This is a genomic window from Geobacillus thermocatenulatus, from assembly GCF_002217655.1.
Classification (GTDB): domain Bacteria; phylum Bacillota; class Bacilli; order Bacillales; family Anoxybacillaceae; genus Geobacillus; species Geobacillus thermocatenulatus.
In genome coordinates, this window is the sequence record NZ_NEWK01000001.1 from 124,656 (window position 1) to 239,998 (window position 115,343).

At 52.9% G+C, this 115,343-nt stretch carries 112 protein-coding genes, 5 pseudogenes and 1 CRISPR repeat array; of the genes and pseudogenes, 101 read left to right on the top strand and 16 right to left on the bottom strand.

The features are described from left to right. The first annotated feature begins 104 nt into the window (after positions 1-104). The 9 genes from B9L19_RS00685 to pyrG all read left to right on the top strand — a co-directional run bounded on the left by B9L19_RS00685 (position 105) and on the right by pyrG (position 12,366). Positions 105-1,283, top strand: coding sequence for an acetyl-CoA C-acetyltransferase (locus B9L19_RS00685; RefSeq protein WP_047752490.1), 1,179 nt, complete (start codon positions 105-107; stop codon positions 1,281-1,283). 119 nt (positions 1,284-1,402) lie between these two features. Next, on the top strand, positions 1,403-1,594 hold the full coding sequence (locus B9L19_RS00690; protein ID WP_075261372.1) for a hypothetical protein: 192 nt from the start codon (positions 1,403-1,405) through the stop codon (positions 1,592-1,594). A gap of 12 nt (positions 1,595-1,606) precedes the next feature. Next, positions 1,607-2,458 (top strand): 3-hydroxybutyryl-CoA dehydrogenase, encoded by an 852-nt coding sequence (locus tag B9L19_RS00695; RefSeq protein WP_047752491.1) that lies wholly within the window; start codon positions 1,607-1,609, stop codon positions 2,456-2,458. Between the two features lie 233 nt (positions 2,459-2,691). Next, positions 2,692-3,825, top strand: a complete 1,134-nt coding sequence (locus tag B9L19_RS00700; protein WP_047752492.1) for an acyl-CoA dehydrogenase — start codon at positions 2,692-2,694, stop codon at positions 3,823-3,825. Positions 3,826-4,295: 470 nt separating this feature from the next. After that, positions 4,296-5,438, top strand: a complete 1,143-nt coding sequence (locus tag B9L19_RS00705; RefSeq protein ID WP_025949636.1) for an acyl-CoA dehydrogenase — start codon at positions 4,296-4,298, stop codon at positions 5,436-5,438. A gap of 324 nt (positions 5,439-5,762) precedes the next feature. Further along, positions 5,763-6,395 carry a TetR/AcrR family transcriptional regulator gene (locus B9L19_RS00710; protein ID WP_011232859.1) on the top strand — a complete coding sequence of 211 codons (633 nt, stop codon included), beginning with the start codon at positions 5,763-5,765 and terminating at the stop codon, positions 6,393-6,395. Positions 6,396-6,412: 17 nt separating this feature from the next. Then, complete coding sequence (gene icmF, locus B9L19_RS00715) at positions 6,413-9,673, top strand: fused isobutyryl-CoA mutase/GTPase IcmF (protein ID WP_089113814.1); 3,261 nt, start codon at positions 6,413-6,415, stop codon at positions 9,671-9,673. 379 nt (positions 9,674-10,052) lie between these two features. Then, a complete protein-coding gene (gene rpoE, locus B9L19_RS00720; protein WP_025949633.1) occupies positions 10,053-10,610 on the top strand; it encodes a DNA-directed RNA polymerase subunit delta in 558 nt (185 codons plus the stop codon). A 160-nt stretch (positions 10,611-10,770) separates the two neighbouring features. After that, a complete protein-coding gene (gene pyrG, locus B9L19_RS00725) occupies positions 10,771-12,366 on the top strand; it encodes a CTP synthase (protein ID WP_025949632.1) in 1,596 nt (531 codons plus the stop codon). A 151-nt stretch (positions 12,367-12,517) separates the two neighbouring features. Here pyrG and B9L19_RS00730 read toward each other — a convergent pair whose 3' ends face one another. Beyond that, positions 12,518-13,039 (bottom strand): DUF2529 domain-containing protein, encoded by a 522-nt coding sequence (locus B9L19_RS00730; RefSeq protein ID WP_025949631.1) that lies wholly within the window; start codon positions 13,037-13,039, stop codon positions 12,518-12,520. Positions 13,040-13,162: 123 nt separating this feature from the next. Between B9L19_RS00730 and B9L19_RS00735 the strand changes: the two genes are divergently transcribed. The 14 genes from B9L19_RS00735 to B9L19_RS00805 all read left to right on the top strand — a co-directional run bounded on the left by B9L19_RS00735 (position 13,163) and on the right by B9L19_RS00805 (position 26,536). Continuing rightward, a complete protein-coding gene (locus tag B9L19_RS00735) occupies positions 13,163-13,525 on the top strand; it encodes a response regulator (RefSeq protein WP_025949630.1) in 363 nt (120 codons plus the stop codon). A 342-nt stretch (positions 13,526-13,867) separates the two neighbouring features. Further along, entirely contained in the window at positions 13,868-14,731 is an 864-nt protein-coding gene (locus tag B9L19_RS00740; protein WP_025949629.1) for a class II fructose-bisphosphate aldolase, read from the top strand. A 75-nt stretch (positions 14,732-14,806) separates the two neighbouring features. Continuing rightward, the gene (gene fsa, locus B9L19_RS00745) at positions 14,807-15,448 is read left to right on the top strand and encodes a fructose-6-phosphate aldolase (protein ID WP_025949628.1); all 642 of its coding nucleotides are present in this window, start codon (positions 14,807-14,809) and stop codon (positions 15,446-15,448) included. Between the two features lie 132 nt (positions 15,449-15,580). Then, the gene (gene murA / locus B9L19_RS00750) at positions 15,581-16,867 is read left to right on the top strand and encodes a UDP-N-acetylglucosamine 1-carboxyvinyltransferase (RefSeq protein ID WP_025949627.1); all 1,287 of its coding nucleotides are present in this window, start codon (positions 15,581-15,583) and stop codon (positions 16,865-16,867) included. Between the two features lie 34 nt (positions 16,868-16,901). Next, entirely contained in the window at positions 16,902-17,864 is a 963-nt protein-coding gene (gene glpX / locus B9L19_RS00755) for a class II fructose-bisphosphatase (protein WP_013146621.1), read from the top strand. Between the two features lie 252 nt (positions 17,865-18,116). Beyond that, on the top strand, positions 18,117-19,391 hold the full coding sequence (gene rho / locus B9L19_RS00760) for a transcription termination factor Rho (protein ID WP_013146620.1): 1,275 nt from the start codon (positions 18,117-18,119) through the stop codon (positions 19,389-19,391). Between the two features lie 257 nt (positions 19,392-19,648). Beyond that, positions 19,649-19,849 carry a 50S ribosomal protein L31 gene (gene rpmE / locus B9L19_RS00765; RefSeq protein WP_011232848.1) on the top strand — a complete coding sequence of 67 codons (201 nt, stop codon included), beginning with the start codon at positions 19,649-19,651 and terminating at the stop codon, positions 19,847-19,849. A 165-nt stretch (positions 19,850-20,014) separates the two neighbouring features. Further along, positions 20,015-20,638 (top strand): thymidine kinase, encoded by a 624-nt coding sequence (locus tag B9L19_RS00770; RefSeq protein WP_047752495.1) that lies wholly within the window; start codon positions 20,015-20,017, stop codon positions 20,636-20,638. 330 nt (positions 20,639-20,968) lie between these two features. Further along, a complete protein-coding gene (locus B9L19_RS00780) occupies positions 20,969-21,409 on the top strand; it encodes a hypothetical protein (protein ID WP_025949624.1) in 441 nt (146 codons plus the stop codon). A 95-nt stretch (positions 21,410-21,504) separates the two neighbouring features. Then, a complete protein-coding gene (prfA, locus tag B9L19_RS00785; RefSeq protein ID WP_025949623.1) occupies positions 21,505-22,590 on the top strand; it encodes a peptide chain release factor 1 in 1,086 nt (361 codons plus the stop codon). After that, complete coding sequence (gene prmC / locus B9L19_RS00790) at positions 22,571-23,452, top strand: peptide chain release factor N(5)-glutamine methyltransferase (RefSeq protein WP_025949622.1); 882 nt, start codon at positions 22,571-22,573, stop codon at positions 23,450-23,452. The genes prfA and prmC overlap by 20 nt, the downstream gene beginning before the upstream one ends. Positions 23,453-23,511: 59 nt before the next feature. Next, a complete protein-coding gene (gene spoIIR / locus B9L19_RS00795) occupies positions 23,512-24,375 on the top strand; it encodes a stage II sporulation protein R (RefSeq protein WP_047752509.1) in 864 nt (287 codons plus the stop codon). 129 nt (positions 24,376-24,504) lie between these two features. Beyond that, positions 24,505-25,572 carry an L-threonylcarbamoyladenylate synthase gene (locus tag B9L19_RS00800; RefSeq protein ID WP_047752496.1) on the top strand — a complete coding sequence of 356 codons (1,068 nt, stop codon included), beginning with the start codon at positions 24,505-24,507 and terminating at the stop codon, positions 25,570-25,572. Positions 25,573-25,984: 412 nt separating this feature from the next. Continuing rightward, positions 25,985-26,536, top strand: a complete 552-nt coding sequence (locus B9L19_RS00805) for a manganese efflux pump MntP (protein ID WP_047752497.1) — start codon at positions 25,985-25,987, stop codon at positions 26,534-26,536. Here the strand turns inward: B9L19_RS00805 and B9L19_RS18880 are convergent. After that, positions 26,517-26,774: a hypothetical protein gene (locus B9L19_RS18880; protein WP_167372753.1), complete on the bottom strand. Its 258-nt coding sequence runs from the start codon at positions 26,772-26,774 to the stop codon at positions 26,517-26,519. The two genes, B9L19_RS00805 and B9L19_RS18880, sit on opposite strands and share 20 nt — an antisense overlap. Here B9L19_RS18880 and B9L19_RS00810 point away from each other — a divergent pair. From B9L19_RS00810 to B9L19_RS00975, 34 genes are all read left to right on the top strand, one after another. Then, positions 26,768-27,214, top strand: a complete 447-nt coding sequence (locus tag B9L19_RS00810) for a low molecular weight protein arginine phosphatase (protein WP_025949618.1) — start codon at positions 26,768-26,770, stop codon at positions 27,212-27,214. The two genes, B9L19_RS18880 and B9L19_RS00810, sit on opposite strands and share 7 nt — an antisense overlap. A gap of 25 nt (positions 27,215-27,239) precedes the next feature. Continuing rightward, positions 27,240-28,529 carry a methyl-accepting chemotaxis protein gene (locus B9L19_RS00815; RefSeq protein WP_025949617.1) on the top strand — a complete coding sequence of 430 codons (1,290 nt, stop codon included), beginning with the start codon at positions 27,240-27,242 and terminating at the stop codon, positions 28,527-28,529. 95 nt (positions 28,530-28,624) lie between these two features. Next, the gene (gene rpiB, locus B9L19_RS00820) at positions 28,625-29,071 is read left to right on the top strand and encodes a ribose 5-phosphate isomerase B (protein ID WP_025949616.1); all 447 of its coding nucleotides are present in this window, start codon (positions 28,625-28,627) and stop codon (positions 29,069-29,071) included. Positions 29,072-29,412: 341 nt separating this feature from the next. Further along, positions 29,413-29,991: a TIGR01440 family protein gene (locus B9L19_RS00825; RefSeq protein ID WP_025949615.1), complete on the top strand. Its 579-nt coding sequence runs from the start codon at positions 29,413-29,415 to the stop codon at positions 29,989-29,991. A gap of 92 nt (positions 29,992-30,083) precedes the next feature. Then, positions 30,084-31,322 carry a serine hydroxymethyltransferase gene (gene glyA, locus B9L19_RS00830; protein ID WP_015376066.1) on the top strand — a complete coding sequence of 413 codons (1,239 nt, stop codon included), beginning with the start codon at positions 30,084-30,086 and terminating at the stop codon, positions 31,320-31,322. Between the two features lie 151 nt (positions 31,323-31,473). Beyond that, positions 31,474-32,103 carry a uracil phosphoribosyltransferase gene (upp, locus tag B9L19_RS00835; RefSeq protein WP_047752498.1) on the top strand — a complete coding sequence of 210 codons (630 nt, stop codon included), beginning with the start codon at positions 31,474-31,476 and terminating at the stop codon, positions 32,101-32,103. Positions 32,104-32,957: 854 nt separating this feature from the next. Then, positions 32,958-33,179, top strand: coding sequence for an AtpZ/AtpI family protein (locus tag B9L19_RS00840; protein ID WP_047752499.1), 222 nt, complete (start codon positions 32,958-32,960; stop codon positions 33,177-33,179). A 4-nt stretch (positions 33,180-33,183) separates the two neighbouring features. Next, positions 33,184-33,567 (top strand): ATP synthase subunit I, encoded by a 384-nt coding sequence (locus B9L19_RS00845; protein WP_025949613.1) that lies wholly within the window; start codon positions 33,184-33,186, stop codon positions 33,565-33,567. Between the two features lie 17 nt (positions 33,568-33,584). Then, entirely contained in the window at positions 33,585-34,298 is a 714-nt protein-coding gene (atpB, locus tag B9L19_RS00850) for a F0F1 ATP synthase subunit A (RefSeq protein WP_015376063.1), read from the top strand. 72 nt (positions 34,299-34,370) lie between these two features. Beyond that, positions 34,371-34,589, top strand: a complete 219-nt coding sequence (gene atpE, locus B9L19_RS00855) for a F0F1 ATP synthase subunit C (protein ID WP_011232830.1) — start codon at positions 34,371-34,373, stop codon at positions 34,587-34,589. Positions 34,590-34,709: 120 nt separating this feature from the next. Continuing rightward, complete coding sequence (locus B9L19_RS00860) at positions 34,710-35,243, top strand: F0F1 ATP synthase subunit B (RefSeq protein ID WP_172643495.1); 534 nt, start codon at positions 34,710-34,712, stop codon at positions 35,241-35,243. Continuing rightward, the gene (locus B9L19_RS00865; RefSeq protein ID WP_047752500.1) at positions 35,240-35,776 is read left to right on the top strand and encodes a F0F1 ATP synthase subunit delta; all 537 of its coding nucleotides are present in this window, start codon (positions 35,240-35,242) and stop codon (positions 35,774-35,776) included. Before B9L19_RS00860 ends, B9L19_RS00865 begins: the two co-directional genes overlap by 4 nt. A gap of 24 nt (positions 35,777-35,800) precedes the next feature. After that, entirely contained in the window at positions 35,801-37,309 is a 1,509-nt protein-coding gene (gene atpA / locus B9L19_RS00870; RefSeq protein WP_025949611.1) for a F0F1 ATP synthase subunit alpha, read from the top strand. Positions 37,310-37,376: 67 nt separating this feature from the next. Then, on the top strand, positions 37,377-38,234 hold the full coding sequence (atpG, locus tag B9L19_RS00875) for an ATP synthase F1 subunit gamma (RefSeq protein WP_011232826.1): 858 nt from the start codon (positions 37,377-37,379) through the stop codon (positions 38,232-38,234). A gap of 27 nt (positions 38,235-38,261) precedes the next feature. Further along, entirely contained in the window at positions 38,262-39,683 is a 1,422-nt protein-coding gene (gene atpD, locus B9L19_RS00880; protein ID WP_011232825.1) for a F0F1 ATP synthase subunit beta, read from the top strand. 22 nt (positions 39,684-39,705) lie between these two features. Beyond that, on the top strand, positions 39,706-40,107 hold the full coding sequence (locus B9L19_RS00885; RefSeq protein ID WP_011232824.1) for a F0F1 ATP synthase subunit epsilon: 402 nt from the start codon (positions 39,706-39,708) through the stop codon (positions 40,105-40,107). Between the two features lie 274 nt (positions 40,108-40,381). Beyond that, on the top strand, positions 40,382-40,750 hold the full coding sequence (locus B9L19_RS00890; RefSeq protein ID WP_013146604.1) for an NADH-quinone oxidoreductase subunit A: 369 nt from the start codon (positions 40,382-40,384) through the stop codon (positions 40,748-40,750). After that, positions 40,741-41,253, top strand: coding sequence for a NuoB/complex I 20 kDa subunit family protein (locus B9L19_RS00895; RefSeq protein WP_025949609.1), 513 nt, complete (start codon positions 40,741-40,743; stop codon positions 41,251-41,253). Before B9L19_RS00890 ends, B9L19_RS00895 begins: the two co-directional genes overlap by 10 nt. 3 nt (positions 41,254-41,256) lie before the next feature. Continuing rightward, on the top strand, positions 41,257-42,351 hold the full coding sequence (locus B9L19_RS00900; protein WP_047752501.1) for an NADH-quinone oxidoreductase subunit C: 1,095 nt from the start codon (positions 41,257-41,259) through the stop codon (positions 42,349-42,351). 3 nt (positions 42,352-42,354) lie between these two features. Further along, entirely contained in the window at positions 42,355-43,455 is a 1,101-nt protein-coding gene (locus tag B9L19_RS00905) for an NADH-quinone oxidoreductase subunit D (RefSeq protein ID WP_047752510.1), read from the top strand. After that, on the top strand, positions 43,452-44,453 hold the full coding sequence (gene nuoH, locus B9L19_RS00910; protein WP_025949606.1) for an NADH-quinone oxidoreductase subunit NuoH: 1,002 nt from the start codon (positions 43,452-43,454) through the stop codon (positions 44,451-44,453). Before B9L19_RS00905 ends, nuoH begins: the two co-directional genes overlap by 4 nt. 248 nt (positions 44,454-44,701) lie before the next feature. Next, entirely contained in the window at positions 44,702-45,121 is a 420-nt protein-coding gene (nuoI, locus tag B9L19_RS00915) for an NADH-quinone oxidoreductase subunit NuoI (RefSeq protein ID WP_025949605.1), read from the top strand. Continuing rightward, complete coding sequence (locus B9L19_RS00920) at positions 45,118-45,639, top strand: NADH-quinone oxidoreductase subunit J (RefSeq protein ID WP_047752502.1); 522 nt, start codon at positions 45,118-45,120, stop codon at positions 45,637-45,639. The genes nuoI and B9L19_RS00920 overlap by 4 nt, the downstream gene beginning before the upstream one ends. Further along, a complete protein-coding gene (nuoK, locus tag B9L19_RS00925; RefSeq protein ID WP_025949603.1) occupies positions 45,636-45,941 on the top strand; it encodes an NADH-quinone oxidoreductase subunit NuoK in 306 nt (101 codons plus the stop codon). The genes B9L19_RS00920 and nuoK overlap by 4 nt, the downstream gene beginning before the upstream one ends. Positions 45,942-45,958: 17 nt before the next feature. Beyond that, positions 45,959-47,812 carry an NADH-quinone oxidoreductase subunit L gene (nuoL, locus tag B9L19_RS00930; protein ID WP_047752503.1) on the top strand — a complete coding sequence of 618 codons (1,854 nt, stop codon included), beginning with the start codon at positions 45,959-45,961 and terminating at the stop codon, positions 47,810-47,812. After that, complete coding sequence (locus B9L19_RS00935) at positions 47,809-49,386, top strand: NADH-quinone oxidoreductase subunit M (protein ID WP_047752504.1); 1,578 nt, start codon at positions 47,809-47,811, stop codon at positions 49,384-49,386. Before nuoL ends, B9L19_RS00935 begins: the two co-directional genes overlap by 4 nt. Positions 49,387-49,390: 4 nt before the next feature. Beyond that, positions 49,391-50,884: an NADH-quinone oxidoreductase subunit NuoN gene (nuoN, locus tag B9L19_RS00940; protein ID WP_047752505.1), complete on the top strand. Its 1,494-nt coding sequence runs from the start codon at positions 49,391-49,393 to the stop codon at positions 50,882-50,884. Positions 50,885-51,252: 368 nt separating this feature from the next. Further along, positions 51,253-51,492, top strand: coding sequence for a DUF1146 family protein (locus B9L19_RS00945; RefSeq protein WP_011232810.1), 240 nt, complete (start codon positions 51,253-51,255; stop codon positions 51,490-51,492). A gap of 260 nt (positions 51,493-51,752) precedes the next feature. Continuing rightward, on the top strand, positions 51,753-52,508 hold the full coding sequence (locus B9L19_RS00950; RefSeq protein WP_025949599.1) for a YwmB family TATA-box binding protein: 756 nt from the start codon (positions 51,753-51,755) through the stop codon (positions 52,506-52,508). A 31-nt stretch (positions 52,509-52,539) separates the two neighbouring features. After that, positions 52,540-53,844 (top strand): UDP-N-acetylglucosamine 1-carboxyvinyltransferase, encoded by a 1,305-nt coding sequence (murA, locus tag B9L19_RS00955; protein WP_025949598.1) that lies wholly within the window; start codon positions 52,540-52,542, stop codon positions 53,842-53,844. A gap of 567 nt (positions 53,845-54,411) precedes the next feature. Continuing rightward, positions 54,412-55,443, top strand: coding sequence for a stage II sporulation protein D (spoIID, locus tag B9L19_RS00960; protein ID WP_025949597.1), 1,032 nt, complete (start codon positions 54,412-54,414; stop codon positions 55,441-55,443). A 175-nt stretch (positions 55,444-55,618) separates the two neighbouring features. Beyond that, the gene (spoIIQ, locus tag B9L19_RS00965; RefSeq protein ID WP_025949596.1) at positions 55,619-56,506 is read left to right on the top strand and encodes a stage II sporulation protein SpoIIQ; all 888 of its coding nucleotides are present in this window, start codon (positions 55,619-55,621) and stop codon (positions 56,504-56,506) included. A 344-nt stretch (positions 56,507-56,850) separates the two neighbouring features. Next, positions 56,851-58,201: a CRISPR direct-repeat array (repeat unit 30 nt; unit sequence GTTTCAATCCCTCATAGGTACGATAAAAAC). 916 nt (positions 58,202-59,117) lie between these two features. Next, positions 59,118-60,722, top strand: coding sequence for a gamma-glutamyltransferase family protein (locus tag B9L19_RS00970; RefSeq protein ID WP_047752506.1), 1,605 nt, complete (start codon positions 59,118-59,120; stop codon positions 60,720-60,722). Between the two features lie 25 nt (positions 60,723-60,747). Beyond that, on the top strand, positions 60,748-61,284 hold the full coding sequence (locus tag B9L19_RS00975; protein WP_047752507.1) for a chromate transporter: 537 nt from the start codon (positions 60,748-60,750) through the stop codon (positions 61,282-61,284). Between the two features lie 185 nt (positions 61,285-61,469). Here B9L19_RS00975 and B9L19_RS00980 read toward each other — a convergent pair whose 3' ends face one another. Beyond that, entirely contained in the window at positions 61,470-61,976 is a 507-nt protein-coding gene (locus tag B9L19_RS00980; RefSeq protein ID WP_025949593.1) for a BsuPI-related putative proteinase inhibitor, read from the bottom strand. A 310-nt stretch (positions 61,977-62,286) separates the two neighbouring features. On the opposite strand from B9L19_RS00980, the gene spoIIID reads away from it, so the two are divergent. The 7 genes from spoIIID to B9L19_RS01015 all read left to right on the top strand — a co-directional run bounded on the left by spoIIID (position 62,287) and on the right by B9L19_RS01015 (position 66,889). After that, on the top strand, positions 62,287-62,550 hold the full coding sequence (spoIIID, locus tag B9L19_RS00985; protein ID WP_011232801.1) for a sporulation transcriptional regulator SpoIIID: 264 nt from the start codon (positions 62,287-62,289) through the stop codon (positions 62,548-62,550). A gap of 106 nt (positions 62,551-62,656) precedes the next feature. Continuing rightward, complete coding sequence (gene mreB / locus B9L19_RS00990; protein ID WP_025949592.1) at positions 62,657-63,658, top strand: rod shape-determining protein; 1,002 nt, start codon at positions 62,657-62,659, stop codon at positions 63,656-63,658. Positions 63,659-63,781: 123 nt separating this feature from the next. After that, complete coding sequence (locus tag B9L19_RS00995) at positions 63,782-64,612, top strand: flagellar hook-basal body protein (protein ID WP_025949591.1); 831 nt, start codon at positions 63,782-63,784, stop codon at positions 64,610-64,612. A gap of 21 nt (positions 64,613-64,633) precedes the next feature. Beyond that, entirely contained in the window at positions 64,634-65,455 is an 822-nt protein-coding gene (locus tag B9L19_RS01000; protein ID WP_047752511.1) for a flagellar hook-basal body protein, read from the top strand. 11 nt (positions 65,456-65,466) lie between these two features. Then, a complete protein-coding gene (locus B9L19_RS01005; protein ID WP_047752512.1) occupies positions 65,467-65,808 on the top strand; it encodes a DNA-directed RNA polymerase subunit beta in 342 nt (113 codons plus the stop codon). 33 nt (positions 65,809-65,841) lie between these two features. Next, positions 65,842-66,279, top strand: a complete 438-nt coding sequence (gene fabZ / locus B9L19_RS01010; RefSeq protein ID WP_025949588.1) for a 3-hydroxyacyl-ACP dehydratase FabZ — start codon at positions 65,842-65,844, stop codon at positions 66,277-66,279. A gap of 238 nt (positions 66,280-66,517) precedes the next feature. Beyond that, entirely contained in the window at positions 66,518-66,889 is a 372-nt protein-coding gene (locus B9L19_RS01015) for a hypothetical protein (RefSeq protein ID WP_025949587.1), read from the top strand. Between the two features lie 65 nt (positions 66,890-66,954). Here B9L19_RS01015 and tagU read toward each other — a convergent pair whose 3' ends face one another. After that, entirely contained in the window at positions 66,955-67,896 is a 942-nt protein-coding gene (tagU, locus tag B9L19_RS01020) for a polyisoprenyl-teichoic acid--peptidoglycan teichoic acid transferase TagU (protein ID WP_047752513.1), read from the bottom strand. Positions 67,897-68,128: 232 nt separating this feature from the next. Here tagU and B9L19_RS01025 point away from each other — a divergent pair, with 232 nt between their 5' ends. The 14 genes and pseudogenes from B9L19_RS01025 (at position 68,129) to B9L19_RS01080 (ending at position 77,266) form a co-directional block, all read left to right on the top strand. Further along, complete coding sequence (locus B9L19_RS01025) at positions 68,129-68,893, top strand: tyrosine-protein phosphatase (protein ID WP_047752514.1); 765 nt, start codon at positions 68,129-68,131, stop codon at positions 68,891-68,893. A 409-nt stretch (positions 68,894-69,302) separates the two neighbouring features. After that, positions 69,303-70,673, top strand: a complete 1,371-nt coding sequence (locus B9L19_RS01030; RefSeq protein ID WP_047752515.1) for an AAA family ATPase — start codon at positions 69,303-69,305, stop codon at positions 70,671-70,673. Then, a complete protein-coding gene (locus B9L19_RS01035) occupies positions 70,666-71,229 on the top strand; it encodes a hypothetical protein (protein ID WP_047752516.1) in 564 nt (187 codons plus the stop codon). Before B9L19_RS01030 ends, B9L19_RS01035 begins: the two co-directional genes overlap by 8 nt. A gap of 47 nt (positions 71,230-71,276) precedes the next feature. Next, positions 71,277-71,852 carry a hypothetical protein gene (locus tag B9L19_RS01040; RefSeq protein WP_047752517.1) on the top strand — a complete coding sequence of 192 codons (576 nt, stop codon included), beginning with the start codon at positions 71,277-71,279 and terminating at the stop codon, positions 71,850-71,852. Positions 71,853-71,967: 115 nt separating this feature from the next. Next, positions 71,968-72,852 carry a UTP--glucose-1-phosphate uridylyltransferase GalU gene (gene galU, locus B9L19_RS01045; protein WP_047752518.1) on the top strand — a complete coding sequence of 295 codons (885 nt, stop codon included), beginning with the start codon at positions 71,968-71,970 and terminating at the stop codon, positions 72,850-72,852. A 15-nt stretch (positions 72,853-72,867) separates the two neighbouring features. Continuing rightward, a complete protein-coding gene (locus B9L19_RS01050) occupies positions 72,868-73,521 on the top strand; it encodes a sugar transferase (RefSeq protein ID WP_047752519.1) in 654 nt (217 codons plus the stop codon). Positions 73,522-73,727: 206 nt separating this feature from the next. Continuing rightward, positions 73,728-73,853, top strand: a pseudogene (locus B9L19_RS19720) (sugar transferase); the annotation flags it as partial. Positions 73,854-73,871: 18 nt separating this feature from the next. Beyond that, on the top strand, positions 73,872-74,138 hold the full coding sequence (locus tag B9L19_RS19500; RefSeq protein WP_053004373.1) for an oligosaccharide flippase family protein: 267 nt from the start codon (positions 73,872-73,874) through the stop codon (positions 74,136-74,138). Between the two features lie 20 nt (positions 74,139-74,158). Further along, positions 74,159-74,422: an oligosaccharide flippase family protein gene (locus tag B9L19_RS19505; protein WP_256363763.1), complete on the top strand. Its 264-nt coding sequence runs from the start codon at positions 74,159-74,161 to the stop codon at positions 74,420-74,422. A 94-nt stretch (positions 74,423-74,516) separates the two neighbouring features. Then, positions 74,517-75,227 (top strand): annotated as a pseudogene (locus B9L19_RS01060) (phosphohexomutase domain-containing protein); the annotation flags it as partial. A gap of 14 nt (positions 75,228-75,241) precedes the next feature. Further along, positions 75,242-76,213, top strand: coding sequence for a UDP-glucose 4-epimerase GalE (gene galE, locus B9L19_RS01065; protein WP_047752520.1), 972 nt, complete (start codon positions 75,242-75,244; stop codon positions 76,211-76,213). A gap of 141 nt (positions 76,214-76,354) precedes the next feature. Beyond that, positions 76,355-76,645, top strand: coding sequence for a DUF3467 domain-containing protein (locus B9L19_RS01070; protein WP_190304974.1), 291 nt, complete (start codon positions 76,355-76,357; stop codon positions 76,643-76,645). After that, positions 76,645-77,040 carry a hypothetical protein gene (locus B9L19_RS01075; protein WP_015375988.1) on the top strand — a complete coding sequence of 132 codons (396 nt, stop codon included), beginning with the start codon at positions 76,645-76,647 and terminating at the stop codon, positions 77,038-77,040. The genes B9L19_RS01070 and B9L19_RS01075 overlap by 1 nt, the downstream gene beginning before the upstream one ends. Next, positions 77,009-77,266, top strand: a complete 258-nt coding sequence (locus tag B9L19_RS01080) for a DUF2283 domain-containing protein (protein ID WP_047752521.1) — start codon at positions 77,009-77,011, stop codon at positions 77,264-77,266. The genes B9L19_RS01075 and B9L19_RS01080 overlap by 32 nt, the downstream gene beginning before the upstream one ends. A 432-nt stretch (positions 77,267-77,698) precedes the next feature. Here the strand turns inward: B9L19_RS01080 and B9L19_RS01085 are convergent, their stop codons facing one another. Then, positions 77,699-78,151, bottom strand: coding sequence for an N-acetyltransferase (locus B9L19_RS01085; protein WP_047752522.1), 453 nt, complete (start codon positions 78,149-78,151; stop codon positions 77,699-77,701). 256 nt (positions 78,152-78,407) lie between these two features. On the opposite strand from B9L19_RS01085, the gene B9L19_RS01090 reads away from it, so the two are divergent. Continuing rightward, a complete protein-coding gene (locus B9L19_RS01090; RefSeq protein WP_047752523.1) occupies positions 78,408-80,174 on the top strand; it encodes a GmrSD restriction endonuclease domain-containing protein in 1,767 nt (588 codons plus the stop codon). A 116-nt stretch (positions 80,175-80,290) separates the two neighbouring features. Continuing rightward, positions 80,291-80,599: a hypothetical protein gene (locus tag B9L19_RS18890; RefSeq protein ID WP_025948738.1), complete on the top strand. Its 309-nt coding sequence runs from the start codon at positions 80,291-80,293 to the stop codon at positions 80,597-80,599. Positions 80,600-80,942: 343 nt separating this feature from the next. Here the strand turns inward: B9L19_RS18890 and B9L19_RS01095 are convergent, their stop codons facing one another. The 4 genes from B9L19_RS01095 to B9L19_RS01110 form a co-directional block, all read right to left on the bottom strand. Further along, positions 80,943-82,214 carry an MFS transporter gene (locus tag B9L19_RS01095; RefSeq protein WP_047752524.1) on the bottom strand — a complete coding sequence of 424 codons (1,272 nt, stop codon included), beginning with the start codon at positions 82,212-82,214 and terminating at the stop codon, positions 80,943-80,945. A 112-nt stretch (positions 82,215-82,326) separates the two neighbouring features. Next, positions 82,327-83,310, bottom strand: coding sequence for a 4-hydroxythreonine-4-phosphate dehydrogenase PdxA (gene pdxA, locus B9L19_RS01100; protein WP_241771933.1), 984 nt, complete (start codon positions 83,308-83,310; stop codon positions 82,327-82,329). Continuing rightward, positions 83,213-84,652: a four-carbon acid sugar kinase family protein gene (locus B9L19_RS01105; RefSeq protein ID WP_241771931.1), complete on the bottom strand. Its 1,440-nt coding sequence runs from the start codon at positions 84,650-84,652 to the stop codon at positions 83,213-83,215. Before B9L19_RS01105 ends, pdxA begins: the two co-directional genes overlap by 98 nt. 98 nt (positions 84,653-84,750) lie before the next feature. After that, positions 84,751-85,524 carry a DeoR/GlpR family DNA-binding transcription regulator gene (locus tag B9L19_RS01110; RefSeq protein WP_025948743.1) on the bottom strand — a complete coding sequence of 258 codons (774 nt, stop codon included), beginning with the start codon at positions 85,522-85,524 and terminating at the stop codon, positions 84,751-84,753. A gap of 261 nt (positions 85,525-85,785) precedes the next feature. On the opposite strand from B9L19_RS01110, the gene B9L19_RS01115 reads away from it, so the two are divergent. Further along, positions 85,786-86,058 carry a hypothetical protein gene (locus B9L19_RS01115; RefSeq protein WP_241771932.1) on the top strand — a complete coding sequence of 91 codons (273 nt, stop codon included), beginning with the start codon at positions 85,786-85,788 and terminating at the stop codon, positions 86,056-86,058. Here the strand turns inward: B9L19_RS01115 and B9L19_RS01120 are convergent. The 3 genes from B9L19_RS01120 to B9L19_RS01135 all read right to left on the bottom strand — a co-directional run bounded on the left by B9L19_RS01120 (position 86,053) and on the right by B9L19_RS01135 (position 88,671). After that, complete coding sequence (locus tag B9L19_RS01120; protein ID WP_047752525.1) at positions 86,053-87,042, bottom strand: RpnC/YadD family protein; 990 nt, start codon at positions 87,040-87,042, stop codon at positions 86,053-86,055. The genes B9L19_RS01115 and B9L19_RS01120 overlap by 6 nt on opposite strands. A 171-nt stretch (positions 87,043-87,213) precedes the next feature. Beyond that, positions 87,214-87,711 (bottom strand): L,D-transpeptidase family protein, encoded by a 498-nt coding sequence (locus B9L19_RS01125; protein WP_025948746.1) that lies wholly within the window; start codon positions 87,709-87,711, stop codon positions 87,214-87,216. A 486-nt stretch (positions 87,712-88,197) separates the two neighbouring features. Then, on the bottom strand, positions 88,198-88,671 hold the full coding sequence (locus tag B9L19_RS01135; RefSeq protein ID WP_047752526.1) for a hypothetical protein: 474 nt from the start codon (positions 88,669-88,671) through the stop codon (positions 88,198-88,200). 260 nt (positions 88,672-88,931) lie between these two features. On the opposite strand from B9L19_RS01135, the gene B9L19_RS01140 reads away from it, so the two are divergent. Together B9L19_RS01140 and B9L19_RS01145 are read left to right on the top strand one after the other, a co-directional pair. After that, on the top strand, positions 88,932-89,864 hold the full coding sequence (locus tag B9L19_RS01140; protein ID WP_047752527.1) for a DMT family transporter: 933 nt from the start codon (positions 88,932-88,934) through the stop codon (positions 89,862-89,864). 164 nt (positions 89,865-90,028) lie between these two features. Then, a pseudogene (locus tag B9L19_RS01145) lies at positions 90,029-90,319 on the top strand (DUF4351 domain-containing protein); the annotation flags it as partial. 55 nt (positions 90,320-90,374) lie between these two features. Here B9L19_RS01145 and B9L19_RS01150 read toward each other — a convergent pair. Further along, complete coding sequence (locus tag B9L19_RS01150) at positions 90,375-91,388, bottom strand: substrate-binding domain-containing protein (protein ID WP_047752528.1); 1,014 nt, start codon at positions 91,386-91,388, stop codon at positions 90,375-90,377. A gap of 601 nt (positions 91,389-91,989) precedes the next feature. Here B9L19_RS01150 and B9L19_RS01155 point away from each other — a divergent pair. The 13 genes and pseudogenes from B9L19_RS01155 (at position 91,990) to B9L19_RS01210 (ending at position 103,109) form a co-directional block, all read left to right on the top strand. Beyond that, the gene (locus B9L19_RS01155; protein WP_047752529.1) at positions 91,990-93,315 is read left to right on the top strand and encodes an extracellular solute-binding protein; all 1,326 of its coding nucleotides are present in this window, start codon (positions 91,990-91,992) and stop codon (positions 93,313-93,315) included. A 1-nt stretch (position 93,316) separates the two neighbouring features. Continuing rightward, complete coding sequence (locus B9L19_RS01160) at positions 93,317-94,195, top strand: carbohydrate ABC transporter permease (RefSeq protein WP_025948752.1); 879 nt, start codon at positions 93,317-93,319, stop codon at positions 94,193-94,195. Then, positions 94,182-95,012, top strand: a complete 831-nt coding sequence (locus B9L19_RS01165) for a carbohydrate ABC transporter permease (RefSeq protein ID WP_047752530.1) — start codon at positions 94,182-94,184, stop codon at positions 95,010-95,012. The genes B9L19_RS01160 and B9L19_RS01165 overlap by 14 nt, the downstream gene beginning before the upstream one ends. A 41-nt stretch (positions 95,013-95,053) precedes the next feature. Further along, positions 95,054-96,001 (top strand): MTP-1 family protein, encoded by a 948-nt coding sequence (locus B9L19_RS01170; protein ID WP_025948754.1) that lies wholly within the window; start codon positions 95,054-95,056, stop codon positions 95,999-96,001. 2 nt (positions 96,002-96,003) lie between these two features. Continuing rightward, a complete protein-coding gene (locus tag B9L19_RS01175; protein ID WP_025948755.1) occupies positions 96,004-97,062 on the top strand; it encodes a BtaManbiosPhlase in 1,059 nt (352 codons plus the stop codon). A gap of 283 nt (positions 97,063-97,345) precedes the next feature. Continuing rightward, the gene (gene galU / locus B9L19_RS01180; protein WP_025948756.1) at positions 97,346-98,233 is read left to right on the top strand and encodes a UTP--glucose-1-phosphate uridylyltransferase GalU; all 888 of its coding nucleotides are present in this window, start codon (positions 97,346-97,348) and stop codon (positions 98,231-98,233) included. Positions 98,234-98,319: 86 nt separating this feature from the next. After that, complete coding sequence (locus B9L19_RS01185) at positions 98,320-99,633, top strand: AAA family ATPase (RefSeq protein WP_047752531.1); 1,314 nt, start codon at positions 98,320-98,322, stop codon at positions 99,631-99,633. A gap of 2 nt (positions 99,634-99,635) precedes the next feature. Then, positions 99,636-100,067 (top strand): hypothetical protein, encoded by a 432-nt coding sequence (locus tag B9L19_RS01190; protein WP_047752532.1) that lies wholly within the window; start codon positions 99,636-99,638, stop codon positions 100,065-100,067. Positions 100,068-100,073: 6 nt separating this feature from the next. Beyond that, positions 100,074-100,274, top strand: coding sequence for a DUF488 family protein, N3 subclade (locus tag B9L19_RS19725; RefSeq protein WP_425268990.1), 201 nt, complete (start codon positions 100,074-100,076; stop codon positions 100,272-100,274). Next, positions 100,271-100,351, top strand: a pseudogene (locus tag B9L19_RS19625) (hypothetical protein); the annotation flags it as partial. The gene B9L19_RS19725 and the pseudogene B9L19_RS19625, both read left to right, overlap by 4 nt. A gap of 78 nt (positions 100,352-100,429) precedes the next feature. Continuing rightward, positions 100,430-100,918 carry a macro domain-containing protein gene (locus tag B9L19_RS01200; RefSeq protein ID WP_025948759.1) on the top strand — a complete coding sequence of 163 codons (489 nt, stop codon included), beginning with the start codon at positions 100,430-100,432 and terminating at the stop codon, positions 100,916-100,918. Positions 100,919-101,193: 275 nt separating this feature from the next. Next, on the top strand, positions 101,194-102,165 hold the full coding sequence (locus B9L19_RS01205; protein WP_025948760.1) for an MTP-1 family protein: 972 nt from the start codon (positions 101,194-101,196) through the stop codon (positions 102,163-102,165). Positions 102,166-102,545: 380 nt separating this feature from the next. Beyond that, the gene (locus tag B9L19_RS01210; RefSeq protein ID WP_025948761.1) at positions 102,546-103,109 is read left to right on the top strand and encodes a Uma2 family endonuclease; all 564 of its coding nucleotides are present in this window, start codon (positions 102,546-102,548) and stop codon (positions 103,107-103,109) included. A gap of 764 nt (positions 103,110-103,873) precedes the next feature. Here the strand turns inward: B9L19_RS01210 and B9L19_RS01220 are convergent. After that, on the bottom strand, positions 103,874-106,633 hold the full coding sequence (locus B9L19_RS01220) for a DEAD/DEAH box helicase (RefSeq protein ID WP_047752533.1): 2,760 nt from the start codon (positions 106,631-106,633) through the stop codon (positions 103,874-103,876). Beyond that, positions 106,630-108,273 (bottom strand): hypothetical protein, encoded by a 1,644-nt coding sequence (locus B9L19_RS01225; protein ID WP_047752537.1) that lies wholly within the window; start codon positions 108,271-108,273, stop codon positions 106,630-106,632. Before B9L19_RS01225 ends, B9L19_RS01220 begins: the two co-directional genes overlap by 4 nt. Before the next feature lie 216 nt (positions 108,274-108,489). Here B9L19_RS01225 and B9L19_RS01230 point away from each other — a divergent pair, with 216 nt between their 5' ends. From B9L19_RS01230 to B9L19_RS01240, 3 genes are all read left to right on the top strand, one after another. Next, positions 108,490-109,806, top strand: a complete 1,317-nt coding sequence (locus B9L19_RS01230) for an SEC-C domain-containing protein (RefSeq protein ID WP_053004375.1) — start codon at positions 108,490-108,492, stop codon at positions 109,804-109,806. 297 nt (positions 109,807-110,103) lie between these two features. After that, the gene (locus B9L19_RS01235; protein WP_011232729.1) at positions 110,104-112,299 is read left to right on the top strand and encodes a YecA family protein; all 2,196 of its coding nucleotides are present in this window, start codon (positions 110,104-110,106) and stop codon (positions 112,297-112,299) included. 498 nt (positions 112,300-112,797) lie between these two features. Next, positions 112,798-114,132 carry an SEC-C domain-containing protein gene (locus B9L19_RS01240; protein ID WP_015865238.1) on the top strand — a complete coding sequence of 445 codons (1,335 nt, stop codon included), beginning with the start codon at positions 112,798-112,800 and terminating at the stop codon, positions 114,130-114,132. An 86-nt stretch (positions 114,133-114,218) separates the two neighbouring features. Here B9L19_RS01240 and B9L19_RS01245 read toward each other — a convergent pair whose 3' ends face one another. Next, positions 114,219-114,929, bottom strand: a complete 711-nt coding sequence (locus tag B9L19_RS01245; RefSeq protein ID WP_015865237.1) for a plasmid pRiA4b ORF-3 family protein — start codon at positions 114,927-114,929, stop codon at positions 114,219-114,221. Between the two features lie 120 nt (positions 114,930-115,049). Between B9L19_RS01245 and B9L19_RS19210 the strand changes: the two are divergent. Next, a pseudogene (locus B9L19_RS19210) lies at positions 115,050-115,094 on the top strand (SEC-C metal-binding domain-containing protein); the annotation flags it as partial. Between the two features lie 18 nt (positions 115,095-115,112). Continuing rightward, positions 115,113-115,289: a hypothetical protein gene (locus tag B9L19_RS01250; RefSeq protein WP_014195142.1), complete on the top strand. Its 177-nt coding sequence runs from the start codon at positions 115,113-115,115 to the stop codon at positions 115,287-115,289. Positions 115,290-115,343: the final 54 nt, after the last annotated feature.

The window sequence follows — 115,343 nt, forward strand, 5'->3', positions numbered from 1 at the left end:
GAGAGGGTGTACCGTTGTACACCTTCTCTTTCACACCGAGATCGAGCGAGCGTTCAGTCTGTTTTTGTAATCGCTTTCTTATCCGACGAAAAGGGGAGAGGAAGATGGGAAAAACAGTGATTGTCAGCGGGGCGCGCACCCCGTTTGGAAAATTCGGCGGTTCTTTGCAAGCGTTATCAGCGTCAGAACTCGGCGGCATTGCCGTGAAAGAAGCGCTTGCCCGCGCGGACGTGAGCGCGGAACAAGTTGATCATGTCATTTTAGGAACGGTTCTGCAAGGGGGGCAAGGCCAGCTCCCGTCGCGGCAGGCGATGCGCCATGCCGGCATTCCGTGGCACGTCCGCACCGAGACGGTGAACAAAGTATGCGCGTCCGGCATGCGCGCCGTGACGCTCGCGGATCAGCTCATCCGCTTAGGCGACGCCGATGTCGTTGTCGCGGGCGGGATGGAATCGATGAGCAACGCCCCGTACGTGTTGCCGAAAGCGCGCTGGGGGTTGCGAATGGGCGACAGCACGGTGAAGGATTTAATGGTGTATGATGGCTTGACATGCAGTTTTACCGGCGTCCATATGGGCGTTTATGGCGGGAATACAGCGCGTGAACTTGGCATTACACGCGAGGCGCAGGATGAGTGGGCGTATCGCAGCCATATGCGGGCCATTGCCGCCATCGAAGCCGGCCGGCTCGCGGAAGAGATCGTTCCGGTGACGATTCCGCAGCGCAAAGGAGAGCCGCTTGTCGTCGAACACGACGAGGCGCCGCGCAAAGACACGTCGCTTGAAGCGTTGGCGAAACTGCCGCCGGTGTTTGACCCGCAAGGCACGATCACGGCTGGCAACGCCCCGGGCGTCAACGACGGCGCCGCGGCGCTCGTCTTGATGAGCGAGGAGCGCGCCGCCCGCGAGGGGCTTGAGCCGCTCGCGACTGTTGTCGCCCACACCGCCATCGCCGTTGAGGCGAAAGATTTCCCAAAAACGCCGGGACTTGTCATCAACGAGCTGCTCCGCAAAACGGGAAAAACGGTCGACGACATTGCCTTGTTTGAAGTGAACGAAGCGTTTGCCGCTGTTGCTCTTGCTGCTATCCAAATCGCCGGCCTTGACCCGGAAAAAGTGAACGTCAACGGCGGCGCTGTCGCCCTCGGCCACCCGATCGGCGCGAGCGGCGCACGCATCATCCTCACGCTCATTTATGAGCTGAAACGCCGCGGCGGCGGCCTCGGCATCGCCGCCATCTGCAGCGGCGGCGGCCAAGGCGACGCCATCTTGGTCGAGGTATAACGAGGAGCGGGTCGCTGTGGGCAAGCGGCATGCCGCCGTCGCCTTCCAGTGTTGCGCCAAGGCATAGGATGCGGCGTGTGACCGTCTGCCTCAAGCGTTGCGTCATGAGGCATCGCTCCATGGTGCGGCATGCCGCCGCTGTCTCTGGCGCAGCGTGCGGCACGTTGCCCATTGCCGCAACAGCCGCGGCATCAACGGTTGACAGCAGGGGTTGTTGTGATGACGATGCAAAGACCGGTTGCCGTTGGCTGCTGGCGGCAGTGAGGCATATGAGTTTGAGCGCGGAACAGGAAACGCAAAGCGGACGATAGGGGGAACAGAAGATGGATGTGAAAACAATCATGGTCGTCGGCGCCGGACAGATGGGGTCAGGAATCGCTCAAGTGTGCGCCGTCTCCGGCTATCAAGTGTTTTTGTACGACATTAGCGAAGCGCAGTTGGACAAAGGAATCGCCAACATCGAAAAAGGGCTCGCCCGCCAAGTGGAAAAAGGGAAAATGACAGCGGCGGACAAAGACGCAGCGCTCGCGCGGCTTGCTCGCTCGACCGACTTGCATGCCGCCGCCAAAGCGGATCTTGTCATTGAAGCGGTCGTCGAAAACATGGACGTGAAAACAAAGCTGTTCGCCGAGCTCGATGCGCTCGCCCGTCCGGAGGCGATTTTAGCGTCGAACACGTCGTCGCTGCCGATTACGGAAATTGCCGCCGCGACGAAACGGCCGGAGAACGTGATCGGCATGCACTTTATGAACCCGGTGCCGGTGATGAAGCTCGTCGAAATCATCCGCGGCTTGGCGACCGCTGATGACGTGTATGAAACGATCGAAACCGTTGCCCGCAAGCTCGGCAAAGTGCCGGTCGAAGTAAACGACTTTCCGGGCTTTATTTCGAACCGCGTCCTCATGCCGATGATCAACGAAGCGATTTACGCCTTGTACGAAGGGGTGGCGACCAAAGAAGCCATCGATGAAGTGATGAAGCTCGGCATGAACCATCCGATGGGTCCGCTGACGCTCGCTGATTTTATCGGGCTCGATACGTGCTTATACATTATGGAAACGCTTCATGAGGGGTTCGGCGATGACAAATACCGCCCATGCCCGCTTTTGCGCAAATATGTGAAAGCCGGCTGGCTCGGCCGCAAGACGGGCCGCGGATTTTACACGTATGAATAAACCGCTTGGCGTCGCTCTAGGACAACGCCGAAGCGTGCCGCAATGTGCGTGGGGCGGCGCCCGCTACGCTCTCTGCCGACCGTAACGCCGCACGTTAGGTGCATGCGGGAACGCTGTTTTACAGCCTATAAGGCAAATCTATAGAATCGTTCAGCTGCCTGCTGGCTGTCCCATGGAGCGAAGGAGCGCCTGAAAACACCATTGTGTCAGCGACATCGGAAGGAGGCCATTTCATGGAATTTCGCTTCACAGAAGAGCAGGAAATGATGCGGCAAATGGTGCGCGAGTTCGCCGCGGCGGAGATCGCCCCATTTGTCGAGCGCATGGAACAAGGGGAGTTTCCGCGCCCGATTTTAGCGAAAATGGCCGAACTCGGCCTAATGGGCATCACTGTCCCGGAGCAATATGGCGGCGCGGGTATGGACTTTGTTTCGTACATCATCGCCATTCATGAAATTTCGAAAGTGAGCCCGACCGTCGGTGTCATCTTATCCGTGCACACGTCGGTCGGCACGAATCCGATCTTGTATTTCGGCACCGAAGAGCAGAAACAAAAATACGTGACAAAGCTCGCCCGAGGTGAGTACTTGGGGGCGTTTTGCCTTACGGAACCGAGCGCGGGCTCGGATGCGAAAAGCTTGAAGACGAAAGCGGTGCGCCGTGGAGATCGTTATGTGCTAAACGGCTCGAAAATATTCATCACCAACGGCGGGGAGGCGGATACGTACATCGTCTTCGCCCGCACGAATCCGGAAGAAGTCGGAAGCCGCGGCATTTCCGCGTTCATTGTGGAAAAAGGGACGCCAGGCATGTCGATTGGCAAAGATGAGAAGAAGATGGGGCTGCACGGGTCGCGGACGGTGACCATTACGTTTGAAGACGCCGAAGTGCCGGCGGAAAACTTGCTCGGTCAGGAAGGGGAAGGATTTAAAATCGCGATGGCCAACCTTGACGTCGGTCGGATCGGCATCGCCGCCCAAGCGCTCGGCATCGCGGAGGCGGCAGTCGAACATGCAGTCGCCTACGCGAAAGAGCGGGTGCAGTTTGGCAAACCGATCATCGAGCAGCAAGGCGTCGCCTTTAAGCTCGCCGATATGGCGACAGCAGCCGAGGCGGCGAAATGGCTCGTCTACCGCGCCGCTTGGCTGCGCGCGCAAGGGCTGCCATGCGGCAAAGAGGCGTCGATGGCAAAGCTGTTCGCTTCACAAGCCGCCATGGACAACGCCATCGAAGCTGTGCAAGTGTTCGGCGGCAACGGCTACACGAAAGACTACCCGGTCGAGCGGCTGTTCCGCGATGCGAAAATTACGCAAATTTACGAAGGAACGAGCGAAATCCAACGCATCGTCATCAGCAAACATTTGTAGCCAGACATGCTGATGAACCAATCCGAACCATATAGATGCAACAAAGAAGCTTAACATATCCCTGGCGGAAAAGTGGTTTGTCCATTTTCGACTGTCGAAGGCAAGCCGTTCGCTTGCCGACTGGGCATGCGACAGCATGCCCTCTTCGAACAATGGACGTTTTGCGGGCAAATGGCATTTGCCCGTCGGCGTTCTTGTTCGAGGGGAGAGGCAGAAAAGCTTGTGTTCAGCCAGCTCATGATTGGCGATCGAATGAAATGGTGGAAATAGCTCCAAGCGCCGGGTTTTCGGAAGACCGAACAACGCCGCTTTCAGGGATGGAGGCATAAACATGGGGTTCTGTCTTTTGCGGCGTTTTGTGGTGCAACGGGAACTCACCAACAAGTTTGTGTCTGTATCTGGAAGATGGTGATCACGCTGGTACGGGGGACGAGGATTTCGGATATATAGGAAAACGGGGGAATGAAACGATGAACTTTCGATTGAGCGAAGAACATGAAATGCTGCGAAAAATGGTGCGCGAATTTGCCGAAAACGAAGTGGCGCCGACTGCCGCTGAACGTGACGAAGAAGAGCGGTTTGACCGCGGCATTTTCAACAAAATGGCGGAACTCGGTTTAACAGGCATTCCGTGGCCAGAAGAATACGGCGGCATTGGCAGCGATTATTTGGCCTATGTCATTGCCGTTGAGGAGCTGTCGCGCGTCTGCGCCTCGACCGGGGTGACGCTTTCCGCGCATATATCGCTCGCCAGCTGGCCGATTTACAAGTTCGGCAACGAAGAACAAAAGCAGAAGTATTTGCGCGCCTTAGCGACCGGGGAAAAACTTGGGGCATACGCTCTGTCCGAGCCGGGGGCGGGGTCGGATGTCGCCTCGATGAAAACGCGTGCGGTAAAAGACGGGGACCACTACATTTTAAACGGCTCGAAAGTATGGATCACCAACGGCGGCGAAGCGGAAATTTACGTCGTCTTTGCCGTCACCGACCCGGAAAAGCGACATAAAGGAATCAGTGCTTTTATCGTGGAAAAAGGAACGCCGGGCTTTTCGTTCGGCAAAAAGGAAAAGAAACTCGGCATTCGTTCGTCGCCGACGACGGAGCTCATCTTTGAAGACTGCCGCATTCCGAAAGAAAACTTGCTCGGTCAAGAAGGAGAAGGGTTTAAAATCGCCATGATGACGCTCGATGGCGGCCGAAACGGCATCGCCGCCCAAGCGGTCGGCATTGCCCAGGGCGCGCTGGATGCGGCGGTGGACTATGCGAAACAGCGCGTCCAGTTCGGCAAACCGATCATCGAGCAGCAAGGGGTCGCTTTCAAGCTCGCTGACATGGCGACGGCCGTTGAAGCGGCGCGGCTCTTGACCTATCAAGCGGCATGGTTGGAGTCGAATGGCTTGCCGTACGGCAAAGCATCCGCCATGGCGAAACTGTTTGCCGGCGACACGGCGATGAAAGTGACGGTCGAGGCGGTGCAAATTTTCGGCGGCAACGGCTACACGAAAGACTACCCGGTCGAGCGGTTTATGCGCGACGCGAAAATTACGCAAATTTACGAAGGAACGCAAGAGATCCAGCGCCTCGTCATTTCGCGCATGTTGACACGCAATTAAACATTGCGTGTCCACTCGTTCGTGTTGACACGCAATGAAACATGGCGTGTCCACTCGTTCGTGTTGACACGCAATGAAACATGGCGTGTCCACTCGTTCGTGTTGACACGCAATGAAACATGGCGTTTCCACTCGTTCGTGTTGACACGCAATGAAACATGGCGTGTCCACTCGTTCGTGTTAGCGCGCGATTGAAACATTATACGTTATTTCAATGGTTTTGGATCTGAACGGCGGCTTGGTGCTTTGGGGAAGGGCGCACGGATCGGCATGGGGCGGGGCGGCGCCCCGCCGTCAAATGGGAATGGGGGAGAGACAACGAACATGAAAAAACGGGAAGTGATTGCATCGGTCAAAGACGAAAAGCTCGTGAAAAAACGGCGCAATGAGATGATCAAAGGCGCGATTTCCTTGTTTAAACAAAAAGGTTTCCACCAAACGACGACAAGGGAGATCGCCAAAGCGTCCGGCTTCAGCATCGGCACGTTGTACGAGTACATCCGCAAGAAAGAAGACGTCCTCTATCTCGTGTGCGACCGCATTTACGACGAAGTGCGGGAGCGGACGGAACAAGACCTCGGTGCCCACCATGGTACGATCGAAGGGCTGAGGCGCGCCATTGCCCACTATTTCCGCGTTGTTGATGAACTCGATGATGAAGTGCTCGTTATGTACCAAGAAGTGAAAGCGCTAAGCAAAGAATCGCTGCCGTACGTGTTGAATAAAGAACTCGATATGGCGGCGATTTTCGAACATATTTTGCGCGCATGCGTTGAGAGCGGGGCGCTGCAGCTTTCTGAAAGCGAAATCCGTCTGTTCGCCCACAACATCGTCGTTCTTGGGCAAATGTGGGCGTTCCGCCGTTGGGTGCTGCGGAAAATGTATACGCTCGATGAATATATCGAACTGCAAACCGAGTTTTTATTAAAGGGGATTATGGAGAAACAGCGAGTCTAAAAGGGGGAGAAGAAACGATGGCGCACATTTACCGTCCGAAGCATCACGTCCGCTTTGTGACTGCATCGAGCTTGTTTGACGGCCATGACGCTTCGATCAACATTATGCGCCGCATTTTGCAGGCGAGCGGCGCCGAGGTCATCCATTTAGGCCATAACCGCTCGGTGGAGGAAATCGTCAATGCCGCCATTCAGGAAGATGTGCAAGGCATTGCCGTCTCCTCGTATCAAGGCGGGCATATGGAATTTTTTAAATATATGTACGATCTTCTAAAAGAGCGGGGGGCGTCCCATATCCGCATTTACGGCGGCGGGGGCGGCGTCATCATCCCGCGGGAAATCAAAGAGCTGCACGAATATGGCATCGCCCGCATTTTCTCGCCGGAAGACGGCCGACGCCTCGGCTTGCAAGGGATGATCAACGTCATGCTTGAAGAGTGCGATTTTCCGACCGTGACGACGGTGACCGATGAACTGGAGCGGCTTCCGTCTGGCGATGTGCAGGCGATCGCCCGGCTCATCACGCTGTGCGAATATCGCGCTGAGGCGGACAACAAAGAGGCGGCCGCGGCAGCGGAAGCGGCCATTGAACAAGTGAAGGCGCTCGAGAAGCGCGTGCCGGTGCTCGGCATCACCGGCACAGGCGGAGCTGGGAAAAGCTCGCTCACCGATGAGCTCGTCCGCCGCTTTTTAAACGAAATTCCTGATATCAAAATCGCGATCTTGTCCGTCGACCCGACGAAGCAAAAAACGGGCGGGGCGTTGCTTGGCGACCGCATCCGGATGAACTCGATCAACTCGCCGCGCGTTTACATGAGAAGCTTGGCGACGCGCCATTCCCGCACGGAACTGTCGCCGGCGATTCGCGACGCCATTTCGGTTGTCAAGGCGGCCGGATTTGATCTTGTCATCATTGAAACGAGCGGAATCGGCCAAGGCGACGCCGCCATTACCGAAGTGTGCGACGTGTCGATGTACGTCATGACAAGCGAGTTCGGCGCACCGACGCAGCTTGAGAAAATTGACATGATCGATTATGCCGATTTGATTGTCATTAATAAATTCGAGCGCAAAGGGTCAGAAGACGCAAAACGACAAGTGCAAAAACAATATCAGCGCAGCCATCAGCTGTTTGACCGCGATGTTTCGGAAATGCCGGTGTACGGCACGATCGCCAGCCAGTTTAACGACCCGGGCACGAATACGCTCTTTGTTGCGCTTGTGGATACGATCAATCAAAAAGCAGGAACGAATTGGAAAACAAGCTTGAAAACGGTCGCCAATGTTGAAAAGCATAATGTCATCATTCCGAACGAGCGCCGCTACTATTTGCGCGAAATCGCGGAAACGGTCCGTTCGTACCACCGCCGCGCCGAGCAGCAAGTCGAAGTGGCCCGACGCCTCTTCCAAATCGAAGGGGCCATCGAAGCGGCGAAGGAACGGGGCGAAGCAGAAGACGTCATCCGCGCGCTCGAGACGCTCAAAGCGGATTATGAGGCGAAATTGGCGCCGGAATCGAAGCGTATTTTGGCGACATGGGAAGAAACGAAAGCGAAATATGCGGCAAAACAATTGGTCACGAAAGTGCGCGATAAAGAAATCGTGACCGAACTGACGACGAAAACGTTGTCCGGTTTGGACATTCCGAAAGTCGTCTTGCCGAAATTCAAAGACTACGGAGAGATTTTGCGCTGGGTGTATAAAGAAAATGTCCCTGGCTCGTTCCCGTATACGGCCGGCGTCTTCCCGTTCAAGCGCCAAGGCGAAGACCCGAAACGGCAGTTTGCCGGCGAAGGGACGCCGGAGCGCACAAACCGCCGCTTCCATTACTTGTGCAAAGAAGACAAGGCGAAGCGGCTCAGCACGGCATTTGACTCTGTGACACTCTACGGTGAAGATCCGGACTACCGGCCGGACATTTTCGGCAAAGTCGGGGAAAGCGGCGTCAGCGTTTGTACACTTGATGATATGAAAAAGCTGTACAAAGGGTTTGACTTGTGCGACCCGCTCACATCGGTGTCGATGACGATCAACGGCCCCGCTCCTATTTTGCTCGCGATGTTTATGAATACGGCGATCGACCAGCAAGTCGAGAAAAAGGAAGCCGAGCTTGGCCGCCCACTTACGCCGGAAGAATATGAACAAGTGAAGGAATGGACGCTGCAAACGGTGCGCGGCACGGTGCAAGCCGATATTTTGAAGGAAGACCAAGGGCAAAACACGTGCATTTTCTCGACCGATTTCGCCTTGAAAATGATGGGCGACATTCAAGAGTATTTCATCAAGCACCGCGTCCGCAACTACTACTCGGTGTCGATCTCCGGCTACCATATCGCCGAGGCGGGGGCGAACCCGATCACGCAGCTGGCGTTTACGCTTGCGAACGGCTTTACGTATGTCGAGTATTACTTGAGCCGCGGCATGCACATTGACGATTTTGCGCCGAACTTGTCGTTTTTCTTCAGCAACGGCCTCGATCCGGAGTATTCGGTCATCGGCCGCGTCGCCCGCCGCATTTGGGCGATCGTCATGCGCGAAAAATACGGCGCCAACGAACGGAGCCAGAAGCTGAAATATCATATCCAGACGTCCGGCCGTTCATTGCACGCGCAGGAGATCGATTTCAACGACATCCGCACGACGCTGCAGGCGCTGTTAGCGATTTACGACAACTGCAACTCGCTGCATACGAACGCCTATGACGAAGCGATCACCACACCGACCGAAGAGTCGGTCCGTCGGGCGATGGCGATCCAACTCATTATCACGAAAGAGTTTGGCTTGACCAAAAACGAAAACCCGCTCCAAGGGTCGTTCATCATTGAAGAGCTGACCGATTTGGTCGAAGAAGCGGTGTTGCAAGAGTTTGAACGGCTCAACGACCGCGGCGGCGTGCTCGGGGCGATGGAAATGCAATACCAGCGCGGCAAAATTCAAGACGAATCGCTTTACTATGAAACGAAGAAACATAGCGGCGAACTGCCGATCATCGGCGTCAACACGTTCTTGAACCCGAATCCGCCGTCAGAAGAGGAGCTGAACAACATTCAGCTCGCCCGGGCGACGTATGAAGAAAAAGAAACGCAAATCCGCAACTTGCGCGAATTCCAAGAGCGGAACAAAGACAAAGCTGGCCCGGCGCTCGAACGGCTGAAGCAAGTCGCGACAAGCGGCGGCAACATTTTCGAAGAATTAATGGAAACGGTGAAAGTCGCCAGCCTTGGACAAATCACCCGCGCCTTGTACGAAGTCGGCGGACAATACCGGCGGAATATGTAATGAATCCAAGCGCGTTCCGTTGTTCACAGCTTTCGATGGACGGCCTCGATCACCATGAATAACGGCCCGTTGAACTTTAGCAGATCGGTAGAATGATGGGCAGCGGCTGTCGGTCCGCTGGAGGCGAAACGAGCGGAACGCGGATGGGGCCAGAAGATGAAGACGAATGGGTTTCGTACGGAAAAAGCGAAGCGGTGTGACCAAACAGATGTGGACATAACGAATATGTCGGAAGGAGGGCTGCCCTCGCCGCAAGGCTGCCCTCCTTTGCTTTTTTCGGCAAATGGGTAGCATAAACCCCGACAATTTGTTTATAATGAATGGTATGTATTCCACTTGCATTCATTTGTTTCATTAATATAGAAGGGGAGTGCTGAACTTGAGCCTGCAGCAGCAATACTCGCCGGAGGAATTGCAGGAGATGTCGTTCGTCGAGCTGGCGAACCTCATTTTGCTTGACAAGCGGGAGGCGCTGCCGTTTGATCAGCTCGTTCGTGAAGCAGCAGCGCTGGCCGGCATATCGGAAGAAGAGGTGGAGGCACGGCTGGCCCAATATTACACCGATTTAAACATCGACGGCCGGTTTATTTGCGTTGGAGAAAACGTCTGGGGATTGCGCACATGGTATCCGTTTGACCAGACAGAAGACGAAACGGTGACGATCGTCAAGCCGAAGAAGAAGAAAAAAGCGCTTGACGATGAATACGATGAATACGACGAGCTGCTTGAAGATGAAGATCTCGATTACGACGATTTGGATGAATATGACGAGGAAGACCTCGAGCTTGATGAAGACGATCTCTTGGAAGATGAAGAATTCGATCTAGATGAAGATGTCGCGTTTGACGATGACATTCTCGGCGATGAAGAGTTTGAGCTGGACGATGCGCCGCTTGATGAAGAGCTCGATCTCGAAGAGCCGGAGGAAGACGAATAACCGCTTGACTTTGCCAGGGGAACCCGGTACAATGTGTGTTGGGCTCTTGAAAACGAACAAATCGATCGCTCCCTTACGTATGGTAAGCGGAGCGTTTTTTATTTGCGCCTTTCGCAAACACTGAAACTGTCATTGCAATTTCGGCAAGGGGGAAGACAAAATGACGAAATACATTTTTGTGACGGGCGGCGTTGTTTCCTCGCTCGGGAAAGGGATTACGGCGGCTTCGCTTGGACGGTTGTTGAAAAACCGCGGGTTGAACGTGACGATCCAAAAATTTGACCCGTACATTAACGTCGACCCAGGGACGATGAGCCCGTATCAGCACGGCGAGGTGTTTGTCACGGACGACGGTGCAGAGACGGATTTGGATTTAGGGCATTATGAACGGTTCATCGACATTAATTTAAACAAATACAGCAACGTGACGACAGGAAAAATTTATTCCGCCGTCATCCGCAAAGAGCGCCGCGGCGATTACCTCGGCGGCACAGTGCAAGTCATTCCGCACATTACCAACGAAATTAAAGAGCGCGTCTTCCGGGCCGGAAGAGAGACGAACGCCGATGTCGTCATTACGGAGATCGGCGGCACGGTCGGCGATATTGAATCGCTTCCGTTTTTAGAAGCGATCCGCCAAATCAAAAGCGACGTTGGCCGCGAAAACGTCATGTACATCCACTGCACGCTTGTGCCGTACATCAAGGCGGCTGGGGAAATGAAAACGAAGCCGACGCAGCACAGCGTGAAAGAATTGCGCAGCCTCGGCATTCAGCCGAACGTCATCGTCGTGCGCACGGAAATGCCGATGCCGCAGGAAATGAAAGAGAAAATCGCCCTCTTTTGCGATATTGATCCGAAAGCGGTCATCGAGGCGCGCGATGCCGACACGCTGTATGCGGTCCCGCTTATGCTTCAAGAACAAAAGCTGGACCAAATCGTGTGCGAACATTTGCGCCTCAACTGTGGCGAAGCGGATATGACCGAATGGAAAGCGCTCGTCGAGAAAGTGCGCAACTTATCGAAAACGACGAAAATCGCTTTGGTCGGCAAATACGTCGAGCTCCCGGACGCTTATATTTCTGTTGTGGAGGCGCTCCGTCATGCGGGGTATGCGTTTGACACCGACATTGATATTCAGTGGATCAATGCGGAGCATGTGACGCGCGACAATGTGGCCCACCTGTTGAAAGATGCGGACGGCATTTTGGTTCCGGGCGGGTTTGGCGACCGCGGGGTCGAAGGGAAGATTGAGGCGATCCGCTACGCCCGCGAGCAGCGCGTGCCGTTTTTGGGCATTTGCTTAGGAATGCAGCTCGCCTCGATTGAATTTGCTCGCCATGTTGTCGGGTTGTCCGGTGCCCATTCGTCCGAGTTTGACCCGAACACGCCGCATCCGATCATCGACTTGCTTCCGGAGCAGAAGGATGTCGAAGATTTAGGCGGCACGCTCCGCCTCGGCTTGTATCCGTGCAAGCTGCAGGAAGGGACGCTTGCCTACGCCGCCTACGGCGATGAAGTCATTTACGAGCGCCATCGCCATCGGTACGAATTCAACAACCAATACCGGCCGATCATGGAAGAGCACGGCTTCGTCTTTTCCGGCACGAGTCCGGACGGACGGTTGGTTGAAGTGATCGAGCTCAAGGATCATCCGTGGTTCGTCGCCGCGCAATTCCACCCGGAATTCACCTCGCGCCCGACGCGGCCGCAGCCGTTGTTCCGCGAGTTTGTCAGAGCGTCGCTGAAAGAGTGACGAAAAAGGGGTTGTCCCAAAAAAGCCGTAGAACGGCCTTTTGGGTTCAGCCCCCTTTCTTTTTTTCAAGCACGATGCTCGTTGACTAGGCGCGGCTTCTCTTCCTTTTTGCCTTCAGCCGGCGGGAGAGCGCTCGTTTTCATGGCGGTTGTTATTCATATTCCGCCAAAATTTCATCGAGCAACACGCGCAGTCCGTAGTAGATGAATGAAGCGGTGATGATCGTCGGCATGCCGATGCGGCGGCCGTCTTCGGTCGGCACGAGCGGGCGGGAAAGTTTGCTGTCGATAAAGACGGTGGCCATATCGGCCAGTCCGGGTTCATCCTTGACGAGCGCCGCGACGGCCACTGCATCGACGCCGTGCGCCTGCAGCTGTTCGGCGAGGCGAATGGCCTCAGCATCATTGGAAAAGCGGGCAAATAGAAGCGCTCGGTCCGTTTCCTGCCAGTCATCGGTTGCTGTCGGCTCAAGCCGTTTGGCTTTCGGCAGCGGATCGGGGCCAAGAAGCGCGGCGGTGACGACCGCATCGAGTTCACCTATGCCATACAGCCAAATGCGCCCATCACCGATGGCGGCCTGAGCGAGCAGACGCGCCCCGTCTTCGAGCGCCAGCTCTTCGTCCGCGGCGATTTTTTGCAACAATCCGATCGTTTGCGTCGTTAAAATTTTCACGGTTCGGCCTCCCTTCGCCGCTATTATACAAAATCGGCAAACAACAAGAAAAGCAAGCAGGAAATGGGTTTGCCAAATGCGAAACATTAATAGGGAGAAAACAGGGAATAGAGGTGCATAACGGTGGGAAATAAAATTTTAATTGTCGATGATCAATATGGCATCCGCATTTTGCTCAACGAAGTGTTTCAGCGGGAGGGATATGTAACGTATCAGGCCGCCAACGGCATGCAGGCGCTTGAAATCGCCCGCAAACATCACCCCGATCTTGTGCTTCTTGATATGAAAATTCCTGGCATGGACGGCATTGAAATTTTAAAACGGTTGAAAGAGATGGATCCGGATATTAAGGTGATCATCATGACCGCCTACGGGGAGCTCGATATGATTCAAGAAACGAAAGAGCTCGGGGCGCTGATGCATTTTGCCAAGCCGTTTGATATTGACGATTTGCGCGTTGCCGTCAAAAAATACATTACCGCTTAGAAGGACGGTGAAAAACGATTATTTTTGTGGAACCGATGGAAGTTCATCGGGAGAAAAGAGCCAATTTGACAAGGTTTCTTCACTTGAAAAGGGAGGCTGCTGAGTTGCTTTTTTGATGGCACCATCCTTCTAGACAGCGCCATCGATGAGCGGCTTTCCTTTGGCAAAGAAAGCGAAGCAATGAGTATGGATGACGCTGTCGTCTTTCGGAGATGAAAGGGTGGAAATGTTGCCGTTTTGCCGGCAAGTTGATATGCTTATAAACGTAGATGCATTTTGCGCCGATGGATTCAACCATCGTCATGGCGACAAAGACGACGATCAGCTAAGGAGGATGGAACCATGCCGTTAGTATCAATGAAAGAGATGTTGAACGAGGCGCTGCGCGGCAAATATGCGGTCGGCCAATTCAACATTAACAACTTGGAATGGACACAAGCCATTTTAGCGGCGGCCGAAGAGGAAAAATCGCCGGTCATTCTCGGCGTCTCCGAAGGGGCGGCTCGCTATATGAGCGGATTCAAAACGGTCGTCAATATGGTCAAAGGGTTAATGGAAGACATGAACATCACCGTTCCGGTCGCCATCCATCTCGACCATGGATCGAGCTTTGAAAAATGCAAAGCGGCCATTGACGCCGGGTTCACCTCGGTTATGATTGACGCCTCCCACCATCCATTTGAGGAAAACGTCCGCATCACCTCGCAAGTCGTTGAATATGCTCATGCGCGCGGCGTTTCGGTCGAAGCGGAGCTTGGCATCGTCGGCGGGCAGGAAGATGACGTCGTTGGAGAAGGGATCATTTACGCCGACCCGAAAGAGTGCGAAGAGCTTGTCAAACGGACAGGCATCGACTGCCTTGCCCCTGCGCTCGGTTCCGTGCATGGTCCGTATAAAGGAGAGCCGAAGCTTGGATTTGCCGAAATGGAGCAAATCCGCGATTTAACCGGCGTTCCGCTTGTGCTCCACGGCGGCACCGGCATTCCGACCGAACAAATTCAACGCGCGATCTCCCTTGGTACATCGAAAATCAACGTCAATACCGAAAACCAAATGGCGTTTACCAAAGTCGTCCGCGAACTGCTCGCGAAAGACCCGAACGTCTATGATCCGCGCAAAATCATCGGCCCGGGCCGCGATGCCATCAAAGCGACGGTCATCGGCAAAATGCGCGAGTTTGGCTCGTCCGGAAAAGCAGCGCGATGAATCGGCTTCGCGGGCGGCGTTTGGCCGCCGCGCGGCTGCCTTTGCATGTGCAACGAATAACAAGGAGGGTTCAGCATGAAATTTTTTATCGACACTGCCAACTTGGAAGAAATCAAACACGCCCATGAACTCGGCATTTTGGCCGGCGTCACGACCAATCCGAGCCTCGTGGCGAAGGAAAACGTATCGTTCCATGATCGGTTGCGCGAAATTACATCGATCGTTTCTGGTTCGGTGAGCGCTGAGGTCATTTCGACCGACGCCGCTGGCATGATCGCGGAAGGCGAAGAGCTGGCGAAAATCGCCCCGAACATTACGATCAAAGTTCCGATGACGCCGGAAGGCTTAAAAGCAGTCAAGGCGTTCAGCGAAAAAGGGATTCAAACGAACGTGACGCTTGTGTTCACCGCCAACCAGGCGCTCTTGGCCGCACGCGCCGGCGCGACGTACGTCTCTCCGTTCCTCGGCCGCCTCGATGACATCGGCCATAACGGTTTAGAGCTCATTTCCACCATCGCTGAGATTTTCAACATTCATGGCATTGAAACGGAAATCATCGCCGCTTCGATCCGCCATCCGCACCATGTGACGGAAGCGGCGTTGCGCGGGGCGCATATTGCCACGGTTCCGTACAAGGTGCTGATGCAATTGTTCCACCATCCGCTGACTGATCAAGGAATTGAGAAGTTTCTCGCCGACTGGAATCGGCAAAAATGAAAGTAAGCCGTTTGCCTCTTGGGTGAAGCGGGCTCGCTCTGCCGCGTTCAGGCCGGACGTGATGAGCCCGCCCGGCTTTGCTTTTTCGTCCCAGGGGTGAAGCCAACTTCCGAGCAAAGAAGGGAGACGACGATGGATAAAATGAAAATTATCGGCGGAGATCGGCTGCGGGGAACGATCAAAGTGAGCGGTGCGAAAAACAGCGCGGTTGCGTTGATTCCTGCGGCGATTTTGGCCGATTCGCCGGTGACGATCGAGGGGTTGCCGGACATTTCCGACGTGCACATTTTAGGAAGCTTGATCGAAGAAATCGGCGGCTCGTTTTCGTTTGATGGCAAAGAGGCGGTCATCGACCCAACGAATATGGTGTCCATGCCGCTTCCGAATGGGAAGGTGAAAAAGCTGCGCGCCTCCTACTATTTGATGGGGGCGATGCTGGGCCGCTTCAAAAAAGCGGTTGTCGGCTTGCCGGGCGGATGTCATCTTGGTCCGCGCCCGATTGACCAGCATATCAAAGGGTTTGAGGCGCTGGGCGCCACCGTAACGAACGAGCAGGGCGCCATTTATTTGCGCGCGGAAGAACTGCGCGGAGCCCGCATTTTTTTGGACGTCGTCAGCGTCGGCGCGACGATCAACATCATGCTGGCGGCGGTGCGCGCCAAAGGGCGGACGATTATCGAAAATGCGGCGAAAGAGCCGGAAATCATCGATGTCGCGACATTGCTTTCGAATATGGGCGCGAAAATCAAAGGAGCCGGCACCGATGTGATCCGCATTGACGGCGTCGAAACATTATCGGGTTGCCGCCATGCCATCATCCCGGATCGAATCGAAGCCGGGACGTACATGATTGCCGCCGCGGCCACCAATGGCGAAGTCGTCGTCGACAACGTCATCCCGCAGCACGTTGAATCGCTGACGGCCAAATTGCGCGAAATGGGGGTGCGCGTGGAGACGGGGGAAGATCAAATTCTCGTCTGCGGCACCGATGTTTTGAAAGCGGTTGACGTCAAGACGCTTGTCTATCCGGGCTTTCCAACCGATCTGCAACAGCCGTTTACCGCGCTGCTGACAAAAGCCAACGGCACAAGCGTCGTCACCGACACGATTTACAGCGCCCGCTTCAAGCATGTCGATGAATTGCGGCGCATGAACGCCAATGTAAAAGTCGAAGGCCGCTCAGCCATCGTCACCGGCCCCGTCAAACTGCAAGGGGCGAAAGTGAAGGCAAGCGATTTGCGCGCCGGGGCAGCGCTTGTCATTGCCGGGCTGATGGCCGACGGGGTGACGGAGATCACCGGCGTCGAGCATATCGACCGCGGCTACAGCAACCTCGTCGAAAAACTGTCTGACATCGGCGCCACCATTTGGCGCGAAAAAATGACCGATGAAGAAATCGAGCAAGTGAAAAACGCGTAACGTCCAGTCGACAAAGGGGAAGGGGAGAACGACGATGGAACGAAGCTTATCGATGGAACTCGTGCGCGTCACCGAAGCGGCGGCGCTTGCCGCCGCCCGCTGGATGGGGCGCGGGAAAAAGAATGAGGCTGATGACGCTGCGACGTCGGCGATGCGCGACGTGTTTGACACCGTGCCGATGAAAGGCACCGTCGTCATCGGCGAAGGGGAAATGGACGAAGCGCCGATGCTGTATATCGGGGAAAAGCTCGGCAACGGTTATGGCCCGCGCGTCGATGTCGCTGTCGACCCGCTTGAAGGGACGAACATCGTCGCTTCCGGGGGATGGAACGCCTTGGCTGTCGTCGCTGTTGCTGACCACGGCCATCTGCTTCATGCGCCGGACATGTACATGGAGAAAATCGCTGTCGGGCCGGAAGCGGTCGGGATGATTGACATTGAGGCGCCGATCATCGACAATTTAAAGGCGGTGGCGCGAGCAAAAAACAAAGATATTGAAGACGTCGTCGCGGTTGTCCTCAACCGTCCGCGCCATGAGCGTCTCATTCATGAGCTGCGTGAAGCCGGCGCCCGCATTAAGCTCATCAATGACGGCGATGTCGCTGCCGCCATTAACACGGCGTTCGACCATACCGGCGTTGACATTTTGTTCGGCTCGGGCGGCGCGCCGGAAGGAGTGCTCGCGGCGGTCGCTTTGAAATGCCTTGGCGGTGAACTGCAAGGGAAGCTGCTGCCGCAAAACGACGATGAAGTCGAGCGGTGCAAACAAATGGGCATTGACGTCAACAAAGTGCTGCGCATGGACGATTTGGTGAAAGGAGACGACGCGATTTTTGCCGCCACCGGCGTCACCGACGGCGAGCTGTTGCGCGGCGTGCGGCTGAAAGGGGCGTACGGCCTCACCCACTCCGTCGTCATGCGGGCCAAGTCCGGCACGGTCCGCTTCATCGAAGGGCGGCACAGTTTGAAGAAAAAACCGAACTTAGTCATCAAATGATATCCTGCTATCCGGCCGGGCGCCGGAGCCGCGCCTGGCTCGGAAAAACAAAAAAATATTGATTAAAAAGAAGAAAAAAGGGTAAAATAGTCGTGTTACTTGTGCAAAAATAAGCTCTGCCATTCTACTTCTTTATTTCATTTCAGCCTTCATCATCTTCGAAATGAATCCCTTCGCCTGTCGAATTGATGACCAATACGTCCGAACACGAACGATGGGAGAATAGGAAAATTTGCAAAGTGTGGTGTCAAGATGGAATTAACGTTAGCAGCATTAGAAAACATGAAATTGAAGGAGCTGTATGAGCTCGCCAGGCAATACAAAATTTCATACTACAGCAAGTTGACGAAAAAGGAGCTTATTTTTGCGATTTTGAAAGCGCGTGCCGAACAAGACGGCCTCTTTTTCATGGAAGGCATCCTCGAAATCATTCCGTCGGAAGGATTCGGCTTTTTGCGCCCGATCAACTATTCCCCGAGCTCGGAAGACATTTACATTTCCGCTTCCCAAATCCGCCGTTTTGATTTGCGCAACGGGGATAAAGTGTCCGGCAAAGTGCGGCCGCCGAAAGAGAATGAACGCTACTTCGGCTTGCTTCATGTCGAAGCGGTCAACGGCGAAGACCCAGAAGTCGCCAAGGAGCGCGTTCACTTTCCTGCGTTGACGCCGCTTTATCCGAATCGGCAAATGAAGCTGGAGACAACGCCGGACAAGCTGTCGACCCGCATCATCGACTTGATCGCTCCCGTCGGCTTTGGCCAGCGCGGGTTGATCGTCGCGCCGCCGAAAGCTGGCAAGACGATGCTGCTGAAGGAAATTGCCAACAGCATCACCACAAACCACCCGGATGTCGAGTTGATCGTCTTGCTCATTGACGAACGGCCGGAAGAAGTGACCGACATCGAGCGGTCGGTGCAAGGCGATGTCGTCAGCTCGACGTTTGATGAGGTGCCGGAAAACCATATTAAAGTGGCTGAGCTTGTCTTAGAACGGGCGATGCGATTAGTTGAGCATAAGCGTGACGTCGTCATTTTAATGGACAGCATCACCCGCCTCGCTCGAGCGTACAACTTAGTCATTCCGCCGAGCGGACGCACGCTCTCGGGCGGGATCGACCCAGCGGCGTTTCATCGCCCGAAGCGGTTTTTCGGTGCGGCGCGCAACATCGAAGAGGGCGGCAGCTTGACGATTTTGGCGACCGCCCTCATTGACACCGGGTCGCGCATGGATGACGTCATTTACGAGGAATTTAAAGGCACCGGCAACATGGAGCTCCATCTTGACCGCTCGCTCGCCGAGCGCCGCATTTTTCCAGCGATTGACATTCGTCGTTCGGGAACGCGCAAAGAGGAGCTGCTCATCCCGAAAGAACATTTGGAAAAGCTGTGGGCGATCCGCAAAACCATGGCCGATTCGCCCGACTTTATCGAGCGGTTTTTGAACAAATTGCGCCGGACAAAGTCAAACGAAGAGTTTTTCGCCTTGCTCGATCAAGAGTGGAAACAGGGCGGCCCGCTCCGTCTGTAGGCAGTTGGCGGAATTTGCCGCGAATCGCCCGTTGCAAACTGACAGAAAAGCTGTTATAATCTTGACATGTGTGTTTTGGCTATCGCCTTTTGGTTTGTGTGATCCGTGATTTGCATCGGCCGGATTCGCTTCGGTGGAGTCCCGGTTGTTCCATGCGCTGCGCCTTGCCAAACGGGCGGGCGCGCATAAGCATGAAGCGTTCCATGCTACGAATCACTCTGTTTCGATCAGATACAGGGCGGAAGGAGATGAAAACGATGAAACAAGGCATCCATCCAGAGTACAAAAAAGTCATCGTCCGCTGTGCGTGCGGCAACGAATTCGAAAGCGGTTCGGTCAAAGACGAGCTGCGCGTGGAGATTTGCTCGGAATGCCATCCGTTCTTCACGGGCAAACAAAAATTTGTTACAGCAGCGGGCCGCGTCGATAAATTCAATAAAAAATACGGCCTTAAGTAAACAAGGACGTGACGAAAGCAGGCAAGCGAAACTTGCCTGCTTTTTCGTGAGGGCAGATGGAAGGCCGGTTGCTTACAAGGCTGATCCCGCTGATCGTCGCGATGGCAGACGGCAAGGAGCGGCCGATGGTTTGAGGAAAGTGTTATTGGGAAAGGAGAGGCCCCGATGTACGTGATGACGCAGTCCGGCTGGCTTGAGGTCATTTGTGGATGCATGTTTTCCGGCAAATCAGAAGAATTGATTCGCCGCGTCCGCCGCGCTCAGTTTGCCAAGCAGGAAGTGAAAGTGTTCAAACCGACGATCGACAATCGCTACAGCGAAGACGAAGTTGTATCGCACAACGGCAATTCAGTGATCGCCATTCCGGTCGCGACGCCGGCGGAAATGTTCCGCTACATTTCCGCCACCACCGACGTCGTCGCCATCGATGAGGTACAGTTTTTTTCCAACGACATCATCGATGTGGTGCAAACGCTCGCTGATGGCGGCTGCCGCGTCATCGCCGCGGGGCTCGACCAAGATTTTCGCGGTGAACCGTTTGGCCCCGTGCCGGCGCTGATGGCGATCGCGGAGTCGGTGACGAAGCTGGAGGCGGTTTGCACGGTATGCGGTTCCCCGGCCAGCCGGACGCAGCGGCTCATTAACGGTGCGCCCGCCTCTTATGACGATCCGGTGATTCTTGTCGGCGCCAGCGAGGCGTACGAGCCTCGCTGCCGTCATCACCATGAAGTGCCTGGCAAACCGAAAAAGCGATACAACCGCCCGCTTGCTGGACATACGGGTGAGTGATGGTGAGGCGGTCACGGATGTTGTTTGGCCGCTTTCATCGGCCAAGTGGCGCAGCGCAGCCATAGTGGATGAAAACGGCGCATATTCGTCTGTTTCGCCGACCGAGAAGGGCGGAAGCGGCGCCATGCCTGTGTCTTGTGCGTCCATTCGCTATGGGAGGAAAAAGCGTTTGGCATGCGGCTCGTTCATCATTGGTCGTTCGCTTGACTAGGCTGCCCCTTTTGTTCGTTCGCCGTAAAATAGGCGAATGATGGCAGAAAGATTTAGGGCTTGCCGTGTATCATTGACGGGCGATCATGGACATCCTAACAGCTGAGGAGGCGAAAAAGGATGAGACGCATCTGGCTGTTAGGAATGATCTTCCTGCTTTCGGCCTGTTCGCTCGCTCCGGATCATCCGTCCTACCGCCAGCAAAGCGAGGACAAAAACGGCGCGCGGCTGATGACGGATGGGCGGCCGAAGATCGACGCTGACAGAGACTTGTACAACAACTTCGACGATCCGGAAAACGTGCGGCAAAACCCGAATTTTATCAGCTTGACCGAAGGAAGCGAAACCCAGCGCGCCGATACGCGCAAGGCAGCGCAACTCATTGAGCGGTACACCGATTACCACGCCGACGCCATCTGGTTTCATGGCGGCAATATGTATGTGACCGTTGATGCACCGGAAGAGCTGTCTGACGAGGAACGACAGCGCGAGGCGCAACGCATTGACAAGCTGCTGACAAAAGCGATCCCGACATACGAGATCATCGTGCGCGTCAACTGAGAGCTCCCGCTTGCCAAAAGCGGGGGTTTTTGTTTGCTTTCCTTTCATGCTATAATCTAAAAATAGACTGTGTGGGAAAAACAGAGGTGAATGATGTGTTTGATCGATTGGAAGCTGTGGAGCAACGGTATGAAAAGCTCAATGAACTGTTGATGGACCCCGACGTCATCAACGATCCGAAAAAGCTGCGCGATTATTCGAAAGAGCAGGCGGATTTGGAAGAAACGGTGCAAACGTACCGTGAATACAAATCGGTTCGCGACCAGCTCGCGGAAGCGAAGGCGATGCTTGAGGAAAAGCTCGATCCGGAGCTGCGCGAGATGGTGAAAGAGGAAATCAGCGAGCTGGAAGAACGGGAAGCGGCGATCGTTGAAAAGCTGAAAGTGTTGCTTTTGCCGAAAGATCCGAACGATGAGAAAAACGTCATTATGGAAATCCGCGCGGCCGCCGGCGGCGAAGAGGCGGCGCTGTTTGCCGGCGACTTGTACCGGATGTATACGCGCTATGCGGAATCGCAAGGGTGGAAGACGGAAGTGATCGAAGCGAGCCCGACCGGCCTCGGCGGCTATAAAGAAATCATTTTTATGATCAACGGCAAAGGGGCGTATTCAAAGCTGAAGTTTGAAAACGGCGCGCACCGCGTCCAGCGCGTCCCGGAAACGGAGTCAGGCGGTCGCATCCATACATCGACGGCGACGGTCGCCTGCCTGCCGGAGATGGAAGAAATCGAAGTCGAAATCAATGAAAAAGACATTCGCGTCGACACGTTCGCCTCAAGCGGACCGGGCGGGCAAAGCGTCAACACGACGATGTCGGCCGTGCGCCTCACCCATATTCCGACTGGCATTGTCGTCACGTGCCAAGACGAAAAATCGCAAATCAAAAACAAAGAAAAAGCGATGAAAGTATTGCGCGCCCGCATTTACGACAAATACCAACAAGAAGCGCGCGCTGAATACGACCAAACGCGCAAGCAAGCTGTCGGCACCGGCGATCGTTCTGAACGCATTCGCACGTACAACTTCCCGCAAAACCGCGTCACCGACCACCGCATCGGACTGACGATCCAAAAGCTTGATCAAGTGCTCGATGGGCATTTGGATGAAATCATCGAGGCGCTCATTTTGGACGACCAAGCGAAAAAATTGGAGCAAGCGAACGATGCGTCGCAACGTGCATGAAGTCCTCGCCTGGGCTTCTTCTTTTTTGCGCGCCCACGGAAAAGAGGAGCGGGCGGCGGAGTGGCTATTGTGCCACCATTTAGGCGTGAACCGGGCCGGGCTGTTCGCCCGTTGGCGCGAGCCGGTCGACGAAGCGGTATATGAACGGTTTGCGGCCGATGTGCACCGCCATGCGGCGGACCATGTGCCGATTCAATATTTGATCGGCTATGAATCGTTTTACGGCAGGTTGTTTCTTGTCAATCGCCATGTGTTAATTCCGCGCCCGGAAACGGAAGAACTGGTGCTTGGCGTCCTAAAGCGGGTGCCGCGCCTATTTGCTGGTCGGAAGCGGATCGATGTCGTTGACGTCGGCACTGGCAGCGGGGCGATCGCCGTGACATTGGCGTTGGAGAACAAAGCGTTGTCGGTGACCGCAACCGATATTTCCGAAGCGGCGCTCGCGGTCGCCCGTGAAAACGCCCGGCGGCTCGGGGCGAACGTTTCATTTTTGTGCGGCGACTTGCTGCAGCCGATCATGGCCATGGGGCGGACGGTCGATGTCGTTGTTTCCAATCCGCCGTACATTCCAGAGACGGACGCCGCTATGCTTTCCCCGGTCGTCAAAAACTATGAGCCGCACACGGCGCTCTTTGGCGGCCGCGATGGGCTCGATTTTTACCGCCGCTTCGCCCGCGAGCTGCCGCTTGTGCTCGGCGCGCCGGCGCTTGCCGCTTTTGAAGTCGGCGCCGGGCAAGGGGAAGCAGTGGCGGCGCTTTTGGCCGCAGCGTTTCCAGAAGCCGAAGTGGAAGTCGATTTTGACCTCAACGGCAAAGACCGGATGGTGTACATGACGCGGCCGAAAAACGGGAAAACGTGTTAGATTGATAGGTTTAAAAACGAGCGGCGCTGTCCACAATGAAAGGTGAAAGGACGGTGCCGATGATGACCATCAAAGGAAATGCCATTGCCATATGTTTATATATCATTCTATTAACGACAGGCGTACTCGTCGAGCTGTACGGCCACAAGACGGACGCCGGGGCGAACGCGGCGGTCGCCATCCCTGATGAGGCCATCCGCCTGCGCATTTTAGCCAACAGCGACGCCGATGAAGACCAACAATTGAAGCGAAAAGTGCGTGATGCGGTCAATGCGCAAATCAACGGCTGGGTGGCCGAACTCACTTCGTTTGAGGAAGCAAAGCGCGTCATTCGCTCTCACCTGCCGGACATCGAGCGGACGGTCGCCCGCGTGTTGCGCGATGAACAAAGCGATCAAACGTACAAAGTGGAGTTTGGCCCGGTTCATTTTCCGACGAAAGTGTACGGCAGCTACGTATATCCGGCTGGCATCTATGATGCCGTGCTGATCACGCTTGGGGAAGGAAAAGGAGCAAACTGGTGGTGCGTCCTGTTCCCGCCGCTTTGTTTTCTCGATTTTTCCAACAGCGATGCTGTCATGATGGCGGCGAACCGATCGTCTGCCGGAACGAATGAACCGGTGTCGGCTGAGAGCGTCCGGTCAACGGAAGCTGGGTCGAAGCAAAACAGCGAGTCGGCCGAAGCGGAAGCTAGGGCGATGCGAAGCAGCGAGCAGGCCATCGAGCGGGACGAACCGAAAGAGGAGAGGGGTGCGATGGCGGAAACTGAAGATCGCGCCGCTTCGTCCATCCATGCGGATGGAAAGAAGGACAGAGGGTACACGGATGATCAAGAATCGTCCTTCGTCGTCATGGCCGAGCCGGAACAGCCGGTGGAAGTCAAATTTTTCTTCAAAGAGTGGCTCAGCCATCTCATTCCATAAGCATCTATCCACAAAGTTATCCACAAAAATAACAAGTTTATTCACAATTTGTGTATAACTGTGGAAAGACATCGTGCGGCGATCTGATGCTTGTAAAAAAAGCCGCCATTTTCAAGGCGAATCATGGCGATGGAGAAGGTGAAACGATTGAAAACACGTGTTTGGATTGTGGATAATATTGTTGATAAACAGCAAGTTTATCCACAAATACGAGAGGCGGTTGAATGGCTGCGGGCCGGAGAAGTTATCGCATTCCCGACGGAAACGGTGTACGGGTTGGGGGCCGATGCGGCCAATACAGCCGCGGTGGAAAAAATTTTCGCCGCCAAAGGGCGGCCGAGCGACAATCCGCTCATCGTTCATGTCGCCAGCATGGCCCAAGCGGAGGCGGTAGCGGCCTCGATCCCGCCGATGGCGAAAACGTTGATGGAGCGGTTTTGGCCGGGGCCGCTCACCCTCGTTTTGCCGAAACGAGCGGGGGCGGTGTCCGAGCGAGTGACGGCCGGGCTGCCGACGGTGGCGGTGCGCATGCCGGATCACCCGCTGGCGCTGGCGTTGATCGAGGCGAGCGGCTTGGCGTTGGCCGCCCCGAGCGCGAATCGGTCAGGAAGGCCGAGTCCGACGACGGCGGCGCACGTGCTTGCCGATTTAGACGGGCGGATCGCCGGGGTGATCGACGGCGGGCCGACCGGCGTGGGCGTTGAATCGACGGTGCTCGATTGCAGTGGGGGTGTGCCGACGATTTTGCGCCCGGGAGGAGTGACGAAAGAGGCGCTTATTGAAGCGATCGGCCGCGTTGAAGAGGCCGCTGCTGCGGACGACGAGGCGGCGCCGAAAGCGCCCGGCATGAAATATACGCATTATGCGCCGAAAGCGCCGCTTTGGATCGTCGCCGGCCCGCCCGCGTTTTTGCAGCGGCTTGTCGATGAAAGCCGGGCGGAAGGGAAAACGGTCGGCGTGTTGACGACCGAGGAAAACAAGGACCGGTATGCGGCCGATGTCGTGCTGCCGTGCGGAACGCGCCAGGCGCTTGAGACGGTCGCGAGCCGGCTGTACGGCACGCTGCGCCGATTTGATGAAACGAACGTCGATCTCATTTACAGCGAGGCGTTTCCGGAAGAAGGAATCGGCGCGGCGATCATGAACCGGCTCCGCAAAGCAGCCGGCGGACGCGCCATCAGCGAACAGCGGAAATGAAAGGACGGCCGTCTGTATCGATGCAGTGAACAAGTTTCCCACATCCTGATCGAAAAAGCAGCTTGTCTATTTTTTGACGGTCGGAGGCAAGCCGCAGGCTTCTTCGTCGCGCCTTGGCGTGACGGAAGATCGAACGGAAACGCGCTTCACAGATCCATGTATGGGTTTGGAAGCGGCGTTGTTTGGACGAGAGGCAGCCGAGAAAACGACTCGGCAAACGGTAAGGTTCAAATGGCAACTAGAGGATTGGGGGGACGCCGTTTCCAAGCGCGAAACCGGTCTGTTGCGGACCGGTTTTTTCTTTTCCGTCCGCTTGTCAATCAGGCGGCGCCCATTGGCTGCCCGCTCTGCTTCTAAACTGCCCTGGACGTGCATATGTTTAGCAATAAGGCCGGTCCGGGAGGGAAGAAACATGGGCGCATTCATCGGCGAAATCATCGCGCTGTCAATGATGGCGCTGGCGCTGGGCATGGACGCGTTTTCAGTCGCTTTAGGAATGGGGCTGTTGCGCCTCCGGCTGCGGCAAATGGTTTATATCGGGTTGACGATCGGCTTGTTTCATATTCTCATGCCGCTTGCTGGCATGACGGTCGGCCGCCTGCTGTCGCGCGAGTTCGGAAGTGTCGCGACATACGCGGGCGGGGCGCTGCTGTTATGGCTTGGCGGGCAAATGATCATCGCCTCGTTCCGGAGGGACGACGGATCGCCGCTGTTTCCGCGTGGGGTGGGGTTGCTTTTTTTTGCGTTCAGCGTCAGCCTAGACAGCTTTTCCGTCGGGCTGAGCCTCGGCATTTTCGGAGCGCGGACGATGGTGGCGATTTTGCTGTTTGGTCTGTTCAGCATGGTGCTGACATGGGTTGGGCTTTTTGTCGGCCGCCATTTTCAGCAATGGCTCGGTTCTTACAGCGAAGCGCTCGGCGGCAGCATTTTGCTGGCGTTCGGACTCAAGTTGCTTTTTCTATAAACGGCGGCAGGCGGTTTTCCTTCAGTGGAAAAAAGCGGACGGCCTGCTTTTTTTTGCGGCGCTTCACCAAAAGTTGTACTTGATTTTTTCTGAACATACCCTGTTTACGCTTGTGAGGGAAAATCAGCACTTTTTGCCTATCCTTACGTACATGTTGTGGTGAAGAGCCTTTTTTTGCTCTTTTCCCTATGGTATATTGATGGTAAGTCATTGATGTGAAGAGGTGGTTGTATGCCATATCGCATTTTGTTCGTCTGCACGGGCAATACATGCCGGAGCCCGATGGCCGCTGCGCTGTTGGAGAATAAGCAGCTGCCGGGCGTCGAGGTGAAATCGGCCGGCGTGTTTGCGGCGGAAGGAAGCGAGGCGTCGGCTCATGCCAAGACGGTGTTGAAGGAAAAGGGAATTGAAGCGGTCCACCGCTCTTCCCAGCTAAAGAAAGAGCATATCGACTGGGCGACGCACGTGCTGGCGATGACATCCAGCCATAAAGACATGGTCGTCGAACGCTTTCCAGAGGCGAAGGATAAAACATTTACGTTAAAGCAGTTTGTTTTGGGGACAGACGGCGATATCGCCGATCCGTTCGGCGGGCCGGTCGAAGTGTACCGGGCGGCGCGCGATGAGCTGGAGAAGCTCATTGACCGCTTGGCGGAAAAGTTGCAAACAGAACAATGAGGTTAAGAAGTGAGGGGGAACACAAATGGGGGGGACAAGTCATCGGTTCGGTTTGCGCCTGAAGCTCGTCATCTTTACGACAGCGTTGGCGCTGATCACGTATTCAACGAGCGCCTTTTTCTTGTATGTTTTGTATGATCAGTGGTTTGCCTCATGGAACAAAAGCGTGTTCACGATGATCGTGCTGCTCCTTGGCATCTTTTGGTCCGGAGTGCTTGCTTATTTGGCTGCTGGCTGGATCACAAGGCCGCTGCAACGGCTCGAGGAAGCGGCGGCAAAGGCGACGGAAGGGCATATCGATGAGGATGTTCCGTTGCCCTCCTCCCATGACGAAATCCGCTCGCTGGCTGTCGCGTTCAACCGGATGCTCGGTCATTTGCGCGCCGTCGTCGCCAACGTGGAAGAGAGCGCAGCGCGCACGACGGAAAAGACGGCAGAAATGAGGCAGGCGTCCGAAACAGCGTCAAGCCGTGCACGCGATATTGCAGCGACCATTGACGACATTTCCAAAGGGGCGGCGTCTTCGGCCGCGGCGATCCAAGAAGCAGCTTCGGCGGTTGAGGATGTGCTCGCCATCGCCGTGCAAGTCAAAGAAACAGCCGAGCGTGCGGAACAGTCGGTATTTGGGATGGCCGAAACGCTGAAGGCAAGCCGCGATATCACCCATTCGCTCATTAGCGGCATCGATCAGCTGGCTGACGATCAAGAACGGTCGCGGGCGGCTGTCAAGCAGCTCGAAGCACACGCCAATCAAATCGGCAACATTACGTTGCTTGTCGCTGACATCGCTGAACAGACGAACTTGCTTGCGCTCAATGCTTCCATTGAGGCAGCCCGCGCCGGCGAGCACGGCCGGGGGTTTGCCGTTGTCGCCGAGGAAGTGCGCAAGCTGGCGGATGAGAGCGCCAAGGCGGTCAAGAAAATCGCGGAACTGGTCGGCAACATTCAAAATGAAGTCGCCCGTGTGGTGGCGCAAATGGACAAGCAGGTGGCTGCTGCCAACGCTGAGGCGGCGAAAGGGGAACGCACGAATGAGGCCATTGCGGCCATGGCGGCCTCAGCCGATGACGTGATCCGCGCCGTCCATGACATCGCTGAGCTGGCGAAGCGTCAAATGGGGCATATGGAGCGGGCCGCGGCGCAGACACAAGAAGTGGCGGCGATCGCTGAGCAGACGTCCGCCGGCGCGCTCGAAGTTGCGGCGGCGACCGAGGAGCAGGCCGCATCGATCAACGATGTGCATCAACTGGCTGGCGAGTTGGTGGAGCAGGCCGAACAATTGCAGGCGGCTGTCGCCCGGTTTCGCACTCGTTGATGCACGCGCAAATATGATTCATCGAAAGGAGGAAGGGCGATTCCTCCCTGGCTTTCGCTATCACGGCGAAGCCTAGGGCTCCTCGCCCGAACGTGATGAAAGTCGCGATTGCTTCTGACCATGGTGGAGTTCGCATTCGTGAGGAAATAAAAGCACTGTTGGATGAAATGGGAATCGAGTACACCGATTTTGGCTGCGATTGTGAAACATCGGTCGATTACCCAGATTACGCGCTTCCCGTCGCGGAAAAAGTGGCGCGCGGCGAATTTGATCGCGGCATTTTGATCTGCGGCACCGGCATCGGCATGACGATCGCCGCCAACAAAGTGAAAGGGGTGCGCTGCGCCCTTTGCCACGACGTCTACAGCGCCAAGCTGACGCGCATGCATAACGACAGCAACATTCTTGCAATGGGGGAGCGCGTCATCGGCCCCGGCCTGGCGCGCGAAATCGCCAAGGCATGGCTTGAGACCGAATTTGAAGGCGGACGCCATGCGCGGCGGATCGGCAAAATCGCCGACTATGAAAACAAGCATTTGTAGGCAGAACCAGAGCCGCATCGGAGCGGATGCGGCCTGTGGGCCATAAGCGGAAGGTGTGGGCGTCCTGCTTCATGAGGGCAGTAGCGCAAAGGCTGGGAACCCGGCGATGTTCACAACAAATGCCGTTCATCTTTCGCGAATCATTGGTGAAAATACGAGAAGGTCATTGAAAAACAGCCGTTTTTTTGAAATGGATGATTCTCAAGTGAAGGAAGAGCAGCATGTATAAGGTTTCTCAATTTGAAAAGCAACGTGAGGGAGCCGCATTTTCCGTTACATCACCAGACTTCTAGTGTTCGTCAAGGAACGTGTGGGGCACACCGTGCGAAGGAGGAAAGGGAATGGACACACGATTGGCCGAATGGCGGCAGCAATGGCAAGCCATCTTGCATGAGTTTCGCCAACAGGCGCCGCTTGGCCGCGGCGATGTCGTTGTGATCGGCTGCAGTACGAGCGAGGTGCTTGGCGAGCGGATCGGCACGGCTGGATCGATGGACGTTGCCGCCATGCTGTTTGCCGAGCTTGACGCGTGGCGGCGCGAAACCGGCATTGCGCTCGCGTTTCAATGTTGTGAACATTTAAACCGGGCGCTTGTTGTCGAACGGGAAACCGCCAAAACTCATGAGCTTGAGATCGTTTCCGTCGTTCCGGTGCCGAAAGCGGGTGGGGCGATGGCCGCCTACGCCTATCGAACGTTCGCTGACCCGGTCGTTGTCGAGGCGATTCGCGCCGATGCCGGCATTGACATCGGCCATACGCTCATCGGCATGCATTTGAAGCCGGTTGCCGTTCCCGTGCGCGTTTCGGTGAAGCACATTGGATCGGCATGCGTGACGCTGGCGAAAACGCGGCCGAAGCTGATCGGCGGCGCTCGAGCGGTCTACTCGTTGGAAAATCCGAATGATTCCTGTTCTTTCTAGCGGTTTCATTCATTTTTTCTTTGAATTTGCCTAGCTGAAGCTGATAAAATAAAAACGAATATTCACTGATTTCGCATAAGGGGGAGCTATTGATGAATTACTTGCCACAACAAGATCCGCAAGTGTTCGCCGCTATTGAGCAAGAGCGGAAGCGGCAACATGCGAAAATTGAACTGATCGCCTCGGAAAACTTTGTCAGCCGCGCGGTCATGGAAGCGCAAGGGTCGGTTTTGACGAACAAATATGCGGAAGGCTATCCGGGACGCCGCTATTACGGCGGTTGTGAATATGTCGACATCGTCGAAGAGTTGGCGCGCGAGCGGGCAAAGCAATTGTTCGGAGCGGAACATGCGAATGTCCAGCCGCACTCGGGGGCGCAGGCGAACATGGCCGTCTATTTCACTGTTTTGGAGCACGGCGATACGGTGCTTGGCATGAACTTGTCGCACGGCGGCCATTTGACGCACGGCAGCCCGGTCAATTTCAGCGGCATTCAGTACCATTTTGTCGAATACGGCGTCGATCCAAAAACGCATGTCATTGACTATGACGACGTGCGCGAAAAAGCGCGCCTTCATCGGCCGAAGCTGATCGTCGCCGGCGCGAGCGCCTATCCGCGCATCATCGACTTCGCCAAGTTCCGCGAGATTGCCGATGAAGTCGGCGCCTATTTAATGGTTGACATGGCTCATATTGCCGGTCTTGTTGCGGCAGGTGTTCATCCGAACCCGGTTCCGTACGCCCATTTCGTTACGACGACGACGCACAAAACGTTGCGCGGTCCGCGTGGCGGGATGATTTTATGCCAAGAGCAGTTCGCCAAACAAATTGACAAAGCGATTTTCCCTGGCATTCAAGGCGGCCCGCTCATGCATGTCATTGCCGCGAAAGCCGTCGCGCTCGGTGAAGCGCTGCAAGACGACTTTAAAGTATACGCGAAGCGGGTCGTGGAGAATGCCAAACGGCTCGCAGCCGCCTTGCAAAACGAAGGATTCACCCTCATTTCCGGCGGCACGGACAACCATTTGCTGCTTGTCGATTTGCGCCCGCAGCAACTGACCGGGAAAACGGCGGAGAAAGTGCTCGATGAGGTCGGGATTACGGTCAACAAAAACACGATTCCGTACGATCCGGAAAGCCCGTTTGTCACAAGCGGCATCCGCATTGGCACGGCCGCGGTCACGACGCGCGGCTTCGGATTGGAAGAGATGGACGAAATCGCCGCCATCATCGGCCTTGTGCTGAAAAACGTCGGCAGCGAACAAGCGCTTGAGGAAGCGCGCCAACGCGTCGCCGCTTTGACGGAAAAGTTTCCGCTCTATCAAGACTAAGCGCCGCCGCTTCGTCCGAAACCGTACGGTGCACCGCCCCCGGATTTGGCGGTGCGCCTTTTTCCGTTCGTTCGGCAGTTGAATAGGCGCTCGTTTTCCAGTAGAATGTATAGAAGTGCAGCGCATACATACGGAAGAGGAGAGTTGACCCATGGGAAAAGTGTACGTTTTTGATCATCCGCTCATCCAGCATAAATTGACCTACATTCGCGACAAGAATACGGGCACGAAAGAATTTCGCGAGCTTGTCGACGAAGTGGCGACGTTGATGGCGTTTGAAATTACACGCGATCTGCCGCTTGAGGAAGTCGAGATCGAAACCCCCGTCAGTAAAGCCAGAGCGAAAGTGATCGCCGGCAAAAAACTGGGCGTCATTCCGATTTTGCGCGCCGGCATCGGCATGGTTGACGGCATCCTGAAGCTCATCCCGGCGGCGAAAGTCGGCCATATCGGCTTGTACCGCGATCCCCAAACATTAAAGCCGGTCGAATATTACGTCAAGCTGCCGAGCGATGTCGAAGAGCGCGATTTTATCATCGTCGACCCGATGCTCGCAACCGGCGGATCAGCGGTGGCGGCGATTGATGCGCTGAAAAAGCGGGGTGCGAAAAGCATTAAATTTATGTGCCTGATCGCGGCGCCGGAAGGAGTCGAAGCGGTGGAAACGGCCCACCCGGATGTGGACATTTACATCGCTGCCCTTGATGAGCGGTTGAACGACCACGGCTATATTGTCCCTGGTCTTGGCGACGCCGGCGATCGGTTGTTTGGCACAAAATAACAGCTGCAAGACGCCCCTCGCCGCGCGGGGGCTCCATTCCATCGAGCGGCGGAGAGGGTGCCTTGCCCATGCGTCAGTTAAGCGTTTGCATTGAATAGGCCGCGGCAGAAAGATGGCGCTGAGAAACCGCTCCGTTTGCAAAGCCCAGATAGATGCGACGAAGAAGTTTTAACACAGGCGTGTTGATTAACCAATAAAAACCAGTTGACACTGCTCTTTTTCTAGCTTTTCTGCCGTAGTCGGCAAGCGGTTCGCTTGCCGACTGGGCATGCGCACAGCATGCCCTTCTCGAACAATGAACGCTTTGCGGGCAAATGACATTTGCCCGCCGGCGTTCTTGTTCGGTTCGAGGGAAGAGGCAGAAAAGCTTGTGTTCAGTCATATGATTTTCGTAAAATAATGGATAATCAACACTCGTGGTTTTAACATATCCTTGACAGAAAAGCGGTTTGCCCCTTTTCGACTGTGGGAGGAAAGCCACAGGCTTCTCCGTCACGCCTTGGCGTGACGGAGGACCGAACAACCGCCTGCTTCACAGATCCATATATGGGTCTTTAAGCGGCGTTGTTCGGTCGCCCGACAGTCGATCAAATACTCGGTAAAAGCTGCAAATGGTAAAGCTTCAAATTGCATCTATATAGAATCATGAAAAGGAAAATAGGCTAAAAATAAAATATATCATTATACATCATCATTGTGAGAAGAAAATGAGAAATTGTCACAAATTATTAATATTTGCCCTATGTGAATGAGGTTTTACGTGGAAACACATTGACATTGACGGGGGCGTATTGTATCCTTTACAAGGGGTAGATTGAGAAGGTTTTCATTATGCATTTAAAGGGTGTATGGACATGTCCCCAAAACAGCGCCACCCGTTTCAAGCCATGGCGTTGATGTCCGCCTTCGTCTCCCAACTTGTCGGTTCGATTTTGGTCGGCGTTTTCGGCGGGAGATGGATCGATGATCGATTTGGCACCGAGCCGATCTTTTTGATCGTCGGCCTTTTGCTTGGACTGGCGGCCGGCGTGTATGCCATGTTGCGCTTGATCCGCCAATATTTCTCTGGGGAGTAATAAAATGGGAAGTCTTCAAGCGATGTTTTGGCGGCAAGTTCGGTACATATTGTATTTGCTCGCCATCTATACGCTCGGCTTTGGATTTACGCCGTATAAAACCGTTTTTCTCAGCTTGATTCTCGGTACATCGATCAGCCTCCTCATGGTTTGGAACTTAACCTGGAAAATCGAAAAATTCGGACAAGCGGTGGCGGCGCGCCAAAAAGTGCGCACATTAGGCACTTTGTCGCGTTTGGCGCTTGCTGCGTTGGCGGCTGTCATCGTTCTCAAATATCCGCAACATTTCGATATCGTGCCAACCGTTTTGGGATTAATGACATCCTACATTGTCATTATAATAGATTTCTTCTTTCACAAATGGAAAAACGACAAGCTGCAGGCATGAAAGCGAGGTGAGAGAAGATGGAGCATAAAGCGCCGCTTGTCGAATTTTTAGGCCTTACGTTTAATTTATCTGATATGTTGATGATTACGATCACCTGTTTGATCGTGTTCATCATTGCTGTTGCGGCTACTCGCTCGCTTCAGCTGCGCCCGACGGGGATGCAAAACTTTATGGAGTGGGTCTTTGACTTTGTCAGAGGCATCATTAACAGCACGATGGATTGGCAAACGGGCGGCCGCTTTTTGACGCTGGGCGTCACGCTCATCATGTATGTGTTTGTGGCCAATATGCTTGGACTGCCGTTTTCCGTCCATGTCAACGGCGAACTTTGGTGGAAATCGCCGACCGCGGATGCGACCGTTACGTTGACGCTGGCGGTGATGGTCGTCGCCCTCACCCATTACTATGGAGTGAAAATGAAAGGGGCGTCCGACTATTTGCGCGATTACACCCGTCCAGTCGCCTGGCTGTTCCCACTCAAAATCATCGAAGAGTTTGCCAACACGCTGACGCTCGGTTTGCGTCTTTTCGGGAACATTTACGCCGGGGAAATTTTGCTTGGCTTGCTCGCCAGCCTTGGCACGCATTACGGTGTGCTTGGCGCTGTTGGCGCAGCCATTCCGATGATGGTGTGGCAAGCGTTCAGTATTTTTGTCGGAACGATTCAGGCGTTCATTTTTACGATGTTAACCATGGTTTATATGGCTCATAAGGTCAGCCATGACCATTGAGCATTTCTTATCACTTCATTAAGAATAGGACTTGAAACATTACTTTAACATGGTGAAGGAGGATCTATCAACATGAGTTTGGGTGTACTTGCAGCTGCGATTGCGGTAGGTTTGGGGGCGTTAGGCGCCGGCATCGGCAACGGTTTGATCGTCAGCCGCACCATTGAAGGGATTGCTCGTCAACCGGAATTGCGTCCAGTTTTGCAAACGACGATGTTCATCGGGGTCGCGTTGGTTGAGGCGCTTCCGATCATCGGTGTCGTCTTCTCGTTCATTTACTTAGGTCGATAACAAATCGATATGGAAAGTGATGGCGAAGTTCGTGTCAACGACCACCTTCGCCATTCCTTTATGTGCGGTTTTGCGAGATCGCGTCGGTGCGATAGCTGTCGAAAGGAGTGAAACGCGGTGTTGTGGAAGGCAAACCTATGGGCGCTCGGCGAAGCGGCGCATGGCATCAGCGGCGGCACGATTATTTACCAATTGCTGATGTTCATCATTTTGCTGGCCTTGTTGCGCAAATTCGCTTGGCAGCCGTTAATGAATATCATGAAGCAGCGTGAAGAACATATCGCGAACGAAATCGACCAGGCGGAAAAACGCCGTCAAGAAGCAGAGAAACTTCTTGAAGAACAGCGCGAACTGATGAAGCAGTCGCGCCAAGAAGCGCAAGCGCTCATTGAAAACGCGCGCAAGCTGGCTGAAGAGCAGAAAGAACAAATTGTCGCCTCGGCCCGTGCGGAAGCGGAACGGGTGAAAGAAACGGCGAAAAAAGAAATCGAGCGTGAAAAAGAACAGGCGATGGCCGCGCTCCGTGAACAAGTGGCCTCGTTGTCTGTCTTGATCGCCTCAAAAGTGATCGAAAAAGAGCTGACCGAGCAAGATCAACGCAAGCTGATCGAAGCGTACATCAAAGACGTTCAAGAGGTAGGAGGAGCGCGATGAACCAAGAAGTGATCGCCAAACGGTACGCGTCCGCTTTGTTCCAAATCGCGCTCGAACAAGGACAGCTTGATCGAATCGAAGAAGATGTTCGCGCCGTGCGCCAGGCGTTGGCGGAAAACGGCGAGTTTTTATCGCTTCTTTCGTATCCGAAACTTTCCTTGGATCAGAAAAAAGCGCTCATCTGCGAAGCGTTCGCCGGTGTGTCCACTCCGGTGCAAAACACGCTTCTCCTTCTTCTGGAGCGCCATCGCTTCGGCCTTGTGCCCGAGCTGGCGGAACAGTTTCTCGCCCTCGTCGACGATGCGCGCGGCATCGCCAAGGCGGTCGCCTATTCGGCGCGGCCGTTGACGGACGAAGAACTGCGGGCGCTTTCCGACGTCTTTGCCCAAAAAGTCGGCAAACAGACGCTTGAGATTGAAAACATCATTGATCCGGAACTCATCGGCGGCGTGAGGCTGCGCATCGGCAACCGCATTTACGACGGCAGCGTCAGCGGGCAGCTTGAACGGATTCGGCGGCAGCTGATCGGCTAACATTTGAAGACAGGGGTGAAAGGCATGAGCATTCGAGCGGAAGAAATCAGCGCGCTCATTAAGCAGCAGATTGAAAACTATGAATCGCAAATCCAAGTGAGCGATGTCGGAACCGTCATCCAAGTCGGCGACGGGATCGCGCGCGCTCATGGGCTCGATAACGTCATGTCCGGCGAGCTCGTCGAGTTTGCCAACGGCGTGATGGGCATGGCGTTGAACTTGGAAGAAAACAACGTCGGTATCGTTATTTTAGGACCGTACACCGGCATTAAAGAAGGGGACGAAGTGCGCCGTACGGGCCGGATCATGGAAGTGCCCGTTGGGGAAGCGCTCATCGGCCGCGTCGTCAACCCACTCGGTCAGCCTGTTGACGGATTAGGGCCGGTGGAAACGACGGAAACGCGCCCGATCGAGAGCCCGGCGCCGGGCGTTATGGACCGGAGATCGGTGCATGAGCCGCTGCAAACCGGGATTAAAGCGATCGACGCGCTCGTGCCGATCGGCCGCGGCCAGCGCGAGCTCATCATCGGCGACCGGCAAACGGGGAAAACGTCCGTCGCCATTGACACGATCATCAACCAAAAAGACCAAAACATGATTTGTATTTATGTCGCCATCGGGCAAAAAGAATCGACGGTCCGCACCGTTGTCGAAACGCTCCGCAAACACGGCGCGCTCGACTATACGATCGTCGTCACCGCCTCGGCGTCGCAGCCGGCTCCGCTTTTGTTCTTGGCGCCGTATGCGGGTGTAGCGATGGGCGAGTACTTCATGTATAAGGGCAAGCACGTTTTGGTTGTGTACGACGATTTATCGAAGCAGGCCGCGGCATACCGCGAATTGTCGCTCTTGCTTCGCCGTCCGCCGGGCCGTGAAGCATATCCGGGGGATATTTTCTACTTGCACTCCCGCCTGCTTGAGCGCGCAGCGAAATTGAGCGATGCCAAAGGCGGCGGTTCGTTGACCGCGCTTCCGTTCGTCGAAACGCAAGCGGGTGACATTTCCGCCTACATCCCGACGAACGTCATCTCGATTACGGACGGGCAAATCTTCTTGCAATCGGACTTGTTCTTCTCCGGCGTCCGCCCGGCGATCAACGCAGGGTTGTCCGTTTCGCGCGTCGGTGGGGCAGCGCAAATCAAAGCGATGAAAAAAGTTGCCGGGACGCTCCGTTTGGACTTGGCCGCTTACCGTGAGCTCGAAGCGTTCGCCCAATTCGGCTCCGACCTCGACAAGGCGACGCAAGCGAAGCTCGCCCGCGGGGCGCGCACGGTCGAAGTGCTGAAGCAAGATTTGCATCAGCCGATTCCGGTCGAAAAACAAGTGTTGATCATCTATGCATTGACGCGCGGCTTTTTGGACGACATTCCGGTTGAAGATGTGCGCCGTTTCGAGAAAGAGTTTTACTTGTGGCTCGACCAAAACGGCCAACACTTGCTTGAGCACATCCGCACGACGAAAGATCTTCCGAACGAAGACGATCTCAATAAAGCGATCGAAGCGTTCAAGAAAACGTTTGTCGTTTCACAATAAGGCCGGCGGGGGCATATCGCCCCCTCACGCCTGTTAGAACCCGTGCAGCAAAAAGGTGGTGAAACCTTTGGCATCGTTACGCGATATTAAAACGCGCATCAATGCGACGAAGAAGACAAGCCAAATTACAAAAGCGATGGAAATGGTCTCGACGTCGAAGCTGAACCGCGCGGAGCAAAACGCGAAATCGTTCGTTCCATATATGGAGAAAATTCAAGAAGTCGTGGCTAATGTGGCGCTTGGCGCTGGGGGGGCTTCGCATCCGATGCTCGTTTCGCGCCCGGTGAAAAAGACCGGGTATCTCGTGATCACGTCGGATCGCGGTCTGGCTGGCGCGTACAACAGCAACGTGTTGCGCCTCGTGTACCAAACGATCCAAAAACGCCATGCTTCTCCGGACGAATATGCGATTATCGTCATCGGCCGCGTCGGGTTGAGCTTTTTCCGCAAGCGGAACATGCCAGTCATTCTCGACATCACCCGCTTGCCGGACCAGCCGTCGTTTGCCGATATTAAAGAAATCGCCCGCAAAACAGTTGGGTTATTCGCCGACGGTACGTTTGACGAGCTGTATATGTATTACAACCATTACGTGAGCGCGATTCAGCAAGAGGTGACGGAACGGAAGCTTCTGCCGCTCACTGACTTGGCGGAGAATAAGCAGCGCACGGTGTACGAATTTGAACCGTCGCAAGAAGAAATTTTGGACGTCTTATTGCCGCAGTATGCGGAAAGCCTCATTTACGGCGCATTGCTCGATGCAAAAGCAAGCGAACACGCCGCCCGGATGACGGCGATGAAGAACGCAACGGACAATGCGAACGAGCTCATTCGCACATTGACGCTTTCCTACAACCGCGCTCGCCAAGCGGCGATTACGCAAGAAATTACGGAAATTGTCGCCGGAGCAAACGCCTTGCAATAGGGGACTAGCAAGTTAGGAGGGAAAACGATGACAAGAGGACGCGTTATCCAAGTCATGGGTCCGGTTGTAGACGTCAAGTTTGAGAACGGCCACTTGCCGGCGATCTACAACGCCCTGAAAATTCAACATAAAGCGCGCAACGAAAACGAAGTCGACATCGACTTGACATTGGAAGTCGCCTTGCACCTTGGCGATGATACAGTACGGACGATCGCGATGGCGTCCACAGACGGCCTCATCCGCGGCATGGAAGTCATCGATACCGGCGCACCGATTTCGGTGCCGGTCGGCGAAGTCACGCTTGGCCGCGTGTTCAACGTCTTGGGCGAACCGATCGACTTGGAAGGCGACATTCCGGCTGACGCCCGCCGCGACCCGATTCACCGTCCGGCGCCAAAATTCGAGGAATTGGCGACGGAAGTCGAAATTTTGGAAACGGGGATTAAAGTCGTTGACTTGCTTGCCCCGTATATTAAAGGCGGAAAAATCGGTTTGTTCGGCGGCGCTGGCGTAGGAAAAACGGTCTTGATCCAAGAGCTGATTCACAACATCGCCCAAGAGCACGGCGGGATTTCCGTCTTTGCCGGCGTCGGCGAACGGACGCGTGAAGGAAACGACTTGTACCATGAGATGAAAGATTCCGGCGTCATCAGCAAAACGGCCATGGTGTTCGGACAAATGAATGAGCCGCCTGGGGCGCGGATGCGCGTCGCCTTGACCGGCTTGACGATGGCCGAATACTTCCGTGATGAACAAGGCCAAGACGTGCTGCTCTTTATCGATAACATCTTCCGTTTCACGCAGGCTGGTTCGGAAGTGTCGGCGCTGTTAGGCCGCATGCCGTCGGCCGTTGGTTACCAACCGACATTGGCGACGGAGATGGGTCAATTGCAAGAGCGAATCACCTCAACGGCGAAAGGCTCGATCACCTCGATCCAGGCGATTTACGTCCCGGCCGACGACTATACGGACCCGGCTCCGGCGACGACGTTCTCACACTTGGATGCGACGACGAACCTGGAGCGGAAGCTCGCCGAGATGGGGATTTATCCGGCTGTTGACCCGCTCGCTTCGACATCGCGTGCGTTGGCGCCGGAAATCGTCGGCGAGGAGCACTACCAAGTCGCCCGCAAAGTGCAGCAAACACTGCAACGTTATAAAGAATTGCAAGACATCATCGCCATCTTGGGGATGGATGAACTGTCGGATGAAGACAAACTCGTCGTTCACCGCGCCCGCCGCATCCAGTTCTTCTTGTCGCAAAACTTCCACGTGGCGGAGCAGTTCACGGGCCAACCAGGCTCCTACGTGCCGGTCAAAGAAACGGTGCGCGGCTTTAAAGAAATTTTGGAAGGCAAATACGACCATCTTCCGGAAGATGCGTTCCGCTTAGTCGGCCGCATTGAAGAAGTCGTTGAAAAAGCGAAAGCGATGGGTGTCGAAGTGTGACCCGGGATAGGGGGATTGGACAATGAAAACGATCCACGTGAGCGTCGTTACTCCTGATGGCCCGGTGTACGAAGACGATGTTGAAATGGTCAGCGTCAAAGCGAAAAGCGGCGAGCTCGGCATTTTGCCGGGGCACATTCCGCTTGTCGCCCCGCTCGAGATCAGCGCGGCCCGGCTGAAAAAAGGCGGCAAAACGCAATACATTGCCGTCAGCGGCGGCTTTTTGGAAGTCCGCCCGGACAAAGTGACGATTTTGGCTCAAGCTGCTGAACGGGCGGAGGACATTGACGTCCTCCGCGCCAAAGCGGCGAAAGAGCGGGCGGAGCGCCGCCTGCAAAGCCAGCAGGACGACATCGACTTCAAACGGGCCGAACTGGCGTTAAAACGCGCCATGAACCGTTTGAGCGTTGCGGAAATGAAGTAAAAAGCAGGGGAGTTTTTCCCCTGCTTTTTTTGATGAAAACGGTAGAATCGTCCGTCAAGGAGAGAGGCAAACGCCCTCTCTTTTTTCGTTCCTTGCATTCCGTCGCTTCAACAAAGATGAAGCGCTTACATGAATGGATACCGTGTTGACAGTGTTAACTTGAAGTTTTGCTGACACGGCTGGATATAAATGTTATAATGAAATCGAAGGAATTATTGAAAAATTTCATCATTAACACCATACGTATGTAGTAAACCGGAAGGGGGCGAGCTGGTTGAGCAACATCTATGCCAACAGTTATTTGATCATCTTCGTCTTCCTTTGCCTCGGTGTGTTGCTGCCGATCGGGGCGCTCACGGCCGGGCGGTGGCTGCGGCCGCACGTGCCGAGTGATGCAAAGGCGACAACTTATGAAAGCGGTAACAATCCCTTTCACGACTCGCGCGTTCAGTTCCAAGTTCGGTACTACCTATTTGCCTTGCTGTTTGTCATTTTCGATATCGAGACGGTGTTTTTGTACCCGTGGGCTGTTGTCTATGACCAACTCGGCTTGTTCGCGTTGGTGGAAATGATCATGTTCATTGTTTTGCTTGCCATTGGCTTGATCTATGCTTGGAAAAAGAAGGTGTTACGATGGATGTGAAATGGGAGGGTTTTTCTGGCGTCGAAATGGAAGAAGTGAAGCGAAACGTCTTTTTGACGACATTGGAACAGTTGAAAGGATGGGCCCGAAGCAGTTCGCTTTGGCCGTTGACGTTCGGCCTTGCCTGTTGCGCCATCGAGATGATGGCGGTCGGCGGCGCCCATTACGACCTCGACCGGTTCGGTTCGTTTTTCCGCGCCTCGCCGCGGCAGGCGGACGTCATGATTGTCTCGGGCACGGTGACGAAAAAAATGGCGCCGCTCTTGCGCCGGTTGTATGATCAAATGCCCGAACCGAAATGGGTCATCGCCATGGGCTCGTGTGCGACAGCCGGCGGCCCGTACATCAAATCGTACAGCGTCGTCAAAGGCGTCGACCAAATTGTCCCGGTGGACGTGTACATACCAGGCTGTCCGCCGAACCCGGCAGCGCTCATCTACGGCATTCATAAATTAAAAGAAAAAATCCGACTGGAAGCCAAAACGGGGAAGAAGGTGCTGTAACCGATGGATGAAGAAAAAGATTTGGCCCAACGAAAAAAAGAGGCAGCCGAGCGGGCAAAACAGCTGGCGCGCGAACGGCTCGCGGCTAGGCAGGCAGATGAACAGGCCAAGTCAGCTGTCGAAACGGGCAGTTTGAAAACGCCCCCGAATTCGAATGGCAGCCAGCCCGAAACAACGAAGGGAGAGGCAACGGAACCGGCATCGGCCGACGATCTTGCATTGGCGAAAAAACGAGCAGCCGAGGAAGCACGGGTGAGGGCGGCGGAACTGCGGCGTCAGCGCGAGTCGGCGGCGGCAGGGGACGACCTCGAGGCGGCGAAGAGAAAGGCGGCGGAGGAAGCACGGGCGAGGGCGGCGGAACTGCGGCGTCAGCGCGAGTCGGCGGCGGCAGACGATGACCTTGAGTTGGCGAAGAAAAAGGCGGCCGCGGCAGCGAAAGCCAAGGCCGCGGCTGCGAAGGCGCGGGCGGCCGCCATGGCGAAGCAGCAAGGTGATGCTGCCGACGATGAGGCGAAACAAAAGGCGATCGCAGCGGCGAAAGCGAAAGCGGCCGCTGCTGCCCGGGCGAAGGCGAAAGCGGCTGACGCTGACGGCGGGACGGAACAGCCGCCCTCCCCGTCGCCGAACGATCCGCTGCTTGAGAAATATGTCCGCATCATTCATGAGCATCTCGGTGCGGATGTGCTCGAGGATGCATACATCAACCGGCTGGCGAAAGATGTGCCGACGCTTGTCGTGAAAAAAGAGGCGTACTACAAAGTCGCTGAGTTGTTGAAGGGTCATGAACAGCTGCAGTTTGATTATTTATCCGAGCTGCACGGCACCGATTTTCAGACGCATACGGAAGTGTACGTCCACTTGTATTCCTATCCAAACCGGCAGCCGGTGGCGCTGAAAGTCAAAATCGAGCGCGACAACCCGGAAGTCGATTCGCTCGTTCCGCTTTGGCCGGGGGCGAACTGGCCGGAGTGCGAAGCGTACGATTTGCTTGGCATCCGTTTCCGCGGCCACCCGAACTTAATCCGCATCTTCCTCGGCGAACAATGGGTTGGGCATCCGCTGCGCAAAGATTACGAGCCGTATGATGCGGAGGTGTAGATGATGCTGCGCACAGAGGAAATGATTTTAAACGTTGGCCCTCAACACCCGAGCACGCACGGGGTGTTCCGCCTCATTTTAAAAATTGACGGCGAGATCATTCAAGAGGCGACACCGGTCATCGGCTACCTGCATCGGGGGACGGAAAAGATCGCCGAAGGGCTGCAATATACGCAAATCATCCCGTACACCGACCGGATGGACTATTTGTCCGCGATGACGAACAACTATGTGCTTTGCCATGCGGTCGAAACGATGATGGGCATTGAAGTGCCGGAGCGGGCCGAATATTTGCGCGTTCTCGCCATGGAGCTTGGACGGATCGCCAGCCACCTCGTCTGGTGGGGGACGTACTTGCTTGACCTTGGCGCGACGAGTCCGTTTTTGTACGCGTTCCGCGAACGCGAAATGATTATTAATCTATTAAATGAGCTGTCTGGAGCGCGGCTGACGTTCAACTATATGCGCATCGGCGGCGTCAAATGGGATGCGCCGGACGGTTGGATTGACAAAGTGAAGCAGTTCGTTCCGTACATGCGGGAGAAATTGGCCGGGTACCACGACCTCGTCACCGGAAACGAAATTTTCCGCCAGCGCGTCATCGGCGTCGGGCGGTATACGAAAGAAGAGGCGATCAGCTATTCGCTCAGCGGCGTCAACTTGCGGTCGACCGGCGTCAAATGGGATTTGCGCAAAGATGAACCGTATTCGATCTATGACCGCTTTGATTTTGACGTGCCGGTGCGCGACAGCGGCGACTGCCTTGCCCGCTATGAATGCCGGATGGCGGAAATCGAACAGTCGCTTCGCATCATCGAGCAGGCGTGCGAGCAATTTCCGCCTGAGGGGCCGATCATGGGAAAAGTGCCCCGCATCATTAAAGCGCCGCCCGGCGAGACGTTCGTCCGCATCGAGGCGCCGCGCGGCGAGATCGGCTGCTATATTGCGAGCGACGGCAAAAAGGAGCCGTACCGCCTCAAATTCCGGCGCCCATCGTTTTACAACTTGCAAATACTCCCGAAGCTGCTCAAAGGGGAAAACTTGGCCAATGTCATCGCCATTCTTGGGTCGATTGACATTGTGCTTGGGGAGGTCGACGGATGATGGAGCAATGGCTTGAATCCACGCCAAGCTGGTCGAACATCGCCCTGTTTTTCGGGCTTGGGGCGCTGCTTTTGGCGGTCGTGCTCGCCTTTGTCACATACGGCATTTTGGCTGAGCGGAAAGTGATGGGGTTTATGCAAGGGCGCATCGGCCCGAACCAAGTCGGCGGCCGCTTTGGACTGTTGCAAACCGTTGCCGATGTGTTGAAGCTGCTTTTGAAAGAGGATACGATCCCGAAAGCGGCTGACCGTCCGCTCTACGTGCTGGCGCCGATTATCGCCTTTGTGCCGTCGTTTATGGTGTTGGCGGTATTGCCGTTTACCGATGCGTTCCGGTTCGCCGATATTGGCGTCGGCCTTCTGTATTATATCGCTGTCTCCGGCTTGACGACCGTCGGCGTTGTCGCCGGCGGCTGGGCGTCCAACAACAAATACGCTCTGCTTGGCGGCATGCGGGCAGCCGCGCAAATGATTTCTTATGAGATTCCGCTCGTCATGTCAGCGCTTGGCGTCGTGCTTTTGGCGGGAAGCATGAATTTAGTCGACATCGTTGCGGCGCAAAAAGACGTCTGGTTCATTTTCGCCCAGCCGTTGGCGTTTTTGATTTTCCTCATTGCCGCGGTGGCCGAGTTGAACCGGACGCCGTTTGACTTGCCGGAAGCGGAGTCCGAGCTCGTCGCCGGCTTCCATGTCGAATATTCCGGGTTCCGTTGGGCGTTCTTTATGCTCGCCGAGTATGTGTATTTGTTCGCCATGGCGGCGCTTGTGACGATTTTGTTTCTCGGCGGTTGGCATCCGGTCGCGTTTCTCGGCTGGATTCCTGGCGCGGTCTGGTTTGCGCTGAAGTTTTGTGTGATCGTTTTCGTCCTCATTTGGTTTCGCGCCACATTTCCGCGCGTGCGCGCCGACCAGCTGATGGAGTTCGCCTGGAAAGTGCTGCTTCCGCTTTCGCTCGTCAACATTGTGCTGACGGCGGTCGTGAAAGCGTGGTTTTTCTAAAAGGCCGGTGATTTAGTGAAAAGTCGCGAAAAACGGACTCTTCTCAAATTGAGAAGTCCTGTAAAATCAACGGTTCTCTTTCGCCCAAAAGCAACGGATTCGGCGAAATCGGTCGTTTTTCACCAGTCCTCTAAAGGAACAAAGCAACTTGCCTTGCTAGGAAGGGGGCAGCCGCCCATGAGCATGGCCTCCTCCTTCGGGCAGAGGTCGTGTCGGAACGCCACTTTTCCCATGAGAGGGGTAGACGGATGATTGGGTTGATGAAAGGATTGGCGTATACGTTAAAAGAGTTGACGCGCGAAAAAGTGACGTACGATTACCCGCACGAACCGCTCCCGCTCCCGGATCGGTTTCGCGGCATCCAGAAATTTTATCCCGAAAAATGCATCGTGTGCAACCAGTGCGTCAATATTTGCCCGACCGAATGCATCCAGCTGACCGGGAAAAAACATCCCGATCCGACGAAAAAAGGGAAAGTGATTGAGACGTACAACATCAACTTTGAAATTTGCATTTTATGCGATTTGTGCACGGAAGTATGTCCAACGGAAGCGATTGTCATGACGAACAACTTTGAGCTCGCGGAATACAGCCGCGACGCTCTGTATAAAGATTTGGCCTGGCTCGATGAAAACGATACGAACGTAAGAAGGGAGAATAAGCCGTGAGCGGAACGGACATCGCCTTTTTCTTGCTCGCCCTCGCGGCGATTGCCGGCGGGGTGACGATGCTCCAGCTGACGAACGTCGTCCATATGGTCATCGCCCTCGTCATGACATTTTTCGGCATTGCCGGGCTGTACGTGCTGTTGTCCGCCGAATTTGTCGCTGTTGTGCAAGTGCTCATCTATTCCGGAGCCATCACGATCATCATGCTGTTTGCGATCATGCTGACGCGCCATCACACAGACCAAAGGGAGCGCCAAACCACCGGCGGCGTCTGGCATAAAGCGGTTGCCGCCCTCTCCGTCATCGCCTTCGGCCTTGCCGTCTACTTCGGCATCCGCCAGCTCGACTTCGGCGCTGACGGCAGCGCGCTTTCGGGCGACAACGCGAAGGCGATCGGCAAGTCGCTTTACTCGTATTATACGATTCCGTTTGAAATCGTGTCCGTCATTTTGCTTGTCGCCTTAATTGGCGCGATCGTGTTGGCGAAAAAAGACGGCAAGGGGGCGGAAGACGAATGACATTATCGGCCTATTTAGCGTTGGCGCTGATCTTGTTTTGCATCGGGCTGTACGGGGCGCTCACGAAGAGGAATACGGTCATTGTGCTCATCTGCATTGAGCTGATGTTAAATGCGGTCAACATCAATTTCGTCGCTTTTGCCAAATACGGCGCCCATCCCAGCGTTCACGGGCACGTGTTCGCGCTGTTTGCGATCGCCGTGGCGGCGGCGGAAGCAGCCGTCGGCTTAGCTGCCCTCATCGCTTTTTACCGCAGCCGGAAGACGGTTCACGTCGATGAAGCCAATTCGTTGAAACATTAGAGAAGGGGATGGGAACGATGATGAACCTAGCTTGGGTCGTGCCGCTGTTCCCGCTTGGTTCGTTCATTCTGTTGTTGCTGTTCGGACGGAGATGGAAGCAGCGAAGCGCCTATGTCGGCATCGCCGCGACGTTGTTGTCGCTGCTTTGGGCGCTCGTGGTGCTTGTGGACCGCCTCGGTGGGTCGACGTATGAGGCAAACTGGACATGGATGACGATCGGCGGCGTGACGTTGACGGTCGGGATTTCCGTCACGGCTCTAAACGCTTGGATGCTTGCGCTTGTCGCACTCGTCAGCTGGCTCGTCCATGTGTATTCGCAAGGGTACATGGCTGGCGATGAACGGTTTTCCACCTTTTACGCGTATTTGGGCCTGTTTACGTTTGCGATGCTCGGTCTTGTGCTGTCGCCGAATTTGCTGCAGGCGTACATCTTTTGGGAGCTCGTCGGGCTTGGATCGTTTTTGCTGATCGGTTTTTACTTCTATAAGGAAGAAGCAAAAGCGGCGGCGAAAAAAGCGTTCATCATGACGCGCATCGGCGACGTTGGTTTTTTGATCGGCATGATGCTGCTCTTTTGGCAAACGCACAGCTTTGATTACGATGACATTTTCCGCGCCGTCGGCGACGGGACGCTGTCGCCGGGGATGACGACGCTCGCTGTGATCTTGATTTTCATCGGCGCCATCGGCAAATCGGGGCAATTTCCGCTCCATACATGGCTTCCAGACGCGATGGAAGGCCCGACGCCGGTGTCGGCGCTCATCCACGCTGCGACGATGGTGGCGGCCGGTGTGTACCTTGTGGCGGCATTGTTTCCGCTGTATGAGGCAAGCCATACAGCCATGATGACGGTGGCGACGATCGGCGGGGTGACGGCCATTTTCGCCGCGACGATCGGCTTGGTGCAGACGGACATCAAGCGCGTCCTCGCGTATTCGACGATCAGCCAGCTCGGTTATATGATGTTGGCGCTTGGCGCCGGCAGCTATGTCGCGGCCATCTTCCATTTGACGACGCATGCGTTCTTTAAAGCGCTCCTCTTTTTGGCCGCCGGGAGCGTCATTCACGCCGTCCGTACGCAAAACATCGAGGAAATGGGCGGACTTTGGCGGCGGCTGCCATGGACCGCGCCGCTATTCCTCATTGGGGCGCTGTCGATCAGCGGGGTTCCGCTATTCGCCGGCTTTTTCAGCAAGGACGAAATTTTGGCCGCCGCCTGGACGAACGGGCCGCGCCTCCTCTTTTGGCTCGCGGTCGCTGCCGCGCTGTTGACGTCGTTTTATATGTTCCGGCTCTTTTTCCTCGTCTTTTCCGGCAAAGCGCGGCATCATGAGGATGCCCATGAAGCGTCGGCCTCGATGGTGGCGCCAATGTTTGTGCTCGGCGTGCTGTCGATTGCATCCGGATACATGCAAACGCCGTGGTTTGGCTCGTTCCTTGGCGAATGGTTGACGGATGGAGCGTATCGTCATGAAGCGGCGCCGGGATGGATCGCTGTTTTGGCGACGATCGTGTCGTTTGCAGGGATTTTTCTCGCTTGGCTGATGTACGGGGCGCAGAAAATGCCGCGCGATTGGCTGTCCGCGCGTGTTCCGTATGTTGATGAGCTGCTGCGCCGTCATTACTACATCGATGACATTTACCGTTTGACGGTCGTGTCGCTTGTGTCATGGATCAGCCGCCTGTTGGCGTATGTCGACCGCTTCCTGGTGGAAGGGCTTGCCCGGCTTGCCGCCGGCATTGTCGGCGCGGCCGCCTCGGCTGGGTCGCGCGGGCAAAATGGGCAGGCGCAGACGTATGGGGCGGTGACGGTGGCCGGATTGGCGATTTTGGTCGTCATTTTCGCCTTAACAGGGGGGTACTGGCTATGATGTTTTTATCGCTGCTCGTCTTTTCGCCGCTGTTAGGCATCGTGTTGCTGATGTTTGTGCGCAAAACGGATGAACGAATGATTCAATGGCTCGGAACGGCTGCCACCGTACCGCCGCTCATTTTGGCGTTGTTTGCTTTCGTTCAGTCCGGGCGCGGGTTTCGCCTCGAGCGGCTCGACGAAGCACGGGACTGGGTGCGGCTTACGGACCTGCCATTTTTGACGGACGCGGCGTATGTGATCCGCTATGAGCTTGGCATCGATGGACTGTCGCTTGTCTTTATCGTTCTGACCGCGGTGTTGGCGACGTTGGCCGCTTTGGCGTCGATGCTTGTCAAAACGGAGAAAAAAGGGTATTTTCTCTGGCTGCTGGCGCTTGAGATTGGCATGCTCGGCGTATTTTCCGCCGCCAATTTCGTTTGGTTTTTCCTCTTCTTGGAAGTAACGTTGGTCGCCATGTTTTTGCTTGTCGGCAAGTGGGGCGGGTTGGAGCGCGAGCGGGCGGCGTACAGCTACTTGTTGTACAACGGGCTCGGCTCGGCTTTGCTGCTTGTCGTGATCGCGGTGCTGCTTGCCCGAACGGGAACAGCGAACTTTGCCTTGCTTCATGAAATGTTACATAATCCAGCGGCGGAAGGGCAACTGATTGCGCCGCTGACGGCGGAAGGGCGTCGCTGGCTGCTCGGCGGGCTGCTGTTGGCATTTGCCGTCAAGCTGCCAGCTGTTCCGTTCCATCGCTGGCTCATCCGCGTTCACGTTGAAGCGCCGCCGCCGGTCGTGATGCTTCATGCTGGGGTTTTATTGAAAATAGGGGCGTACGGGATGATCCGGTTCGGAATCGGCCTGTTCCCGGATGAGTTCCGCTCGTTTGCCGGCGTTCTCGCTCTATTTGGCGTCATCAACGTGCTGTACGGCGCGCTGTTGGCGCTTCGCCAGCGCGAATTGAAGCGCGTGCTCGCCTACTCGAGTGTGTCGCACATGGGGGTCGTGCTCATCGGACTCGGTGCGTTGAATGAGGCCGGCATTCAAGGAGCGGTCTTGCAATCGATCGCGCACGGACTCATCTCTTCCTTGTCGTTTTTGCTTGTCGGCGTGCTCGCTCATCGAATGGGAACAACGGACATCAACCGGCTTGGTGGACTGACGAAAGCGATGCCGCTCTTTTCCGGGTATTTGCTCACAGCGGCGCTCGCCTTGCTCGGTCTGCCGGGGCTGGCGGGATTTGTCGGTGAATTCACGTCGTTTCTCGGGCTGTTTCAAACGAAGCCGGCCCTTGCCGCCGTGGGGGCGCTTGGCTTGATCTTCGCTGCTGTCTACTCGCTGAAAGCCGTCCTTGATATCACATTCGGCCGCCCCCGCGACCGGCGGGAAGCGGTCGTGGGCTCGCGTGAGCCGCAAGCATCTGCGGCAAGCCTCGGTGAACCGCAAGGGGGCGTCGTTGACTTGCAAGGAAAAGAAGCTGTGCCGGCGTTCATCCTCGTCGCGTTGATCGTGGCCGTCGGCGTCTATCCGCAGCTATTGGCCGCGCCGCTTACGGCCGTCGTCAAGACGATGATGAACGGGCTAGGGGGTTGATCACATGAACGATGTATGGCAATCCGATTGGAGCATGATGGCGCCCGAATGGATCGTCCTCGCGGCCGCCATAACGCTGTTGGTGATGGACTTGGCGCTGCCAAGTAGCCGAAGCCGCCGGCCGCTTGCTTGGGGCGCCGCGGCGGCGGCAGCGCTCGCCATGATCGCGACAGCGGCGATGATCCCGGCCGAGTCGGCATCGATTTTGCATGATACGTTCCGGCTTGATGCGTTCGCCAAAGCGTTCAAGCTCGTTGTGCTGGCTGGCGGAGCGCTCGCTCTGCTTTTAGTGGCCGAATGGGCGCCGAAAGAAGGCAGTCCGCACCGCGGCGAGTTTGCCTATATGATGTTGTTTGCGCTGCTTGGGGCGATGATGATGGCGTCTAGCGGCGATTTGCTTACATTATTTGTAAGCCTTGAGCTGCTTTCGGTGTCGTCCTACATTTTGGCCGGCTTGCGCAAAACGGCGCCGGCATCGAACGAGGCGGCGCTCAAATATGTCATTAACGGCGGCATCGCCACCGCCATCATGCTGTTTGGCATGAGTTATGTGTTCGGCTTGACCGGAACGACGAATCTCGGCGGCATCGCGCGCCGCTTGCAGGAGACGAACGAGCCGTACATGCTTGCTTTGGCGTTTCTGCTTTTGCTGATCGGCGTTTCGTTTAAGCTGGCGACCGTTCCGTTTCATATGTGGGCGCCGGACGTGTACGAAGGAGCGCCCGTTCCCGCGACCGCGTTTTTTGCCGTCGTGTCGAAAACAGCCGGCTTTGTCCTTCTTCTCCGTTTGCTGGTGACGATCTTTGCCGCTGCGCCGGCAGAAGGGAGGGATCCGTCATCGCTCCTTTTGTCGATGCAGCCGGTCATCACCGTGTTAGCCGGGCTGACGATGATCATCGGCAGCGTCGTGGCGCTTCGGCAGCGGAGTTTAAAGCGGCTGCTCGCCTACTCGAGCATCGCCCACGCCGGCTATTTGCTCGCCGGGTTTGCCGCGATGTCATGGGCGATGATCGATTCGCTCTGGATGTATTTGCTCGTCTATACGTTGATGAACATCGGGACGTTTGCCATTATTGCCCATATTGTCAATGAAACCGGATCCGATGATTTGGATGGACTCACTGGCTTATATCGGCACCGCCCACTGCTGGCTGCGGCGCTCGGGCTGTTTTTGCTCTCGCTCGCCGGCATCCCAGGAACAGCTGGCTTTATCGCCAAGCTGCATATTTTCATCGGCCTTGTCGTCACAGAGCCGGGCCATTATGTGCTCGCCGCCGTGATGGCGATCACGACCGTCATCTCATACGTGTATTATTTCAATTTGATCGTCCAGCTCTTTTTCCGCCCGACGTTCACCGCGCCGCTTGGCCGGCTGCCGGCCGGGCTGTCGACCGCTGTCATCTTTTGCGCGCTTGGAACGTTGGCGATCGGCTGGGCGCCGGGACTTGCTTACGATATGCTCGCTCGGTTTGGGCATTTTGGCGATTTTTTGCCGTAACGGTAGAATAAAGGGAGAGGGAGAATGCCTCTCCTCTTTTTTTGCGCCGCCAGATTCGTTTGGAAAGGAGGGGATGCGCTGCGAGGAAAGCTCCATCGAGACATGTTTGCTTTCCGCCTAGCATGAACGTTTCAAGGCCTGCGCATTTTCATCGAAAGAGGGGAATGCTCATCCCGCTGGCTTTGTTTCGGGACGAGGAGCACCTTGGATGTGCGGGCGGCTCTGTTTCGGGGGAGAAGAGCTTATCATGCGCCGCTTAATCTGTTTTCGAAACGCATGAAGTGCTTTGGCTGCTCGCCGCGTTCCGAAAAAGAGGAAATGCTTCGTATGCGTCGTTTCACATATGCTTGAGAAAGAGGTGAAACTTGATGATGCCGGTCATCGGCCAACAAGCGTTGATTTCGATTATCGTTCATTTGGCGTTTCTAGCGGTGACGTGGTGGACGCTGCAGGCGGTGCGGCTCGAGGTGCTGCTTCGGCCGAACCGCGTCGTCCAAGGGCGGCTGCTGTACATTTTATTGACGATTGCCATCGGCTCGACGGTGGCGAACTTTTTCCTTGACTATTGGGCTTGGTCAACCGATTTGCCGTATTTGTTCCGCGAATAGGGAGGCCCGGGGCGCTATGGTGCTTCGGCTCCCCCTCCAACTGCCCGCTTGCCTCGCCCTCTGTCGGGTCGATCCGTTCTTGCCGCCGCCTCTTTGCTCTCCGTCCCGTCCCCTTCTTCCATGGATTCTCGGCTGTTTGCCCTCCGCTTTGATGTTTCTTTATGAAAGCGATTTCAAAAATCGCCGGTTGTCGATTTTTTTGACGTATGTTCCCTTGCCCGGTGGCAACAATAACAAGTAAGGAGAGGAAGGGAACGAAGATGAGAAAAAATCCAATCTGTTGGTTGATGGCTCTGGCCGCCGGGGTCTTGTTGTTGGCCGCAGGGCAATATCGGACGGAAGGCGCGCGGGGGAACGAATGGTCCGAACCGTTGGAAATGATGGCGCACACATTGGCGCAGCACGGTGCCTCGCTCGGCCGCTGGGTCGTGTACACAAGAGAGTATACCCACGATATTCAAAATGATGCGGACTTTTTCAAAAAAATGGCGGAGCTCAAACAAACATACCGCTCCTTTCGCTGGACGTTCCACCAAACTAGCCATTGGCAAAAAGCGATCGGCACGAATGAACATTCCTTGTTTCGTGAACAAATTCAGCTCGTGATGACCGTCACAAATGGAACGCCGCAAACGTATATCCTCTATGAAGCGGCCGGTCCAACGTGGAGCCAAGCTGGTTGGAAAGACATAAAAAGGCACATGGAAAAAACGACGAACGGACTATTTGTGAACCATCCTACATTTTTTGCTTGTATAGAAGGCGAGTTCAGTGGTAATATGAAAAGTGGTTTGTTCGACCAAGCCTCTCAATTGCTTCGCGATTTTCAAGCGACGCCTGTCGAGTGGCTGCGGGAAGAGTCACTCGTTTCCCTGTCTGCATATACTGGGCAGTGGAAGAACGTTCTCCCAACCGCCCATCATCAGCCGATCAACCTGCAACTCGCCTTGAGGGAAAGATTGGGCGGCAAGACGCGCGTCGTTGTTGGAACCCCAATCATTACCATTGAATACTAATATAGAGAAATTGGACGCGGAGGGGAATACCTTGGAAAAGATCATCGTCCGTGGCGGAAACCGGTTGAGCGGCACGGTCAAAGTGGAAGGCGCCAAAAATGCCGTTTTGCCTGTCATCGCTGCCACTTTATTGGCTACGAAAGGAACAAGTACGATTCATGATGTGCCTGCTCTTTCCGATGTATATACAATCAGTGAAGTGCTCCGCTATTTAGGCGCCGATGTGCACATTGCCGGCGAGACGGTCACCGTCGATGCCACCGGTCCGTTGACGGTGGAAGCGCCGTTTGAATATGTGCGAAAAATGCGCGCGTCGGTGTTGGTCATGGGGCCGCTGTTGGCGCGCAACGGCCGAGCCCGCGTAGCGTTGCCGGGCGGCTGTGCCATTGGCTCGCGCCCGATCGATCAACATTTAAAAGGATTTGAAGCGATGGGCGCGTCTGTGAAAGTCGGCAATGGCTTTATTGATGCGGAAGTGAACGGACGGCTCCGCGGCGCCAAAATTTATTTGGACTTTCCAAGCGTCGGGGCGACGGAAAACATTATGATGGCCGCCGTGCTCGCGGAAGGCACGACTGTGATCGAAAACTGCGCCAAAGAGCCGGAAATCGTCGATTTGGCGAACTTTTTGAACGCGATGGGCGCCAAAGTGCGCGGCGCCGGCACCGGAACGATTCGAATCGAGGGAGTTGACGAGCTCGTCGGCACCACGCATACGGTCATTCCGGACCGCATCGAAGCCGGCACGTTTATGGTGGCGGCGGCGATCACCGGCGGCAATGTCCTCGTGCAAGGAGCCGTTCCGGAACATTTAGGCTCACTGATCGCCAAACTCGAAGAAATGGGCGTGACCGTCATGGAAGAGGAAAACGGCTTGCGTGTCATCGGTCCGGAAAAGCTGAAAGCCGTCGACATTAAAACGATGCCATATCCGGGCTTTCCGACCGACATGCAGTCGCAAATGATGGCTCTCTTGTTGAAAGCCGAAGGCACGAGCATGATCACCGAGACGGTGTTTGAAAATCGCTTTATGCATGTGGAGGAATTCCGGCGCATGAACGCCGATATTAAAATTGAAGGCCGCTCCGTCATGATCAATGGCCCGTGCCAGCTGCAAGGCGCCGAAGTGGCGGCCACCGATTTGCGCGCAGCGGCGGCGTTGATTTTGGCTGGACTCGCGGCGGACGGCTACACGCGCGTGACCGAGCTTCGTCATCTCGACCGCGGATATGTCCGCTTCCACGAAAAGTTGGCTGCGCTTGGGGCCGACATTGAACGCGTCCGCGAAGAAACGGAACAATTCGACCAAATTCAAACGATCCAATGGAACGGATAAAGAGCGAAAAACGACCGTTCCTTGCCTTTTGGCGGGGAATGGTCGTTTTTTCTTGGAACACGGCGACCGTCGAAGGACGGTAAAAAACAACTGTTCGTTCCTAACGGTCTGTTTTGAAGCTCAGAGAAAGACCGTCTGTATGAAGTTTCTCCATAAGCTTGATCGCATCGCGCGCGGCAAGTCGCGACGGTGGGGAAGCATGTGCTTTCGAAAACCCCCTTGTTCCATCGCTCCCTATTCAGTCGCCGACTTTTTTCAACGGCTTCATGTTGAGAAGGCTGGTGATGTAAAGGGAAATGCTGTTCTTCAACAATGTTTCTCAAATAGAAAAAATCTTGCAGCTCCATAGCGTCATTCCTTGCGATTTCTCACAAACAGAGCGAATCCGTTGGTTTTCATCAGCCTTTTAGGCGGAGTGCGAAACGCGCTCATGGAGGTTTTGGCTGGAAAGAAAACTGTCATATATACTTGTCCGAGCCCATAACTATAGTAACGAACCGAAGCCAACGCAGGCATTCATTCGCGATGTCCGCTTGTGCTTGGAAAATGCATATTGGGGGCTCGGCTATGGTGAAACGACTGAAACCGGTGATGGCGCTCGCTCTCTCGCTGTTTGTCGCCATCCTCGTCATTCCGACGGCGCTCGTTCTTCCATTTTATGACGGGAAGGTGGCCAAATTGGCCGAACAACTGCACAAGCAAGAACAAGTCCAACGGCCGCAAACAGCCGAAGGGCCGTCCATCGACGTGGCGGTCTACCGAAGCAAAGAACAACGCGTCGAACATATTCCCCTCGAGCAATACGTCATCGGCGTCGTGGCGGCGGAAATGCCGGCCGAATTTGAACTCGAGGCATTAAAGGCGCAAGCGTTGACGGCAAGAACGTACATCGTGAAGCAATTGCTCGCCAACCAGCCGTTTCGCCTGCCAAAAGGAGCGAATGTGACCGACACGGTGGCTCATCAAGTCTATTACAGCGATGACGAACTGCGAAAACTATGGGGCAGCGACTACGATTGGAAAATGAAAAAAGTGACAAAAGCGGTGATGGACACGCAAGGACAAATTTTGACATACCACAACGAGCCGATCGAGGCGCTGTTTTTTTCGACAAGCAACGGCTATACGGAAAATTCGGAAGCCTATTGGCAAAGCGATTTTCCGTATTTAAAAAGCGTCGCCAGCCCATGGGACAAACAATCCCCGAAGTTTTACCAGCGAAAAACGATGCCAGTGGCGGAATTCGAGCGAAGACTGGGGGTCGAACTGCCCGCTGACGGCTCCGTCGGCGTCATTGTATCGCGCACTCCCGGCCGCCGCGTCGGCGAAGTGAAGATTGGCGGCAAGACGTTTACGGGCCGCGATGTGCGCGAACGGCTCGGGTTGCCGTCGAGTGATTTCACCTGGGTGCGTAGCGGGAATGACATCATCATTACGACGAAAGGCTACGGCCATGGCGTCGGCATGAGCCAATACGGAGCCAACTTTATGGCCAAAGAAGGGAAAACGTACGCTGACATCGTCAAATATTATTATCGCGGCGTCCATATTTCATCAGCGACGGCGTTTTTAAACAAATTGACCGCGAAAAATGGATGAACCGGGGTTCTGCGCCCCGGTTTTTCTGTCAAATGTTCGGGGCAAACAGCAGGGAGACGCCCTTCATTTTTTTTGTATAAAATCTAGCCGAATGTCAAAAAATAAGTGAAAAAATTGGTTTTGATGTGTATATCTTTTCCTCTTTCTGTTCAAAATGGTTGCTGAGGTGATGAACATGAGAGAGGAACAAAAACAATCGTCGCTGAAGCGTCTGTTCCGCAAACGTTGGGTATTTCCGGCGATCTATTTATCGTCTGCCGCATTAATCGTCGCTGGCGCGCTTTGGTTTCAATTGGGCAAAGAAGAGAATACGGGCAAAGACAACGTGGCGAAAAACGGCACCGCCCAGCAAGAAAATCCGGCTGTTCCGGTCAATGAAACGGTTGAAACGATTGCGATGCCGGTGCTGGATCCAAATGCGGTGCAAGTGAAAACGCCGTTTTACGATGACAAAGCATCGGAAGCAGAACAGGAAGCAGCCCTCGTCTTTTATGATCATACGTACCACCCGAACCAAGGCATCGATCTTGTGCGCCAAGACGGCAAAACGTTTGATGTCACCGCTTCCTTGAGCGGCACGGTGACGAAAGCGGAAAAAGACCCGATTTTGGGCTATGTTGTCGAAATCAATCATGAACAAGGGGTCACGACCGTCTATCAATCGCTCGCTGATGTGAAAGTCGAAGCCGGCGACACGGTGAAGCAAGGTGAAGTGATCGGCAAGGCAGGGCAAAGCGAATTCAACAAAGAAGCCGGCATCCACGTCCATTTTGAAATTCGCAAAAACGGCCGGGCGGTCAACCCGATCGACTATGTCGACAAACCGTTGACGGCTTTGACCGACAAAGCGGAAGACAAAACGGGAAGCGATCGCGCCGCCACGAGCAAAGAAAAAGAATTGATCCCAAGTGACGAAACAGCGCCGACAGACGAAAACCCAGCGAATGAACAACCATCGGCTGACGACCATTCGACGACGCCAAGCGACAACCATCAAGACGAAAACAACGACGCTTCATCCTACAAAACGCCAGACGCCTCGATCGGCATGGCAAGAGCGTAATCGACAAGGCGTCGAGCAAGAGGAAACGAAAAACGCGACGAAAAGGCCTGTCCGTTTGCCAAGACAAGCGGGCGGGTCTTTTTTTGTTTTGATGCTTCGAAAGCCAGACGGGGAAGCATGGCGGCCAGAAACACGCCTCGTGATCGAGCGTTGTCCTTTTCTATCAAATGGATTCGCTATCAATGGGTCAAGCAAGCGCGACACCACGCCTCTGCGGTCATAGACAACAGATGCCGCTTCGCCATACATCATCAATCTTCGCAAAGGGTACAACGGACTTTCAATCATCATAGGTACGATAAAAACAAAAGACACACCTACCATGAAGAAAGAGCGGTTCAACCGTTTCAATCCCTCATAGGTACGATAAAAACAATGCTTCTGGGTTGCGATGTTTAAAGTAATCATAGTTTCAATCCCTCATAGGTACGATAAAAACTCGCGAGAATTAAACATAATCCCTGCTTCATCTATGTTTCAATCCCTCATAGGTACGATAAAAACTAACCGCCCGGCTTTGCGGCACGAATCGCCAGCTCGAGTTTCAATCCCTCATAGGTACGATAAAAACGAAAGAATATCGCATCAAACAGTTAGAATCGTTTCAAGGTTTCAATCCCTCATAGGTACGATAAAAACGGCTTATCGTCGAGATTGATTGTAAAGCCGTTCCCCAGTTTCAATCCCTCATAGGTACGATAAAAACCACTCGACCGAGCTGATACTGTCGTGTTCCTCGAGTTTCAATCCCTCATAGGTACGATAAAAACGAAGTGTGAAGTGCCAGAAGAATACGAAGATTTGGGTTTCAATCCCTCATAGGTACGATAAAAACTGTCTTCCCAAGCTTTTGGAATCGCACCATATTGCCAGTTTCAATCCCTCATAGGTACGATAAAAACAAACGCCTTTGGATTCAAGCATAGCCGGTCCGAAGTTTCAATCCCTCATAGGTACGATAAAAACGCGGCGGCTGGGACGCGACATGTGGACCTTATATAGTTTCAATCCCTCATAGGTACGATAAAAACGTTTGTATGAAAAAGACAACGGGAAACGTCAAGGAATTGTTTCAATCCCTCATAGGTACGATAAAAACGTCAGGGTTCCGAACCGACCGGGAAAGAAAGATAGGTGTTTCAATCCCTCATAGGTACGATAAAAACACATTAGCCGTGCCCCCATTCACAGTCAGCCCATTGGTTTCAATCCCTCATAGGTACGATAAAAACGTCATTATCACACAAGGTTTGCGCACGATCGAAGAGGTTTCAATCCCTCATAGGTACGATAAAAACGTGTTGCCGCATTCGACTTGAAACGAACTTCTTTCCCATGTTTCAATCCCTCATAGGTACGATAAAAACGGTAGTGAACAACACCAACACCAACATTAAAGCCAGTTTCAATCCCTCATAGGTACGATAAAAACATTGCAGCAAAACAAGATAAAAACCGAACGACAGTCCGTTTCAATCCCTCATAGGTACGATAAAAACGAATCGTCGCTTGTGCCATTCGGTTGGTTGCAGCGAGTTTCAATCCCTCATAGGTACGATAAAAACGCGCACCCGCCTTTTCAAACGCATCCAGCACATCGGTTTCAATCCCTCATAGGTACGATAAAAACGAGGATCGATAAAAGGAAACGCGAACATTTGCAGGGTTTCAATCCCTCATAGGTACGATAAAAACCCCCCCAAAAATGCTTGTTGTATCAAACATTTCGATCTAGCGCTGCTTTCAGAATAACAGATTTCAAAAATTCTGTCAATAAGGTTCGTCATCGATGGCTGTAGGTTTAGGGAGCCCGAAACCACTGTCGTCGATCCCCAGGGGTTTTTGCGCGATTGGGGGTCGACGACAATGGGAATATAAGGTTGAGGAGAATGGTTTGCTTCTTCACTCGTTTGTTTTTTCAACCAGCAGTCCGGTCAGTTCGTTGATAGCGTCGATATTCCAGTCCTTCACCAGCATTCTCTTCGCCACGTCGAGCGTCCTTCCCTCGATTCTTTTTTGACGACCTTTTTCCTCCCCTGTTTTACTTCTTTCCGCCTTGCTTGCTATAATCCCTGTTCCATTCCTTTGGTGCTAGGCAAACTTGAGACGACATCTAAATCGTCTGCTTGGCGGGTCATCTGCATAATGAAGGCGGGGCCAGCTATACCAAAGGAGAGTGGCTTCATGCAAGAACACTTTCCGGTTCCAAGTTCAGACTCCAAAAACAATAGGATGCCAATTGAACATTAGCGTTCAGTACTATAGGCGGCTTGAATATTCTTTCACTACTTTAGAGGACAGAATGGCCATTATCTCCTGTTTTCTGTGACATACTCCCACTACCTACGCTTTGCTTAGAGGTGAGAGTTTCTCGGGCAATCCCATTTCATGACGGGAAATTGACCGAGCGATTCCCGTGTGCCCCACGGTTCGAGAACAAGTTGGACTTTAGGCTGCACGAACCGACATTCATTTCCCACTTTCACTTCGTTGAGAAGTGGGAGACTTCTTTCGGAAAGATGTTAAAATGAAATAAATGAAACATGAAAACGGACACAGTTTGTGCGAAATGATTTACTCCACACGTAACGAAAGAAAGGGGATCGTGGCCATGGACTACCTATACCACCCATACCCATCGCAGCGGATGACGGTGTTTGCGAAAAACGGCGTCGTCGCAACGTCGCAGCCGCTCGCGGCGCAAGCGGGGCTTGATGTGTTGAAAAAAGGCGGCAATGCCATTGATGCGGCGATCGCCGCGGCCGCCTGTTTAACGGTCGTTGAGCCGACATCGAACGGCATCGGCGGCGATGCGTTCGCTCTCGTCTGGACGAATGGGAAACTGTACGGCCTGAATGCGAGCGGCTATGCGCCGAAATCGATCTCGATTGGAGCGCTCAAAGAGCGCGGCTATACGGAGATGCCGAAATACGGCTTCGCTCCGGTGACGGTGCCGGGTGCGCCGGCGGCGTGGGCGGCGCTGTCCAAGCGCTTTGGCCGCCTGCCGCTTGCCGAAACGCTCGCTCCGGCGATCGCCTATGCAGAGAACGGCTACCCAGTATCGCCGGTGCTGGGCAAATACTGGGCGAACGCTTATCGGGTGTACAAAGAATCGCTGAACGGGCCGGAGTTCGCCGCCTGGTTTGCGATGTTTGCGCCGGGCGGCCGCGCGCCGAAGATCGGGGAAGTGTGGGCGTCTCCGGATCATGCCGCGACGCTGCGCTCCATTGCCGAAACGGAAGCGGAAAGCTTTTACCGCGGCGAGCTGGCGGAAAAAATCGCGGCCTTCTCGAAGCAATACGGCGGCTTTTTGGCGGCGGACGACCTCGCCGAGTACGAACCGGAATGGGTCGAGCCGATCTCGGTCTCCTACCGAGGCTATGAGGTGTGGGAAATTCCGCCGAACGGTCAAGGGCTTGTGGCGTTGATGGCGCTCAACATCATGAACGGGTTTGATGTGCCAAGCGTCCCGGATGTCGAGACGCGCCACCGGCAAATCGAGGCGATGAAGCTGGCCTTTGCCGATGGAAAAGCGTACATCGCCGACCGCCGCTATATGAGCTGCAGCCCAGACGAGCTGTTGTCGGAGTCGTTTGCCGCGATGCGCCGGGCGCAAATCGGCGAGGAGGCGCTCACACCGGAGCCGGGGACGCCGCCAAAAGGCGGAACGGTCTATTTGGCCGCCGCCGACGGCGAAGGGAATATGGTGTCCTATATTCAAAGCAACTACATGGGCTTTGGCTCAGGCCTCGTCGTCCCAGGCACCGGCATCGCCTTGCACAACCGCGGCCATAACTTTGTCTTCGATGAACGCCATCCGAACGGGCTGGCGCCGCGGAAAAAGCCGTATCATACGATCATCCCTGGCTTTTTGACCAAAGGCGGCACGCCGGTCGGTCCGTTCGGCGTCATGGGCGGATTCATGCAGCCGCAAGGGCACCTGCAAGTGATCATGAACACGGTCGATTTTGAATTAAACCCGCAAGCGGCGCTCGATGCGCCACGTTGGCAGTGGGTGGAAGGAAAAACGGTGTGGGTGGAGCCGCACTTCCCGCGCCATATTGCCGAAGCGCTCGCCCGCAAAGGGCATGACATTCGCTTTGCCTTAGACGGAGGTCCGTTCGGCCGCGGACAAATCATTTGGCGCGATCCTGACACCGGCGTGCTTGCCGCCGGGACGGAGCCGCGTACGGACGGTGCAGTCGCTGCTTGGTGAGACTCACGATAAAGGGATGACTTCGATGAACCAATGGCATTTATTTCTCGCTTTTTTCCGCGTCGGCATGCTTGGGTACGGGGGCGGTCCGTCTTCGATCCCGCTCGTGTGTGCTGAAGCGGTGACGAAATACCGGTGGATGACCGATGAAGAGTTTGCGGAAATTCTCGCCATTGCCAACGCCTTGCCCGGCCCGATCGCCACAAAAATGGCCGGCTATATCGGATATGAACAGGCCGTCGTCCTTGGCGCTATTGTCGCCGTGTTTGCCAGCGTCGCTCCGTCGCTCATTTTACTGATGGCCCTTTTGCAGCTCTTGTACAAATGGAAAGACGCGCCGCAAGTGAAGCGGCTCACTGCTTACATCCGCCCAGCGATCGCCGTCATGCTTGCGCTCATGGCCATCGACTTTTTCCGTGAGTCGTATGAAGGGGCCGGGCTTGGCCAAACGGTGTTTCTTGCCGCCGCCAGCGCCTTTTTGATGTTTGGCAAATGGCGCCTGCATCCAGCGTACGTCATCGCCTTGGCGCTTGTGTACGGGGCGGTGTTTCTCTCGTCATGAATGGTCCTCTATGGCTAAAAAAGAAAGAAGGGATGCTTCCTCACAGTGACGGAAGCATCCCTCTTTTCGCCATTGTTTCCGTTGACAGGCGAATGGGCGCCCTTTCCCGACCGGGCTGTTGGCTGATGCGGCACGAGCGGCGTTTTGGCATACCCACATGCGGCGGCTCCTGTTCGCCCGAAGCCTCATTGCACCGTAAACGTCACCTTCGCCCGCGCGTTCGGCCAGTTTGGATCAGCGAGCCACCAATCAAGTGTATACGTTCCTGGTTTTAGGCCGCGGAATGTTTCTCGAAAGGTCAGTTCTTCTCCCTGTTTTAACGTCCGCTGTTCGTAAATTTGCGTAAACATTTTTCTCTCGCTGAACTGCTTCACCTTTTTGCCATTGCGGTACAAAATGTAGTCGTATCTTTTTCCGCTAGTGAATGTTATCGTTTGCACGCGTTCGGTTTGGTTTTTGACCGTAAACGTAAACACGTAAGCATCGTGTTGCTTTTCGTACGTGAGCGACGGCTCCAGCGTCCCGGCGATGATGCCTTTTCCGCCCGCGGGCGCTGGTTTGCCGGCCGGAGCGGGGCCAAGCAAATCATCTTTCGCCTGCGGTTGATCACTGCCGATGGTGTACATGAACAACGCACTCGCCGCCACTCCGGCCAACACAGCCGCGACGCCGATCATTTTTCTTTTGCCCATGTCAGCTCCTCCTTTTTCCCTCTCTACATTATAGTCGTTTCCCATTTTCTCTCCGTTACAAACCGCAAAAAAATTGTGAAAAAACCGTTGTCCGCCTTGATATTTCTGGTATATATGCCCGATTTGTCTAATAAAATGTTACAAATTGAACAGCAATGAGAGTGGTTGAGGTGGGGATCGTTCACAACCGGCAAGCGACGCGATGAAGACGCTTCTAAGACATCCAGCGAAAGCGGCGCTCATCATTGGCAAGACGAGTCTCATTTCACACTTCTCACTTCTCACATCCAACTTAGGGAGGGCGAGTGGTGTGCACGATTACATCAAAGAGCGTACGATCAAGATTGGCAAGTATATCGTGGAGACGAGGAAAACCGTTCGCGTCATCGCGAAAGAATTTGGCGTATCCAAAAGCACCGTGCATAAAGACTTGACCGAGCGGCTGCCGGAGATCAACCCGGAGCTGGCCCAAGAAGTGAAACAAATCCTCGATTACCATAAATCGATCCGCCATTTGCGCGGCGGGGAGGCAACGAAGAAAAAGTATAAAAAGCAGACGGTGAAAAACAACTGACTTTTTCCTTGCCATCTGCCGTTTGCAGTATCATTCCAGGGGACAAATATGGTAAAATAAACAATTAGGAATGATTTTAGGGCAGAGGCAAGGAGGAGCAAGTCATATGTTTTCACGAGACATCGGCATCGACCTAGGCACGGCGAACGTCCTCATTTTCGTCAAAGGCAAAGGCATCGTGCTCAATGAGCCGTCCGTCGTGGCGATCGATAAACACACGAACAAAGTGCTCGCAGTCGGCGAAGAAGCACGACGAATGGTCGGACGTACTCCTGGGAATATTGTTGCCATTCGGCCGCTCAAAGACGGCGTCATTGCGGATTTTGACATTACCGAAGCGATGCTGAAGCATTTCTTAAGCAAGCTCGACCTAAAAGGCTTTTTCGCCAAACCGCGCATTTTGATTTGTTGCCCGACGAACACAACATCCGTGGAACGGAAAGCGATCAAAGAGGCAGCGGAAAAAAGCGGCGGCAAAAAAGTGTACTTGGAGGAAGAGCCGAAAGTCGCAGCCATTGGCGCCGGAATGGACATTTTTCAGCCGTGCGGAAACATGGTCGTTGATATTGGCGGTGGCACGACTGACGTCGCGGTTCTCTCGATGGGAGACATCGTCACCGCCTCTTCCATTAAAATGGCCGGGGACAAGTTTGATATGGAGATTTTAAACTACATCAAGCGCGAATATAAGCTGCTCATCGGGGAGCGAACGGCCGAGGAAATCAAGATTAAGGTCGCAACGGTATTCCCAGGCGCACGGTCCGAAGAAATCGACGTCCGCGGCCGCGATCTCGTCACCGGATTGCCGCGCACGATCACCATTCGTTCAGAAGAAATCGAACGGGCGCTTCGCGAGCCGGTGTCCTTGATTGTACAAGCCGCCAAAAGCGTGCTCGAGCGCACGCCGCCAGAATTGTCGGCGGACATCATCGACCGCGGCGTCATTTTAACGGGCGGCGGCGCATTGCTTCATGGCATCGATTTGCTGCTTGCTGAAGAGCTGAAGCTTCCGGTGTTTGTCGCGGAGAATCCGATGGACTGCGTCGCCCTTGGCACCGGGATTATGCTGGAAAACATCGATCGGGCGCCAAAATCGCAGTTGGTGTAAAAAAGGAAAAGCGGGGGATGCGACTGTCGCCTCCGCCCGCCTATAATGGAATCAACAAGCCGCCCGCCAAAGCCGGCAGCGGCTTTCTGCAACGAATTTTCATGGACAAGCGAGGGAGCTGCCATGCTAAGAGGATTGTATACCGCCGCGAGCGGCATGTTGGCGCAAGAGCGGCGCGTCGATTGGTTGACGAACAATTTGGCGAACGCCGAAACGCCGGGATACAAAGCCGATGCTGGAGCGATGAGAGCGTTCCCGGAACTGTTGATGAGCCGCCTCGAGGATCAACCGATCCCGACCGCCTCAAGGCGCGCCGTTCCGATGCAAACCGTCATTGGGCCGCTCGTTACGGGCGTCTATATGCAAGAGCTTATCCCGAACTTCCGCCAAGGGGATGTAACGGAAACTGGCTTGGCGACCGATATGGCCATTGTGGACGGACAAGTCCCCGTCGACCGGGCAAGCGGGCAGCGAGGCGCGCTGTTTTTTGCCGTCGAAACAGGTGAGGGCGAGGTCCGCTACACGAGAAACGGCCATTTCACCATAAGTCCGGACGGCTACTTGACGACGCAAGAGGGTTGGTATGTGCTGGATGCCAATGGAGAGCGCATTCCGCTCTCAAGCGAGCGGTTCTCGGTCCGCGATGACGGAATGATCATCGATGAGAACGGAGCGGCTGCTCGCCTCGGCGTCGCCTTCGCCGCCAATCCGCAAACATTGGTGAAGGAAGGAAACGGCCTGTTCCGCAGCACGACAGGGCCGTTGCCGCAGGCGCCCGGCAATGTGACGTATACCGTCAAGCAACGGTTTCTCGAGCGGTCGAACGTCGATGTCGAGCGGACGATGACCGACTTGCTCGCGGCTTACCGCACGTTTGAAGCAAACCAAAAAATCGTCCAAGCGTACGACCGCAGCTTGGACAAGGCCGTCAACGAAGTCGGCCGCCTGAAATGATGACGAAAGGGGGACAAGCCTGTGCTCCGCTCGATGCTCACCGCCGCCAACACGATGAACGCCTTGCAAGAGCGGCTTGATACGATCAGCCATAACATCGCCAACAGCAACACCGTCGGCTTTAAACGGCGCGAAGCGAGCTTTGCCGAGCTCCTCGCCCAGCAAGTCGACCGCCTGCCGAACGACGAAGCGCCCCGCGAGACGCCGGCGGGCGCGCGCTATGGCAACGGGGCGCGCCTCGCTTCGACGATGCTTGTATCCACGCAAGGAGCGCTCGTTGAGACCGGCCGCGCGCTCGATTTCGCCTTCACTGCCGCCAACCAATGGTTTCGCGTTCAAGTCACCGATGCCAACGGCGCCACAACGATCGGCTACACCCGCGCCGGCAACTTTTCTATCACTCCTATGGGCGGGCGTCTCGCCCTCGTGACAAGCGACGGCCGCCCGGTGCTCGATGAAGCGAATCGGCCCATCGAATTTCCCGCCGGCACAATCGGCTTTCAGCTCTCCCCGACCGGGACGCTGACGGCAACCAATGCCGCCGGACGCGTCGTCGCCCGGGTCAACCTTGGCGTCACCGCCATTGATCGTCCGCAGCTTCTCGAAGCCCAGGGTGACAACATCTTCACCTTGCCGGATGTCCCTGGCGCCGCTCGGGAGCTCAACGGCAATTTGCGTGGCCAAATCGGCGTCAAACAAGGCGCCTTGGAACAGTCGAACGTCGACCTTGGCGAAGAAATGGTCGGCCTGATGGCGACAAGCCGAGCGTATCAGCTGAACGCCCGCGCCATTTCCATCTCGGAACAAATGCTCGGGCTGATTAACGGCATGCGCTCCTCATAAGGAGGATCGCGATGAGTGACGAGAGGCATCAAGAACCTATGAGCTCGCCGTCTTCCCGGATGGCAAGGCGGAAAGGACGAGTAAGAAAGAGCCCGCCGGCTTCCGCCGAACCGGAAGCCCAAGCTCTTTCGGCTGAAGGGGAAGCGGCCGCGCCGCGCCGGTTCGCGCGCACCCGGCTCGTCTCGATTTGGCTTCGGCTCATCATCGTTGCCGCGTTGATGGCCATAAGCCTCGCCGCCGGTGCGGTCGTCGGCTACAGCGCCATCGGCGATGGGAAGCCGCTCGATGTATTCCGCCCGTCCACGTGGAAGCACATCGTCGATATCGTCGAGAAAGGAACGGATCGCGGCTGATGAAGCCGCCCAAGAAGAGAAAGGAGTTTGCCCATGCTTGACATCCAGCAAATCCAGTCCATCATCCCGCACCGCTATCCGTTTTTGCTTGTTGACCGCATTCTGGAAATCGAAGAAGGCAAGCGCGCCGTCGGCATCAAAAACGTCAGCGCCAACGAAGCCTATTTCGCCGGCCACTTCCCTGAATACCCGGTCATGCCCGGCGTGTTGATCGTCGAAGCGCTCGCCCAAGTCGGCGCCGTCGTCCTCCTGCAAAGTGAGGAAAACCGCGGCCGCCTCGCCTTTTTCGCCGGCATCGACAACTGCCGTTTTAAAAAGCAAGTCAAGCCGGGCGACCAGCTCCGCTTGGAAGTCGAAATCCTCCGCGCCCGCGGCGCCATCGGCAAAGGCAAAGGCATCGCCACCGTCGACGGCGAGCTTGTCTGCGAAACGGAGTTGATGTTCGCTCTTGGCGACAAACGAGCCGACTGAACAAAGAGGGTGTCTCAAAAGCAACGGGACACCCTTTCTTCATCACAAGATGCAAGGACAAATCAACTTCGGTGACACGATAGGAGATCTCTCTGAAAGAGAGACGATCTGTTGGGACAGCCTCTTTTTCTTGCCGTCCGTTCTGTATAGCGAACGAATGAAACGCTTCTTTCTGGGAAAGATAAACAAGGAACGGCCTTACATAAGGTCACCACAATAACAGAAAGGAGCAGATAGGATGAAGAAAAAAGCGCTGCTGGTCCGGCTGTTCAGCGCTCTTGTCGCCCTCTTTTTAGCGGCGGGATGCAATATGAACCGCGACAACAACAATCCGCCGCCGCCGAACAACAATCAAAACGATGTCAACGACCAAGACATGAACCCGGCCGATGACATCAACCAAAACGATGACGTCGACAACGACAAAGACAATGACGGCATCCCAGACAACCGCGATACCGATTTGAACGACAACCAAAACAATCAACTCCCGCCGGGAGACGACACGAACAACGGACCGGGCGACGATGAGCGCGATACGGTCCCGGACCGCGAAGACCCGATCGAAGATCCGAAAGATGCGAATGACAAAGATAATAAGGATGAATAGTGCAAAACGAGGATGCCCAAAGGGTTGGTGCAAAAAAACGCCCTTTGGGGCATCCTCGTTATTGTTTACTTCGCTGCCGTCGCCTTCAGCTCGAGATGCTCTTTCAACTCATTCGAAATCGCCAGCCGTTCGCTTTCCGGCACAAGCAAGTAATAAATGCCGTTGATTTTCGTCCCTTGCCCCGTAATATGGAGCTGTTTGATCTGTTTGCGGGCGTCTTTGTAATTCGCCTGAATGTCTTTCATTTCCTCAAACGTCAAGTTCGTTTTCACGTTTTTCCCAATTGCCGCGAGCACGTCGCTGTAGTTTGTGAGCGACGAGAAGCTGGCCCCTTTTTCAATAATCGCTTGAATGATCTGCTTCTGCCGGTCCTGGCGCCCGAAATCGCCGCGCGGGTCCTCTTTCCGCATGCGGGAGTATTTCAGCGCTTCGTCCCCGTTCAATGTAATCTCGCCTTTCGGGAAATGCGTTCCTTCATACGTAAACGCGAACGGATTGTTCACCGTCACCCCGCCGACGGCATCGACGATGTCGCGGAAGCTTTCCATGTTGACTTTAATGTAATAGTCAATCGGAATATCCAAGAAATGCTCGACCGTCGCCATCGTCATCTCCACTCCGCCAAAGGCGTACGAGTGGTTGATTTTATCTTCCGTCCCTTTTCCAACGATTTCGGTCCTTGTGTCGCGCGGCACGCTAACCATCTCGATCGACTGCTTGTTCGGATTCACCGTCATGACGATCAGCGTATCCGCACGCCCGCGATCCCCTTTGCGTTCATCGACACCAATCAACAAAATCGAAATCGGCGTCTTCCGTTCAAACGAAACGTCTTCTTTCCGCTTCTCCGACTTCCAGTTGACGTCCTCATGCATTTGGTTTGCCGTCTGTTTCACATGATGATAAATGGAATAGGCGAATATTCCTGCTCCAGCGAATAACACGACGAGCAATCCCGTCACCCAGCGGAGCCATGTTTTCTTCTTTTTCCGACGTTCTGCTCTCATGGGCATTCTTCCTTTTCCATTCCGAAATTTTCATGCATGCCATTTCGATTATAGACTGTTTTCTGAGAGAAGACAACTAGAAGCAACGTTAGGGGACCTCCAGCTTGCGCCTCAATCAAAGGAATTTAGTTTCCATTTCGACGACTTTCGACAAATTTCATTCATTGATAGACTGTTTTTCCTATGTTACCATAATAGACGTTTAGTAGAGCGAAAAAAGGAGGAGTGGACGATGATCGACATTCACAGCCATATTTTGCCCGGCGTTGATGACGGAGCGGCTGCGATGGAGGACGCCATCGCCATGGCGCAGGCCGCAGCCAAGGAAGGAATCACGACGATCATCGCCACTCCCCATCATCAAAATGGGACGTATGAAAACCCAAGACCAGCCGTCCTTTCCTTGGCGGCTGAGTTGAACGACGAATTGAAACGGCGCGGCATCGACCTCACCGTCCTTCCTGGCCAGGAAGTGCGCATTCACGGCGACTTGCTTGACGGCCTGGCCCGCGGCGAGGTGATGACGCTTGCCGATACCCCATACATCTTGATCGAATTTCCGCCCGATCATGTGCCGAAGTATGCGGAGCAGCTCCTCTTTGATGCGCAAGTAAAAGGGTTCATCCCGATCATCGCCCATCCGGAGCGAAACGCTGAAATCATCGAAGCTCCCGAGCGGCTGTACCAGCTCGTCAAACGCGGCGCCTTGGCCCAGCTGACGGCATCAAGCGTTACAGGCCATTTCGGCAAGAAAATCAAGGCGTTCTCGTTTCAGCTGATCGAAGCGAACTTGGCCCACTTCATCGCCTCGGACGCCCATAACACGAAAACGCGGCCGTTCCGCCTTCGCGAAGCGTACGAGGTGATTCGAAAACAATACGAGACAGACATGATGTACTACTTCCGCGAAAACGCCGAGCAGTTCATCCGCGGCCAAGCCGTATTCCGCGATGAGCCGCAGCGGGTGAAAAAGAAAAAGTTCCTCGGCCTCTTTTGACCCCCTTTCTTGGCGCAGCATGAACAGGCGAAGAAAAGGCGTCTTCTTTTGCCTTTTCGATGTCGAAATATGGCTTGTTTTGCTGCAGAGCCATGCGTAATAGTGTCGTTTGGCGGCTCAAGCACGGCCGCCCCGCAGCGGCCCTTTCTTCAAGAAGGGCCTTTCTGCTTGATCTCCTTCGGTGATGTCTCCTTACCGTTATCAATGGAGGCACTCGGCCATGCCGTGGGTGGGGACGATGACGGTCCTGCCACCTTAGACGCCCGTCGTCGAGGGTGTGGTGTGAGGGCGGGTTAGATGCGCGATTTTTCACTTGCGTTTTTATCTAATTCAGTGATTATGAGTCAGGCGTATCGTTTATAATAGAAAGATAGAGGATCCGTAATCTGTGAAAAGAGGCGATACGCGCATGGAACAAACTTGGGCGTTAAAGGTCGAGCGATTCGGAAAGATCAAACAGGGGGAAATCGATATTGCCCCGTTGATGTTGTTTGTCGGCGACAACAACAGCGGGAAAAGCTATTTGATGTCGCTTCTTTGGGGGGTGTTGTCCGAGGGGCGCAAGCTGTTTCCGAAAGACCCTCCGAACACGTCCACGTACAAGGAAATCGATCGTTTTCTTGAATCATCTATCGGCGATGACTGCCTCATCCAAGACCGTGAAGCGCAACTGTTTGTCCAATGGTTTAATGATGTTCTCAGAAACAAAAAAAGCGAGTTGATTCGAACGATTTTTCGGCGCAAAATCCCGATCGATTCGTTAAGCATCGAGCGGTACCGCCGTTCTGAACCGCTGCGAATCATCTTTGAAAAGAAAGATTCGCTCCAAGGCACTCGTTTTTCGACGGGGAAACACTATATTCGCATCCCGTATACGGATCGAAGCAAAGGGCAAGCGACAGAGCGGTATCGCATGGCTCAATACATTACGTGGAATTTGCTGATGGACGGACTCACATCGCCGTTTTACCCACCATCCAGACAAGGCGGCATCCAAGGGAGAACCATCGGCGAAGCGCTGTATTTGCCCGCTTCACGAACGGGGTTCATGTTGTCTTACAAAGCGCTTGTGCAAGAGATGATGGAACGGATGATCAACGAAGAGCATGAGGAACCATCCCTTGACTTCACGCTGCCTGTATATCGATTTTTGCAAGCATTGTTGCGTTTGGAGGAAAGCGGACAGTCGAAATATGCGGATATCGGCCGATTTATTGAAACCGAGATTGCCAACGGAACCATGGACCAAGAAAAAGGACCGATTCCATCGTTCTACTATTGCCCGCAAGGCAAGCAAGAGCGCTTGCCGTTATACGTCACATCGTCGCTTGTGACCGAACTGTCTCCGCTCATTTTGTTTTTAAAATCAAAAGCAACGTACCGTTCGCTCTTTTTTGAAGAGGCAGAAGCGCATCTGCATCCACGCGTCCAGCGCATATTAGCGACAGCGCTTGTCAAGTTGGTCAACCGAGGCATGCCGGTATGGTTGACCACCCATAGCGATATTTTGTTCCAACAGGTGAACAATTTGATCAAACTTCACCAGCATCCAAAGAGAGAACAGTTGATGAAAACGTATGGCTATGTCGATGAGGACGCGATTGATCCGAAAAAGGTGAGGGCGTACCAGTTCCGCATGCAAGGCCAAGACACGATCATCACGCCGCTCATTCCGACGGAAAACGGCTTTCCGGCGGAAACGTTCAATGAAGTCATTTTGCAGTTGAATGAAGAGACGTATGCATTCCAGATCGGGGAAGAGGATGGAGAGGATGAATAACCTCGAATACCTTGAGCGAAGCTTTTATGAGAAAACGGGGGAAACAGGCGGAACGTTATATGTGATCGAGCAGGAAAAATCGGGAGAAGCACAAGTAACGCTCCACTGTTCCAATGAAGCCGTAGTTTTTTCGATCAAGCCTAACAACGGATTCCCTTATCTTCGGACCAAAAACACCCCCGATGGCATCGTCTTTGTCAAAAGAGAAGAACAATGTTGGGAACTGCACATTTTTGAATGTAAAAAAACAGTAAGAGTGAAGAGTTGGGAAAAGGCGAAACAGCAGTTTGAAGGAGGCATGCTTCATGCCTATATGTTACGAGGGCTTTTCGGTCTTCCGCCTTTTTCAAAAATATGTGTATACACGGCCTACCAGGATGACCATTTATCGAAAAACTCGCCGGACCCAGCTTTGCTTCGGCAGCCCGTGGGCAAACCCGTGAAGAAGCCGCCGTATGCGGACTGGGATGATCCATGCCTTGTCATTTTGGGGTATGAAGTTCCTCATCAACGCATTCTATTGAATGACTCTGGACAAGGAGAATACACGTTGTAACGTTTCCCTGCCGCGCCATGCTATAATGGCGTCAAGGAGGTGAAGCCATGAGCCAAGAGCTGAAAGAATTGCTTCGTTCCGTCTTGCAAGAAGAACTGAAACCAGTCCACGACAGGCTCGAGCGGTTGGAAGGCACAGTCGGACACATTCGTCAAGACGTATCGCAGCTGCAACAAGATGTATCACAACTTCAGAAGGATGTCACCCAGCTGCAACAAGGCCAACAGACATTAGAAACCACGGTTTCCCAAATTCAAAAGGACGTTGCCCAGCTCCAAGAAGGGCAGAAGGCGTTGCAGCGTGATGTCGCCCAACTGCAAGAAGGCCAACGGACATTGGAAACGACGGTTTCCCAAATCCAAAAAGACATCACCCAGCTGCAACAAGGCCAACAAACACTAGAACACGAGATGGCCGGCATGAAGCAAATGCAAGAGCGAATCCTCGAAGAGCTGCGCATTTCCAAACACAATCAATCCCTCATTTTAAACGATGTCACGAGCATCAGAAAATCCGTCGATGTCACCGTCTCGTACCTGCAGCGCCGATCCGATGTGATGTTCGACAAACTGATCGATCACGAAAAAGAAATCTTGAATCTGAAATCAAAAATGCCAAACTAAGTCCCGAAAAGGGGCTGTTTTTTATGCCCATATGCATCGGCGCATCGGCGCAGCTGCGGTTGCACCGATGCGCGGGGGCATAAGGGCCGACTATACATAGGGGGTTACGTACTACATGAAAAAAGTACGCAAAGCGATCATCCCCGCGGCGGGCTTAGGCACCCGCTTCCTCCCGGCGACAAAGGCGATGCCGAAGGAGATGCTGCCGATTGTCGACAAGCCGACGATCCAATACATCGTCGAAGAAGCGATCGCATCCGGCATTGAAGATATTATTATCGTCACGGGGAAAGGAAAACGCGCGATCGAGGACCATTTCGACAACGCTTTTGAGCTTGAACAAAACTTAATTCAAAAAGGCAAATACGACTTACTCGAAAAAGTAAAAGAACCATCGAAAGTCGACATTCACTACATTCGCCAAAAAGAACCGAAAGGGCTCGGTCACGCCGTCTGGTGTGCGCGCAACTTTATCGGCGACGAACCGTTTGCCGTTCTGCTTGGTGACGACATCGTCCAAGCGGAAACACCGTGCTTAAAACAATTAATTGACCAATATGAACAAACTCTCAGTTCCGTTATTGGTGTCAAAAGAGTGTCTGATAACGAAACGCACCGTTACGGCATCATCGATCCAATTGAACAACACGGACGCCGTTACCAAGTCCGCCAATTCGTCGAAAAACCAGCACCAGGCACCGCGCCATCCAACTTAGCAATTATGGGAAGATACATACTTACACCGGAAATCTTTCTATTCCTTGAAAAACAAGAAGCCGGCGCTGGCGGCGAAATCCAGCTCACCGACGCGATTCAAAAACTCAACGAAATCCAACGCGTCTTCGCCTACGAATTTGAAGGCAAGCGCTACGACGTCGGCGAAAAGCTCGGATTTATCCAAACGACGATTGAGTTTGCGTTGCAGCATGATGAATTAAGAGAAGACCTTATTCAATTCATGGAGAAAATATTAAACGATGTGAAAGTGAAAGAGAAATAAGAGGGGGATGAAAAGTTGGCGAAGCCAGGGGGGACTGCGACTATTGAAGCCACCCGTCACCATCGAGTGGCCGTAAACGATAAAAAAGGATATTTAATTGCCAAGCGAATCATGGATATATGCGGAGCGCTAATAGGACTTATTTGTTTATCATGGCTATTTCTTATTGTCGCGCTCCTTATTAAACTAGAAGATCCAAAAGGACCTGTATTTTTTAAACAAGTCCGCGTTGGCAAAGACGGAAAAGAGTTTTATATGTACAAATTCCGCTCGATGGTAACCAACGCGGAAGAACTGCTAGAATCTCTGCTTCATTTAAATGAAGTAAGCGGTGCAATGTTCAAAATGAAAGATGACCCTCGTATCACGAAAGTAGGGAAGTTCATTCGCAAAACGAGCATTGACGAACTTCCGCAATTATGGAATGTATTAAAAGGGGACATGAGTTTAGTCGGACCACGACCACCGTTGCCAAGGGAAGTAGCACAGTATACGGAGTATGACAAGCAACGATTGCTTGTGACACCAGGATGTACAGGGCTTTGGCAAGTGAGCGGGAGAAATGATTTAGGATTTGCTGAAATGGTTGAGTTAGATTTGAAATATATTCGTGAAAGATCACTGTTATATGATATTAAAATAATGATTAGACCGAATAGTGCTTATTAAGCTAAATAGAAAATTAGGTTAATTCCTTACATAAAACAAGCCTTGATAAAATTCTTCATCTCATTAATGTTTAAAAAAGGGGAAATGGGTTTGGTTGAACCGAGATCAGTGATTGCAGAAGAACTAAAGAAGTACGGCATGGAAGTTTCACAATTTTTATCAGTAAAGCCAAGAATTGCGGGCTATGGTAGGTAAGCGGAAGAAGTGAGGTCGGGTATCCTGAGAGAGTAGACGTGGAATTATTTTATGTATATAATCAATCGTTGTTTTTAGATATAGTGATTCTCGTAAAAACAGTGTTCATGGTCCTTTTAAGAAAGGGAGCTTATTGATTATAGGGGAAAGTATGTATGTCTGATAAAAAAAGATTATTTGAAAACTTTCTATCTTTAGCAACTTTGCAAGGGCTAAATTATATACTTCCTTTGCTTACACTACCCTACTTAGTGAGGGTTTTAGGTCCAGACAACTACGGATTAGTGGCGTTTGCTCAATCATTTATTCAGTTTTTTATTATTTTAGTTGACTATGGATTTAATCTGTCTGCTACAAATCAAATTGCGATTTATAGAGACAATAAAAAAAAAGAGTTGAAAGTATTTTCAGTACTGTTATGACTATTAAGTTATTCTTTATGATGATAAGTTTCTTTATACTTTGTTTATTGATCTTGCTATTCCCAAAATTTCAAAACCATAAACTAGTATATATAGTAACATTCGGAATGGTTATCGGTAATGTTCTTTTCCCTATTTGGTTTTTTCAAGGAATGGAAAAAATGAGGTATATTACTATTCTGAATATCATTCCTGAATCCGTGATAAAGACGCGTTCAAAGCTGCCAAGAAAACTGGATCAATCAACAAAATATTGCACTCGGGGTTCTTCACCTAATAGGTGAACATTCGAAATGGAGTCGAAGTCTCGACACGATTGGGTTTCCCAGCATTTTTGATGCACTTCTGTCACGGATTCAGGTATCACAAAAGCAGGCAAAAGCAATCTTGCCGAAAAACGGTGTTGTTGTGAAAACGATCGTGACGTCCGAAATCGGCCGCGCGATTGCCGAGCATTATGGTTTGCCAACGATCGATACGTTGACTGGGTTTAAATTTATTGGCGAGAAGATTAACGAGTTTGAACGGACGAAAGAATACACGTTCCAATTCGGTTATGAAGAAAGCTATGGCTATTTAATCGGCGACTTTGTCCGCGACAAAGATGCGGTGCAATCGGCGATTTTTGCCGCGGAAGTAGCGGCTTATTATAAAACGCAGGGAAAAACATTGTATGAAGGGTTATTAGAGATTTTTGAAAAGTACGGCTACTATCGTGAATCATTACGTTCGCTAACGTTAAAAGGAAAAGACGGCGCCGAGCAAATCGCGAACATTTTAGCGGCCTTCCGCAAAGAACCGCCGAAAGAAATCGCTGGCGTTGCCGTTGTCGCGATCGAAGACTATTTAACAAGCAAGCGCACCATTGTCACGACAGGGGAAGAACAGGCGATTGACTTGCCTCGTTCAAACGTGTTGAAATATCATCTTGCGAATGGCGCATGGTTCTGCTTGCGTCCATCAGGCACAGAGCCGAAAGCGAAGTTTTACTTTGGCGTGAGAGGAACATCGTTACAAGAGAGCGAAGAACTTGTTGCCGCATTAGAAAACGCCGTAATGGCTATGGTCCATCAAATCGTTAATGCATAATTGGGGGATGGTATATGATTCTCGTTGTCGGCGGAGCCGGTTATATCGGCAGTCATTTAGTAAAAGAGTTAGTGGAAAAAGAGCAAGTGATCGTGCTTGATAACTTATCGACTGGCCATCGCTATTTAGTGGATGACCGCGCGGTGTTTGTGCAAGGGGATTTAGGGAACAAAGCGGATCTTGAACCGATTTTTGAAAAATACCCGATTCAAGCCGTCATGCATTTTGCGGCGAACAGTTTAGTCGGCGAATCGGTGGTGAATCCGCTGAAATATTATCAAAACAACGTTGCCGCTACATTAACATTACTAGAAACGATGCTGAAATATAATGTAAAAAACTTTATTTTCTCATCAACCGCGGCGACGTATGGAATTCCGAATGTCGAATTGATTACGGAAGATTGCCCAACAAATCCAATTAATCCGTACGGCCGCTCAAAGTTGATGATCGAACAAATTTTAGCGGATTTTGCTTCTGCGTATGGTTTGAACTATGTCGTCCTTCGCTACTTTAACGCGGCTGGAGCGCACGAGTCGGGGGAAATTGGCGAAGACCATAACCCGGAAACGCATTTAATTCCGCTTGTCTTGCAGCATTTGTTAGGCCAGCGCGACAAAATTTCCGTTTTCGGCACGGACTATGATACACCCGATGGGACATGCATTCGTGACTATATCCATGTCACCGACTTAGCGAAGGCGCATATTTTAGCGCTGGAAGCATTGTTGTCAGGCAAAAAGAAAACCGCTGTTTATAACCTTGGCAACGGCTTAGGCTATTCCGTGAAAGAAGTGATTGAAACATGTGAGAAAGTAACCGGCTGCAAAGCGGTCATTGAATATACCGACCGCCGCCCGGGCGACCCAGCGCGCCTTGTTGCATCCTCGCAAAAAATTTATGAAGAACTTGGATGGAAAGCGGAATATTCGTTAGAACAAATCATCGAAAGCGCGTGGAAATGGTATCAGCGGAAAGGACGATGATTAGGCCACCCCTTGGTGGGGCGGTTTATTTATAGGCATTTTCTATATACAGCGGTTTCCCTAATGAAATGAGTGCAAGAAAATTCTTTAAGGTGTAAAATATAATTACAATACCGTTTTAAAAGGGAGAGGAAAGGTATATTGGAAGGGAATATGGAAAAGAGACCCTTCAATGTTTATTGTAATTCCATTAGTTTAAGTATGACTCTTCATGATATTATCCTTAATCTTCAACAGCAATCGCCCGATGAGAATATATACCTCGGAAAGGTTACTATGAGCCCACAACACGCCAAACAATTTGCCTATTTGTTATTGAATTACATTAAGCAGTATGAAGAGATATTCGGTGAAATCCCTTCCCCGCCAAGCGAGGAAAAGATTCAGGAACTTTCGCAATTAGGTATTATTGGTGTGAAGAGTGAGCAATAATGGAAGGTAACAAGATCAATACAGACTACATATTTATAACTGAGGACCCTCTAGGCAGAGAGGTTCGGCTTAAAAGCACAACATGGAATTATCATATTGTTGGTGGGGATCATACAAGGGAAGAGTTTATAGGCCAAGAAGATATGGTCAAGAGCGTCATTCAAGATCCTTGTTTTATATTGCCAAATAATCCGGACGATCAGCATGATACAAGACAAAAATATATAGATCTTGTACAATTGCCTAAGTTTAAGTCGCTAAAGGCGTTGGTCGTTATTGTCGACCATGAAAATGAAGCGTATGGTGACGTTGTTACCGTCATCGCCAAAAGCAGGTTAAACCAAGAGACAGGAGGTGCGATTTATGTTCGTCCAAAATTTACAGGAAAACGTTAAATACTCCTATGACTATGATCACGATGTTCTTTATATTTATTTGGGCGAACCAAAAGTGTCGTACGATGACGAAGCAGCTCCTGGTGTGTTTATCCGGTTTTCTGAAGAGGATGAGGTCATTACTGGCATTGTGATTATGGACTACAAGAAGCGGGATATTGAGCGTATCAAGAAGTTTATACCGGTGAATATTAATTTTCATACGATTAACGAACAAATCCATTAGTTTTGGCCGATTTTGCCTCTGGAATGGATTCCACTATATCATCCTTCGCTACTTTAATGCGGCTGGGGCGCACGAGCCGGGGGCAAAGCGGTTCTATTTTCTAGAGCTTAAGTGCACTGGATGGGAGCCGTATTTGACATAAACATTAGGACTTGATTTTATGCAAAGGTTGCAAAATATGAGGTGCAACATTTGATTGAACAATTGAAACAAACGCGCATTATCTCCTCCTGAATGGGGGGGCAGGGCTGATGTTTGATGCAAAACGAACACAACCGTTCTGCGCAGCCGCGGAACTTCAAGGCATAAAAAGATGGTTTGCCAGTTTCGAAAATTCTCTTTTCTGGTTAAGGGTATGGAGAACGAAACAGCGAAGGGAAAAGGTTTTTCCAAGGGATCTCCCCCTTCCCCGTGATGCGGGTGGGAGGGGGATCAAATGTATTTTATCATCGCCGTTTCATCGCAACAGTCGAGTTTCGGGCAGTTGACGCAATCAATCCACACTTTTTCCGGCAGTGTTGATTTGTCCACGATCTCAAACCCGCATTTTCGAAAAAACTCGACTTGGTAAGTAAAGGATATTAACCGCTTCACCCCGAGTCTGGCCGCTTCGTCGGCAATATGGTCGACGAGCAGGCGGCCGATTCCTTTCCCCATATGGTCGGGAGATACGACGAGCGAACGCACTTCCCCGAGATCTTGCCCTAGGATATGCAGCCCAGCAGTGCCGACGATTTGGCCGTTCTCCTTGGCGACATACATGCATTGCAAGTGCTGGTAGATGGACAGCAGCGAGCGAGGCAACACCAATCCTTTTTCCGCATAGTGTTGGATGAGTGCGTGCATGTCTTTGACATCGCTCGTGACGGCATGGTCGATTTGCATTTGGATCCCTCGCGATCAGTCGTCATTGTATGTTTATAAATATACAATATTTTGCGTTTATATTCAATCACGAATTTTCGTTGGCTGGGGGATGTTTCTGCCAAACGCTTCGCGGCAGGAAGAGGAAAAAGAATGCCATTGTCGAAAGAATAAAGTGTTTTTTGGAAAGCAACAGGAATATGCATTGGATGATGGCATATTGGTCGATTGAATCGTATGGAAGTGTAGGGTTTTTCATGAAACGAGGGGGAAGGATATGAGCACGATTACCACGTTTGACAGTACGGTCGAAAGTTTGCTTGATTTGCTTGAAAGCATTCAGGAATGTCGAACACAGCTTCCTGATTTTCAGAGAGGCTGGGTTTGGGATGACGAGCGGATTCGGAATTTGTTGATCAGTGTTTCTCTCTCTTATCCGATCGGTGCGGTGATGATGCTCCAGACGGGAAATCCGAATGTCCGTTTTGCCTCAAGGCCGATCGAAGGGGTCGATAACGTGAACCAAGTTGAGCCGGAACGGCTGATTCTTGACGGTCAACAGCGGCTGACGGCGTTGTTTCAATCATTGAAATTGAAAGCGCCTGTAGCGACAAAAGACAAGAGAGACAAGGCAATCAAACGGTTCTACTATATTGACATTGACAAAATGTTAGATCCGAACGTCGACCGGGAAGAGACGATCGTCAGTGTTCCGGAAGACCGAATCATTCGCGGACCGGGAGGGAGAGTCGTTCTTGATTGTTCTGACTTGGAGAAAGAATGCGAAGCGGGAATGCTTCCGGTGAATTTGCTTTTCGATCCTGCGGGGTTGTTGGCGTGGCAGACGCGCTATTTTTCGGATTCAACGAAAATTGCGGAACGGTCATTGAAGTGGCAAAAGTTGATGACGGACGTATTTCCCCGTTTTCAGCAATATCAAGTGCCTGTCATTATGCTTCGTAAACCGACTCCGAAAGAGGCGGTTTGCCAAGTTTTTGAGAATGTAAACACGGGGGGCGTCTCTCTGACCGTCTTCGAGCTTCTTACCGCCACATTTGCGGCGGAAGATTTCAAGCTGAGGGATGATTGGGAAGAGAAGGAAGCAAAATTAAAGAGATCTGGAGAAATTTACAACAAAGTGTTGGCCGATATCAGCAGCACCGACTTCCTGCAGGCAGTTGCGTTGTTGGCCACGTACAATCGACGAAAAGAGGGGGACGGCGTGGCGGTCAGCTGCAAGCGGCGCGACATCTTGCAGTTGACGTTGGCGGATTACCAAAGATGGGCGGATCGGGTGACGGAAGGGTTTATTCAGGCGGCTCAATTTTTGCATGAGCAGCATGTGTTTTCCGCGCGAGACTTGCCGTACGGCACCCAGTTGATCCCGTTGGCGGCCATTTTTGTAGAACTAGGGAAAGAAGCGCATAATGTCCATGTCCGTGATCAAATTGCCCGCTGGTATTGGTGTGGCGTATTGGGTGAACTATACGGAGGAGCGACGGAGACGCGGATTGCCCGTGACGTGGTGGAAGTCGTCGAATGGATTCGCGGCGGTGCGGAGCCGACGACGGTGCGGGATGCCCATTTCGCCGCTGATCGCCTCTTCACGCTGCGCACGCGAAACAGCGCCGCTTATAAAGGGTTGCAAGCCTTGCTCATGAGGGAAGGGGCGCGGGATTTCTTATCTGGGGTGCCGATCGATATTCAGACGTATTACGGCGAATCGATTGATATTCACCATATTTTCCCTCGTGACTATTGCGAAAAACGAGGGATTGAGAAAGCGAAGTACGATTGCATTATGAATAAAACTCCATTGTCCTATAAAACGAATCGGATGATTGGCCGTGATGCTCCAAGTGTATATTTGAAGAAACTGCAGGAGAGGAAAGGCGTTTCGGCAGCGGTGTTGGATGACATCCTGCAAACGCATGTCATTGATGTGGCATCCATAAGGGCGGATGATTTTGACCAGTTTTTTGAAAAAAGAAAGCTGGCTCTGCTTGCGATGATCGAACGGGTGATGGGCAAGAAAGTGGAGTGAGCGGGACGGGAGGATGTTGTAGGGGAGAGGTTTTGGTTTATATTTCAAGTTTCAAGGAAAAGGAACAAATGCCTTGGAACGACGTATTCGCAGGGAGATCAAAGGGGGAAAACTTGGTGGAAAAACAGGAACAGATACATTGGCTGCTGGACAGCAGACAAATGGAAATAGAATATTTAAAGGAAATCATAAGAAGTTTAGGCAATACGAAAGAGAGGCTTTTAGACATCATTACTAACCCTGGGAATTATGATGAACAAACGGTTCAACAGGCATGGGCTCATTTGCGAATGATCGACCAAAGATTGTTGGGGGAAAGAGATTGGGTAAAAATTCATAATGAGATGATCAACGTCAAAAAGGAATTAAAAAGGATCCGGAAATGGTGCCGCCAGTGGAAACGGGATCATGCCGATGGAAAATGAGAGACACTGTTTGTCAAATACATATGGACAGAGAAGGGGAGACTGCTGATGGGTGAAGGGATGTCCTTCTTCGATGTCTGGATTGTTGTGCATCTTTAGTTTGGAATATTTTTAAAAAATCGGCAGCCCCAGGGACCGGCTGCCGATTTCCATGTTTATTTATGCATTTGCTTTTGGAGACAGTTCAACAGCGACTCGGATGGCTTCGAGCATGCTTTGCTCGTCGGCTAAGTTTTTTCGGCAATGTCCAAGGCAGTGCCGTGGTCGACCGAGATGCGGATGATACCGTCCTTGAGGACGACGGTGACGTTTTTCCTCGCTAAAAATGGCAGGCGAGCGTATGTCAGTTCGAATGTACTGTTTTTTGGTTGCTTGCTGAGGTAGCCGAAGCTTGCCTCTGCGGTATGGTTTTTCCTAAAAAGAAGGTGACAATGCCTGCCAAGGCGAGAGACAAGGCTAAGAAATAAAAGCCTGCATGGTAGTTCCCTGTTAGGTCTTTGAGTACACCAAAGAATTTTGGTCCGTTGTAACCACCAAGGTTGCCGATGGCGTTTTGCAAGCCCATGGCTGCACCGGCTACTTCAGCAGGAATAATGGCCGTCGGGATCGCCCAGAGCGGCCCGTATGGTGCATATACACCGATTGCTGTGATAGATAAGAGAATCATTTTTAACAGAGGTGTTTCTACAAACTGTCCCGTTATCATAGCGCAAGCTGCTACAAACAACGGGATGACGACGTGTTGTGTGCGGTTCATGCGCCGATCCGACCAAGATGAGTTCACAATCATGCCAACGAGCGCGCATGTGAACGGAAGGGCGGTCAACCACCCCATGACAGATGAATCGTCGGTGAACTCACTGACAACGCTAGGCACCCACATCGTATAACCGTAAAATCCAGTCATCCAGAGGAAGTACATGATGACAAGTCCCCAAACGGCTTTGTTTTTAAATGCAGCCGCATATCCTTGAGATTTGGCGGATTGGCTTTGTTCAGCAGTCAAGGCGTGCAATAATTGCTGTTTTTCGTTCTCATCCATCCATTTAGCTTCAGTTGGACGGTCTTTAATCATCGCATACCATACAAACGCCCAAACAATGGGTGGGATGCCTTCCAAAATGAGCACTGTCTTCCAGCTGAAATGTTTCAATAAAATGCCTGTGATTGGCGCCATGAGGATGGCGGAAACAGGCAAGCAAGCCATCCAAAATGCGTTAGCCCGCGCTCGTTCTTGAAGGGTAAACCAGTTGGAGAGCAATACGAGAACCGCTGGCCAAACCCCTCCTTCGGCTACGCCTAGCAAGAATCGAACGAGTTTTAGCTGTCCCTCGGTTTGAACAAAACCAGAGGCCATAGCGGCCAATCCCCAAAGGATCATCAAGATAAAAATAAACTTTTTGGCTGACCATTTTGTGGCTAAGATGCCCCCAGGGATTTGCAATAATAAATATCCAATGAAGAAGATTCCAGCGATATCTCCAGCTGCAGAAGAAGAAATATTTAAATCTTCCTGTATATAAGGCATCAACACACCTATGTTAATACGATCCATATACGCAAGCATGTACATGATAAAGGCGACAGGAATGATTCTTGCCCATTTTGATTTCATCGTACTCCCCCATTTTACATGAAGATTTTTTTGCAACCGCTTTCAAATGGCGTGTGATGGAAAGCAATACGGACAAAACTACTGCCCGATTGCTTTCGGTCAGCTGGACGGTTTATGCTGTTTGTAAGGAGCGAAACCGTCCAGCGTATTTAGCGGCCACTTTAATGCATTCTTCCATACTTACGCTGCTTGCAATGCCTTTTCCTGCGATGTCGAACGCGGTTCCGTGGTCAACGGATGTGCGTAAAAATGGAAGTCCATTGGTAATCGAAATGGTTCTTTCAAAATCCGCCATCTTCGCGGCAATATGACCTTGATCATGGTAAAGGGATAGTACAGCATCATAACGTCCGTTTAGTGCGTGATGAAAAACAGAGTCAGCAGGAACTGGTCCAACGGCGTTAATCCCTTTTTCTTGAGCCATTTGAATGCCTGGAAGAATCTCATCGATTTCTTCCCTTCCAAACAGCCCATTTTCTCCACCATGTGGATTTAATGCGGCAACGGCGATTTTCCGATTTTCTACTCCCAAGCGTTGTAGGGCTTGATCACAACGAATGAGATAGTCGCAAACTCTTTCTTTTGTCATGGCAGCGATGGCATCTTTCAAGGACAGATGTCTCGTTAAGAAGAAAATGCGCATATTTCTTACTTCAAACATCGTCAGCGGATCATCGGTGTTGGTCAAAGCAGCTAAAATCTCTGTATGGCCGATAAAAGGAACATTGGCAGCTTTCAGCGACTCTTTATTGATCGGTGTGGTTGCTAAAGCTGATACGCTTCCATTCAATGCCAAACGAACAGCTGTTTCAATATATTCATAGGCTGCCTTGCCACATTGTGCTTGGACTTTTCCCATTTCAAGGGTGTCCACATTTACATTGTTCAGTGAAATAACATCAATCGTTCCGTGTTCATACTTCCCTTCGGCAGGGTCTTTCATTTCATGGATGTCGAGGGCGATATTGGTAAATTCCATTGCCATTCTCAATACATCACTATTGCCGATGATAAGTGGTGAACAAACTTTGTATATCTCCGGGTTGTTCAAAGCTTTTACAATGATTTCCGGTCCAATCCCTGCCGGATCTCCCATTGGAATGGCGATGATTGGTTTCATTTGTGCTGACATAGCCTTCACTCCTTGTATTGTTGATTTTCATTTGTAAAAATCGGAGGCTCTTGTAGATGGAACGTTGATCGCCAACCATGCCGCCTTTTGTAACGACAGGAAGTCCTTCTAAGTATCCCCCTGAAAAGTATCCGAAAGAGGTCAATGGAAGCACTTCATCTTCGATTTCAATGCCATTCGCTCTTCCCACCGCGCAAAGGGAGGCCGTAACGTCGCCGCCGCTTGTGAAGCATCCGCCAATTGGGTAGTTGGAATTTTCAATGATTTTACGGCTGATAACGGCGAGTCCGTCTGTAATTCGCTTGGCCAACGCATCCTCCGATGTTTGCTCCGCCGCAGACAACGCTTTTAAATTAATTAACTTATTGGCGGGATGATACGTTGTAACGATTAGGATGTTCTCTGTCTCGAGACGTTCCAGGCCAACGGCCACCGCTCGTTCGACTTCCTCATTCCAGCTGGTTGAGAAGCTTGCTAATTTTTCAGGATTGACATACACAGGGTTGGTATTCGTTTTCGCCAACAGATAGTGAAGCTGACGGCCTGTTAAGGACGTTACGCTTCCGATAACCATTAGTATTTTTTTTGTTTCAAGCTGTTGGTGGAAGTAGAATCTTGCATAATACGCTGTTAAAGGGCCAGGATCAACCGGAACGATGATGTGATCTTTGATTTTCACAATCGCCAGGGCAATGGTTTCGATATGTTCATCGTTGACGGCATCGACGACAATGATCCGGTTTCCCCGTCCGATTTCTTCCTTCAGACGGCAGGAGATGCGTTCTGCGCCGGAAAGAACGACATCCAGTCCGATCAGTGCGACGGGGTGGATGCTTTGTTGCTGAATAAGAGCCGGAACGAATGACTGATCAACAGGTGTCAGCGGATCTTTGGCCACGTCTGTCTCTTGAACAGGGATGCCGTCAACGAGCAAATATCCTCCCGTAGTCATCCTCCCTGAATCAGGAAAAGAAGGAACGACGACAGCGACAGAACGATCGCCAAGTTCGTGCAAAACCGTGTCGATTTCGAGTCCAATATTTCCGCGGACGGTGCTATCAATTCGCTTGCAAATGATCTTAACGTTCCACTGTTTAAAATAGTTGACAGCCTGACGGACACGATTCTCCGCGATTTCTTTTGGAGAATAGCGGCTGTCCGTGTCAACGCAGATGGCATCGTACTTTTCGATATTGGTTAACGAGGCATTTCTCACAAAGGTTGCTGTTTTGAATCCTTGCTTGGCCAACCGGACGCCTGTCGCGTTGGCGCCGGTCAGGTCATCAGCGATGACTCCGATTTTCATAACGATTATCCCTCCCCTCGTCTGTGTAGCGCCAAGGTTGGTTGGATCACCTCCTCACGCTTCTGCCCAGCTGAGCCATGGCTTCAGTCCAGGAAGGGTCATTGAAATGGCTCCGGGTTGACGGCAATGATATGAGTATGTTCGCTGTATTGACATTGGTCTTCTTGGTGCAGCCCTGTATCAGTGATAATTCCTTCCAGTTCTGAGAGTGGGCAGACGAGAGAAAATGATTTCTGATTGAACTTGCTGGAGTCAACAAGCAGCCAAGTTGACTCGGCGGCTTGCATCATGAGCTTTTTAATCAACGATTTTTCAAACGTTGGAGCTGTGACTCCTGATGTGACATCGACTGCATGAGCACCTAAAAAGAAGAGATCGGCGCGAATATTTTTTAGTAGTTCTTGAGTTGGCCAACCATACAAAGTGCCAATTTGGTTTTGTAATTCTCCTCCAGTGACGATCACCTTTAATGAACTTTCCATTAGCTCGGCCGCAATTTTGATATCATTGGTGACGACAGTTAGATCTTCTCGATGTTTGATCAGTTTGGCGACCTCAAAAGTAGTTGTTCCAGAATCCAAGATAATGCTCGCGTTTTCAGGTATGAACTCAACTGCCTTGCGAGCAATGGCCTGTTTCTGCCCAATATTTTTCTCTTTTTTCGCGGAGTAAGGCGTCTCTTGAATCAGTGACTGAGGATGAATGGCTCCTCCGTGGGTGCGTACAACCTTCCCTTCCCTTTCCAAGAAAGCCAAATCCCTTCTGATCGTCATAGTGGATACGTTTAATTGTTGCGACAGTTTTTCAATATCGACCTTGCCTTGAGTCATTAACTGCCTTTCAATCCATTCACGTCGTTCCTTTGGTAACATATGTTTCATCCCTCAGTTAGTTTGTTTGATTTTTTCATATTGGTGTTAATTTGTAACAACATTTTATTATTTTATGTTCGTTTTTGTCAACTATAAATTCTAAATTTTTTAAAAGTAACAACTATACGTTGGGTAAGTAGTAAAAAATGATTGTGTGTTGGATGATCCTTAAAGAAGTTCCTTATCGGGAATTGTACGTTCTTCACATGAATCGGAAGGAAATCAATATTTGCGAACGGAAATGGGCGGGAGTGTGGAGGGATGGTGCCACTCCAGATAGAGGACGGGTTGTTGTTCACGGCATTGCGGCTCACACATCGAGGGAAGACCATAGAGTTCCGCAGGGTGTTGGCTGATACTGGATCAGCAGGGACGATCGTCTGTGCGGATCAGGCCGCGAAGATCGGGATTGTTCCGGGAGAGCATGATGGTCATTTATCGATTTTGATTGGAGAAAAGACAGAGGTTCGAATCTTGCCAAGCAGCAAAGGAACGGTGAAAAAGCCGCACAGTGGCGGCTCTTTGGCGTTATGAGGAGGGCGGCTGATGGTTGTCCATTTCCTTCGCGAGATCGGCGACTTCAGCGACGGTCAGGCCGGTTCGTTTGGCGATTTCGTGAATGGGGAGGACGTCAAGCAAATTTTTGGCGATTTCGATGGCCTTCCGTTTTTCCGTTTGCTTGATCGCCTGCTCCTTTTCTTGCAGAGCTTGTTGCACGGCTTGTTCTTTTTCTTGTATCGCTCTTTGCACAGCTTGTTCTTTTTCCTGCATCACTTTCTTCAACATTTCTTCTCTTTCTTGTTCAAGTTCTTCGACTAACAGACGGAACACTTTGTTCATTTTGATCCACTCCTTTACTTTTTCGGCGTATGACCGGTCGATGAACTTATCTGTGGCGGTCAGGACGCCGGCGATGATGTGCAGCTGTTTCGGTTCGTCGTCGATCGTTTTCGCCAGTTCGATCGTTTTTTCGATCATCGTTTGCCGGTCGAAGCGGGTGTGCATGAGCGGAACGAGGATGAGTTTCATCGTTTCTTCCGGAGTGAGCGGTTCGCCGTTGTGGACTTTTTCTTCAATGGCATGGAAAATGGCATCGCCGTTGAATTCGCCAAGCAGCACCGCTTTGGATGAAAGAAGCACGTCGCCGGCGTCAAGCTGTTCGCGGGCGCTCGTGACATCGCTTGTGTAGATCACAACGATGCGAATCGGGCGGATTCGTTTGTCCTGTTGATAGTATGTGTGAAGGATGCGGCAGGCATAATCGAGATACTTCAAATGGTTGTCGAGAAATCGTTCGTTGCTTTCGTACTCCAGAAGCAAAATGGAATCGTCTTCGAGAAGAAACACGGTGTCGGCGCGCCGTTCGTCCGCCCGAACAGACGGAAATTCGGTTGGCAGCACTGCTTTGATCCGCGGGAGTCCGTGAAGTCCGTATACATCGAGGGCTTGGTTTTGGTACAATGCGCTGAGTGATTTGAACAAAATGTCTTTGGCGTGATGCGAGATCCCGCCCGGCATCGTCTTCACTCCATTCGCTTTTTACCTAAATTATACTACTTGCCCGATCGGTTGTCAGCTGTCAACGCGGGCGGAAACGCGGTGTTTGTTCGGTGAGGGCGAAGGGCATCTCCTTGAAAACTCAAACGGGTTGCGACCCGGAACAGATGGATGAATGGCGCTGTTTTGCCCTTATGGCCGGATGAACACCTCTGTTCCGTTCGGGACGATGGAGGCGAGTTCGAGCACGTCTTTGTTGTGCATGCGGATGCAGCCTTTGGATACGTATTTGCCGATCGAGGATGGGTTGTTCGTGCCGTGGATGCCGTAATGGAGTTTGGATAAGCTGAGCCACATCGCGCCGAACGGCCCGCCTGGGTTCGGCTGGCGGTTGACGATGACAAAGTCGCCGACGGGGGTGGCGGTGACCATTTTGCCGACGCCGATGGGATACGTACGGATCGTCCGCCCTCGGTGTTTTAACGTCAGCTGGCGGCGGCCGATCGAAATGTGGATCGTGTACGGAATCGATCCTTTCGGCGGAAGGTGGGGGATGACGATCCCCTGGCCAGGGAAGATGACGGACGCGGCGGTCAAACCATTGGCGCGAAGGAGCGCCTCAACAGATGTGCGGTAGTCGCGGGCGATGGAAGCGATCGTTTCCCCGCGTTTGACGATATGTGTGTACATGGCAGTTCGCTCCTTTTTTCGCTGGATGGAGAAACCAGCTCCGATTGATGATACATTAGTGTATGAGAAGATTCGGATGAGGTTGCTCCAATAGGAAGAGAGTCTCATGTGCATGGCATGGGAATACGGTGCGGCTGCCAGTCGCATGAACGCGCTGTGCGTTAGTCTATACTTGACAGGGAGCGTTGCCTAACGGGTGTTTCTTGTCAAAACGTGTAGGGGAAAAAGGAAGAGGGCGTGAATGAGAACGTTTGTCCTAAAACCGGAAGGACAGAAGGTTGATGATGAGCTGTATGCCGAGCTCTCCCCTTTCCCGCTTGAGATCATGGACGGTGATCTCTTTTTTTGCAAAAGAGGAGCGGGAAAACTTGCTTAAGCTGTTGATATACAATGTCGGCATGAATCGGACGCTTGAGATCACTGAGGAATGGAAGGAACGGTGAAAGCGGCGCCCGTTCGATATCGGGGCCGCGTCGATGTTGGGGGTTACGGGCGGTAAGGGAACAAAATGCTCTTTTCCCCTTTTTCTGTGGCGACGAAGACGTCTTGGTGGATCTCGAACACGCCAAAGACGCTATGGAACGTCTGAATGACGCGGACGCGATACACGTCGTGAAGCGGTTTTTCCTTATCAGACATCGACCATGACGACAGGTTTTCCACCTCATCGATGCGGTAGTCGAACGTCTCGACGCCGAAGTCTTGCATAAAGACGTGGGCGCGGCGCTGGATGTAGACGTCTTTTGGGAATTTCTTTTTCATCAGCGGGTGAAACAGCTCCCAAGAGCTGCCAAAATCCCCTGCCTGTTCATAGCGGTAAAACGTGTCCACGATTTCCTTCGCCTCGTTTCGTTCGTTCGAAAGAAACAGGGTCAAAATCGCCACCAACACGGCGGCGGCGGTGAGAACCGCCACCCCCGTCCTGGCTCGGATCGTTTTTTGGCGGTAGCGTGGGAACATGGGGTCTTCTCTCCTCTCTGTTATACCATATGCACGATGGACGGCCGATATGGGCGGAGAAAGGAAGAGCGCTCGATATGACGGTGCTTTTGAGTCAAAAAATCCGTTGCGGTATAGTAAAATAGATGGCAGAAGCCATTGCAGCGGAAGTGAATTCATTCGTTCTATGCGGAAACGGGCGGGAAAGCGGAGCGTCCATCGGCTCCGTTTTTCCTTTTCCATGTTGAGAAAAACCGAACGTGCAGGAGAGGTAGAGAGGGATGAAGAGATCATTCATTTATGTGTTGCTTGTCGGGATCATGGTCGCCTGGGGGCTGAATGTGACGGCGTTGAAAATTTTGGTGGAGCATTTTTCGCCCGTCGCGTTGACGGCGCTGCGCATTCTAACGGCCGGGTTGGTCGTGCTTTTGTTTTTATGGGGGATCGGCAAGCTTCAAAAAGTCAGTTGGAAGGAGGCGAAACAGATTGGCGTGGCCGCCTTGTTCAGCGTCGTGGCCCATCACTTCTTTTTAGCGTTGGGAATTGCGAGGACGACAGCGGTGAATGCGGGTCTTGTGTTGGGGCTTGTGCCGCTTGTGACGGCGCTGTTGGCGATCGTGTTTTTAGGCCAGCGGCCGACGTTGTTTCGGCTACTTGGCATCGCGCTCGGGTTTTTTGGCGTCGTGTTTGTTGTGGCGAGCGGCGACGGGGGCCTTGGCCATTTGTCCATTGGGGATGTGTACGTCTTTTTGGCTGTTTTGGCGCAAGGGATCAGCTTCATTATGATCAAAAAAGCGACGGTCGAGGCGCGGTTGATGACCGGGTGGATGCTTGTCTTCGGGTCGCTTTGGCTGTTTGTCTTAAGCCTCGTGCTGGAACCAGGCGGCCTATCGAGTTTGAAAGAGGGCACGCCGCCGCTTTGGCTCATTTTCCTTGCTTCGGCGGTCGTCGCCACGGCGCTCGGCCATATGTTTTACAATCAGGCTGTGCAGCACCTCGGGCCCGCCGAGTCGGCCGTGTTCATCAATCTCAATCCGTTTTTTTCGCTTCTGGGGGCGCATTGGCTGCTGGGCGAGCCGATTTCGACGATGCAGCTGGCTGGTTTTCTTTTCATCGTCGTGGGCGTGTTGTTCGGCAGCGGGGGGATGGATGATGTGGTCGCCCGTTTCCGCCGGGCGAAAGTGGCGGCTGGGGGAAGGAAGGCGGGGATGTAGCAGCCTTGGCATCCCCTGCTTTTCGGCCTTGCGTGCAAGTGGCGGAACATTTATAGTTTCAGGAATAAGGGATTCACATTGCGGTTGGCGTCTTGGCTGTCTCTTTTCTGAAAAGGGATGGCCATTTTTTTTTGGGGCCATGGACCGGATTTTGCCTGATGATGTTGCTAATCGGCTTTTTTGAAACGTATGTGAAATGATCCGATGAGGAAGAACAACCATTGCGAAACGAAGTGGAGCGAATGGAAACGAAAGAAAAAGAACGCGTGCTGGAATGGATCATTTCGTACGAGCAAAAGGGGAAAATCGAAGGGCGGGAGGAAGGAGCGGAACAAGAAAAACGGCACATTGCGAAACGGATGTTGATGAAAGGGTTTGATGCGCAGACGATTCACGAACTGACCGGATTGCCTGTGACGGAGATTGAGGAAATGAAACAAGGCGGCTTCAAGTGAATGGAAATGAATCGCCGCACGCCGCTCGTAAAACAGGCGGGGCAAAAGCCCCGCCCTAGCGCTTCTGGTTCGCTGCGGTTGATTCCCGTTTGATCAGTTTGGTCGACAATAGCACTTCTTGAAATGGTTCGTTCGGATTGTCCCACCGCCACCGCAGCAATTCCACCGCTCGTTTGCCGTAGCGCTTCAGGTCGATGTCGACGGTCGTGATTTTCGGCGTCGCGATTTGCGACAGCTGTCCGTTGTCAAAGCTGCAGACGGAAACGTCATCGGGCACGTTGAGTCCGTATCGCTGCAGGCTGGTGCTGACGAAAAAGCCAAGCCCGTCGTTGACGCAAAACCAGGCGGTTGGCTGCCGCTTCAGCTCGCGGATGTAGCCTGCGATGACCGTTTCGTCTTCTTGCGCATGGCAGAACATCCACTCCTCGTTCGGCTTCACCCCATAGTCTTTCAGCGCCAATAAGTACCCTTCATACCGCTCTTGATAGCTCGGCGAATAGTGGATGTCGCCGACAAACGCGATGTCGGTATGGTGGAGCTCCAACAAATGCTGGACGGCCACATACGCCCCGAACCGATTGTTGGTCAGCACCGCATCGGCTTGGATGTTCGGATGGTGGTGATCGACCAAAACGGTCGGGATGCCCGTTTTGACGATTTGTTGGATGTACTCGGTGCTGATGTGGGAAAGAACGATGACGCCGTCGACTTGTTTTTCCTCGATGAACGAAGGCAACAGAAGCCGTTCTTTTTGTTCGTTGTTCACCGATTGGATGTGCAGCTTCATGCCGTGTGACAGCGCTTCCTGTTCAATGCTTAAGTAGATTTCGCCAAAAAATTTCAGCGAAAACGTGCGGTCGGAGGCGATGAGGGCGATTTGCTTCGGCGGTTTTCCGCGCGACTTCGCGCGGGAGGCGGGATATTCATACCCCATTTCTTTGGCCGTGCGCTTTACAAGCTCCCTCGTTTCTTCGCTCACCCCTTCTTTGTCGCGCAGCGCTTGCGAGACCGAGTTTTTGGAAATGTTCAGTCGATCGGCGATGTCTTGCATGGTGACGCGTTTTTTCATTCCCTACCTCCACTTTTCGCGATTTTTGCCCCCTATGTGAAGGGGGCGATCAGGACAGCGATTTTTTGCTTTTCATGATTCAAGTATACATCGAAATCTTGAAGGCTGGCTTCCGCTTTCGCCGCGTCTCTCTAGTTCAAGTATATCCTTTGTGAAAACGAAAGCCATTTACTCCATCGGAACCGATATATACGGAATGAAATTGTAACGTTACAAATATTATTTGTCAAGTTGATGAGTTGCATCTAAAAGTCTGGTGAAAAACAGAGCGTCGTGCGTAAATCCGCGACGTTGGATCAGAATCGCAAGTCTGTTCGACAAGGTTTATTTCATTGAACATAAGCGGGGCCATCAGCTTTTTCGCGAAATCACCAGCTTTCTAAACTCGAGGTTTTTTCTTGCTTTTTCCGCAAAAAGAAGTTGACTATTTCATGGAATCATGAAATAATGTTATTGTAATGTTATAAAATACCGTTACAAAGGTTTGTTTTTAGTTGACAAGTTCGTTCGTCTCCATGATTGATCATGGGAAGGAGAGGAGTTGTTCAAAGCGGTTGTTTGTGTAAGCGTTTTTACATCAAATACAAAGGGGGAATGGACGATGAAAAAACGCAAGTGGTTCAAGCTGGCTTCGTTGCTGCTTGCCGCTGCGGTGGCGGGGACAGGTTGCCAAGGACAGACAGGGAAGGAACAAGAGCAGAAGAAGGAAGGATCAACCGTACAAATTGAGTTTTGGGCGGCGCCGAACCCGACGCAGCAAGCATTTTGGAAGAAGATGGCCGACCGGTACATGCAAGAGCATAAAGATGTGAAAATCAAAGTATCCCCGATGCCGGAAAGTCCTTCTTCGGAGGCGGGCATTCAGTCGGCGATTGCGGCGGGAAACGCGCCGGTCATTTCCGAAAACATCTCCCGCGGGTTTGCTGCGCAGCTTTCGGACAGCCGGGCGATTGTGCCGCTCGATCAATTTGAAGGGTTTGACGATTTAATCGCCAAGCGGCAGATGAAAAGCACGATTTCAACATGGAAGTTTGCCGATGGCCATCAATATGTGCTGCCGATTTACTCCAACGCCATGCTGTTCGGATGGCGAATCGATATTTTGAAAGAGTTGGGATATAACGCCCCGCCGAAGACGTACAGCGAAGTCATCGAAGTCGGCAAAAAGCTGAAAGAAAAATATCCGAACAAGTTTCTATGGGCGAGAGCCGATTTGGTCAAACCGACGTGGTGGGCGAGATGGTTTGACTTCTTCATGATTTACAATGCGGCGTCGAATGGGACGCATTTCATCGATGGGAACAAGTTGAGCGCGGATCGTGACGCGGGTGTGAAGGCGCTCCAGTTCTTTGCGGATTTAAGCAAAAATCAGCTCGTGTTGACGAAAGAGACGAAAGACCCGTTTGAAAGCGGTACATCCGTGATGTCCGATTTAGGGCCATGGACGTTCCCATATTGGGCCGAGAAGTTTCCGGAAATGAAGTTTAACGAGAAGTATGTATTGTCGATGCCGCCTGTGCCTGATGGCACGGATCCGTCGCAGGCGAAAACGTTCGCGGATACAAAAGGGCTGGTCATTTACGCTTCGGCGACGAAAGAACAGCAGCAAGCCGCGTTCGATTTCGTCAAATGGGTGTATTCCGATCCGCAAAACGATTTGGAATGGTTGAAAGAAACGAACTTGCCGCCGGCGCGGGACGATTTGTCGACGAACGAGGCGTTTGTCTCCTATTTTGAACAAAATCCGCAGCTGAAACTGTATGCGGAAAACATTCCGAACGCCATCCCGCCGATGGATAATGCGAAAATGGTTGAGCTTCAAGAGCTGATCGGCAAAGAGGCGTTGAATCCGGTCGTCAAAGGCGAGAAAACCCCAGAAAAAGCGTGGGATGACATGGAAAAGGCCATCCGTGGGGTGCTCAAATAACATGAATAAACATGCGGCAAAAGTGGGTTGGCTGCTCGCCAGCCCATACCTTATCTATTCGGCTGTTTTCTTTTTGATTCCTCTGTTTTGGGCGTTATATCTCGCTTTCACGAACTGGAATTTAATTTCTCCCGAATATGAGACGGTGGGAGTGCAAAACTTCCTTGACGCCTTCTTTAGCCCGAGCGTGCGGGCAGCGTTTTGGGTGACGTATAAGTTTATGTTGATGTTTGTGCCGATCGTCATCGCCGGTTCGCTTTGTTTGGCGCTGATTCTTCACCATCTGCCTCGGTGGAAAGGATTGTTTGCCGTCGGCTATTTTTTGCCGTATTTGGCATCGGGAGTGGCGTCATCGATCGTCGTCAAAGGAGTCATTTCCTACAACAGCCCGCTGAATCAATTTTTGCGGGATGCGTTGGGCTGGGATATTGACTGGCTCGGCTCGCCCATCTTAGCCCCGCTCGTCATTGCGCTCATGATGGCGTGGAAGTTTGTCGGCTATTATGCGCTGCTGTTTTTGTCCGGCTTGGAAAGCATCCCGAAAGAAGTGTATGAAGCGGCCGAAATGGACGGCGCGATTGGCTGGAAGCGGGTTTGGCACGTGACGATTCCGATGCTGTACCCTTCGTTTTATACCGTGACGATTTTGGCGGTCGGTTTGATGTTTGGCATTTTCACGGAGCCATATGTGCTGACAGGCGGGGGGCCGGAGTATGCGACCCATACGTGGCAGCTCGAGATTTACAACCAAGCGTTTGAAAAATTGAACGCGGGTTACGGAACGGCGGTCGCGATCATCAATTCGATCGTCACCTTTGCGTCGATTTTCGTCTTTCGCAAAGTGTTGGAAAAATGGGGTGGCAAACATGGCTGGGAGTAAACGATGGAGGGTTGGCTTGCTCTATGCGTTGGCGGTTGTCGTTTTGCTCGTCATGGTGTTTCCGTATTTGTATATGGTGTTAGGCTCTCTTGCCCCATGGAATGAGGTCGACCGAAAGCTGATCCCGTCGTCATTGACGCTTCGCTCGTATGAATGGCTGTTTCAAGGCGGCGAAGATGTCGTACCGCGGCCTTGGCTTCGGGCGTTTTTCAACAGTTTGCTCGTCACGTCAGCGTCAACGCTGCTCATGCTTGTGACGGCGGTGATGGTTGGTTATGCGCTGTCGAAAGTGAAGTTTAAAGGGAGGCAATGGGTCCACAACGCGATTTTGTTTCAAATGTTTTATCCATCGATCATTTTGTTGATTCCGCTGTTTTTGATCGTTCGCTATTTCGGCTGGTACAACACGTATTGGGCGATGATCGTGCCGAAGGCGGTCAACTTGTGGGCGATCTTTATGTACACGAACTTTTTCCGCAGCATTCCCGATGAATTGATCGAAGCGGCCAAGATGGATGGAGCGGGCCATTTCACCATTATTCGCCGCATTGTCTGGCCGATGTCGCGGTCGATCACCACGATCATTTTCTTGTTCCTTTTCATGGAGCGATGGGTGGAACTGCTTTGGGATATGCTGGTGGTGAATAACGAAAAGATGTTGACGTTAAACGTGCTGTTGGCGCAAATGTTTGGGCCGTACGGCGGCTATCCGGGGCCGATGTACGCCGCCTCGGTGCTTCTCACGCTGCCGATTTTGATTTTGTTCCTTTTGTTTAGCAAGAATTTTAAGGAAGGGATGCAGTTCATATTAAAATAATAAAAACATCATAATTGGAAGAGGGAGCAGGGAGAGACGTGATGCAGACAAGGACGCCGACCATGAAGACTTGCCAGACGCTGCTTGAGGAATTTCAGCGTGCACCGCAGCCGCTTCGGGCGGAGAAGCTCGTGTTTGCCGGTGTCGGTGAGCGGGATGTGTACAACATTTCCGCGCCGTTTGAAGATGATGGCGAGTGGGTCATTGCCGGACGGGTGGAGGCACGAGACAGCGAGCAATCCGAAGTCTACTTTTTCGTCGAGCGTGAAGGGACATGGGTGCCGCGAGAAGGGGCGCCGGTGTTTGCGCTGCAGGATCCGTTTGTTTCGCGGGTGCACGGACATCTCGTATTTGGCGGCGTGGAGACGTTTCCGCATCCCGTGCTTCACGGGAAGTTGTATTGGCGGACGGTGTTATACCGCGGAAACACGATCAAGGAATTGGCGCATTTCTTCACCGGTCCCGACGGGATGAAGGACATTCGCCTTGTCGAGCTGCGGGATGGATCAGTTGGGGTCTTCACCCGTCCGCAAGGGGAAAAAGGCGGACGCGGAAAAATCGGCTTCACCCGCATCGGTGCGCTTGATGAGTTGACGGTGGAGGCGATTGAGAAGGCTCCACTCATTGACGGCCAATTTTCGGATGAAGAATGGGGCGGCGCCAATGAGGTGCATTTGCTTGGCAATGGGCTCGTCGGCGTCTTGGGCCATATCGCTTGTTTCGATCAGGAGCGGAACCGCCACTATTATCCGATGGTGTTTGTGTTCAATCCGGATACGGGGGAAGCGTCGGACATGGAGTTGATCGCCACGAGAGCCCATTTCCTCGATGGTCCGGCGAAGCGTCCGGATTTGGCGGATGTCGTGTTTAGCGGCGGATTGGTTCGCAAAGGGGACGGCACGGCCGACTTTTACGCTGGAACAAGTGACGCAGAAGCGCAAAAACTCACGATCGTGGATCCATTTTCGAAATACGAAAGGCAGGGGTGATGATGCACCTTTACCGCTATGAAGAGAACCCGCTTATTACGCCGGAAGATGTGCCGCCGCATCACGACGGGTTTGAAGTGATTGGGGCGTTTAACGCCGGGGTGGCGACGTTTCAAGGGGACGTGCTGCTGTTGCTTCGGGTGGCGGAGCGTCCCGTGTCGGACGATCCGAACATCGTGAAAGCACCGGTATGGAATCCAAAGACGGGAAAGGTCGAGGTTTACGAATTTCGCAAAGATGATCCGCGCTACGATTTTTCTGACCCGCGGGTGATCAAAGAGGCGGGGACGGAGCGGTTCGCGTATTTGACATCGCTTTCGTATTTGCGCCTTGCCCGCAGTCGGGATGGGCGGCGGTTTACGATTGACGACCGCCCGTTCGTTTATCCATCGAATGAGCTCGAGACGTTCGGTATTGAAGATCCACGCATTACATGCATTGACGGCACGTATTACATTTATTTCAGCGCCGTGTCGCCGAAAGGGGTCGGCGAGGCGATGGTGTCGACGAAGGATTTCCAGACGGTGACGCACCACGGCATGATTTTCGCGCCGGAAAATAAAGATGTGCTTATTTTTCCAGAGAAGATCAATGGGAAGTACTACGCCCTTCACCGCCCCGTGCCGCGAAGCAACGGCCGCCCTGAGGTGTGGATCGCGGAGTCGGAGAATCTGCTTCATTGGGGAAATCACCGCTTTTTGTTCGGTCTGCGCGAAGGGAAGTGGGACAGCGCCCGCATCGGCGGCGGGGCGGTGCCGATCAAAACGGAGCACGGCTGGCTTGAGTTGTACCACGGCGCATCGGATGACCACCGCTATTGCATGGGGGCGGTGCTGCTTGATTTGAATGATCCGTCAAAAGTCCTCGCCCGCTCAGAGCAGCCGCTAGTCGAGCCGGAAGCGGATTATGAGGTGAACGGCTTTTTCGGCCGCGTCGTGTTCTCATGCGGGGCGCTGGTGGATGGGGATGTTGTGAAAATGTATTACGGAGCCGCCGATACGTCGATGGCGTGCGTGGAGCTGAAGCTTAGCGAGATCTTGGCTTCGCTTGTGAACGTGTGAAAGCGAAGTTGCCCGCGCATTGCGGTGTAAGAACGGAAACGCCTGGATGGCCGGGCGTTTCTTTTTTGGTTTGCCGCGAACATACCGTGAGCGCAGGTGAGAGAGCGTTCAACGTTCATTGCGTCGCTTCGTTTTCTTTTTCGTTCAACAGAATTTGGTATAATAAAAACAACGGCGATTCATCGGTCAGGCCGTGCAGAATGGCCTGCAGGTGAGTCACGAAAACCAATGGCCATGAGTGGCAAGAATAGAGGATTATAAGATCGAGGAGGAACCATCGGAGATGAAAAAAGTGCGCAAAGCGATCATTCCGGCAGCCGGGCTTGGGACGCGGTTTTTGCCGGCGACGAAGGCGATGCCGAAGGAGATGCTTCCGATCGTGGACAAACCGACGATTCAATATATTGTCGAAGAAGCCATCGCCTCAGGCATTGAGGACATCATCATCGTCACCGGGAAAGGGAAGCGGGCGATTGAGGATCATTTTGACTACGCGTTTGAGCTGGAACAGATGCTTAAGCAAAAAGGGAAGCTGGATCTGCTTGAGAAAGTGAAAGAGCCGTCGAAGGTTGACATCCACTACATTCGCCAAAAAGAACCGAAAGGATTGGGGCATGCGGTTTGGTGCGCGCGCAATTTCATTGGGGATGAGCCGTTTGCGGTGCTGTTGGGCGATGATATCGTCCAGGCGGAAAAGCCTTGTTTAAAGCAGCTCATTGAGCAGTATGAACAAACGTTCAGCTCGGTGATCGGCGTCAAGCGCGTGCCGGAGGAAGAGACACACCGCTACGGGATCATCGACCCGCTCGAGCAGCAAGGCCGACGCTACCAAGTGCGCCGATTTGTCGAAAAACCAGCTCCGGGCACAGCGCCGTCGAACTTGGCGATCGTCGGACGGTACGTGTTGACGCCGGAAATTTTCTTGTTTTTGGAGAAACAAGAAGTTGGTGCGGGCGGAGAAATTCAGCTGACCGATGCGATCGGGCGGCTGAATGAAATTCAGCGCGTGTTTGCCTATGAATTTGAAGGAAAACGGTACGATGTCGGCGAAAAGCTCGGCTTTATCGAAACGACGATTGAGTTTGCCTTGCAAAACGAGGAGCTGCGGGATGATTTGCTTTCATTTTTGGAGCGGGTGGTGGCCGAGGCGAAGGGATCGAAGAGCAGCTAATTCAACAATAAGTCGTTCGCATTGACATGTTTTTCATGACGGTCTATCGTTTTTCCGAGGATGGGGACAAAAAAGGAGGGTAGGATATGGCGCGCATACGGATTGAACATTTTGGCCCTGTGGAGCTGTTTGATGAGGAGATCGCGGATGTGACCGTTTTGATTGGCCCCCAAGCGAGCGGAAAAAGTACGATCAGCAAATTGATTTTTTTCTTTCAATCCATTCCTGATGAATGGGTGAACTATTTGCTTTCAGTACGTCAAACGGAAGAACACAACCCATTTTTTGAGTTCAATAAACGTCTTCGGAGAAAATTTGTTGGGTACTTTGGCACAACCAAACATATGAAACCGTTTCATATTCGCTATGAGTATGATGTTCAAAAATTTGTTCGCCTGGATTTAAAGGACGGTTATGTACAAATCCATTTCAGTGATCCACTAAAACGGGAGATCCAGGAAAATTTTTTGCATGTTGTGCAGTTAAAAAAGGAAATGCAATACGAACAACAACAGTTGGATGATTTTTGGAATGTTTCCTCCTGGAAAGTGCGGCAGCAAAATGTGTTGGAAAAGGTCAAAGCAGCGATCACTGAAGTATTCGGCGATTCCAAAACACCCATTTTTATCCCTGCAGGGAGAAGTCTGGTGGCCACATTGTCGGATCAGCTTCAGGATATTAACCCGCAGCAACTCGATGTGTTAACAGAACAGTTTATCGAGCGAATTAATCTGCTGAAAAAGATGTTTTCACATTCATTTGAGGAAATCATCGAAGATCGCAAAAAATTCTCGACAGAAAAAATTGACTTTGAGGCGATCCGACTGGCCATCAAGATGATCGAAGGCGTGATGAAAGGGAAATACATGTTCTCTGATTATGGGGAGCGGATTTTTTTTAATGAAAGAGAGTATACAAAACTGAAGTTTTCCTCTTCTGGACAACAGGAAGTCGTTTGGATTTTATTGCTAATTTTCACCATCATTCTGGAACGGCAGCGAGTATTTATGGTGATTGAAGAACCGGAGGCACACTTATACCCGAACGCGCAAAAAGAAATGGTTGCCTTATTGGCGTTGCTGCTCAATGTGACGAATAGTACACTCGTGGTTACGACTCACAGTCCATATATTTTGTCTGCTTTTAATATTTATTTGTATGCTGCCAAAATCGGAAAAAAATTGGATCGGCGTGCCAATCCAATTGTAGACCGACAGTTGCGGATTTCTCCGCAAAGGGTAAAGGCCTATATTCTGAAGAATGAAGGGGGGAGGTTCTGCTATCGAAGCATTATGGATGATGAATTGCAGTTAATGCAAGCTGAAGCGATTGATGAAGCATCATCAGCAATCAACCGTGTGCTCGATGAGCTTATGGAGGCGGAGGAAGAGGGAAAATAAACATGGCCATTGCAGAGTGGGAACATTGCTTGCAATACTGTGATCATCGAAGGTTGGCTGTCGTTGAAGAAAATGGGAGGGGAGTCCGTTTCGTCAACAAGCAGCAAAAGCACGTCGCTTTGTACCGTGTAGATGGTTGTTTGCTCATGGAGGGAAAGCGTTGTGATTTCCTATTTTTAGTATTAGAAGAAAGCCGAGCGTTTTTTGTCGAGTTAAAAGGGTCTGATCTCGAGGAAGCTGTGAGGCAAATCATGCGAACGGTTGAACAATTAGGCAAGAAGTTGTCTGGATATCGGTTGGAAGGGCGAATTATCATGACGCGTGTGAGAACGCCTGCTGTAAAATCGACCGATAGGATCAAGCTGGAAAAAATGTTGCGGAGAACGGGCGGTTCGTTAGCGGTGAAAGTGAAATGGGATGAGGTAGAGGTGTAAAGGAACATGAGGAACGGACCTGTGTTCCAAACAAAGCAAATTGATATTCCAGCAGAACAGGTTGACGGCATCCGCATTCTCGTTGACCGCCTTTGGCCGCGGTGTCAAAGGTCGAAGCGTGCCGTGACCGCTGGTGAAAGAGACTGCCCTCCAGCAATGGTTTGGCCATCGGCCGGAGCGGTTTGCCGAGTTTGCGAGAACGTATGAACAGGAGGACTGATACGACGAAGCAAGCGCTCGTTACGGAGCTGCTTTCGCTTTCCGGGACGGTGACGTTGCTTTATGCCGCCAAAGACGAGCAGCACAACCATGCCATCGTTCTTGGGGAGTTTTTGTGCAACATCGCTAAGGAGGGGTTTCGGATGATTCGCGCCATGGTCGGCGATCTGACCAAAGTGGAAGGGATCGAGTACATTTGCAATGCCGCCAACGGCATCGGACCGATGGGCGGTGGGGTGGCAGCGGCGATCCGCCGGGCGGGGGGACGTGTGATCGAGGAGGAAGCGATCCGCGTCTGTCAAGCGCAAGACCCTAAGCCCGGCGATTTGTACGTGACAGGGGCAGGCTCGCTGCCGTTTCGCGGGGTCATTCACTTAGTGACGATGAAGCAGCCTGCAGGGGCGACGTCGTATGACATCGTCCGGGCGTGTCTTGAGCGGCTTGTGGCGTATTGCCGAGAGCACGGAATCAAGAAGGCGGCGCTGCCAGCGTTAGGGACAGGCGTCGGAAGGCTTGACAAAGAAAACGTGGCGCGATTGTTCGTCGAGGTGCTGGGTCCGGTCGAGGATGTGGAGTTTGTGGTCGTGGACATTGATCAAGCATTTATCGATTTTGTCCAACAGCGCCAATAAAGGGAGAAAAAGGGCCTTGACTTCGTCTTGGCCCTGCTTTTTTTGGCAATGAATAACGTGTTTCCTTCTTTCTCATATCATATTATAATAGGAACACACGAATGAATGAGTTTCATTGACTTCCTGATCCGGCGGCGGGGGGTGGCATCATCGTTGGTGTCCGAATGACGAAGCCGGTGTGAAAAGGGAGTGGGGTTTCCTGTTCGAACCGCGACCAGGAAAAACGGCCCAAAACGCTTGTGTAAGCGTTTTGGGCGCCATCCGGAGGGATGATTATGTTATTCCAATCGCCAACATTGAAGACATGTCAAGTATTAGTCGATGAATTCCGCCTGGCCCCGCAGCCGTTTGAGCCGGAAAAGCTCCGCTTTGCGGGTGTCGGGGACCGGGACGTTTACAATATTTCTGCACCGTTTGAAGATGAAGGTGAATTTGTCATCGCGGGCCGCGTCGAGTCGCGCGACAGCGAGCAGTCGGAAGTGCACTTTTTTGTCGAGCGTGACGGCGTCTGGGTTCCTCGTGAAGGGGCGCCAGTGTTCGCCCTGCAGGACCCATTTGTGGCGCGCATTCACGGCCAGTTGGTGTTTGGCGGGGTGGAGACGTTTCCGCATCCAGTGTTTGCTGGCGAGCATAGCTGGCGGACGGTCTTTTACCGCGGCCGCAATATCCGGAGTTTGAAAAAGTTCGCCGAAGGGCCGGACGGGATGAAAGATATTCGCCTTGTCGAGCTGAAAGATGGCTCGATCGGCGTGTTCACCCGGCCGCAAGGGGAAAAAGGCGGCCGCGGGAAAATCGGGTTCACCCGCATTTTCTCGCTCGATGAGTTGACGCCGGACGTGATTGACGCCGCGCCGATTTTGGACGCCCAATTTACGGATGAAGAATGGGGCGGCGTGAACGAGGCGCATTTGCTTGCAAACGGGCTTGTTGGGGCGCTCGGCCATATCGCTTGCTTTGACGAGCACGGCAACCGCCATTACTACCCGATGGTGTTTGTGTTGAATCCCGAGACGATGGAGCGTTCGGAATTGGAATTGCTTGCGCTTCGCTCCCACTTTTTGGACGGACCGGCGAAACGGCCGGATTTGGCGAATGTCGTCTTCAGCGGCGGACTCATCCGCAAAGGCGACGGCACCGCCGAGCTGTACGCGGGCGTCGGCGATGCTGAGGCGCAAAAAATTTCCCTGATCGACCCGTTTGCGAAATACGAAGCGCAAGAGCTTGATCGGATGTATGCTTCCGTTTAGCGAAAGGATCGGTGCGACAGACCTTCTCTATGAATGGGGAAGGTTGGCGGCCGGTCCTTTTTCACATTTGGCCGGCTATGTTTCTTGCCTTGTGCGAAGGGCTTCGGTTTGACATAAACGTGACTTGTTTGCGCGATAGACCATAATAGCCAGCGGCAGTCGGAGCCGCGTTGTTCTCCTAGGAGTCGGTCGGACGAAACCATTTTGGCGGATATGGATCCAAAAAATGTTCATAATGTATAAAACGGAAGATTTTGCATTCATATTCGCTGACTTCAATCCATTGGACGGATTCTTAGGGAAGACCCTTTTCGCCTCCCATTGCCCCTTTCGAAGCCATCCAGTATACTGAGAAAAAAGGGAATGGGGAGGGGCCTTCGTTGTCTTTTCCGCTTGCTTCTGGCGTGTCGTATGAGCGCTATTGGGTCCTGCGTGAACAAAGCGATGATCGTTTAGAGTATATTGATCGGGCCGTGTATATGACCCCGTCGCCAAGCGTGCGGCATCAGCTCATCTCGAGCCGGCTTCATTTTCAGTTCAGTTTGTTTTTTCGAGGAAAGCCGTGCGATGTGCTGGCGGCGCCGCTTGATGTGGAGCTTGTTGATGAGCAAACAGGGGAACGACATGTGGTCGTTCCCGACTTGACGGTCATTTGCGGCGAAGAACGATTGGATGGAACGAAGTATATCGGAGTGCCGCCGCTGATCGTCGAGATTTTAAGTCCGTCGAACCAGGCGCATGATCTTGTCACCAAGTTCAATTTGTACATGGCATGCGGTGTCCATGAATATTGGATCGTCAATCCGATGAAGCAGGCTGTGACGGTGTATGTGCTCAATGAGGAACGGCTGTATGAGCAGGCGGATGTTCAAGTGAAAACGGGAACGGTTCGCTCCGTGTATTTTCCGGGGCTTGCAATCGACATGCCCGAATTGTTTCGTTGACAAGGTGCTGAGAGGATGGCTTGAAAGCGAACAGCGTGGGATCAATCCCACGCTGTTTCCGTGAAAATGCGCGTGCCTTGATGATTCATGTTCATGCCCGGGTGAAGGGCAAAACGTTGCCCATGAGATGTTTCGATGAACACACGTGCCTGGATGATCCTTTTCATGGCTGGACAAAGAGCAACACTTGTTGGTCAACTACCCCCACTTCGCTAACGCTTGAGTGGGGGCTTGCAACTCCCCAGAAGTGCGAGCGGACTTCGTCCTCCTTCCTTGATTTGGGGTTGCATCAGGGGCAGGTTGACAACTACCCAACGACGCCGGTCATGCCTGCATCGTTACCGATTCTCTCGGTGTGTCTGTTGGCAGTACTTGGCTTCCACACACAACAGACGGACCTACGCTCGATGTTTGACGGTTGCCACGTTTCCTGCAACCCACTCCATCCATCGAGCAGCCGTGATTGGAGTGCCTTTATTGAACAGTTTTCTCCACGTCTTTATTCGATCATACACAAAAGAAAGGGGGAACGCGCATTCCTCTCCCACTTACTCCCTTTGGTCGTTGAAGTGGAAGTCTCCTGCGCGAAATAGGATGAAGTTTTTCTGTGTCCAACAGGATGTTCATCGCCTGCGTGATGTCCCTTTACGGTTGCTTTTGCCGCTTTTCTCGCTCTTTCAACTTTTCTTCCATCCGCTTCAGCAGCTTTTCCCAAGGGTTTTCGGCCGTTTTTTTCTTGCGCTTTCGTTTTTCTTCCGCCATGCTCAAGCGCCTCCTTTCGCCGCGGCCGATAAGGCGAGCAAGCCGCGCAGTTCGTCATCGGAAAGTTCGGTGATCCACGCCTCGCCTTCGGTGATGAGGTCGGCGAGCGCTTGTTTTTGTTCGAGCATCTCGTCGATTTTTTCCTCGATTGTCCCGACGGTGATCAATTTATGGACGTGGACGAATTTCGTCTGTCCGATGCGGTAGGCGCGGTCGGTCGCCTGGTTTTCCACCGCCGGGTTCCACCAACGGTCGAAATGGATGACGTGGTTGGCAGCTGTTAAGTTGAGCCCGGTGCCGCCTGCTTTGAGCGACAAAAGGAAAATCGGCGCTTTTTTCGCTTGGAACTCATCCACCATCCGGTCGCGCGTTTGTTTTGGGACGCCTCCGTGCAAAAACAACACCGGCTCATCAAACAAGTCGGAAAGCAGCTGTTGGATCATCTCGCCCATTCGCACGTATTGCGTGAAGATGAGGCACGATTCGTCGTTGGCGCGGATTTGCTCGATCAGTTCGATGAGCTTTTCGAGCTTGTGCGACCGTTCAACGAGCTGGCGGGGGCGGCGTTCTTTCAAATACAGCGCCGGATGGTCGCAAATTTGCTTCACACCGTTTAGCATTTGCAAAATCAAGCCGCGCCGCGCAAACGGACTGGCTTCCTTTGCCCGTTCGAGTGTGTCGTTGACGAGCTGCTCGTACAAGGCAGCCTGTTCGGCCGTGAGCGGGCAATATTCTTTTTGTTCGAGCTTATCCGGCAAGTTGAGCGCAACCGCTTCATCCGTTTTCGTCCGCCGCAAGAGAAATGGACGGATGAGCGTTTGCAGCGCCGCTTTTTTGCGGGCATCGCCTTCTTTTTCGATCGGTCCGGCAAATCGGCGTTCAAACTCGGCCGCACTGCCGAGGTAGCCCGGGTTGAGGAAGTGGAAGATGCTCCAAAGTTCGCCGAGACGGTTTTCAACCGGCGTGCCGGATAAGGCGATTTTATGTTTTCCGCTCAAGCGGCGGATGGCGCGCGCTTGTTTTGTTTGCGCGTTTTTAATGTTTTGCGCTTCATCCAAGCAAATGACGTGCCAGTGCATCTGTTTTAAATCGTCATGGTCTAAATGGGCAAGGTTGTAAGACGTAATGACGAGATCGGCCTCGCCTGCCGTTTGCACGAACGCATCGTTTTTCGCCCGGTTCGGTCCATGGTGCACGTAGACGCGCAAGTCTGGGGTGAAGCGGGCGCATTCCTTTTGCCAGTTGCCGATCACGCTTGTCGGGCAGATGAGCAACGCCGGCGTGTCCGGGCGTTCGATTTCTTTGACGTGCGCCAAATAAGCAAGCAGCTGCACCGTTTTGCCTAGCCCCATGTCATCGGCCAAGCAGGCGCCAAAGCCGAATCGGCGCAAAAAGACGAGCCAGTCGACGCCGCGCTGCTGGTACGGGCGGAGCGTGCCGCGAAACGACGGCGGCACATTCGCTTTCGGCAATCCATCCAGCTGCTGGAGCTGGCGGATGAACGCGCGGAACTGATCATGGACGTCAATGTGGATCGGGATCGATTCGTCCGTTGCCTCTTCGCGCTCCTCTGCTTCTGAAAGCAGCGTTTGCGCCACGATATCGTGGATCGGCACGCCTTCTTTTTTCGCCTTTTCCATGAGCGCCTGGGCGCGGCGGACAAGGGCGGGGTCAAGGATGAGCCATTGGCCGCGCAGGCGAATGAGGCGCCGCTTTTGTTCCGCCAAAGCGGCAAACTCCTCTTCCGTCAGCTCAATCCCGTTGGTCGCGACGCGCCAATCGAAATCAGCGAGCCGCTCAAGGCCGAACAGTGATTCGGCGTTGACGGAAGGCGACAGTTTCGCTTTGATCGACAGCTGCGCCTGGCGGATGTCGTGCCACCAGTCGGGAAGCAAGAGGCGTACGCCCGCTTCGGTGAGCTTTAAGCTGTCTTCGGACAAAAAACGCCACGCTTCTTCATTAGACAGTTCCGTCCGCAGACCCTCCCCGGCGTCAAGCCACGGCACGATCGCGCAAATGCGGCGAATGGCGCGCTGGATCGATGATTCATATGGGCGCCAGGCGCGCGGAATATCACGGGCAGAGGCGATGACGCTGTCGTCGATGGCGATGAACACCGCTTCCAGCGTCCATGCGTCGCCGTCCTCAGGCGGCTCGACGAGGCGAAGCCCGACCGTAAACGGCGGCCGGTCGCCGAGCCAGCCGATTTGTTCCAGCCAATCGTCTTCCGTTCCGATCCATTGGCCGCTGGGGGAGGCGATTAATGGATAAGCGCGAACGATGTCGCCCCAAATGCCGCGCAGCTCTGGGTCGCGCGACAGCCAGTCGGCGATTGCCAGCGACCGCCATGTAGCGACGAACGGATCGGGATCGTCATCCGCGCCGCGCCAGCGGGTGCGACCCGCTTCGCTCCATGCGCCGCCTGTGTTTTTCCAAAGGGAAGCGTCTGGAAGGAAGCGGCGTTCCCCCAACCCATTCCAAATGTGTCTCGCCCACTCTTCCAATCGGGCGGTGAATTCATCCGCCCATTCGATGACGGAAAAGCGCGAGTGCGGACGCAACGCGAACAGAGTGAGCGCTTGCCACGGCGACAGCCGCACGATGTCGTCTTCGATATCAATCATGGTCCCGTAAAAGGTTTCTTCGTGCCAAGCCAATAAAGGCGAAACCCATGATGAGGGATGGGTGGAACCAGAGAGCTCGAAACATCGAATCTCTTCATTCCATCTGCAGGAAATCTGAATCGTCTCCAATGCCTTCATGGAAGCAGTTTTCCTTTCTTTAATTCTTCATGAAACGCGCGCAGGCGCGCCGTTTTGGCGAGCAGCTGTTCAAGATACGCTTCCCATTGATCGAATCGCTTCATCGAGCGGTAATGAGCCCGCATCGTTTTCAAGTGGCGGACCGCCCTTTGGTAGCTTGACCGGTTTTTCTCGTTGAGCAGCTTGATCACGGTCCGATGATATAACGGCATGACAAGATCCGTCCCGCGCGCTTGCAATGTTTTGAGCAGCTGCGGATGCAGCTCATCAGCGGTGATGTTCGCCCATAAGAATAGGTCCACGACTTCCCGGTAGCGTCCTTGCCGATACAAAAAGTTGGTGTACTCGTTGACGCTGTACGGAAGGCTTCGCTGCAAAAAATCTTCCCATGCGTCCGAGCGGTTTCGTTGCCGGGCGTACATTTCAAACCAGTGCGCCGCTTCGTCCAAAAAACGGCTTCGGATGGGAGCGGGTATATGCGAAAGATAAAGCGGCCAATCGTCTTTTGCTTTTTCCCAAACGGCTTCAAACCGTTTCAAGAGGCCGTTTTGAATGAATCGCCCCATCCATTCCACCAAAAACAAGCCTGCCTGATCGGGGAACGCGCGGTAAAGCGCCATCGCTTCGTCGTCTTCGCCAAGCAAAAAGGAAAGATGAGCCGCCGCCATAGCGGCGCGGATGTCGTCTCGGTCTTTGGCGAGCCGAAGGAGTTCGGCTCGTTCCTCTTGCCGCCATGTGGGCTTGGTGAACAGCGATTCCCACGCGGTTGTGTAAAAGTCATAGCCGAATGATGACAGCCCTCCGTCCAAAAACAGTACATCACGAACATACGGAATCGTCTGTTCAATCAACGCGTTGAGCGACCGCGGCAGCGATTGAGTAGACAATTTTTCCAAGGCGTCAAAGGCGCGGTCGGCGACATAGTTGACGTCCTGCTGCCAGGAAAACTGTCCGTAAGAGGCGAATACGACGTCGTTCCACCCTTGCGCCTCCCCGTACTGCCGAAGCTTTTCCAACAAAAAGAGGGCGGCATGAAGCTCCCGCAACGGACGGGCGCCAGCTTGCTTCCCTTCGTTTTTGCCAAGTTTCGGGAGCAGCTGGAAGGCTAAACGGTACGGCCAGTTTTGGCCGTTTTGATGGCGGGAGAAAAAGTCTTCATACTGTTTCTCGAACTGGCCCCGCCAATCTTCAACCGTTTCATTGGCTGTGATCGAAAGGCCTGCCGTTTTCCCCGCGCGTTTTGGAGCAGGCGTTTTTGGTTCATGGACAGCGGATTCTTTCCACAACGCACCGATTTGCCCTTTTTTCCAAAGGCGGAACAGCTCGCCAACGTCGAACACGTTGCCGTATATATAAAAGAACAGCGCCAAAACGTGTGGACACAGCCCTTCCGTCCCGCACGGGCAGCGATGGCGGCGGGTGACGTTGGACAAATCAACCATGACGTCATGAGGAGTTTTGTCAGACACGACCCCTTCCACTTCATGGCTGTTGATGACCATCACGTTATAGACGAACCCGTATCTGGACAAATCCCGTCCTTTTTGAATGAGATTGTGGAAAATGGGATACGGCAATTCTTTCACCAATTCTTCTGCCGCTTGCCGCAAAAGCGGTTTGGAGATCGTGGTCTGCAACATGTCGGTCCGTCCTTTCCGATCCATTCCTTATCATCCTATTATAGCATGTGACAGCGTGTCGAAAAAAGAGGGGCAATGTGACAAAACGCGTCTGTTCTCGAGCCGGCATGAAAGGACATTGCGAGCTTTTGAACGTGTACGCGTTTTGATAGAAAGAAAGCTGGTGATGGTTGAACGTCTATCGATGATGGTATAATAGGAATAGAAAAAGTCCAAATGGAAAAGAAAGCAGGTGCATCGAATATGGCGGAAACGCCGCGGAACGCGTTATGCCCGTGCGGAAGCGGGAAAAAGTACAAGCATTGTTGCGGAAAAAAAGAGGCGGTTTCGATTTCGTCATTGATTGACCGCGAGTTGATCGAATGCATGAATGATATGCGTCAGTTTGTTTTGCAGCGGTATGAGAGGGAGGCGGAAGAGCTTTTAGACCAGTTCCCGCTTGATGAGATGCCGGAGGAACTCGAGCTTGGCGTGCAGATCATGGCGGTGAACTGGATGTTGTTTTGTTGGCCGCTTGATGAAACAGGACAAACGATCTTTTCTGCTTACCGGAAAAGCCGTCATTGGGAGCGGTGGCGCCCGTCCGTTCAGGCTCACATCGAGAGGTGGGAAGGAGCCGTTCCGTCGCTTGGCGAGTTCATCGGCTATGAGGACGACAATCGCCCCGTTGTCCGGGATTTGTTGACGGGAGGGGAAAAGATCGTTCATTTATTGGCTTCCCATCAATGGCCGAGCGTGATCGAAACAGGAGATGTGGTGTTCGGCTTCCTTGTGCCGTACCAAGACGTGTTCACGTGTTTCACAGCGGTGTTTCCGCTCCCGGCGTCAGGGAAAGATCGATTGCTTCGGGCGATTCAACAAGAAGGGGAGTGGAGCGGTCAGCCATCGGCTTTATGGATGCGCGATCGGTTCGTCGCTGTGCTTTCCGATGTGCTCTTGGAGTGGCTTTGGCAGTTCGCCAAACAGTTCAAATGGGATGATCCGAAACAAGCGGCCGTCATTCGCGAGCTCGATGAAAACGAGCTGGAGGCGCCAGCGGCGCTGCTCAATCAAGCGTTCGCCATATGGGCGATCTATTGCGGAAAAACATCCCGCCTCCCTTATTCGGTCCCCGTCTACGCGGCGGCGCTCCGCTATGTGGCTGGGCATTTGATGAAGGCGGAAGGATCGGAGGTGGAAGACATCGCCGATCGGTATGACGTGATGCCAGAAGATGTGCGATCGGCGGCGTTGGATTTTTTCCTGATGGCTGTTGATGATGAAGACGACGAGGAATGGCTCGATGACTGGGAGGAAGACTGGTTCGAAGAGGAAGGGGATGAGCTTGATGCGCGCATCAATGAATGGATCGATGACATCGATCTGATGTTGATGCGTGAAGGATGGAACGAGAAGCGAGTCAACCGTCATATTGACCGCGCCATCCGTTCGTGGCGGAATGAAGGCCTGCTCGAGGAAGTGAATGAAAAAGAATTGCGTAAAGAACTCCGCGATGTAGCGTGGGAGATCTTCACCGATCGGGGATTCATCTAGAAGCTGGCAGAAAAACGGGCGCTGCGCGCAAGTCAGCGGCATTTCGTCAGAAAGGAAAGCCGGTTCCACAAGGGCTCTCTCATTCAACCATCATGGAGCTCAACCCAAGCTCTCTATAAGCAGAAACAGGGAATGGAATACGTTCCATTCGTGAAACTCCAAAAAAAGCGGCGGGGAACGATCCGTTTTGACCGAATCCATAATGGATTGGGAAAAATGGCTTTGTGCGCGATTCCGACCGTTTTTAATATCTTGGTCGCCGTTTTGGAAAGGAAAGATTAGAAGGGAGGATTTTGCATGGCAATCGGCCGAAATGACCCGTGCCCGTGCGGAAGCGGGAAAAAGTATAAGAAGTGCTGCATGAACAAACAGCAGGAGCGTGAAATCAAGCGGGTGCGGCAGCGCCGCTTTTTTGACCAAAAATATGAGCTGTCGCAAATGGTGCAGCGGTTTTTGGATGAATCGCTGTCTTATGATGAACGCGAAGCGGTCAACCGTACATTTCGCCGAATGATCGAACAAAAGGATCATCGTGAAGAGTTGAAGGTGTTTGAGACGCTTTGGCGTTTTTTCCTCCATCGTTATCCGAATGGATTGCGCGGCGTTGAATGGTTTCAACAGGAAAAAGGGCGTCGTCTGTCTCCGGAGCTCAAGGAAATGTTGGACCGCTGGGTTCGACTTGTGCCGCGCCTTGTGCAATTTGTCGATTTGCATGATGAAGGAGGAGTGGCGGTCGACCGGTTGACGGGCGAGAAACTTCTCATGCCGTATTGCGAGACATTGGAGGTTGTGCGCCCTTGGGGCGGCATGTTTGCCTTTTTGGAGCCCTTTGACGGCGGCTATTACGTTTGCGGTGTATCATCGATTGTGGATCCGAAGGGCGTGGAACGGGCGGAAGAGAACATTCGCGTCTTGTTGACGCAAACCGATTGGCCGTATGAAAAGGTAGCCGTTGAACATTTTCTCGATATCGTTGATGCAGGCTATCCTCCGAGGGCGGACGATGTACAAGAGGAGCGCACGCGATGGACGTATGAATACGAATGCCAGGAAGCCGCTGAGGCGATGAGGAAGCTTGCTTCGATCGGACGCGCTCACATTGATCATGACGATGGGGAGAAAGTGGAAGGTTCATGGTGCACCAATGTGTACCATTATGTCGGAGTGATTTCCCCCAAGCCGATTCATGTGTTTGAATTAGGCGGGTCATTATCCGCTCATCGGTCGCGTCTCGTGTTGTCTACCGAGGAGGAAGGGACGGCCGAACAGCTCGTGTCGCTGCTGCAGGCGTTTGGGTATTCCCCAAAAGAACGAAAACGGGGGACAGAAGCCGTTTTGCGCCGAAAAGGGATCGAAAACGTTTCGCTTCATATTGATTCAGACCCAGACTCTCCCCCTTGGGTGGCAACGATGGCCGGATTGGATGTTCAAATGGAAAAAGCCCTTCACACCCCGCTTGAGAAATGGAATGGAAAAACCCCTCACGAAATGGCGCGCGAGGGGCGTGTGCAGGAAGTGGATGAGTGGCTGAAAGAGTATGAATTCCATTTGTTTAACATGCAAGAACGAGCCAATTTGCCGGTGCTCATCGGAGTGAATCCCATTCGCTCCCGTTATGGATTGCCCCCATCTCCGTTTAGCTCATCACATCGTCTTTCGGACTTATGGAAAATGAAATGGATGGGGCCGGAAAGAACCGAGACATTGTTGATCCGCGCGGAATGGGAAGGGATGTATTTTACCGATGACGCATTGGCGTTTTATAACGAAGTCATCGTGAGCGGAGAAAAAGAGGCCAAAGAGGCGTGTTGGGCCGTGGTTTTGCTCGTGTGTGAATATATGACCGGGCGGACGTTTTCATCGTGGGAGGACGTAGGAGAAGAAGACTGGAAACAATGCATCGTCGATCAAATCCCGTCAAGATGGAGTTCGTTTTCATGGGAAGTGGTGAGCCGAGCGCTCGATATGTTGCTTGAGTGGGCCGATTGGCTGGACCGCCGTTATGGAACGAATCATCGAACTGTTATTGGTGCCGTGCTGGAAGAGGTCAGAAGCGAATTGGAACATTGCTTTGCTTTGCTGGATGAATGGAGGGGCGAGAACGGAAAGGGGGATGAGGAACTGATGGCTTGGCAGCTTGCTCGTTTGTTTGGTTTGCCTATTTCCCTTTCCGTCGGTTTCTCGTTTTTCCGCGTCAAGCGTGTGGAACAGGGGAAGGCGGTGCTGGATTGGCTTGCCCATAACCGAACGGTGACATGGGACATTCCGAAGCGGGCAGAGCCGCATCTGTTGCCGGGCATGTATATCGTCGCCGCGACCGATCGCAACGGCAAGCTGGACGATCTTGCCCGCGTATATCCGCCGTCTTTCTCACCGTACGTAGAGCCGTGGCTTCAGGCGCTGCAAGAGTGGCCAGACAAGGTGGAGAAAGAACGGGCTGCGTTTCAAGAGCGCCTGCTTGCCTCGTTGTCCCGTTTGCTTCGCCGGCCGTAGGCGTCCCGATGAATGACGGGGCGCTTGTTTCTCTCGGCTCGGCCTCTATGATTCTCCATTATGCAGGCAAGCCCAATGGTAAGAGTCATTCATATTCTTAGGATTTTGGTCCATCACCATAACGTGTGCTTGAGAAGCAGGGTTTTTCTCGTTTTACCGAGAAACGGATGAGGACGCGAATGATCCAAGAATCCTACACCTTTAGGAGTGCGGAGTGTCAACCGGCATGAAAATCATGGATTGGCTGATTTCTCCTTGGAGAAGGAAATATGGCATGTTTTGAAAAAGCCAAGGGCACCTTTTGATAAAAATGGAATGCGAATCGATGTTCTCGACATGAGCGGCGGAAGTCCCAAAGTGCTTGCGATATGTGTTGCTGAAAGCAGTTCCATCACACGTTGATCGTGAATGTCTCCCCAAAGTGTTTAGCTGGCCCGAGCGTTAGCGTAGAGGGGGAGAACGTTCAATGACTATGATACAAAGAAAGTAGGTAGCTATATGGTGAAGGCATCGCGAAACAATCTTTGTCCATGCGGCAGTGGGAAAACGTACAAGCATTGTTGTGGGAAGAAAGAAGCAGTATCGATAGAATCTCTAATTGACCGTGAAGTGGCCAAATGTATGCAAGATGTGTTTTCGTTTGCGTTAGAGCGATATGAGGAAGAGCTTGCTTTCATGATGTCTGGTTCTCCATTTCAAGGGCTTCCTAACGAGCTGGAGACCAGCGCCAATTTATTGCTGACGAACTGGGCGATTTTTCACAGACACGTTGATGACAAAGGGATGACAATTTTTTCAGCCTATATGAGAAGCCGGCGCCGCACGCGGTGGCGTCCAGCAGTGCAAACTCATTTGAAGCGATGGGACGAGGCGGTTCCGTCGTTTGACGAGATCATTCATATCGAGGATGAGCGGCGTTTCCTTGTACGCGATCTGTTGACCAGAAAAGAAAAGTACGTCCGTTTTTTGACGCCGGAGGAGCTTCCGTCTGCTAGGGAGGGGGACGTGTTAGTAGGATGCCTCGTTCCGCATGGGGACGAGTGGGCGTACTTCATGAAGGTGCTGCCGATTCCAAAGAGCGGGAAGGATCGGCTTGCGCGGGCGCTTCAAGCGGAATGGAATCCGGATATGAAAACGTGTGAAGTGTTTTTGCGCGAGTCGTTTCCGGAATTGCTTGAAATAGCGGTCCATGAGCTGTTGTGGCAGCTGCTGAGCGAAAAGGACTGGGGGGATCGAGATCAAGATGATGTTTTTCGCGAATTAAAGAAAAAGGAAGAAACAACCTCCTCCCTAGTGCTCAGCGAGGCTGCGTTCCTTTGGCGCGCATATTGCGAAATGGATGAACCGGTCATCAAGAATCCTGCTGTGTATGCGGCTGCACTCCGTTATTTGGCGAGTGAAATGGCTGGAAGAGAATTTGTCAATATGGAAAAGGTTGCGGAACACTACGGCGTTCCTGTAGAGGAAGTGGAAGCCGCTGTGATGGAATTGTTTTTATTTCGCACAGAGTTGCTCGATGATGGAGATGATGAGGGCGAGAATGATGATGAGTGGCTCTTTGACGATGGGGATGACGGTGATGAGATCTGGTTCGACGACGGTGGGATGGAGGATGGCGATGAGCTGGACCGTGCGATTGAGGAATGGCTTGACCAAGTTGAGGAGTTGTTTGATTGCGAGGGCTGGGACGTTGATCAAGTCCATCGCTTGATCGACAAAGCGATCCGAACATGGAAAAAGGACGGGTTGCTTGAAGGAGTCGATGCAGCTGAGTTGCGCAAGGAGCTCGAGGAGCTCGTCTGGGAGACGTTTGCCGAACGGGGATTTTTGTAAGGCGATGGACAAAGCAGGCAACAAAGGACAGATGGGTGCGAAAGAAGGTGCCCTTGAGAGATGACGGATACCTTCTTTCGCATGCGTTACAATCGGATATAGGCCAGCCGCTCGTTCGCTTCCTCGACGTCAAAGGCATCAGGGTCAAAATCTTCGCCTTTCATGTCGTACATCCAGTCTACCAGCTCGCGCAATTCGGGATCGGCAAGAGAGTCTTTTTGCGCCGCCGCTTCCAGCAGCTCCAGGTAGCCATAGACGCCGCCGCAATCCTCGGGAGGGCACGCCCGTTTTCCTTTCAGGCAAGCGGCGCGTTCCAACGGTTTTGGGAGTGTTTCAATCTTTTCAACAGTGACGGTATGGCGCCAGTAGTCGCCAAAATCGTAAATATATAGAAACTTTTGTTTTTCTTCCGTCAGCCATTGCTGTAATGGGATGCGGCGGGCGTCCATCAGTTCTTTTTCCAGCTGAAACGAATCCCAGCCGTCAGGGATGCCGATGAGAACGCTTCCGAAATCGAATTCGTATAAATGGGCTTGTTCCCATCCCATCGCTTCTTGGATGATGAGATGAAGCTCGTGAAATGTCGCATGTCCGGGAACAAGGACGCGCCGCCAAATCGGCGGGCGGATGCCGTTTAATGTGATTTTCAGCTGGTAGGCTGTTTTGGACCGCCGCCGTTTGGAGGGGGGTGCGCTCTTTGGCGCCTTAACCCATCTGCCGTGTGGACGGTCCCGCTCTGTCGGATGGAACATGGCAGACAATTCGTCGATCAGTTTAGCAAGATTGTCGGGGTTCATAGCCCTCGTCTCCTTTCGGATAAACGTTTTGTATAATAGTAGTTTATCCTGTCCATAGTAGAATTTAAACATTATTGATGGAAATATTGAAAAAAGAAAGATGGGAGAGGAGGATGACGCATGTCGATCGGCTGGAATGACCCATGCCCGTGTGGAAGTAGGAAAAAGTATAAGAAGTGCTGCATGAACAAACAGCAGAATCATGAAATCAAACGGGTGCGCCAGCGCCGCTTTTTTGGCCAAAAATATGAGCTGTCGCAAATGGTGCAGCGATTTTTGGATGAATCGCTGTCTTACAACGAACAAGCAGTGGCGAGACGGACGTTTTACCAAAAAATAGAGGGTATGAAGTATTTATAATATTTTGGATTTTTTGAAACACTTTGGTGCTTGTTCATTCACCGTTTTCCCAAT

Coding starts and splice junctions, on each gene's coding strand:
- B9L19_RS00705 (WP_025949636.1), top strand. CDS start 4,296: ATGAACTTTCGATTGAGCGAAGAACATGAAATGCTGCGAAAAATGGTG.
- B9L19_RS00840 (WP_047752499.1), top strand. CDS start 32,958: ATGTCCCCAAAACAGCGCCACCCGTTTCAAGCCATGGCGTTGATGTCC.
- B9L19_RS00950 (WP_025949599.1), top strand. CDS start 51,753: ATGAGAAAAAATCCAATCTGTTGGTTGATGGCTCTGGCCGCCGGGGTC.
- nuoH (WP_025949606.1), top strand. CDS start 43,452: ATGATGGAGCAATGGCTTGAATCCACGCCAAGCTGGTCGAACATCGCC.
- B9L19_RS18880 (WP_167372753.1), bottom strand. CDS start 26,774: ATGGCATACAACCACCTCTTCACATCAATGACTTACCATCAATATACC.
- spoIID (WP_025949597.1), top strand. CDS start 54,412: ATGGTGAAACGACTGAAACCGGTGATGGCGCTCGCTCTCTCGCTGTTT.
- nuoK (WP_025949603.1), top strand. CDS start 45,636: ATGACATTATCGGCCTATTTAGCGTTGGCGCTGATCTTGTTTTGCATC.
- B9L19_RS00800 (WP_047752496.1), top strand. CDS start 24,505: ATGGAGAAGGTGAAACGATTGAAAACACGTGTTTGGATTGTGGATAAT.
- B9L19_RS01235 (WP_011232729.1), top strand. CDS start 110,104: ATGGCAATCGGCCGAAATGACCCGTGCCCGTGCGGAAGCGGGAAAAAG.
- B9L19_RS01150 (WP_047752528.1), bottom strand. CDS start 91,388: ATGAAAAAACGCGTCACCATGCAAGACATCGCCGATCGACTGAACATT.
- pdxA (WP_241771933.1), bottom strand. CDS start 83,310: ATGGGAGATCCGGCAGGGATTGGACCGGAAATCATTGTAAAAGCTTTG.
- B9L19_RS01190 (WP_047752532.1), top strand. CDS start 99,636: ATGGCCATTGCAGAGTGGGAACATTGCTTGCAATACTGTGATCATCGA.
- B9L19_RS00695 (WP_047752491.1), top strand. CDS start 1,607: ATGGATGTGAAAACAATCATGGTCGTCGGCGCCGGACAGATGGGGTCA.
- B9L19_RS01200 (WP_025948759.1), top strand. CDS start 100,430: ATGATTCGCGCCATGGTCGGCGATCTGACCAAAGTGGAAGGGATCGAG.
- B9L19_RS01245 (WP_015865237.1), bottom strand. CDS start 114,929: ATGAACCCCGACAATCTTGCTAAACTGATCGACGAATTGTCTGCCATG.
- B9L19_RS00865 (WP_047752500.1), top strand. CDS start 35,240: ATGAACCAAGAAGTGATCGCCAAACGGTACGCGTCCGCTTTGTTCCAA.
- B9L19_RS00845 (WP_025949613.1), top strand. CDS start 33,184: ATGGGAAGTCTTCAAGCGATGTTTTGGCGGCAAGTTCGGTACATATTG.
- spoIIQ (WP_025949596.1), top strand. CDS start 55,619: ATGAGAGAGGAACAAAAACAATCGTCGCTGAAGCGTCTGTTCCGCAAA.
- upp (WP_047752498.1), top strand. CDS start 31,474: ATGGGAAAAGTGTACGTTTTTGATCATCCGCTCATCCAGCATAAATTG.
- fabZ (WP_025949588.1), top strand. CDS start 65,842: ATGCTTGACATCCAGCAAATCCAGTCCATCATCCCGCACCGCTATCCG.
- B9L19_RS00945 (WP_011232810.1), top strand. CDS start 51,253: ATGATGCCGGTCATCGGCCAACAAGCGTTGATTTCGATTATCGTTCAT.
- B9L19_RS19725 (WP_425268990.1), top strand. CDS start 100,074: ATGAGGAACGGACCTGTGTTCCAAACAAAGCAAATTGATATTCCAGCA.
- nuoL (WP_047752503.1), top strand. CDS start 45,959: ATGATGAACCTAGCTTGGGTCGTGCCGCTGTTCCCGCTTGGTTCGTTC.
- B9L19_RS01155 (WP_047752529.1), top strand. CDS start 91,990: ATGAAAAAACGCAAGTGGTTCAAGCTGGCTTCGTTGCTGCTTGCCGCT.
- nuoI (WP_025949605.1), top strand. CDS start 44,702: ATGATTGGGTTGATGAAAGGATTGGCGTATACGTTAAAAGAGTTGACG.
- B9L19_RS00895 (WP_025949609.1), top strand. CDS start 40,741: ATGGATGTGAAATGGGAGGGTTTTTCTGGCGTCGAAATGGAAGAAGTG.
- B9L19_RS00970 (WP_047752506.1), top strand. CDS start 59,118: ATGGACTACCTATACCACCCATACCCATCGCAGCGGATGACGGTGTTT.
- atpB (WP_015376063.1), top strand. CDS start 33,585: ATGGAGCATAAAGCGCCGCTTGTCGAATTTTTAGGCCTTACGTTTAAT.
- icmF (WP_089113814.1), top strand. CDS start 6,413: ATGGCGCACATTTACCGTCCGAAGCATCACGTCCGCTTTGTGACTGCA.
- B9L19_RS00740 (WP_025949629.1), top strand. CDS start 13,868: ATGCCGTTAGTATCAATGAAAGAGATGTTGAACGAGGCGCTGCGCGGC.
- B9L19_RS00810 (WP_025949618.1), top strand. CDS start 26,768: ATGCCATATCGCATTTTGTTCGTCTGCACGGGCAATACATGCCGGAGC.
- B9L19_RS01080 (WP_047752521.1), top strand. CDS start 77,009: ATGTTCGTCCAAAATTTACAGGAAAACGTTAAATACTCCTATGACTAT.
- B9L19_RS19500 (WP_053004373.1), top strand. CDS start 73,872: ATGTCTGATAAAAAAAGATTATTTGAAAACTTTCTATCTTTAGCAACT.
- rho (WP_013146620.1), top strand. CDS start 18,117: ATGGAATTAACGTTAGCAGCATTAGAAAACATGAAATTGAAGGAGCTG.
- B9L19_RS00690 (WP_075261372.1), top strand. CDS start 1,403: ATGGTGCGGCATGCCGCCGCTGTCTCTGGCGCAGCGTGCGGCACGTTG.
- B9L19_RS00815 (WP_025949617.1), top strand. CDS start 27,240: ATGGGGGGGACAAGTCATCGGTTCGGTTTGCGCCTGAAGCTCGTCATC.
- B9L19_RS01160 (WP_025948752.1), top strand. CDS start 93,317: ATGAATAAACATGCGGCAAAAGTGGGTTGGCTGCTCGCCAGCCCATAC.
- B9L19_RS01115 (WP_241771932.1), top strand. CDS start 85,786: ATGGTGCCACTCCAGATAGAGGACGGGTTGTTGTTCACGGCATTGCGG.
- glpX (WP_013146621.1), top strand. CDS start 16,902: ATGGAACGAAGCTTATCGATGGAACTCGTGCGCGTCACCGAAGCGGCG.
- B9L19_RS01090 (WP_047752523.1), top strand. CDS start 78,408: ATGAGCACGATTACCACGTTTGACAGTACGGTCGAAAGTTTGCTTGAT.
- B9L19_RS00700 (WP_047752492.1), top strand. CDS start 2,692: ATGGAATTTCGCTTCACAGAAGAGCAGGAAATGATGCGGCAAATGGTG.
- B9L19_RS01025 (WP_047752514.1), top strand. CDS start 68,129: ATGATCGACATTCACAGCCATATTTTGCCCGGCGTTGATGACGGAGCG.
- B9L19_RS01230 (WP_053004375.1), top strand. CDS start 108,490: ATGGAAAAGAAAGCAGGTGCATCGAATATGGCGGAAACGCCGCGGAAC.
- tagU (WP_047752513.1), bottom strand. CDS start 67,896: ATGAGAGCAGAACGTCGGAAAAAGAAGAAAACATGGCTCCGCTGGGTG.
- fsa (WP_025949628.1), top strand. CDS start 14,807: ATGAAATTTTTTATCGACACTGCCAACTTGGAAGAAATCAAACACGCC.
- rpiB (WP_025949616.1), top strand. CDS start 28,625: ATGAAAGTCGCGATTGCTTCTGACCATGGTGGAGTTCGCATTCGTGAG.
- B9L19_RS01225 (WP_047752537.1), bottom strand. CDS start 108,273: ATGTTGCAGACCACGATCTCCAAACCGCTTTTGCGGCAAGCGGCAGAA.
- galE (WP_047752520.1), top strand. CDS start 75,242: ATGATTCTCGTTGTCGGCGGAGCCGGTTATATCGGCAGTCATTTAGTA.
- B9L19_RS00825 (WP_025949615.1), top strand. CDS start 29,413: ATGGACACACGATTGGCCGAATGGCGGCAGCAATGGCAAGCCATCTTG.
- spoIIR (WP_047752509.1), top strand. CDS start 23,512: ATGATGACCATCAAAGGAAATGCCATTGCCATATGTTTATATATCATT.
- atpD (WP_011232825.1), top strand. CDS start 38,262: ATGACAAGAGGACGCGTTATCCAAGTCATGGGTCCGGTTGTAGACGTC.
- B9L19_RS01040 (WP_047752517.1), top strand. CDS start 71,277: ATGAGCCAAGAGCTGAAAGAATTGCTTCGTTCCGTCTTGCAAGAAGAA.
- atpA (WP_025949611.1), top strand. CDS start 35,801: ATGAGCATTCGAGCGGAAGAAATCAGCGCGCTCATTAAGCAGCAGATT.
- B9L19_RS01075 (WP_015375988.1), top strand. CDS start 76,645: ATGGAAGGTAACAAGATCAATACAGACTACATATTTATAACTGAGGAC.
- B9L19_RS00975 (WP_047752507.1), top strand. CDS start 60,748: ATGAACCAATGGCATTTATTTCTCGCTTTTTTCCGCGTCGGCATGCTT.
- B9L19_RS01015 (WP_025949587.1), top strand. CDS start 66,518: ATGAAGAAAAAAGCGCTGCTGGTCCGGCTGTTCAGCGCTCTTGTCGCC.
- B9L19_RS01125 (WP_025948746.1), bottom strand. CDS start 87,711: ATGTACACACATATCGTCAAACGCGGGGAAACGATCGCTTCCATCGCC.
- B9L19_RS01120 (WP_047752525.1), bottom strand. CDS start 87,042: ATGCCGGGCGGGATCTCGCATCACGCCAAAGACATTTTGTTCAAATCA.
- galU (WP_025948756.1), top strand. CDS start 97,346: ATGAAAAAAGTGCGCAAAGCGATCATTCCGGCAGCCGGGCTTGGGACG.
- B9L19_RS01110 (WP_025948743.1), bottom strand. CDS start 85,524: ATGTTACCAAAGGAACGACGTGAATGGATTGAAAGGCAGTTAATGACT.
- B9L19_RS00780 (WP_025949624.1), top strand. CDS start 20,969: ATGAGACGCATCTGGCTGTTAGGAATGATCTTCCTGCTTTCGGCCTGT.
- glyA (WP_015376066.1), top strand. CDS start 30,084: ATGAATTACTTGCCACAACAAGATCCGCAAGTGTTCGCCGCTATTGAG.
- B9L19_RS01170 (WP_025948754.1), top strand. CDS start 95,054: ATGCAGACAAGGACGCCGACCATGAAGACTTGCCAGACGCTGCTTGAG.
- B9L19_RS00900 (WP_047752501.1), top strand. CDS start 41,257: ATGGATGAAGAAAAAGATTTGGCCCAACGAAAAAAAGAGGCAGCCGAG.
- B9L19_RS01085 (WP_047752522.1), bottom strand. CDS start 78,151: ATGCAAATCGACCATGCCGTCACGAGCGATGTCAAAGACATGCACGCA.
- B9L19_RS01030 (WP_047752515.1), top strand. CDS start 69,303: ATGGAACAAACTTGGGCGTTAAAGGTCGAGCGATTCGGAAAGATCAAA.
- B9L19_RS00885 (WP_011232824.1), top strand. CDS start 39,706: ATGAAAACGATCCACGTGAGCGTCGTTACTCCTGATGGCCCGGTGTAC.
- B9L19_RS00935 (WP_047752504.1), top strand. CDS start 47,809: ATGATGTTTTTATCGCTGCTCGTCTTTTCGCCGCTGTTAGGCATCGTG.
- B9L19_RS00710 (WP_011232859.1), top strand. CDS start 5,763: ATGAAAAAACGGGAAGTGATTGCATCGGTCAAAGACGAAAAGCTCGTG.
- B9L19_RS01140 (WP_047752527.1), top strand. CDS start 88,932: ATGAAGAGATCATTCATTTATGTGTTGCTTGTCGGGATCATGGTCGCC.
- B9L19_RS01165 (WP_047752530.1), top strand. CDS start 94,182: ATGGCTGGGAGTAAACGATGGAGGGTTGGCTTGCTCTATGCGTTGGCG.
- B9L19_RS01240 (WP_015865238.1), top strand. CDS start 112,798: ATGGTGAAGGCATCGCGAAACAATCTTTGTCCATGCGGCAGTGGGAAA.
- mreB (WP_025949592.1), top strand. CDS start 62,657: ATGTTTTCACGAGACATCGGCATCGACCTAGGCACGGCGAACGTCCTC.
- B9L19_RS01175 (WP_025948755.1), top strand. CDS start 96,004: ATGCACCTTTACCGCTATGAAGAGAACCCGCTTATTACGCCGGAAGAT.
- B9L19_RS00805 (WP_047752497.1), top strand. CDS start 25,985: ATGGGCGCATTCATCGGCGAAATCATCGCGCTGTCAATGATGGCGCTG.
- rpmE (WP_011232848.1), top strand. CDS start 19,649: ATGAAACAAGGCATCCATCCAGAGTACAAAAAAGTCATCGTCCGCTGT.
- atpE (WP_011232830.1), top strand. CDS start 34,371: ATGAGTTTGGGTGTACTTGCAGCTGCGATTGCGGTAGGTTTGGGGGCG.
- B9L19_RS00980 (WP_025949593.1), bottom strand. CDS start 61,976: ATGGGCAAAAGAAAAATGATCGGCGTCGCGGCTGTGTTGGCCGGAGTG.
- B9L19_RS00995 (WP_025949591.1), top strand. CDS start 63,782: ATGCTAAGAGGATTGTATACCGCCGCGAGCGGCATGTTGGCGCAAGAG.
- prmC (WP_025949622.1), top strand. CDS start 22,571: ATGCGTCGCAACGTGCATGAAGTCCTCGCCTGGGCTTCTTCTTTTTTG.
- galU (WP_047752518.1), top strand. CDS start 71,968: ATGAAAAAAGTACGCAAAGCGATCATCCCCGCGGCGGGCTTAGGCACC.
- B9L19_RS01205 (WP_025948760.1), top strand. CDS start 101,194: ATGTTATTCCAATCGCCAACATTGAAGACATGTCAAGTATTAGTCGAT.
- B9L19_RS00770 (WP_047752495.1), top strand. CDS start 20,015: ATGTACGTGATGACGCAGTCCGGCTGGCTTGAGGTCATTTGTGGATGC.
- B9L19_RS01035 (WP_047752516.1), top strand. CDS start 70,666: ATGAATAACCTCGAATACCTTGAGCGAAGCTTTTATGAGAAAACGGGG.
- pyrG (WP_025949632.1), top strand. CDS start 10,771: ATGACGAAATACATTTTTGTGACGGGCGGCGTTGTTTCCTCGCTCGGG.
- B9L19_RS01105 (WP_241771931.1), bottom strand. CDS start 84,652: ATGAAAATCGGAGTCATCGCTGATGACCTGACCGGCGCCAACGCGACA.
- B9L19_RS00905 (WP_047752510.1), top strand. CDS start 42,355: ATGCTGCGCACAGAGGAAATGATTTTAAACGTTGGCCCTCAACACCCG.
- nuoN (WP_047752505.1), top strand. CDS start 49,391: ATGAACGATGTATGGCAATCCGATTGGAGCATGATGGCGCCCGAATGG.
- murA (WP_025949627.1), top strand. CDS start 15,581: ATGGATAAAATGAAAATTATCGGCGGAGATCGGCTGCGGGGAACGATC.
- B9L19_RS19505 (WP_256363763.1), top strand. CDS start 74,159: ATGATAAGTTTCTTTATACTTTGTTTATTGATCTTGCTATTCCCAAAA.
- B9L19_RS01220 (WP_047752533.1), bottom strand. CDS start 106,633: ATGAAGGCATTGGAGACGATTCAGATTTCCTGCAGATGGAATGAAGAG.
- B9L19_RS01250 (WP_014195142.1), top strand. CDS start 115,113: ATGAACAAACAGCAGAATCATGAAATCAAACGGGTGCGCCAGCGCCGC.
- B9L19_RS01095 (WP_047752524.1), bottom strand. CDS start 82,214: ATGAAATCAAAATGGGCAAGAATCATTCCTGTCGCCTTTATCATGTAC.
- B9L19_RS00685 (WP_047752490.1), top strand. CDS start 105: ATGGGAAAAACAGTGATTGTCAGCGGGGCGCGCACCCCGTTTGGAAAA.
- B9L19_RS01135 (WP_047752526.1), bottom strand. CDS start 88,671: ATGTTCCCACGCTACCGCCAAAAAACGATCCGAGCCAGGACGGGGGTG.
- B9L19_RS01005 (WP_047752512.1), top strand. CDS start 65,467: ATGAGTGACGAGAGGCATCAAGAACCTATGAGCTCGCCGTCTTCCCGG.
- B9L19_RS01185 (WP_047752531.1), top strand. CDS start 98,320: ATGGCGCGCATACGGATTGAACATTTTGGCCCTGTGGAGCTGTTTGAT.